Source organism: Streptomyces malachitofuscus, from assembly GCF_055571035.1.
On sequence record NZ_JBVIGA010000004.1, the window covers coordinates 1 to 113,939 of the forward strand.

101 protein-coding genes and 1 riboswitch (1 of these 102 running past the window's edge) are annotated in these 113,939 nt (G+C 71.5%); of the genes, 17 read left to right on the plus strand and 84 right to left on the minus strand.

Features of this window, described 5'->3' with window-relative positions:
- Nucleotides 1-179 precede the first annotated feature (179 nt).
- From fxsA to ACZ44S_RS06690, 4 genes are all read right to left on the minus strand, one after another.
- The gene (gene fxsA, locus ACZ44S_RS06675) at nt 180-761 is read right to left on the minus strand and encodes an FxsA family membrane protein (protein ID WP_466925208.1); all 582 of its coding nucleotides are present in this window, start codon (nt 759-761) and stop codon (nt 180-182) included.
- Between the two features lie 76 nt (nt 762-837).
- A complete protein-coding gene (locus ACZ44S_RS06680) occupies nt 838-1,707 on the minus strand; it encodes a polyprenol monophosphomannose synthase (protein WP_466925210.1) in 870 nt (289 codons plus the stop codon).
- Nucleotides 1,708-2,254: 547 nt separating this feature from the next.
- Nucleotides 2,255-3,859, minus strand: coding sequence for an amidohydrolase (locus ACZ44S_RS06685; protein ID WP_466925211.1), 1,605 nt, complete (start codon nt 3,857-3,859; stop codon nt 2,255-2,257).
- Between the two features lie 392 nt (nt 3,860-4,251).
- Nucleotides 4,252-4,692 (minus strand): Lrp/AsnC family transcriptional regulator, encoded by a 441-nt coding sequence (locus ACZ44S_RS06690; protein ID WP_030867874.1) that lies wholly within the window; start codon nt 4,690-4,692, stop codon nt 4,252-4,254.
- Between the two features lie 216 nt (nt 4,693-4,908).
- Here ACZ44S_RS06690 and ACZ44S_RS06695 point away from each other — a divergent pair, with 216 nt between their 5' ends.
- Nucleotides 4,909-5,343 (plus strand): hypothetical protein, encoded by a 435-nt coding sequence (locus ACZ44S_RS06695; protein WP_466925213.1) that lies wholly within the window; start codon nt 4,909-4,911, stop codon nt 5,341-5,343.
- Nucleotides 5,344-5,677: 334 nt separating this feature from the next.
- Here ACZ44S_RS06695 and ACZ44S_RS06700 read toward each other — a convergent pair whose 3' ends face one another.
- Complete coding sequence (locus ACZ44S_RS06700) at nt 5,678-6,850, minus strand: acyl-CoA dehydrogenase family protein (RefSeq protein WP_466925216.1); 1,173 nt, start codon at nt 6,848-6,850, stop codon at nt 5,678-5,680.
- Nucleotides 6,851-7,159: 309 nt separating this feature from the next.
- Here ACZ44S_RS06700 and ACZ44S_RS06705 point away from each other — a divergent pair, with 309 nt between their 5' ends.
- The gene (locus ACZ44S_RS06705; protein WP_466925219.1) at nt 7,160-8,398 is read left to right on the plus strand and encodes a glycoside hydrolase family 18 protein; all 1,239 of its coding nucleotides are present in this window, start codon (nt 7,160-7,162) and stop codon (nt 8,396-8,398) included.
- Nucleotides 8,399-8,470: 72 nt separating this feature from the next.
- Here the strand turns inward: ACZ44S_RS06705 and ACZ44S_RS06710 are convergent, their stop codons facing one another.
- The 3 genes from ACZ44S_RS06710 to ACZ44S_RS06720 form a co-directional block, all read right to left on the minus strand.
- The gene (locus tag ACZ44S_RS06710) at nt 8,471-9,127 is read right to left on the minus strand and encodes a TetR/AcrR family transcriptional regulator (protein WP_466925222.1); all 657 of its coding nucleotides are present in this window, start codon (nt 9,125-9,127) and stop codon (nt 8,471-8,473) included.
- 97 nt (nt 9,128-9,224) lie between these two features.
- Nucleotides 9,225-9,365, minus strand: a complete 141-nt coding sequence (locus tag ACZ44S_RS06715) for an SCO1431 family membrane protein (protein WP_466925224.1) — start codon at nt 9,363-9,365, stop codon at nt 9,225-9,227.
- Nucleotides 9,366-9,505: 140 nt separating this feature from the next.
- Nucleotides 9,506-10,879 carry a peptidase C39 family protein gene (locus tag ACZ44S_RS06720; RefSeq protein WP_466925226.1) on the minus strand — a complete coding sequence of 458 codons (1,374 nt, stop codon included), beginning with the start codon at nt 10,877-10,879 and terminating at the stop codon, nt 9,506-9,508.
- A gap of 166 nt (nt 10,880-11,045) precedes the next feature.
- Between ACZ44S_RS06720 and ACZ44S_RS06725 the strand changes: the two genes are divergently transcribed.
- Both ACZ44S_RS06725 and ACZ44S_RS06730 read left to right on the plus strand, forming a co-directional pair.
- Nucleotides 11,046-11,744 carry a uridine kinase family protein gene (locus ACZ44S_RS06725; protein ID WP_466925229.1) on the plus strand — a complete coding sequence of 233 codons (699 nt, stop codon included), beginning with the start codon at nt 11,046-11,048 and terminating at the stop codon, nt 11,742-11,744.
- A 430-nt stretch (nt 11,745-12,174) separates the two neighbouring features.
- Nucleotides 12,175-14,037 carry an AAA family ATPase gene (locus tag ACZ44S_RS06730; RefSeq protein ID WP_466925232.1) on the plus strand — a complete coding sequence of 621 codons (1,863 nt, stop codon included), beginning with the start codon at nt 12,175-12,177 and terminating at the stop codon, nt 14,035-14,037.
- 94 nt (nt 14,038-14,131) lie between these two features.
- Here ACZ44S_RS06730 and ACZ44S_RS06735 read toward each other — a convergent pair whose 3' ends face one another.
- From ACZ44S_RS06735 to ACZ44S_RS06775, 9 genes are all read right to left on the minus strand, one after another.
- Nucleotides 14,132-15,208, minus strand: coding sequence for a hemolysin family protein (locus ACZ44S_RS06735; protein WP_466925235.1), 1,077 nt, complete (start codon nt 15,206-15,208; stop codon nt 14,132-14,134).
- On the minus strand, nt 15,205-16,536 hold the full coding sequence (locus ACZ44S_RS06740; RefSeq protein WP_466925237.1) for a hemolysin family protein: 1,332 nt from the start codon (nt 16,534-16,536) through the stop codon (nt 15,205-15,207). Before ACZ44S_RS06740 ends, ACZ44S_RS06735 begins: the two co-directional genes overlap by 4 nt.
- Before the next feature lie 293 nt (nt 16,537-16,829).
- Nucleotides 16,830-17,300, minus strand: a complete 471-nt coding sequence (locus ACZ44S_RS06745; RefSeq protein ID WP_466925240.1) for a PH domain-containing protein — start codon at nt 17,298-17,300, stop codon at nt 16,830-16,832.
- Between the two features lie 19 nt (nt 17,301-17,319).
- Complete coding sequence (gene hisG / locus ACZ44S_RS06750) at nt 17,320-18,183, minus strand: ATP phosphoribosyltransferase (RefSeq protein WP_466925242.1); 864 nt, start codon at nt 18,181-18,183, stop codon at nt 17,320-17,322.
- 49 nt (nt 18,184-18,232) lie between these two features.
- Nucleotides 18,233-18,505 (minus strand): phosphoribosyl-ATP diphosphatase, encoded by a 273-nt coding sequence (locus ACZ44S_RS06755; RefSeq protein WP_004990764.1) that lies wholly within the window; start codon nt 18,503-18,505, stop codon nt 18,233-18,235.
- Nucleotides 18,506-18,539: 34 nt separating this feature from the next.
- The gene (gene ribH / locus ACZ44S_RS06760) at nt 18,540-19,025 is read right to left on the minus strand and encodes a 6,7-dimethyl-8-ribityllumazine synthase (protein WP_125508260.1); all 486 of its coding nucleotides are present in this window, start codon (nt 19,023-19,025) and stop codon (nt 18,540-18,542) included.
- Nucleotides 19,026-19,042: 17 nt separating this feature from the next.
- On the minus strand, nt 19,043-20,329 hold the full coding sequence (locus ACZ44S_RS06765; RefSeq protein ID WP_466925245.1) for a bifunctional 3,4-dihydroxy-2-butanone-4-phosphate synthase/GTP cyclohydrolase II: 1,287 nt from the start codon (nt 20,327-20,329) through the stop codon (nt 19,043-19,045).
- Nucleotides 20,326-20,967 carry a nicotinamide mononucleotide transporter family protein gene (locus ACZ44S_RS06770; RefSeq protein WP_466925247.1) on the minus strand — a complete coding sequence of 214 codons (642 nt, stop codon included), beginning with the start codon at nt 20,965-20,967 and terminating at the stop codon, nt 20,326-20,328. The genes ACZ44S_RS06765 and ACZ44S_RS06770 overlap by 4 nt, the downstream gene beginning before the upstream one ends.
- The gene (locus ACZ44S_RS06775) at nt 20,964-21,578 is read right to left on the minus strand and encodes a riboflavin synthase (protein ID WP_466925250.1); all 615 of its coding nucleotides are present in this window, start codon (nt 21,576-21,578) and stop codon (nt 20,964-20,966) included. Before ACZ44S_RS06775 ends, ACZ44S_RS06770 begins: the two co-directional genes overlap by 4 nt.
- A gap of 146 nt (nt 21,579-21,724) precedes the next feature.
- Nucleotides 21,725-21,855: riboswitch (FMN riboswitch) on the minus strand.
- Nucleotides 21,856-22,090: 235 nt separating this feature from the next.
- On the opposite strand from ACZ44S_RS06775, the gene ACZ44S_RS06780 reads away from it, so the two are divergent.
- Complete coding sequence (locus ACZ44S_RS06780; protein WP_466925252.1) at nt 22,091-24,415, plus strand: chitinase C-terminal domain-containing protein; 2,325 nt, start codon at nt 22,091-22,093, stop codon at nt 24,413-24,415.
- Between the two features lie 143 nt (nt 24,416-24,558).
- Nucleotides 24,559-25,317: an SDR family oxidoreductase gene (locus ACZ44S_RS06785; RefSeq protein WP_466925253.1), complete on the plus strand. Its 759-nt coding sequence runs from the start codon at nt 24,559-24,561 to the stop codon at nt 25,315-25,317.
- Between the two features lie 412 nt (nt 25,318-25,729).
- Here ACZ44S_RS06785 and ACZ44S_RS06790 read toward each other — a convergent pair whose 3' ends face one another.
- Nucleotides 25,730-26,917, minus strand: a complete 1,188-nt coding sequence (locus ACZ44S_RS06790) for an ROK family transcriptional regulator (RefSeq protein ID WP_466925256.1) — start codon at nt 26,915-26,917, stop codon at nt 25,730-25,732.
- Between the two features lie 153 nt (nt 26,918-27,070).
- On the opposite strand from ACZ44S_RS06790, the gene ACZ44S_RS06795 reads away from it, so the two are divergent.
- Nucleotides 27,071-28,276 carry an MFS transporter gene (locus tag ACZ44S_RS06795; protein WP_466925258.1) on the plus strand — a complete coding sequence of 402 codons (1,206 nt, stop codon included), beginning with the start codon at nt 27,071-27,073 and terminating at the stop codon, nt 28,274-28,276.
- On the opposite strand, the gene ACZ44S_RS06800 is transcribed toward ACZ44S_RS06795, so the two are convergent.
- Nucleotides 28,236-28,694, minus strand: a complete 459-nt coding sequence (locus tag ACZ44S_RS06800; RefSeq protein WP_466925260.1) for an acyl-CoA thioesterase — start codon at nt 28,692-28,694, stop codon at nt 28,236-28,238. The genes ACZ44S_RS06795 and ACZ44S_RS06800 overlap by 41 nt on opposite strands.
- Nucleotides 28,695-28,882: 188 nt before the next feature.
- Here ACZ44S_RS06800 and ACZ44S_RS06805 point away from each other — a divergent pair, with 188 nt between their 5' ends.
- Nucleotides 28,883-30,274, plus strand: a complete 1,392-nt coding sequence (locus ACZ44S_RS06805) for a uracil-xanthine permease family protein (RefSeq protein WP_466925263.1) — start codon at nt 28,883-28,885, stop codon at nt 30,272-30,274.
- Here the strand turns inward: ACZ44S_RS06805 and ACZ44S_RS06810 are convergent.
- The gene (locus ACZ44S_RS06810; protein ID WP_466925952.1) at nt 30,256-31,374 is read right to left on the minus strand and encodes a glycoside hydrolase family 6 protein; all 1,119 of its coding nucleotides are present in this window, start codon (nt 31,372-31,374) and stop codon (nt 30,256-30,258) included. The two genes, ACZ44S_RS06805 and ACZ44S_RS06810, sit on opposite strands and share 19 nt — an antisense overlap.
- A 173-nt stretch (nt 31,375-31,547) precedes the next feature.
- Here ACZ44S_RS06810 and ACZ44S_RS06815 point away from each other — a divergent pair, with 173 nt between their 5' ends.
- Nucleotides 31,548-32,234: a DUF5995 family protein gene (locus ACZ44S_RS06815; RefSeq protein ID WP_190166990.1), complete on the plus strand. Its 687-nt coding sequence runs from the start codon at nt 31,548-31,550 to the stop codon at nt 32,232-32,234.
- Nucleotides 32,235-32,323: 89 nt separating this feature from the next.
- Entirely contained in the window at nt 32,324-33,253 is a 930-nt protein-coding gene (locus tag ACZ44S_RS06820) for a TIGR03619 family F420-dependent LLM class oxidoreductase (protein WP_466925266.1), read from the plus strand.
- Nucleotides 33,254-33,259: 6 nt separating this feature from the next.
- Here ACZ44S_RS06820 and ACZ44S_RS06825 read toward each other — a convergent pair whose 3' ends face one another.
- The 12 genes from ACZ44S_RS06825 to fmt form a co-directional block, all read right to left on the minus strand.
- A complete protein-coding gene (locus ACZ44S_RS06825) occupies nt 33,260-34,957 on the minus strand; it encodes a flavin monoamine oxidase family protein (protein ID WP_466925268.1) in 1,698 nt (565 codons plus the stop codon).
- 38 nt (nt 34,958-34,995) lie between these two features.
- The gene (locus tag ACZ44S_RS06830) at nt 34,996-35,784 is read right to left on the minus strand and encodes a carbon-nitrogen hydrolase family protein (protein WP_466925271.1); all 789 of its coding nucleotides are present in this window, start codon (nt 35,782-35,784) and stop codon (nt 34,996-34,998) included.
- A 513-nt stretch (nt 35,785-36,297) separates the two neighbouring features.
- The gene (locus ACZ44S_RS06835) at nt 36,298-37,488 is read right to left on the minus strand and encodes an MFS transporter (protein WP_466925273.1); all 1,191 of its coding nucleotides are present in this window, start codon (nt 37,486-37,488) and stop codon (nt 36,298-36,300) included.
- A gap of 164 nt (nt 37,489-37,652) precedes the next feature.
- Nucleotides 37,653-39,848 (minus strand): bifunctional polysaccharide deacetylase/glycosyltransferase family 2 protein, encoded by a 2,196-nt coding sequence (locus ACZ44S_RS06840; RefSeq protein ID WP_466925275.1) that lies wholly within the window; start codon nt 39,846-39,848, stop codon nt 37,653-37,655.
- Entirely contained in the window at nt 39,848-40,588 is a 741-nt protein-coding gene (locus tag ACZ44S_RS06845; RefSeq protein WP_466925278.1) for a hypothetical protein, read from the minus strand. The genes ACZ44S_RS06840 and ACZ44S_RS06845 overlap by 1 nt, the downstream gene beginning before the upstream one ends.
- 39 nt (nt 40,589-40,627) lie before the next feature.
- Nucleotides 40,628-41,080 (minus strand): Lrp/AsnC family transcriptional regulator, encoded by a 453-nt coding sequence (locus tag ACZ44S_RS06850; RefSeq protein WP_033275118.1) that lies wholly within the window; start codon nt 41,078-41,080, stop codon nt 40,628-40,630.
- Nucleotides 41,081-41,090: 10 nt separating this feature from the next.
- A complete protein-coding gene (locus ACZ44S_RS06855; RefSeq protein ID WP_466925280.1) occupies nt 41,091-42,572 on the minus strand; it encodes an amino acid permease in 1,482 nt (493 codons plus the stop codon).
- Nucleotides 42,573-42,849: 277 nt separating this feature from the next.
- A complete protein-coding gene (locus ACZ44S_RS06860; protein WP_466925955.1) occupies nt 42,850-44,292 on the minus strand; it encodes a GuaB1 family IMP dehydrogenase-related protein in 1,443 nt (480 codons plus the stop codon).
- 233 nt (nt 44,293-44,525) lie between these two features.
- Nucleotides 44,526-45,569 (minus strand): sugar-binding domain-containing protein, encoded by a 1,044-nt coding sequence (locus tag ACZ44S_RS06865; protein ID WP_190166983.1) that lies wholly within the window; start codon nt 45,567-45,569, stop codon nt 44,526-44,528.
- A 78-nt stretch (nt 45,570-45,647) separates the two neighbouring features.
- On the minus strand, nt 45,648-46,334 hold the full coding sequence (gene rpe, locus ACZ44S_RS06870; RefSeq protein ID WP_466925284.1) for a ribulose-phosphate 3-epimerase: 687 nt from the start codon (nt 46,332-46,334) through the stop codon (nt 45,648-45,650).
- A gap of 315 nt (nt 46,335-46,649) precedes the next feature.
- Nucleotides 46,650-48,068 (minus strand): RsmB/NOP family class I SAM-dependent RNA methyltransferase, encoded by a 1,419-nt coding sequence (locus ACZ44S_RS06875; RefSeq protein WP_466925286.1) that lies wholly within the window; start codon nt 48,066-48,068, stop codon nt 46,650-46,652.
- A 67-nt stretch (nt 48,069-48,135) separates the two neighbouring features.
- Complete coding sequence (fmt, locus tag ACZ44S_RS06880; RefSeq protein WP_466925289.1) at nt 48,136-49,068, minus strand: methionyl-tRNA formyltransferase; 933 nt, start codon at nt 49,066-49,068, stop codon at nt 48,136-48,138.
- Nucleotides 49,069-49,334: 266 nt separating this feature from the next.
- Here fmt and ACZ44S_RS06885 point away from each other — a divergent pair, with 266 nt between their 5' ends.
- Nucleotides 49,335-49,895, plus strand: a complete 561-nt coding sequence (locus ACZ44S_RS06885) for a hypothetical protein (RefSeq protein ID WP_466925292.1) — start codon at nt 49,335-49,337, stop codon at nt 49,893-49,895.
- Nucleotides 49,896-49,975: 80 nt separating this feature from the next.
- On the opposite strand, the gene ACZ44S_RS06890 is transcribed toward ACZ44S_RS06885, so the two are convergent.
- From ACZ44S_RS06890 to pyrR, 14 genes are all read right to left on the minus strand, one after another.
- Nucleotides 49,976-52,123: a primosomal protein N' gene (locus ACZ44S_RS06890; RefSeq protein WP_466925293.1), complete on the minus strand. Its 2,148-nt coding sequence runs from the start codon at nt 52,121-52,123 to the stop codon at nt 49,976-49,978.
- A 316-nt stretch (nt 52,124-52,439) separates the two neighbouring features.
- Entirely contained in the window at nt 52,440-53,648 is a 1,209-nt protein-coding gene (gene metK / locus ACZ44S_RS06895; RefSeq protein WP_466925295.1) for a methionine adenosyltransferase, read from the minus strand.
- Between the two features lie 236 nt (nt 53,649-53,884).
- Nucleotides 53,885-55,087, minus strand: coding sequence for a bifunctional phosphopantothenoylcysteine decarboxylase/phosphopantothenate--cysteine ligase CoaBC (gene coaBC / locus ACZ44S_RS06900; RefSeq protein WP_466925297.1), 1,203 nt, complete (start codon nt 55,085-55,087; stop codon nt 53,885-53,887).
- Between the two features lie 122 nt (nt 55,088-55,209).
- Nucleotides 55,210-55,482 carry a DNA-directed RNA polymerase subunit omega gene (gene rpoZ, locus ACZ44S_RS06905; RefSeq protein WP_004933985.1) on the minus strand — a complete coding sequence of 91 codons (273 nt, stop codon included), beginning with the start codon at nt 55,480-55,482 and terminating at the stop codon, nt 55,210-55,212.
- 76 nt (nt 55,483-55,558) lie between these two features.
- Complete coding sequence (gene gmk / locus ACZ44S_RS06910; protein ID WP_466925300.1) at nt 55,559-56,116, minus strand: guanylate kinase; 558 nt, start codon at nt 56,114-56,116, stop codon at nt 55,559-55,561.
- 37 nt (nt 56,117-56,153) lie between these two features.
- Nucleotides 56,154-56,477 (minus strand): integration host factor, encoded by a 324-nt coding sequence (locus tag ACZ44S_RS06915; protein WP_003977346.1) that lies wholly within the window; start codon nt 56,475-56,477, stop codon nt 56,154-56,156.
- A 257-nt stretch (nt 56,478-56,734) separates the two neighbouring features.
- Nucleotides 56,735-57,580: an orotidine-5'-phosphate decarboxylase gene (pyrF, locus tag ACZ44S_RS06920; protein WP_466925303.1), complete on the minus strand. Its 846-nt coding sequence runs from the start codon at nt 57,578-57,580 to the stop codon at nt 56,735-56,737.
- Nucleotides 57,577-58,683 carry a quinone-dependent dihydroorotate dehydrogenase gene (locus tag ACZ44S_RS06925; RefSeq protein ID WP_466925305.1) on the minus strand — a complete coding sequence of 369 codons (1,107 nt, stop codon included), beginning with the start codon at nt 58,681-58,683 and terminating at the stop codon, nt 57,577-57,579. The genes pyrF and ACZ44S_RS06925 overlap by 4 nt, the downstream gene beginning before the upstream one ends.
- A 51-nt stretch (nt 58,684-58,734) precedes the next feature.
- Nucleotides 58,735-62,046, minus strand: a complete 3,312-nt coding sequence (gene carB / locus ACZ44S_RS06930) for a carbamoyl-phosphate synthase large subunit (protein WP_466925308.1) — start codon at nt 62,044-62,046, stop codon at nt 58,735-58,737.
- On the minus strand, nt 62,039-63,196 hold the full coding sequence (carA, locus tag ACZ44S_RS06935; protein WP_466925310.1) for a glutamine-hydrolyzing carbamoyl-phosphate synthase small subunit: 1,158 nt from the start codon (nt 63,194-63,196) through the stop codon (nt 62,039-62,041). Before carA ends, carB begins: the two co-directional genes overlap by 8 nt.
- The gene (locus ACZ44S_RS06940) at nt 63,193-63,753 is read right to left on the minus strand and encodes a PH-like domain-containing protein (protein WP_466925312.1); all 561 of its coding nucleotides are present in this window, start codon (nt 63,751-63,753) and stop codon (nt 63,193-63,195) included. Before ACZ44S_RS06940 ends, carA begins: the two co-directional genes overlap by 4 nt.
- Nucleotides 63,750-65,036, minus strand: a complete 1,287-nt coding sequence (locus tag ACZ44S_RS06945) for a dihydroorotase (RefSeq protein ID WP_466925313.1) — start codon at nt 65,034-65,036, stop codon at nt 63,750-63,752. The genes ACZ44S_RS06940 and ACZ44S_RS06945 overlap by 4 nt, the downstream gene beginning before the upstream one ends.
- 5 nt (nt 65,037-65,041) lie before the next feature.
- Entirely contained in the window at nt 65,042-66,022 is a 981-nt protein-coding gene (locus ACZ44S_RS06950; protein ID WP_466925316.1) for an aspartate carbamoyltransferase catalytic subunit, read from the minus strand.
- 101 nt (nt 66,023-66,123) lie between these two features.
- Nucleotides 66,124-66,717: a bifunctional pyr operon transcriptional regulator/uracil phosphoribosyltransferase PyrR gene (pyrR, locus tag ACZ44S_RS06955; RefSeq protein WP_466925319.1), complete on the minus strand. Its 594-nt coding sequence runs from the start codon at nt 66,715-66,717 to the stop codon at nt 66,124-66,126.
- A 264-nt stretch (nt 66,718-66,981) separates the two neighbouring features.
- Between pyrR and bldD the strand changes: the two genes are divergently transcribed.
- Nucleotides 66,982-67,485 carry a transcriptional regulator BldD gene (gene bldD / locus ACZ44S_RS06960; protein WP_006131213.1) on the plus strand — a complete coding sequence of 168 codons (504 nt, stop codon included), beginning with the start codon at nt 66,982-66,984 and terminating at the stop codon, nt 67,483-67,485.
- A gap of 158 nt (nt 67,486-67,643) precedes the next feature.
- Here the strand turns inward: bldD and nusB are convergent, their stop codons facing one another.
- The 19 genes from nusB to ACZ44S_RS07055 all read right to left on the minus strand — a co-directional run bounded on the left by nusB (nt 67,644) and on the right by ACZ44S_RS07055 (nt 86,573).
- Entirely contained in the window at nt 67,644-68,075 is a 432-nt protein-coding gene (nusB, locus tag ACZ44S_RS06965; RefSeq protein WP_190167143.1) for a transcription antitermination factor NusB, read from the minus strand.
- Nucleotides 68,076-68,077: 2 nt separating this feature from the next.
- Complete coding sequence (gene efp, locus ACZ44S_RS06970) at nt 68,078-68,644, minus strand: elongation factor P (RefSeq protein ID WP_190167144.1); 567 nt, start codon at nt 68,642-68,644, stop codon at nt 68,078-68,080.
- Nucleotides 68,645-68,714: 70 nt separating this feature from the next.
- Nucleotides 68,715-69,821 carry an aminopeptidase P family protein gene (locus ACZ44S_RS06975; RefSeq protein ID WP_466925323.1) on the minus strand — a complete coding sequence of 369 codons (1,107 nt, stop codon included), beginning with the start codon at nt 69,819-69,821 and terminating at the stop codon, nt 68,715-68,717.
- Between the two features lie 458 nt (nt 69,822-70,279).
- Entirely contained in the window at nt 70,280-71,116 is an 837-nt protein-coding gene (locus tag ACZ44S_RS06980; protein ID WP_466925325.1) for a Pro-rich N-terminal domain-containing protein, read from the minus strand.
- 122 nt (nt 71,117-71,238) lie between these two features.
- Nucleotides 71,239-72,333, minus strand: a complete 1,095-nt coding sequence (gene aroB, locus ACZ44S_RS06985) for a 3-dehydroquinate synthase (RefSeq protein ID WP_466925328.1) — start codon at nt 72,331-72,333, stop codon at nt 71,239-71,241.
- Nucleotides 72,330-72,845: a shikimate kinase gene (locus ACZ44S_RS06990; protein ID WP_466925331.1), complete on the minus strand. Its 516-nt coding sequence runs from the start codon at nt 72,843-72,845 to the stop codon at nt 72,330-72,332. The genes aroB and ACZ44S_RS06990 overlap by 4 nt, the downstream gene beginning before the upstream one ends.
- Nucleotides 72,842-74,026 carry a chorismate synthase gene (gene aroC / locus ACZ44S_RS06995; protein WP_466925333.1) on the minus strand — a complete coding sequence of 395 codons (1,185 nt, stop codon included), beginning with the start codon at nt 74,024-74,026 and terminating at the stop codon, nt 72,842-72,844. The genes ACZ44S_RS06990 and aroC overlap by 4 nt, the downstream gene beginning before the upstream one ends.
- A 183-nt stretch (nt 74,027-74,209) precedes the next feature.
- On the minus strand, nt 74,210-74,533 hold the full coding sequence (locus tag ACZ44S_RS07000) for a hypothetical protein (protein WP_466925336.1): 324 nt from the start codon (nt 74,531-74,533) through the stop codon (nt 74,210-74,212).
- Nucleotides 74,534-74,584: 51 nt separating this feature from the next.
- Entirely contained in the window at nt 74,585-75,412 is an 828-nt protein-coding gene (locus ACZ44S_RS07005; RefSeq protein WP_466925337.1) for a shikimate dehydrogenase, read from the minus strand.
- The gene (gene mltG, locus ACZ44S_RS07010; protein ID WP_466925340.1) at nt 75,412-77,082 is read right to left on the minus strand and encodes an endolytic transglycosylase MltG; all 1,671 of its coding nucleotides are present in this window, start codon (nt 77,080-77,082) and stop codon (nt 75,412-75,414) included. The genes ACZ44S_RS07005 and mltG overlap by 1 nt, the downstream gene beginning before the upstream one ends.
- A gap of 128 nt (nt 77,083-77,210) precedes the next feature.
- A complete protein-coding gene (gene ruvX / locus ACZ44S_RS07015) occupies nt 77,211-77,675 on the minus strand; it encodes a Holliday junction resolvase RuvX (protein WP_466925957.1) in 465 nt (154 codons plus the stop codon).
- Between the two features lie 35 nt (nt 77,676-77,710).
- Nucleotides 77,711-80,383 carry an alanine--tRNA ligase gene (gene alaS / locus ACZ44S_RS07020; RefSeq protein WP_466925341.1) on the minus strand — a complete coding sequence of 891 codons (2,673 nt, stop codon included), beginning with the start codon at nt 80,381-80,383 and terminating at the stop codon, nt 77,711-77,713.
- Nucleotides 80,383-80,772 (minus strand): hypothetical protein, encoded by a 390-nt coding sequence (locus ACZ44S_RS07025; protein WP_466925344.1) that lies wholly within the window; start codon nt 80,770-80,772, stop codon nt 80,383-80,385. The genes alaS and ACZ44S_RS07025 overlap by 1 nt, the downstream gene beginning before the upstream one ends.
- A 7-nt stretch (nt 80,773-80,779) precedes the next feature.
- Nucleotides 80,780-81,232 carry a DUF948 domain-containing protein gene (locus ACZ44S_RS07030; protein ID WP_466925346.1) on the minus strand — a complete coding sequence of 151 codons (453 nt, stop codon included), beginning with the start codon at nt 81,230-81,232 and terminating at the stop codon, nt 80,780-80,782.
- Between the two features lie 190 nt (nt 81,233-81,422).
- Nucleotides 81,423-82,037, minus strand: a complete 615-nt coding sequence (gene rpsD, locus ACZ44S_RS07035; protein ID WP_466925348.1) for a 30S ribosomal protein S4 — start codon at nt 82,035-82,037, stop codon at nt 81,423-81,425.
- Between the two features lie 301 nt (nt 82,038-82,338).
- Nucleotides 82,339-83,694, minus strand: coding sequence for a replication-associated recombination protein A (locus tag ACZ44S_RS07040; protein WP_466925351.1), 1,356 nt, complete (start codon nt 83,692-83,694; stop codon nt 82,339-82,341).
- A 43-nt stretch (nt 83,695-83,737) separates the two neighbouring features.
- Entirely contained in the window at nt 83,738-84,403 is a 666-nt protein-coding gene (locus ACZ44S_RS07045) for a vitamin K epoxide reductase family protein (protein WP_466925353.1), read from the minus strand.
- 188 nt (nt 84,404-84,591) lie between these two features.
- Nucleotides 84,592-85,854 (minus strand): histidine--tRNA ligase, encoded by a 1,263-nt coding sequence (gene hisS, locus ACZ44S_RS07050; RefSeq protein WP_466925355.1) that lies wholly within the window; start codon nt 85,852-85,854, stop codon nt 84,592-84,594.
- A gap of 11 nt (nt 85,855-85,865) precedes the next feature.
- Nucleotides 85,866-86,573 carry an MBL fold metallo-hydrolase gene (locus ACZ44S_RS07055; RefSeq protein ID WP_466925358.1) on the minus strand — a complete coding sequence of 236 codons (708 nt, stop codon included), beginning with the start codon at nt 86,571-86,573 and terminating at the stop codon, nt 85,866-85,868.
- A gap of 184 nt (nt 86,574-86,757) precedes the next feature.
- Between ACZ44S_RS07055 and ACZ44S_RS07060 the strand changes: the two genes are divergently transcribed.
- Nucleotides 86,758-87,576 (plus strand): peptidylprolyl isomerase, encoded by an 819-nt coding sequence (locus tag ACZ44S_RS07060; protein WP_466925361.1) that lies wholly within the window; start codon nt 86,758-86,760, stop codon nt 87,574-87,576.
- Between the two features lie 137 nt (nt 87,577-87,713).
- Nucleotides 87,714-88,943: a DUF349 domain-containing protein gene (locus tag ACZ44S_RS07065; protein WP_466925362.1), complete on the plus strand. Its 1,230-nt coding sequence runs from the start codon at nt 87,714-87,716 to the stop codon at nt 88,941-88,943.
- 63 nt (nt 88,944-89,006) lie between these two features.
- Here ACZ44S_RS07065 and relA read toward each other — a convergent pair whose 3' ends face one another.
- The 15 genes from relA to pgsA all read right to left on the minus strand — a co-directional run bounded on the left by relA (nt 89,007) and on the right by pgsA (nt 104,324).
- Complete coding sequence (gene relA, locus ACZ44S_RS07070) at nt 89,007-91,535, minus strand: GTP pyrophosphokinase (RefSeq protein WP_190167162.1); 2,529 nt, start codon at nt 91,533-91,535, stop codon at nt 89,007-89,009.
- A gap of 194 nt (nt 91,536-91,729) precedes the next feature.
- Nucleotides 91,730-92,278, minus strand: coding sequence for an adenine phosphoribosyltransferase (locus ACZ44S_RS07075; RefSeq protein WP_466925366.1), 549 nt, complete (start codon nt 92,276-92,278; stop codon nt 91,730-91,732).
- Complete coding sequence (gene secF / locus ACZ44S_RS07080; protein ID WP_466925368.1) at nt 92,275-93,390, minus strand: protein translocase subunit SecF; 1,116 nt, start codon at nt 93,388-93,390, stop codon at nt 92,275-92,277. The genes ACZ44S_RS07075 and secF overlap by 4 nt, the downstream gene beginning before the upstream one ends.
- A 3-nt stretch (nt 93,391-93,393) precedes the next feature.
- The gene (secD, locus tag ACZ44S_RS07085) at nt 93,394-95,184 is read right to left on the minus strand and encodes a protein translocase subunit SecD (protein WP_466925371.1); all 1,791 of its coding nucleotides are present in this window, start codon (nt 95,182-95,184) and stop codon (nt 93,394-93,396) included.
- A 132-nt stretch (nt 95,185-95,316) separates the two neighbouring features.
- A complete protein-coding gene (yajC, locus tag ACZ44S_RS07090; protein ID WP_466925373.1) occupies nt 95,317-95,817 on the minus strand; it encodes a preprotein translocase subunit YajC in 501 nt (166 codons plus the stop codon).
- A 165-nt stretch (nt 95,818-95,982) separates the two neighbouring features.
- Complete coding sequence (gene ruvB, locus ACZ44S_RS07095) at nt 95,983-97,077, minus strand: Holliday junction branch migration DNA helicase RuvB (RefSeq protein ID WP_466925376.1); 1,095 nt, start codon at nt 97,075-97,077, stop codon at nt 95,983-95,985.
- A 42-nt stretch (nt 97,078-97,119) separates the two neighbouring features.
- Nucleotides 97,120-97,725, minus strand: a complete 606-nt coding sequence (gene ruvA / locus ACZ44S_RS07100) for a Holliday junction branch migration protein RuvA (RefSeq protein ID WP_466925378.1) — start codon at nt 97,723-97,725, stop codon at nt 97,120-97,122.
- The gene (gene ruvC, locus ACZ44S_RS07105) at nt 97,722-98,288 is read right to left on the minus strand and encodes a crossover junction endodeoxyribonuclease RuvC (RefSeq protein WP_466925381.1); all 567 of its coding nucleotides are present in this window, start codon (nt 98,286-98,288) and stop codon (nt 97,722-97,724) included. Before ruvC ends, ruvA begins: the two co-directional genes overlap by 4 nt.
- A 109-nt stretch (nt 98,289-98,397) precedes the next feature.
- Nucleotides 98,398-99,150, minus strand: coding sequence for a YebC/PmpR family DNA-binding transcriptional regulator (locus ACZ44S_RS07110; protein ID WP_371237189.1), 753 nt, complete (start codon nt 99,148-99,150; stop codon nt 98,398-98,400).
- 48 nt (nt 99,151-99,198) lie between these two features.
- Entirely contained in the window at nt 99,199-99,807 is a 609-nt protein-coding gene (gene pdxT / locus ACZ44S_RS07115) for a pyridoxal 5'-phosphate synthase glutaminase subunit PdxT (RefSeq protein WP_466925385.1), read from the minus strand.
- Nucleotides 99,808-99,814: 7 nt separating this feature from the next.
- Nucleotides 99,815-100,726 carry a pyridoxal 5'-phosphate synthase lyase subunit PdxS gene (pdxS, locus tag ACZ44S_RS07120; RefSeq protein WP_466925387.1) on the minus strand — a complete coding sequence of 304 codons (912 nt, stop codon included), beginning with the start codon at nt 100,724-100,726 and terminating at the stop codon, nt 99,815-99,817.
- 137 nt (nt 100,727-100,863) lie between these two features.
- A complete protein-coding gene (locus tag ACZ44S_RS07125; protein ID WP_190167171.1) occupies nt 100,864-101,406 on the minus strand; it encodes a LemA family protein in 543 nt (180 codons plus the stop codon).
- Nucleotides 101,407-101,476: 70 nt separating this feature from the next.
- A complete protein-coding gene (locus ACZ44S_RS07130; RefSeq protein ID WP_466925389.1) occupies nt 101,477-102,643 on the minus strand; it encodes a glycosyltransferase family 4 protein in 1,167 nt (388 codons plus the stop codon).
- Nucleotides 102,640-103,581, minus strand: coding sequence for a phosphatidylinositol mannoside acyltransferase (locus ACZ44S_RS07135; RefSeq protein ID WP_466925392.1), 942 nt, complete (start codon nt 103,579-103,581; stop codon nt 102,640-102,642). Before ACZ44S_RS07135 ends, ACZ44S_RS07130 begins: the two co-directional genes overlap by 4 nt.
- On the minus strand, nt 103,578-104,324 hold the full coding sequence (pgsA, locus tag ACZ44S_RS07140) for a phosphatidylinositol phosphate synthase (protein ID WP_466925394.1): 747 nt from the start codon (nt 104,322-104,324) through the stop codon (nt 103,578-103,580). Before pgsA ends, ACZ44S_RS07135 begins: the two co-directional genes overlap by 4 nt.
- A gap of 241 nt (nt 104,325-104,565) precedes the next feature.
- On the opposite strand from pgsA, the gene ACZ44S_RS07145 reads away from it, so the two are divergent.
- On the plus strand, nt 104,566-106,764 hold the full coding sequence (locus ACZ44S_RS07145) for an elongation factor G-like protein EF-G2 (protein WP_466925396.1): 2,199 nt from the start codon (nt 104,566-104,568) through the stop codon (nt 106,762-106,764).
- Nucleotides 106,765-106,981: 217 nt separating this feature from the next.
- A complete protein-coding gene (locus ACZ44S_RS07150; protein WP_466925399.1) occupies nt 106,982-108,637 on the plus strand; it encodes a hypothetical protein in 1,656 nt (551 codons plus the stop codon).
- A 131-nt stretch (nt 108,638-108,768) separates the two neighbouring features.
- Here the strand turns inward: ACZ44S_RS07150 and ACZ44S_RS07155 are convergent, their stop codons facing one another.
- The 4 genes from ACZ44S_RS07155 to ACZ44S_RS07170 form a co-directional block, all read right to left on the minus strand.
- A complete protein-coding gene (locus ACZ44S_RS07155) occupies nt 108,769-109,317 on the minus strand; it encodes an HIT family protein (RefSeq protein ID WP_466925401.1) in 549 nt (182 codons plus the stop codon).
- Nucleotides 109,318-109,406: 89 nt separating this feature from the next.
- Complete coding sequence (gene thrS, locus ACZ44S_RS07160; protein ID WP_466925402.1) at nt 109,407-111,383, minus strand: threonine--tRNA ligase; 1,977 nt, start codon at nt 111,381-111,383, stop codon at nt 109,407-109,409.
- Nucleotides 111,384-111,476: 93 nt separating this feature from the next.
- Nucleotides 111,477-112,712, minus strand: coding sequence for a hypothetical protein (locus tag ACZ44S_RS07165; RefSeq protein WP_466925404.1), 1,236 nt, complete (start codon nt 112,710-112,712; stop codon nt 111,477-111,479).
- The gene (locus ACZ44S_RS07170) at nt 112,709-113,275 is read right to left on the minus strand and encodes a DUF4365 domain-containing protein (RefSeq protein WP_466925407.1); all 567 of its coding nucleotides are present in this window, start codon (nt 113,273-113,275) and stop codon (nt 112,709-112,711) included. Before ACZ44S_RS07170 ends, ACZ44S_RS07165 begins: the two co-directional genes overlap by 4 nt.
- A gap of 167 nt (nt 113,276-113,442) precedes the next feature.
- Here ACZ44S_RS07170 and ACZ44S_RS07175 point away from each other — a divergent pair, with 167 nt between their 5' ends.
- Nucleotides 113,443-113,939 carry the 5' portion of a 3'-5' exonuclease gene (locus ACZ44S_RS07175; protein ID WP_190167181.1) on the plus strand. The gene runs 229 nt beyond the window's last position, so the window shows 497 of its 726 coding nt (coding positions 1-497); its start codon is at nt 113,443-113,445; the stop codon falls past the right edge of the window.

The window sequence follows — 113,939 nt, forward strand, 5'->3', positions numbered from 1 at the left end:
CACGATGCACGCGTCGGCCACGGCCTCTGCCCGCCCCCCCACCGCCCCCCCCCCCCCCCCCCCCCCCCACCCCACCACCCCCCCCCCCCCCCCCCCCCCCCCCCCCCCCCCCCCCCCACGGTCCTGTTCGCGTGCGTTCGCCGCGGCGGGCGGCTCCGAAGCGTCCCCGCCAACGGGACCTAGCGGGTCAGCGGCGGAGGCGGGCCCTGCGGGGCGTCCCCACCGGTGCTCCCGGGCTCGTCGCGGACGACCTCGCCCTGGACGACCTTGCCGTCGGGCCGGTGGATACGGGCCTGCTGGAAGGCGTCGCCCAGGGATCCGTGCGCGGCCTCACGCAGCTTGCGCTCGAAGGTGCGCTCGGCATAGCGGCTCACGGCCTTCTGGACCGGGGGCACCAGCAGGAGCAGCCCGAGTGCGTCCGAGACCAGGCCGGGGATGATCAGGAGCAGGCCGCCCAGCATCATCAGGCCGTTGCCCTCGCTGTTCGGCCGGGCTTCGGGTGCCACGCCGCTCTGCTGCTGTTGCAGCGTCTCGGTGAGGTTCTTGAAGGCCCGTCGGCCGGCCCGCTTGATGACGACCGAGCCGAGGACCAGACCGGCGAGCAGAACGAGGAGGACCACCAGGCCGTTCGACGCCCCGGCGACCACCGTGAGCAGCCAGATCTCCAGAACGAACCACGCGGCGACGGCGAGCGGCAGGACAGCGCGCAGCCGGGAGCGCCGGGGCCGGACGGGATGCGGGGTCTGAGCGCCAGTCGTCATGGTCCCAGTGTGCCTGGGCCCCGCTCAGAGCGGGATAAGCGGGGGGAGGACGGACAGTCGGCGGCCTGCCGTACGCCTACGCCTCGGTCTGCCCGGCCTTCGGCTCGGACCGCGCGACGTCCGGCTCGGGCTGCTTTCCGTCCGGCCTGGGGTGCTTGTTGTCGCCGCGTCCCAGGACCTTGCCGACGCGCTCCCCCACGCCCCACGCGGTGACCCGCCACAGTGCCTCGACCAGGATGTCGCGGCTCATCTTCGAGTCGCCGAGCTCGCGCTCGACGAAGGTGATCGGCACCTCGACGACGTGGTAGCCCGCCTTGACCGCGCGGCGGGCCAGGTCGACCTGGAAGCAGTACCCCTGGGAGGCCACCTCTTCCAGACCGAGTCCCTCCAAGGTCTCCCGGCGGAACGCGCGGAAGCCGCCGGTGATGTCACGCAGCGGGAGGTCGAGCGCCATCCGGGAGTAGAGGCTGCCCCCGCGCGAGATGAACTCGCGGGACTTCGGCCAGTTCACCACCCGGCCGCCGGGCACCCAGCGCGAACCGAGCACGAGGTCGGCGCCCTTGAGGGCGGTCAGCAGGCGGGGCAGTTCCTCGGGCTGGTGGGAACCGTCGGCGTCCATCTCGATCAGTACGCCGTAGCCGTGCTCGATGCCCCAGCGGAATCCGGCGAGGTAGGCCGCGCCCAGGCCCTCCTTGCCCTTGCGGTGCAGCACCTGGACGTGATCATCCCCGGCGGCCAGCTCGTCGGCGAGCTTGCCGGTGCCGTCGGGGCTGTTGTCGTCGGCCACGAGAACGTGCGCCTCGGGGACGGCCTCGCGCACCCGGCCCACGATCGCCTTGATGTTCTCCGCCTCGTTGTAGGTCGGAATGATCACCAAAGCCGTACCGAGCGGGCCGAAGGTCCGCCCCTGGGATCCCGCCTCGAGGGTCCCGTCGCCGTCGTCCACTGCTGCCCCTTCATGTCCTGTGCGCAGGGTCCCACCATAGTCGTCGGGGTTCGCGTCGACGCGCAGGCCGTTCCTATGGCGGTGTCGTTCACCGGAGATCGGGTAGCAATAGGCTTTTGGGCCGCGCCGCGGACGGGGTGCGGCAGCGGATGGGGGCCCGGCGCCCTTCGGGCCGGCCTGGGATCCGCCGGCTGCGGATCGACCTGAAGCCGTTGTCTACTGAGCGCCCGGGCCCCACCCGGGGTCGCACCTCCCCGGCCGGCTGGAACGTTCCCTCGTTACCGCGCCGACGCTGAGCCTGGCTCCCAGTGGCGGTGCGCCGGTGCGGCACACCGTCCCTGACCCAGCGGCGCTGACCCGAGTGGCCGGAAGTTCCCCGGTCGGGCGTCCGGTGGTGGACCCGGCCGAACCTACCGGCCCCCTGCCGTCGCCTGTCAACAGTCGTTTGACCTGCGTAATGTGGTTCAAATGCCTGGTCAGCGGCGAGGATGCGCAGGTCGCGAACGAGAGGCGCGGTGCATGATCGTCGTCGCGCCGACCTCGTAGATCACTCGCCCGGCCGTACGAAGACCGTGCGCCCGCCGACCACCGTGCGCAGGCAGACGGGCAGGTCATGGCCAGGAGTGAGGTCGGGCAGACCGGGGGTGCCGGAGCGGGGGTCGGTGGACCAGCGGGCCACCCGGTCGTCGGGCGCCTGGACCACGAGTTCACCGGTGTGCCAGACGGCGTAGTCGGCGGGTGCGCCGGGCACCAGGACGCCCGCGTCGTCGCGTCCGACGGCGCGCCAGCCGCCGCGCGTGTGGGCGGTGAAGGCGGCGCGCACGGAGACACGGTGCTCCGGGGTGCGGTGGAAGGCCGCGGCGCGGACCGTGCCCCACGGGTCGAGGGGGGTGACCGGGCTGTCGGACCCGAAGGCCAGCGGGACACCGGCCCGCAGCAGCGCCGCGAACGGGTTGAGGGTGCGGGCCCGCTCCCTGCCGAGGCGCCGGGCGTACATGCCCTCCTCACCGCCCCACAGGGAGTCGAAGGCGGGCTGGACGGAGGCGGTCAGGCCGAGTTCGGCGAAGGCGGCGATGGTCTCGGGGGTGAGCATCTCGGCGTGTTCGACGCGGTGCCGGGCGGCGCGGACGCGGGCGAGGCCGACCTTCTCGGCGGCGGCGCGCAGGCCGTCCACCACGGCGCTCACCGCGGCGTCGCCGATGGCGTGGAAGCCCGCCTGGAGTCCCGCCTCGGTGCACTCGGCGACGTGGGCGGCCACCGCGGCGGCATCCAGGTGGGCGGTACCGGTGTGACCGGCGTCGGCGTAGGGCTCGTGCAGGCAGGCGGTGTGCGAGCCCAGGGCGCCGTCGGCGAACAGGTCACCGGCGGCGCCGATCGCGCCCAGTTCGCGGGCCTTGGCGACGTCCTGTTCGGCCCAGTAGCCGACGACACGCGGGCCGTGCCCGTCGGCGGCGAGCCGCAGCAGGCCGGTGAAGTCGTCCTCGGAGGAGATCTCCGGTCCGCCGCACTCGTGGACCGTGCCGATGCCGAGGGATACGGCGTGGGCGAGGGCGGCCCGCTGGGCCTCGGCACGCTGGGCCGGGGTGACGGCGCCCAGTGCGGCGGCGCGCACCGCGTGGTGGTCGTCCCCGGTGAGCGGGCGGTCCTCGCGGGTGACGGCGCCCGCGACGAGGTCGAGCAGCGCGGTGGTGACGACGGCGGAGTGCACGTCGATCCGGCTGAGGTAGAGGGGACGGCCGCCGGTGGCCTCGTCGAGTTCCGCGCGGGTCGGGGGGCGGCCGCCGGGCCAGCGGGCGGCGTCCCAGCCGTGGCCGAGCAGCACGCGGTCGTCCGGGCGGGCGGCGGCGAACTCCCGTACGCGGGCGAGCGCGGCCTCGAGCGAGGTCGCGGCGGACAGGTCGAGTCCGGTGAGAGCGAGGCCGGTGGCGGTGGTGTGGACGTGCGCGTCCGTGAACGCGGGGGTCACGAGCGCACCGTCGAGGTCGACCACCTCGTCGACGCCGTCCGCGAAGGCGTCGGCGGCACCCTCGGAGCCGACCCAGGCAACCTGGCCGCGCTCGACGACCATCGCGGTCGCGAAGGGGTCGGCGGGGCTGTGGACCTCTCCGCGGCGAAGCAGGACGGTGTGCGGCGGGACGGTGCGTTCACTCATGCCCACAGTCTCCCGCGTCCGGCCGGGCGCGCCGTACGCAGGGCCCGGTCGGGCGGGCGCGGGGCCGCCTGTGGTGGGTGGGTGGCGCGGGGACGGGGCGGGGGTGTCCGTCCTCGGACTGGCGCGATGGAGCTTGTTGGTGGGGGTGTGGGGTGCGGACGCGCCGGCCACTGCGGGCGAACACCCCCGCCCCGTCCCCGCCCCGCCGTGGGCGGGGAGGGGACGGGCAGTGGTGCCGCCGCTCCCGCGTTCCCGCGGGCAGTCGTGCCGCAGGGCGGTGGGGGTACCTCCCGCTCGAGCGCAGCCGAGAGTGGGGGAGGCACCCCGTAAGCGCCGGGCTGCGCAATCAACCCCCGGCCGACACCCACCCCGGCGCGCGAAATCCGCCCCGCTCAGATGCGCGGTGGGCGGGCCTCGTACGGGGTGGAGAGGACCACCGTCGTGCGGGTCGAGACGCCGGCCAGGGAGCGTACCCGGGCGAGGAGTTCCTCCAGTTCGTGCGGTGTGGACACGCGCACCTTGAGGATGTAGTTCTCGTCGCCCGCCACACTGTGGCAAGCCTCGATCTCCGGCACACCGGCGAGGCGGTCCGCGATGTCGTCGGGGGCGCTGGGGTCGAAGGGTTTGACCGAGATGAACGCGGTCATGGGCAGCCCGACGGCCTCCGGGTCGACGACCGCGGCATAGCCGCGGATGACGCCACGCTGCTCCAGCCGGCGCACCCGCTGGTGCACGGCCGACGTGGACAGGCCCGTGGCCTTGCCCAGGTCTGTGTAGCTCATCCGCCCGTCCTTGACGAGCAGCTGCACGATCTGTCGGTCCAGCTCCTCCATGGCGCAAGAACCTACAGTGCACTTGATCGCCTCGGATACCGGAGCGGGGGCTGCGGAGTCACCGCGCGGGGCACCTGCGAGCGGCATGTGACGAACGCCACAGCCTTCGGACGGTCTCCGTGATGTTCTCGTGATTACGCCCCGAGGGCGACGGGAAGTGCTTGCTGTGGTCGAGGCCGCAGCGCCTTCACGGCCCAGCCCGAGGGGGAGAACCCAATGCAGAGTCTTAAGCGCCTTGGTCGTACCACGTCCAAGCGGCAGCAGCCGGTCGTCACGCCCGAGCCGGAGTACGTCGAACCCGACGCCCTGGACGACGAATCCGACGCGTACGACACCTTCGAGATGTACCGGGTGACTTGCCCGGACTGCGCGCAGCCCATCGCCCTGCTGGCGGACGAGGACGTCCTGCCGGAGCACGCGCTGTGCGCCTCGCCGTGGAACCCGTTCGGACTCACCGTCTGTGCCGGTACCGGCCGCCGGGCCTCCGAGGCGCGGCCGGCGGACGAGTCCGTCGAGCCCCAGGAGCAGGACACGGCCCTGCTGTTGACGCTCCCTCAGGGGCTCGACTGGCGCATGCAGCCGTTCTCGCACGTCGGCGGCCCGGGTTCGCGCCCGATCAGGGTCCCGTCTATGCGGCGCCACGCCGCCTGAGCACACGCGGCAGGAGGGTGGCGCCGTGCGTCACCCTCGTCCGCCGTACGGGACGGCCGCGAACGCACGCCCTATTCCGGCGTTCGGTGACCCGTCCGGTCGCTCCCGCGTTGCCCAGGCATGACGACCCCCACGTACTCGACGACCGGGCGTCAACGCCGTGTCTTCGTGCCGCCTCCCTTGGAGGCGGCCGTACCCGCCCCGCCCCAGCTCCCGGATCCGCCGATCTACCGCGAGCTCATGCGGACCTGGGCCGACCGGGGCCGTACGCTGCCCGGGCGGCACGACCCGGAGTGGACCCGGCTCGCCGCGCCCTGGCGGGAGCTCGGTCGGTTCAGCGCGTCTCCGGCCCCGCGAGGTGGCGGGCGATGACCATGCGCTGGATCTGATTGGTGCCCTCGACGATCTGCAGCACCTTGGCCTCGCGCATATAGCGCTCGGCCGGGAAGTCCGCGGTGTAGCCGTAGCCGCCGAGGATCTGCACGGCGTCGGTGGTGACCCGCATGGCCGTGTCGGTGCAGTGGAGCTTGGCCATGGCGGCCTGCTTGGCGAACGGCCGCCCCGCGTCGCGCAGCCGGGCCGCCGCCAGATACAGCGCGCGTCCGGCCTCGATCTGTGTGGCCATGTCGGCGAGCATGAAGCGCAGTCCCTGGAAGTCGGCGATGGGCTTGCCGAACTGCCGACGCTCGGTCGCGTACGCGAGCGCCGCGTCGAGCGCCGCCTGGGCCAGGCCGACGGCGCAGGCGGCGATGCCGAGCCGGCCGCCGTCCAGGGCCGACAGGGCGATCGCGAAGCCCTGCCCCTCCTCGCCGATGCGCCGCGTGTCGGGGATCCGGACTCCGTCGAAGTGGACCTGGGCGGTGGGCGAGCCCTTCATGCCCATTTTCCTCTCCGGTACTGCGGCGCTCAGCCCGTCGGCGTCGCCGGGCACGAGGAACGCGGTGATCCCGCGCGGGCCCTCCTCGCCGGTGCGGGCCATGACCGTGTAGAAGTCGGCGATGCCTCCGTGGGTGATCCAGGCCTTGGTACCGGTGATCACCCAGGTGTCGCCGTCGCGCACAGCCTTGGTGCGCAGCGAGGCCGCGTCCGAGCCGGAGGCGGGCTCCGAGAGGCAGTAGGCGCCGAGCAGGCCGCCGTCGAACATCGCGTTGAGGTGCTCCGCCTGCTGCTCCTTGGCGCCGAAGGCGGCGAGCGCGTAACAGGCCAGGGTGTGCACGCTGACGCCCAGGCCGACGGTGAGTCGGGCCGTGGCGAGTTCTTCGAGGACCTGGAGGTAGACCTCGTAGGGCTGCTCGCCGCCGCCGTACTCGGCGTCGTAGGGCAGGCCCAGCAGGCCCAGCTCGGAGAGCCGGGTGAAGAGCTCGCGGGGGAAGCGTCCCGCGTCCTCCTCCTCGGCCGCCGTGGGGGCGATCTCGTGCTGCGCGATGTCACGGACGAGCGAGATGAGGTCCCGGGCCTCGTCCGTGGGCAGTTGCCGGTCCACCGGCTGCGGGGCGCGGTCGGGCATGGCGACGCTCTCCTCCCTGTTCGGGCACATCGGCGTGCGCCTTGGGTGGGGGCGGCTCCGCCGGGGTCGTATCGGTGCCTGGCCGATGCTCGCACTCCCGGGTCTCGGAAGCTGCTGACCAGCGGCTGTGCGCTGTGAGTATGCCCGATCGGCGGCATCGAGTCACCAGTTAACGAGCGCTCACCGAAGATACCTTCGCCACACCCTCCGCCGGTCCCCATTGGTCCGCACCATTGACCAACTGGTCTAGTCCTCCTAGGGTTTGGCTCCACCGATTCGCGCTCCCCTCCCCCCACGAGGAGTCACCGAATGCAATCCCCCCACCGCCCCCGCAGGCTGCGGGCGCTCCTGTCCGCCGCCTGCGCCGCCGTGCTCGGCGCCGGACTGCTCGCCGGCACAGGCGCCACGACCGCCGCCGCCGCGACCTCGGCTCAGGAGGCCGCCGCCGGGTCCAAGGTCATCGGCTACTTCACCGAATGGGGCACCTACGACCGGAAGTACTACGTCAAGAACATCGAGACGTCCGGCTCCGCGGAGCGGCTCACCCACATCAACTACGCCTTCGGCAACGTCACCGGCGGCAAGTGCGCGATGGGCGACTCGTACGCCGCGACGGAGCGCAGCTACACGGCGGCCGAGTCCGTCGACGGTGTCGCCGACACCTGGGACCAGCCCTTGCGTGGCACCTTCAACCAGTTGCGCGAACTGAAGAAGAAGCACCCCGGCCTGAAGGTCCTGTGGTCCTTCGGCGGCTGGACCTGGTCCGGCGGCTTCGGCGAGGCGTCGAAGAACCCGGCCGCGTTCGCCCGTTCCTGCTACGACCTGGTCGAGAACTCCCGGTGGGCCGACGTCTTCGACGGCATCGACATCGACTGGGAGTATCCCAACGCCTGCGGCGCCACCTGCGACTCCAGCGGCCGGGACGCCTTCCGGAACCTGATGTCGGCGCTGCGCGCCCAGTTCGGCACCGGGAACCTGGTCACCGCGGCGATCACGGCGGACGCCACCCCGGGCGGCAAGATCGACGCGGCGGACTACGCGGGCGCCGCCCAGTACGTCGACTGGTACAACCCGATGACGTACGACTTCTTCGGCGCCTGGGACGCCGCCGGGCCCACCGCCCCGCACTCGGCGCTGACCTCGTACGACGGCATTCCGAAGGCGGACTTCCACAGCTCGGCCACCATCGCGAAGCTCAAGGGTCTCGGCATCCCCGCCGGCAAGCTGCTGCTCGGCATCGGCTTCTACGGCCGGGGCTGGACCGGGGTGACGCAATCGGCGCCGGGCGGCACGGCGACGGGGCCCGCACCCGGTACGTACGAGCCGGGCATCGACGACTACAAGGTGCTCAAGGCCGCGTGCCCGGCGACCGGCACGGTCGGCGGCACCGCCTACGCCAAGTGCGGCAGCGAATGGTGGAGCTACGACACCCCGGCCACCATCGCGACCAAAATGAACTACAAGGACCAGCAGGGTCTGGGCGGCACGTTCTTCTGGGAGCTGAGCGGCGACACCGCGAGCGGGGAGCTGATCAAGGCGATCCGTTAGCCCCTCCGGGGTGCGCGGGGGGCGGGGGTTCCACGGGGGACCTCCGCCCCCTGTCGCTGTGCCCGGTCCGGCTCAGGCGTCGCGGCGCGCGGGTGCCGGTGCCGGGTGGGAGGGATCCAGTTCCTCGATGGCGCGCATGGCCCCGCCGAGCGTCTTCACCAGCAGCTCGCACATGGTCTCGCGCGGCAGATCACCACGGTCGATCCAGGCGAGCGCGGCGCCCTCGACGCTGCACACCCAGGCCAGCAGTCCCATCCGCGCCACCGGGGCGATGTCGGTGCGGCCGTACGCGCCCTCGGCGATGGTCGCGACGATCGCCTCGCGCACCCCGTCCCGGATGGCGTGCACCTCGGTGTCGAAGCCGACGCCGCCGGCGACGATCGCGCGATAGGCGGCCTGGTTGTGCTCGGCGTACCGCAGATAACTGTCGATGGTGCGCTGCACCCGCTCCACGGGCGGCAGTTCGGCCCCGCCGGCCGCGTGGGTGACCAGACCGGCCACCGAGTCCTGGATGATCGCCAGGTAGTAGCCCCGCTTGGAGTGGAAGTAGTAGTAGATCAGCCCTTTGGCGACCTGCGCCTGGCGTGCGATGTCGTCCATCGACAGCGCGTCGTAGGAAGTGTCGGCGAACAACTTCCGCCCGACGGCTATGAGTTCGGCCCGGCGGGCCGACGAGCGCTGGGTACCGCGCGCTCCGGGGCGCACGGCGGGCTGCTTGCTGATGTTCACTTTCGACCCAGGTCTCCTGCGGGCGGCGGGACAATCCCGCCGCAGTATGGCAGGTCGGGCGCCGGACCGGGTCGTGCGGCCCCTGGAGGCCTCCGGGTTACAGCAGTCCCAGCTGGGTCACGAGCATCGCGAGGACCACGACGAGCAGCCATCCCATGACGTGCTCGAGGATCTTCGGTCCGTCCTCCCGGGGGCCGCCGGTGCGGGCGCGGGTGACGGTGGCTGCGTTCGCGGTCATGGCTTCTCGCTGGTCTCGGTGGTACCTGGACTCCCCCATGCGGCTTCGTCCACCTTGCCACCGTGAGCGGCTTTCGCGGTCGAGACGTTGCTCACACGCCGACGGGCCCCGGCTCACCGGGGCCCGTCCGCCGAACGGGCTCAGCGCACTCCCACCGCCGCGAGCGCCGTCCGCTGGCGCGGGGTCGGATGTGCCGGGAAGTACAGGTAGCAGACCCCACCGGTGCCGGAGACGACCTTGCCGGAGGCGTTGTACCGCTTGGTCCGCAGCCAGATGTTCTCCCACTCGCGCCGCCGGTAGACGCGGCGCACGGCTTCGTTGTCGTCCGAGGCGGGGTCGTTGGCGATCACATCACCGTCGGCGGTGAAGCCGATCACGGTCATCAGGTGCCCGGACGTGCCGTACCCGGCCCCGGTCAGCTCCTCCTGAAGGAACGACTGGGACGTTATGGCCGGGATGCCGGCGGCGATCAGCGTCTCCAGGTCGGTGAGGGAGCGGAGGCGGGTGACCACTGACTGCAGGCCCTTGAAGGTGGCCGCGTAGGCGGCGTTGAACGGCCAGTTGCCGCAGCCGGCGTACTGGTAGTCGTACGTGTACCGGGCCGCGTGGCAGATCTGCGGGTCGGCGAAGGAGGGGTCGACCCAGGCCAGCTGCTCCTCGGTGAGCCTGCCGCCCCAGTACTCGATGATCATCTGGGAGGAGGTCGGGCTGCACCAGGCCTCGCCGCCGTTGTCGTACTCCGGGTACTGGCCCTTGTGGATCTCCTGGGAGTAGCGCGGGACGATCAGTTCCCGGGCCAGGCGGGGCGTGGAGGCGGGGACGGTGAACCGGTCGGGGACGTCGGAGCCCATCGCACCGGCCCGCCACACGGTCGGGGTGAGGCGGGTGCCGGGACGGCGGTGGAGGGTGAGACGCAGCCGGTAGGAGACCAGGCGGAGGCCCGAGGCGGCGTCGTCGACGGCGAACGTGTCCGTCCAGACGCTGCTCTTCCCGTCGCCCTGGTCGTCCACCGAGGTACGCCGGATGTCCTGGTCCCCGGCCGCCCAGCGGCCCAGGACGTACCAGGGGGTGTCCGTGCCGTCGGAGTACGTGCCCTTCAGCTCGACCTGGAGCCAGGTGCCCTCGGGGGTGTGCGCGTTCCAGGAGGCGATGGCCTCCGTGGCCGGAACCCGGAGACGGTGCACGGGCGACGTCCAGGTCGCGTACTCCCAGGCGGCCGTGCGGCCGGTGTGCGGGTCGGTGTAGTCGATGGTGCCGGCGGCCCTCGCGATCACCAGACCGGGGCGGGCACCGGCGACCGCGCGGGTCCCGTCGGCGGTGCCGCTGCGCCAGTCGGTGTACGAGGTCCAGGCCCGGTTGTCGACGGTGCGGGCGGGAGCCCGCCCGCCGCCGGTCGTGTCGGGGGCGCCGGCGGTCGTGGTACCGGCGTAGGCCGGGCCCGCGCTCCCGGCGACGGTGGCGACGACCGCCGCGGTCAGGAGGGTTCTGCGGGACGGCAGTTCGGCTCTGCTCATGGGTCGAGGACCCCCAGGTGTCGGAGTCGGGACAGGACCAGTGCACGGCCGGACGGACGGTGTGCGTCCGCCGGATGAAACGGGTGTGCGCCAACTATGGACGCAGCCGGGCGCGTCCTGCCAGCACCCCGGCCGTGCCTCACCCGACCAACATGGGACTCGACCAATGGCGGGACCTGCGGCAGCCACGCCGGACCCGGGGCCTAGAGTGCTCCCGTCAGCCCCTCACCTCCGGGAACCAGCCATTCACGATCTCGCCTCCCGCATCCGCCGGCTCGCCCCCTCCTGCGGCCCGGTCCGGCTCGTCGGTGTCGACGGGCACGCCGGCTCCGGTAAGTCGACCTTCGCCGGCCGGCTGGCCGAGGCGCTGGACGGCGCCCCGGTACTGCGGCTGGACGACGTCGCCGCCCACACGGAACTGTTCGACTGGACCGGACGGCTGCTGAGCGAGGTGATCGAGCCGCTCGGGCGCGGCGAGACCGCGCACTACGCCCCGTACGACTGGCGCACCCGGCGCTTCGGACCGCCCCGCCCGCTCCCTCCGGCGCCGGTGATCGTCGTGGAGGGTGTCGGCGCGGGACGCCGGGCGCTGCGCCCGCATCTGGCGCTGCTGCTGTGGATGGACCTGCCCCGCGAGGAGTCCTGGGCGCGTGGCCGGGCGCGGGACGGCGAGGAGCAGCGGGAGTTCTGGGACGGTTGGGTGCGCGCGGAACGCGAGCACTTCGCCGGCGATCCCTCACGCCCCTTCGCCGACCTTCTGGTGCGGCAGTGCACGGAGGGATATGAGGTGCTCAACGGGCCTGCCGGGACGGACGCGTCCACCACTTCGTTCACGCAGGGTGATGGACCGTCGGCAATGTGGTGAACTCGTGAAGAGTGGTCCCGGACAAGTTGCCGCAGTCCCCCAACTCCGCTTGACCGGGGGCCCGTACAGGTCTTACGTTCTCAATGTGCGGCTCTTCGGAGTCGCCCGCAGACACGAAGCCCCCGGTTGTTCCCCCGTGATCGGGGGCTTCGTTCTGCCCTCTTCACGTTTTTCGACCGCTCAGCGGCATATGACGATCACCCTGGGTCACCGTACGTCGAGGCGCTCCGCCCCTCCCACCTCGCGACTCGACGGGCACGGCACCCTGCGGACGTGACGCCGCCGCAGGTACGATGCCCTCGGTGCGACCTACGGACACTGCTTCGCGCACCTTGCAACTCCGGTCCGCGGTACAGCGGTTCGACCACAGGGAGCCGACGGGCGAGGGCCGGCCGGCACACCGACGGGGGCACGGTTTGTGGGGGACGTGATGGACTTCGGCACGCAGGGCGCGCAGGCCCCGGCCGACCTCGCCTGGCTGCGAGGCGTGGACGCCTACACCATGGGCGCTTACCCGCAGGCCGAGGAGGAGTTCCGGGCCGCGGTGCGGATCGACCCGGGGATGGCCGACGGCTGGCTCGGACTGCACGCGCTGCGCGTCGACACGACGACCGCGCTGCTGCGGATGTTCCGGCACCGGGACCGTTTCGGCGAACAGCGCACCCGGCACCGGCGCACGCTCAACTCCTGGTACTGGCTCGGCTGGTGGGTGCAGCCGGTGCTGGAGAGCCCCCGGGACCTGCTGCTGGCGCACGCCTCCCACTGGCTGGACGGCCGCCATGTCCCCGAGCTGGACCGGGCCCTCGCGGGACTGCCCCCGGTGGACACCGACCCGCAGGTCCGCTTCCTGCACGCCTGCCGCGCCTACCTCGTCAAGGACTGGGAGCAGCTGGTCCGGCACACGGACTCCCTGGTCGAGGACCCGATGCTGGGCATCGAGGCAGGCCTGTTCGGCGGCATGGCGCGGGTGCGGCTCGAGATGTACGGCCAGGCCGAACCGCTGCTGTCGGCGGCGCTGATGCGGTGCCGCAGCGAACAGCCGCAGCGCAAGGAGCTGCGCTACTGGCTGGCGCGCGCCCATGAGGGCACCGGCCGCAGTGCCGCGGCGCTCCCCCTGTACCGGGCCGTGCACCGGGTCGATCCGGCGTTCATGGACACCTCCGCCCGGCTGGCCGCCATCGCCGAGGGCGACGGCTACGACGATGCCGCCGACCTCGCCTCGATCACTTTGACGGGTGCCGGACAGGACATGATGGACGGCCCCGACACCCTCGACCCGCTCTTCGGCACGGAGGGGCGTGACCTGCGGCTGTCCGAGCCCGAGCCGCCGCCGGCTCCGCTGCCGTCGGTCACCGGGCCGGGTGTGCGCGAGCGGGCGGTCAGTTCCGGGGCACCGCTGCCGACGGGACCGACCGACCCCGCGTTACTCGAGGAGGCGCTCGCGGAACTGGAGCGCATGGTCGGCCTGGAGCCGGTGAAACGGCAGGTCAAAGCGTTGTCGGCGCAGCTGAACATGGCGCGGTTGCGAGCCGGCCAGGGGCTGCCGGTACAACCGCCGAAACGGCATTTCGTCTTCTCCGGGCCGTCCGGAACGGGGAAGACCACGGTGGCCCGAATTTTGGGCCGCGTCTTCTACGCCCTCGGGCTGCTCGGCGGTGACCATCTGGTGGAGGCCCAGCGGGCCGATCTGGTGGGCGAGTATCTCGGGCAGACCGCGGTGAAGGCCAATGAGCTGATCGACTCCGCGCTCGGCGGGGTGCTGTTCGTGGACGAGGCCTACTCCCTGTCCAACTCCGGGTACGGCAAGGGGGACGCGTACGGGGACGAGGCACTTCAGGTGCTGCTGAAGCGGGCCGAGGACAATCGGGATCACCTGGTGGTGATCCTCGCCGGGTATCCGGAGGGCATGGACCGGTTGCTGGCCGCGAACCCCGGGCTGTCGTCCCGTTTCACCACACGCGTGGACTTTCCGTCGTACCGGCCGCTGGAGCTCACCGCGATCGGTGAGGTGCTGGCGGCGGAGAACGGAGACGTGTGGGACGAGGAGGCGCTGGACGAACTGCGCTCGATCGCCGGGCATGTGGTGGAGCAGGGGTGGATCGACGAGTTGGGGAACGGGCGGTTCCTGCGGACGCTGTACGAGAAGAGCTGTGCCTATCGGGATCTGCGGTTGTCGGTGTACCCCGGTGAGCTGACGCGCGAGGATCTGGCGACGTTGCGGCTGGCGGATCTCATGCAGGCGTACGGGGAAGTGCTGTCGGGGCGAGGGCCGGCGGACCCACCGGGGTTGTGAGGCCCGGTGGGCCGAGCCGGCGGCGGCTGTGTTCGCTCGCCCCGCCGGAGGGGTGTCTCCCCCGCTCCCGGCTCGAGCGGGGGAACCCCACCAGCTAGGTCGCCAGGGCTTGTTCCGGGGTGTCGGTTGATCTCTGGGGGGTGAGGGTGACCTCTCTGTGGGCGGGGTCGCGTACCTCCCCCACCAGGAGTTCCAGGACGTCCTCCAGCGCGACCAGGCCCAGGACCTTGCCGGAGGCGTCGGAGACCTGGGCCAGGTGGGTCGCCGCGCGGCGCATCACCGTGAGGGCGTCGTCCAGGGGGAGCTCGGGGCGCAGGGTGGTCATGGGGCGCCACAGCTGCTGCGGAACGGCGCGGTCGGAGTCCTCCAGGTCCAGCACGTCCTTGACGTGCAGGTACCCCATGAAGGCCCCACCGTCCGCGGCCACCGGGAAGCGGGAGTAGCCGGTGCGGGCGGTGAGCTCCACGATCTCACCAGGGGTGACCGCGGGCGTGACCGTCACCAGCGACTCGCGGTCCAGCAGGACGTCCGTCACCGGGCGGGAGCCCAGCTCCAGGGCGTCCTCCAGGCGTTCTGCCTCCTCGGGGTCGAGGAGACCCGCCTGGCCGGCGTCCTCCACCAGCCGGTTGAGCTGCTCGCTGGTGAAGACGGCCTCGACCTCGTCCTTCGGCTCGACGCGGAACAGCCGCAGAACGGCCTGGGCACAGGCGCCGAGGGCGACGGTGACCGGCCGGCACAGCCGGGCGAACCAGACCAGTCCGGGGCTCAGCCACAGCGCGGCGGTCTCCGGTGCCGCCATGGCCAGGTTCTTCGGGACCATCTCCCCGATGACGAGGTGGAAGAAGACCACGACGGCGAGCGCGATGACATAGCCGAGCGGGTGGATCATGCCGTGCGGCAAGTGCATCCCGACGAACGCCGGCTCGAGCAGATGGGCGACCGTCGGCTCGGCGACCGCGCCCAGGGTGAGCGAGCAGACGGTGATGCCGAACTGGGCGGCCGCCATCATCTGCGGCAGATGCTCGAGGCCGTACAGCACCTGACGGGCGCGGGCGGTGCCGAGGGGTTCGATCTGACTGCGGCGGACGGAGACCAGGGCGAACTCGGCGCCGACGAAGAAACCGTTGGCGAGTACGAGCAGCGCGGCGAAGAAGAGCTGCAGGACGCTCATCCGGCCACCTCCACGAGAGGCAGCGGGGCCGTTCTGACCAGCCGGACGCGCTCGGCGCGGTAGTGGCCGACCGCACGGACCGACAGGCGCCAGCCGGGCAGTTCCGCGCGGTCGCCGACGGCCGGGATGCGTCCGAGCAGGTCGGCGACCAGGCCGGCCACCGTCTCGTAGGGCCCCTCGGGCACCTCCAGGCCTATGCGCAGCAGTGTGTCGACGCGGACTCCGCCGTCGACGTCCCAGGCCGGGTTGCCGTCCTCCGGCGGCGCGGGGGCGAGTTCGGGAACGTCCTGGCCGTCGTGCTCGTCGCGCACCTCTCCGACGATCTCCTCGACGATGTCCTCCAGCGTGACCACGCCGGCCGTGCCGCCGTACTCGTCGACGACGACGGCGATGGGCTGTTCGCTGCGCAGCCGCGTGAGCAGCGGACGTACGGGCAGGGTCTCGGGGACGAGCAGCGCCGGGCGGGCGATGCGGCCGACGGGAGTGCGCAGCCGGTGGGGCGCGGGTACCGCCAGGGCGTCCTTGAGATGGACCATGCCGACGATCTCGTCGATCCGGTCCCGGTACACGGGGAAGCGGGACAGTCCGGTGGCCCGGGTCAGATTGACCACGTCCTCGGCGGTCGCCGACGACTGCAGGGCGCTGACCTTCACGCGGGGGGTCATGACGTGCTGCGCGGTCAGCTCGCCCAGGGACAGGGTGCGGACGAAGAGGTCGGCCGTGTCCTGTTCGAGGGCGCCGGCCCGGGCGGAGTGGCGGGCCAGGGAGACGAGTTCGCCGGGGGTGCGGGCGGAGGCCAGCTCCTCGGCGGGCTCGAAGCCCAGGGCGCGCACCAGACGGTTGGCCACGGCGTTCAGCCCGGCGATCACCGGGCGGAACAGCCGGGCGAAGGCGTGCTGCGGGCCGGCCACGAAGCGTGCGACCTGCATCGGGCGGGACACCGCCCAGTTCTTGGGCACGAGCTCACCGATCACCATCTGGACCGCCGAGGCCAGCAGCATGCCGACGACGACGGACACCCCGGGTACCGCGCCTTCGGGGATGCCGATGCCGGTGAAGGGGCCGTGCAGCAGTCCGGCGAGGGCCGGCTGGGCCAGCATGCCGACGACGAGGGAGGTGATGGTGATGCCGAGCTGGGTGCCGGAGAGCTGGAAGGACAGCTCCCGGAGGGACGCGACGACGCGGCGGGCGCGCCGGTCGCCGGCCGCGGCGGCCTGTTCGGCGTCCGGTCGTTCGACCGTCACCAGACCGAACTCCGCGGCCACGAAGAACCCGTTGGCCAGAATCAGTACGAACGCGGCTGCGAGCAGCAGCAGGGGGGTGGTCATGATGCCGCCGCCTCCACATGCGCGCGAACCCGGGAACACGGGTCCGCGCTATGTCGGCAGGGGGCGGCGCAGGTACTGCAGGACGATCCGTCCATCGCCGGAGAGGGTCACTCCTCGGGTAGCTGGAGCCCCTGGGCACCGGGCGGGGCGGCAGGGGCGGAGGCGCTGTCGTCGCGCCTCCGCCCACCAGATTAATCAAGACATGGGCGACTGCGGGAGGTGGACGTCCCCGGCGCTCCCCGGACACGGCCCCGTACGGGCCCGCGGAGCCGGTCCGTGCAGGATGCCGGGGTTCAGCCCCGTGGCGTCCCGTGGCCGGGTGTGGAGCGCTCCTCGGCGAGGGCCCGCAGGGCGCGTGCGTCGGCGATGGCACGCTGCTTGGCGATGCCCGGCTGGATGCCGAGGGCGGGCAGGCTGGTGCCGTCGCTGAGGTCGAGGAAGACCCAGGGATCACCCGGGCGGAGGTTCACCTGAAGGATCTCAGCCCACTCCAGGCGGCGCCGGCTCACGATGTTGACGACGGTGACGCCCGACTCGTCGGCGACGACTTTCGGCCGGGCCAGCAGGAACAGCACACCGGCCAGCAGCGCGGCGGTGAACACGAAGCTGATCCGCTCCCCCGGGCTGAGCTGTTCCAGCAGCAGCGCGATGAGGGTGATGACCACAAACATCGCGATACCGGCCGAGTGCAGCACCGCGCGGGTGCGGGACGGACGGAAGGTGACGGGCAGCGCGGGCGGCCCGCCCGGCGTGGATGCGGACATGGGAGTGCTCCGGGCCCGGTCAGAGGCGGCAGGCGTGGATGGCCGTGGTGAGGATGGCGCGGGCGCCGATGTCGTACAGGTCGTCCATGATCCGCTGGGCGTCCTTGGAGGGGACCATCGCGCGGACGGCGACCCAGCCCTCGTTGTGCAGCGGGGAGACGGTCGGGGACTCCAGGCCCGGGGTGAGCGCGACGGCCTTCTCCAGCTGCTCGACCCGGCAGTCGTAGTCCATCATCACGTAGGTGCGGGCGACCAGGACGCCCTGGAGGCGGCGCAGGAACTGCTGCACCTTGGTCTCGACGGTCGGGTCGGCGTCGGCGGAGGCGCCGGTGCGGCGGATGACGACCGCCTCGGACTTCATGATCGGCTCGCCGAAGACCTCCAGGCCCGCGTTGCGCAGGGAGGTGCCGGTCTCGACGACGTCGGCGATGACCTCGGCCACGCCCAGTTCGATGGCGGTCTCGACGGCGCCGTCGAGGTGGACGACCGAGGCGTCGATGCCGTGGTCTGCGAGGTGTGCGGCGACGATCCCCTCGTAGGAGGTGGCGACCGTCCTGCCGGTGAGGTCGGTGAGGCCGTTCGCCGTTCCGGGCCGGGTGGCGAAGCGGAAGGTGGAGCGGGCGAAGCCGAGCGGCAGGATCTCCTCGGCGTCGGCGCCGGAGTCGACGAGCAGGTCGCGGCCGGTGATGCCGATGTCCAGCTTGCCCGAGGACACGTAGATCGCGATGTCGCGGGGGCGGAGGTAGAAGAACTCCACCTCGTTGACCGGGTCGACGATCCGCAGTTCCTTGGACTCGCGGCGCTGCTGGTAGCCGGCCTCATGCAGCATCTCCCCCGCGGGGCCTGACAGGGAACCCTTGTTGGGGACGGCGATGCGCAGCATGAGGTCGGCTTCCTTCGTGTGGGGAGGGGTGTGTCGGGGGGCGTCGGATCTACAGGTGGGCGTAGACGTCGTCGAGGGAGATGCCGCGGGCGACCATCATCACCTGGACGTGGTAGAGCAGCTGGGAGATCTCCTCGGCGGCCGCTTCCTTGCCCTCGTACTCGGCGGCCATCCAGACCTCGGCGGCCTCCTCGACGACCTTCTTGCCGATGGCGTGGACGCCCTTGTCGACGAGCTCGGCGGTGCGGGAGGTGGCGGGGTCGCCGTGGGCGGCCTTGTGCTGGAGCTCGGTGAAGAGCTCCTCGAACGTCTTCTTGGACATGGTGGTCCTTACCCTACGCGGTGGCGGGGACTGCTCACCGCCAGGGTTCGGATACTGAACGCAGTGTGGCCGCGGTCGCCACGGCGGCGGTGACCGCCTCGTGGCCCTTGTCCTCGCTGGAACCGGGCAGTCCGGCCCGGTCCAGGGCCTGCTCCTCGTTGTCACAGGTGAGCAGGCCGAACCCGACGGGCACCCCGGTGTCGACCGACACCTGGGTGAGGCCCTGGGTGACGCCCTGGCACACGTAGTCGAAGTGGGGCGTGCCACCCCGGATGACGACGCCGAGGGCGACGACCGCGTCGTAGCCGCGCCCGGCCAGGACCTTGGCGACGACGGGGAGTTCCCAGCTGCCGGGCACCCGGAGCAGGGTCGGCTCGTCGATGCCGAGGTCGTGCAGGGCGCGCAGGGCGCCGTCCACCAGTCCGTCCATCACCTTCTCGTGCCACTGTGCCGCGACGACGGCGACCCTGAGGTCACCCACGTTGCGTACGGACAGTTCCGGTGCACCCTTGCCGCTCACGTCTCTCCTCGGTTCTCTTACTGGTTGCCGCAGGCGGGCACGGTCGGCGTGTCCAGCCAGGGCAGGTCGTGGCCCATCCGGTCCCGCTTGGTACGCAGGTACCGGAGGTTGTGCTCGCTCGTGGTGACGGGCATCGGCTCGCGCCGGGCGACCTCGATGCCGTGCCGGACGAGCGCGTCGGACTTGTCGGGGTTGTTGGTCATCAGGCGGACGCTGCGGACCCCGAGGTCGGCGAGGATCTGCGCGCCGGCGCCGTAGTCGCGGGCGTCGGCGGGCAGGCCGAGTTCCAGGTTGGCGTCCAGGGTGTCCCGGCCCCGTTCCTGGAGTTCGTAGGCGCGCAGCTTGGACATCAGGCCGATGCCGCGCCCCTCGTGTCCGCGCAGGTAGACGACCACGCCCCGGCCCTCGGCCTGGATGCGGTCCAGGGAGGCGTCCAGCTGGGGTCCGCAGTCGCAGCGCTGGGAGCCGAAGACGTCACCGGTGAGGCATTCGGAGTGGACGCGGACCAGGACGTCGTCGCCCGAGCCGATCTCGCCGTGGACGAGGGCGACGTGCTCGACGCCGTCGACGGTGGAACGGTAGCCGTACGCCGTGAAGGTGCCGTGGGAGGTGGGCAGCCGGACCTCGGCCTCGCGGCGGACGGTGGGCTCGGCGGACCGGCGGTAGGCGATCAGATCCTCGATGGAGATGATCGTCAGGCCGTGCTTGCGGGCGAAGGGCACGAGTTCGGGCAGCCGCAGCATGCGGCCGTCCTCACCGGCGATCTCGACGATGGCACCGGCCGGCCGCAGCCCGGCGAGGCGGGCGAGGTCGACGGCGGCCTCGGTGTGGCCGTTGCGCACGAGCACACCGCCGGGGCGGGCGCGCAGCGGGAAGACGTGGCCGGGGCGGACGAAGTCGGAGGGTCCGGCGGTACCGCCCGCCAGCAGCCGGAGCGTGGTGGCGCGGTCGGCGGCGGAGATGCCGGTGCTCACTCCGTGTGCGGCGGAGGCGTCGACGGAGACGGTGAACGCGGTCTTCATCGACTCGGTGTTGTCGTCGACCATCTGCGGGAGGTGCAGCCGGTCCAGTTCGTCGCCCTCCATGGGGGCGCAGATGAGGCCGCGGCACTCGCTCATCATGAAGGCGACGATCTCCTCGGTCGCCATCTCGGCGGCGATGACGAGATCTCCCTCGTTCTCGCGGTCCTCGTCGTCGACGACCACGACGGGGCGGCCGGCCGCTATGTCGGCGACGGCCTGCTCGACCGGGTCGAGCCGGAGGTCGAAATCCTCGGTGTCGTACAGCATGGGTGCCGCGGTCATGCCGGCGCTCCTTCCAGGGCGGGCCGCGCGTCGCGGGAGCGCAGCCACCAGTCGCGCAGGCCCCAGAGGACCAGTGCGCCGTAGATGATGTAGACGAAGCCGGAGAACGCGAAGCCGTTGGCGAAGTTGAGGGGGACGCCGACGAGGTCGACGAGCAGCCAGGCGAACCAGAACTCGACCATGCCGCGGGCCTGGGCGTACATGGCGACGATCGTGCCGACGAAGATGTAGGCGTCCGGCCAGGGGTCCCAGGACAGGGACGGGTAGAGGGTGAACAGCCCGCCGACGGCGAGGGTGCCGACGGCCGCCGCACCCGCCAGGACGACTCGTTCGAGGTTCGTCGCGAACCGTACGTCGATGGCGCCGTCCTGCGCCTGCTGCCGGCCGCGGTTCCACTGCAGGAAGCCCCAGGTGGCGACCAGCATGACGACGACCTGCTTGCCCGCACTGCCCGAGAGGTGGGCGGTGGCGAAGGCGGCGAAGAGGATGAGCCCGGAGAGGAACTGGGCGGGCCAGGTCCAGATGGAACGGCGCCAGCCGAGGGCGAGGCCGAGCAGACCGATGACGTTGCCGATCATGTCCGACCATTTGATGTGCTGGTCGAGGACGGTGAACGCCTCGGAGTTGAGCCAGTTCACCGGGCCGCCCCCTCGCCGATCGCGCGGTCGCCGAGCATCCGCTCGACGTACTTGGCGATGACGTCCACCTCGAGGTTGACCGGGTCCCCGGGCTGCTTGATGCCGAGCGTGGTCAGGGCGAGGGTGGTGGGGATGAGGCTGACGGTGAAGTGGTCGGGTCCGGCGTCGACGACGGTGAGGCTGATGCCGTCGACGGTGATGGAGCCCTTCTCCACGACGTAGCGGGAGAGGTCCGCGGGGAGCGAGACCTTCACGAGCTCCCAGTTCTCCGACGGCCTGCGCTCGAGGATCTCGCCCGTGCCGTCGACATGGCCCTGCACGATGTGACCGCCCAGACGCCCGCCCACCGCCATGGGGCGTTCGAGGTTGACGCGGGAGCCGACGGTGAGGACGCCGAGGCTGGAGCGGTTCAGGGTCTCCGCCATCACGTCGGCGGTGAACTCGTCGCCCTCGTGCTCGACGACCGTGAGGCAGACGCCGTTGACGGCGATGGAATCTCCGTGCTGGGCGCCCTGGGTGACGACGGGGCCGCGCAGCCGGAAGCGACAGGCGTCGTCGAGGGTCTCGACGGCGGTGATCTCGCCCAGCTCTTCGACGATTCCGGTGAACACTTCCCGGGTCCTCCTGCCTCTTCGGGCACGGACTCCGGGGCCTGTCGATGACGACAGAGACTACGAGCGAGGATCCCGGGAACGACGCCGGACAGGGCTCGCCTCGTCGGCGAACCGGTACGGCGGCGCGCATGGATGCCCGCCCGCCGCGCACTGCCTCCCATCCGGACTTTAACCGTCGGTCCAGGAATTTCACCTGGTCAACCGGTCGCTGGAGGCGACCGGGTCGCGGACTGTAACCGCCGGTTCGGACTTTCACCGACCCCGGAGTGCGCTGCTACTGGTACAGGGCCAGTGTGCCACGGCCCGCCGTCACCCATGCAGGCGAGGGGTGTGGAGTGCCTCACAGCGGGTGACACGTGGGCTGCCGAGCGTTGCCCGCCGAGCAACTGCCCTGCCGTCGCACCCTTTTGAGCAGCCGACCCCGGCAACGCGAGATTGGTCCATACCTATTGACGCTGTGGTCTAGTCCTCTTAGGGTCCGAGCCAACTTCCGTGGAGAGGAACCCACTGTGCCGTCCCCCTCACGCCCCGGGGCGAGACCCGCGCTGCTCGCCTCCGCCGCCGCCGTCGCGGGCCTGCTGCTCACGGCCCTGCCCGCCACCGTTTCGCACGCCGCCGACCAGGAGTCCTGTCGTCCCGACGGCCTCCACAGCACCCCCGGTGTCGACGTCCCGTACTGCTCGGTCTACGACTCGGCCGGACGGGAGAAGATGGGCGCCGACCACCAGCGCCGGGTGATCGGCTACTTCACCGGCTGGCGCACCGGCAAGGACGGAAAGCCCGCCTACCTCGCGTCGGACATCCCGTGGGACAAGATCACCCACATCAACTACGCGTTCGCGCACATCGACAAGAGCAACAAGCTCTCCGTCGGCCCGGACGGCGCGAACAACCCCGCGACGGGCATGACGTGGCCCGGCGTGGACGGCGCGGAGATGGATCCGCAGCTTCCCTACCAGGGCCACTTCAATCTGCTCAACAAGTTCAAGAAGCAGCACCCCGACGTCAAGACGCTGATCTCGGTGGGCGGTTGGGCCGAGACCGGCGGCTACTTCGACGCCGACGGAACCCGCGTGAACTCCGGCGGCTTCTACTCGATGGCCACCAACGCCGACGGCTCGGTCAACCAGGCGGGCATCGACACGTTCGCCGACTCGGCGGTCGACTTCATCCGGACGTACGGCTTCAACGGCGTCGACATCGACTACGAGTACCCGACGACGATGAAGGACGCGGGCAATCCACTCGACTGGTCCCTCGCCAACGCCCGGCGGGCCGGGCTGGTCAAGGGCTACGCGGCGCTGATGAAGACGCTGCGCGAAAAGCTGGACCGCGCGGGCGCGGCGGACGGCAGGCACTACCTGCTCACCGTGGCGGCCCCCTCGTCCGGCTACCTGCTGCGTGGCATGGAGACCTTCCAGGTCCAGAAGTACCTGGACTACGTCAACATCATGTCGTACGACCTGCACGGCGCCTGGAACGAGTACGTCGGCCCGAACGCCTCGCTCTTCGACGACGGCAAGGACGCCGAGCTGGCCGCCGCGAACGTCTACGGCAGCGCCCAGTACGGCGGCATCGGCTATCTCAACACCGACTGGGCCTACCACTACTTCCGCGGCTCGATGCCGGCCGGCCGCATCAACATCGGCCTGCCGTACTACACGCGCGGCCACAAGAACGTCCAGGGCGGCACCGACGGTCTGTGGGGCAAGGCCTCCGCGTCCACCTGCCCGGCGGGCTCCGGCCTGACCAAGTGCGGCGACGGCGCCGTCGGCATCGACAACCTCTGGCACGACCTCGACACCAACGGCAAGGAGTCCCCGGCGGGCTCCAACCCGATGTGGCACGCCAAGAACCTCGAGAAGGGGATCGTCGGCGACTACGTCACCGACTACGGCTTCCCGGCGGACACGAAGCTGACGGGCACCTACGCCCGCAAGTACGACCCGACGCTGGTCGCCCCCTGGCTGTGGAACGCCGAGAAGAAGGTCTTCCTCTCCACCGAGGACGAGCAGTCGGTCGGGGCCAAGGCCGACTACGTCGTGGACCGCGGCATCGGCGGCACGATGATCTGGGAGCTGGCCGGCGACTACGGCTGGAACGACGCCAAGGGCCAGTACGAGCCGGGCGACACGCTCACCTCGCTGATGTACGACACGTTCCGGGCGGCCACGCCGTACGGCGCGAAGAAGTCGAACGCGGACCTGCCGACGGAGGCCGTGAACGTGGACGTGCAGTTCACGGACTTCAAGCTGGGCGACTCCAACTACCCGATCACGCCCAAGCTGCGGATCACGAACAACACGAAGACGGCCCTGCCGGGCGGCACCGAGTTCCGGTTCGACTACGCCACCTCGGCCCCGGGGAACGCCTCCGACCAGTCCGGCTTCGGCACCAAGGTCATCAGCAGCGACCACACGGGCGACAACGTGGGCGGTCTGAAGGGTGACTTCCACCGGGTGTCGCTGAAGCTGCCGGCGTGGCAGTCGCTGGCGCCCGGCGCGAGCGTCGACCTGTCGTTCAACTACTACCTCCCCGTGTCGACCCCGTCGAACTGGACAGTGACGGTCTCCGGCACGACGTACGCCCTCGCCGGGGACCTGGCCCGCGGGACCACCGTGGTCGAGCCGGGCACCGGCACGACGCCGACGGACCCGCCCACGGGTGAGCCCGGTGACTGCGAGGAACCGGCGTGGGACGCCTCGGCCGCCTACGGCGGGGGCAGCGTCGTCTCCCACGAGGGGCACCTCTGGAAGGCGCAGTGGTGGACGCAGGGCGAGGAGCCCGGCACCACCGGCGAATGGGGAGTGTGGCGGGACCAGGGAGCCTGCTGACCTCTGAGGACCGGCCCGGCGGCGGTGACGACGGCCCTTGCCCGCCGCCGGGCCTCACCATGTGCGGATGCGCTCGGTGCCGGACCCGGCGAAGCTGGACTTCGGGCGGGTCCGGCACCGATGTGTGAAAGGGCTGAAACAGCATGACCACGATCCTGGTGACCGGCGGTACCGGAACGCTCGGCAGGCCTGTCACCGAGCGACTGCGGGCGGACGGGCACGAGGTGCGGGTGCTCAGCCGGCACGCGCAGCCGTACGCCGTCGACCTGCGCGAGGGCGGGAGCGGACTGGACGCCGCCGTCACGGGCGTGGACACGGTCGTGCACTGCGCCACCTCGCCGCGTGGCGGCGACGAGAAGCCCACGCGGAACCTGATCGCGGCGGCGCAGCGGGCCGGAGTGGGCCATCTCGTCCACATCTCGATCGTCGGCGTCGACCGGGTGCCGTTCGGCTACTACAAGTCCAAGCTTGCGGTGGAACGGATGATCGAGGACTCCGGGACGGGCTGGACGGTGCTGCGCACGACCCAGTTCCACGACCTGGTGCTCAGGCTGCTGCAGGGCATGGCGAAGCTGCCGGTCATGCTGCTGCCGGCCCGTGTGAAGGACCAGCCGATCGACGTCACCGAGGTCGCCGGCCGCCTGGCCGAGCTGGCCCAGGGGGCGCCTGCGGGCCGCGTCGACGACATGGGCGGGCCCGAGGTGCGCACGCTCGACTCCTTGGCGCGCGCGTATCTGAAGGCCTCGGGGCGTCGGCGGGCGGTGGTGAAGGTGCCGCTGCGGGGCGCTGCGTACGACGCCTTCCGGGCGGGCGGCCATCTGGCGCCGGAGCGGGCGGTGGGGCAGGGCACGTTCGACGAGTTCCTGAGGACTCGGTTGGGATCCGGCTCCGGGGGCCGGTGAGGTCAGGCGGCGGCAGAAGGTGCCCGGGGGTGGGTTGCCCATCCGGCGTTCTGCGGGGTGCCCTGCGTGGGTGCCGGCCGGGGGGTGTGTGCGCAGCCCGGCGCCGGCGGGGTGCCGTCGCGCCCACCCTCCCCCACTCTCGGCTTCGCTCGAGCGGGGGGACCCCCATCGCCCCAGCGGCACGACTGCCCGCGGGAGCGGCGGGGACGGCAGCGCGACTGCACACGGTTGGCCGCGGCGGGTGAGCCGCGGGTGTGTCGCCTACGGCGGGGCGGGGGTGTTCGCCCGCAGTGGCCGGCGCGTCCGCACCGTGCGCCTCCACCGACAAGCACAGCCGCGCCAGTCCGAGGACGGCCGCCCCCGGCCCGGCCCCGCACCGCTCACCCCCCGTGGGCGCCAGGTGTGCGAAGGGCTAGTGGCCGGGAGCGCCGAAGAGGTCGTTCTGGGCCTGGTCGCGGGCTGTCAGGAGGGCTCCGCGCAGGACCGCGCCGCCGCCCAGGGTGCTGGGGTGGACCTCGGCGGGCAGGGGTGAGAGGACGGCCAGCCGGTCCCGCACCCGCGCGGCCAGCGCCTCGCCGCCGGCCTGTCCGACCTCGCCGCCCAGGACCACGTGCCCGGGGTCCAGCAGCGCGACGACGGACGCGACGCCCACCGCGACCCGGTCGGCGAGGGTGTCGAGGAAGCGTGCGGCGGCGGAGGCGTGCCCGGCCGTCGCCACGGCCGCCCGCACCGCGCCCGCCGCCGGTTCGACCCCGGGTTCCGCCTCGATGCCGTACTCCGCCGCCAGTTCCGCGACCGCCGCCGCCCCCGCCAGGGAGTGGAAGCCGCCCGCGCAGTCGGTGGCCGAGGGCAGGCCGCGGGTGCCCGGTACGGGGAGGAAGCCGATCTCGCCCGTGCCGCCGGAGGCACCCCTGCGCAGGGTGCCGTCGAGGACGACGGCCGCACCCGTCCCGTGGCCCAGCCACAGCAGCACGAACGTGTCCCGGTCCCGCGCGGCCCCGTCGCGCTGCTCGGCCAGCGCGGCGAGGTTCGTTTCGTTCTCCACGCTGACACGGGCCTCCGGCAGCCGTTCCTGAAGCGCCGCGACCAGGCGCCGGTGCCACTCGGGCAGCTTGGTGGAGTCGCGCAGTTCGCCGCTCGCGGGGTCGATCAGCCCCGGCGCCCCGATCCCCACGGTGTGCAGCCGGTCGGCGCCCGCCTCCTTCGCCGTCCGCTCGACCAGCGCCACGGCCTGTTCCACCGCGGGCCCCGTCCCCGCGTCCCCGGTGATGGGGAGGGACGCCTCGGCGAGCACCTCGCCGACGAGGTCGGACACGACCACGGCGACGCCCTCGGTGCGGACGTCCAGCGCTGCCAGGTGCGCCCGGTCCGCGACGATGCCGTACAGCTTGGCATTGGGGCCGCGGCGCTGCTCCCCCGTCTCGCCGGCCACCGCGATGAGCCCGGCCGCGGTGAGACGTTCGACGAGGTCGGCGACGGTGGGCCGGGACAGACCGGTCAGCTGCTTCAACTGTCCCGCGGTCAGCGGGCCTTCCTGCTGGAGCAGGCGCAGCGCGAGCCGGTCGTTGATGGCTCTGGCGGTGCTCGGGGATGCGGCCATGCCGGGATCCTTCCAGATCGGCGGGACCGGTCGGCGCGGGGACCGGCAGCACGGACGAGCGAGGACGGCTCGGATAATGTCTTATCTTTCAGGCAGGGTTCCTGATAGTTTACGCGACGCCAACAGGAACGGGCCGACGGGAGGGGCGGGTCGATGGGTGCAGTGGTGTACGGACAGCGCGATGTGAGGCGGGCACGGTACGCCGTGGCCGCGGTGTTCGCCGTGCACGGCGCCGTCACCGGATCGTTCGCCACCCGGGTCCCCTGGATCCAGGACCACGCCGGTGTGAGCGCCGGTCAGCTCGGCCTCGCCCTCGCCTTCCCCGCACTCGGCGCGTCCGTCGCGATGCCGCTGGCGGGGAGCATCAGCCACCGCTTCGGCGCCCGCACCGCGCTGCGCGGGCTGATGGCGCTGTGGACGCTCGCGCTGATCCTGCCGTCGGCCGCCCCCAACATGCTCACCCTCTGTCTGGCCCTGTTCGTCTACGGCGCCACGGCGGGCATGTCGGACGTGGCGATGAACGCGCTGGGCGTGGAGGTGGAGAACCGTCTCAACAAGTCGATCATGTCGGGGCTGCACGGCATGTGGAGCGCCGGCGCCCTGATCGGCTCGGCGGCCGGCACGCTCGCCGCCCACCTGGGCTCGGACGCCCGGCTGCACCACGCGCTCGCCGCCGCCGTGCTGACGGTGGCGGGGGTCACCGCCTGCGCCTGGGTCCTCGATCTGCAGCCGGCGGAGGACGAGGAGCCACCGCCCCGGTTCGCGCTGCCGCCCCGCTCCGCCCTGCTCATCGGTGCGATCGGTTTCTGCGCGGTGTTCGCCGAGGGCGCGAGCCTGGACTGGTCGGCGGTCTATCTGCGCGACCAACTGGAAACCTCGGCCGGTCTCGCGGCGGCCTGCACGACGGGCTTCACGCTCACCATGGCGATCGCCAGGATCGCCGGCGACCACGTGGTCGACCGCTACGGCGCCGTGCGCACGGTCCGTACGAGCGGTGTGGTCGCCGTGCTCGGCGGACTGCTGATCGTGTTCGCCGAGCACCCCGCCATGGCGATGGGCGGATTCGCACTGATGGGGCTGGGCATCGCCGTGGTCGTGCCGCTGTGCTTCGCGGCCGCCGGCCGCAGCGGCGCCAATCCGAGCCTGGCCATCGCGGGCGTCGCGACCATCACCTACACGTCGGGGCTGATCGCCCCGAGCGCGATCGGACTGCTGGCGCAGGCGACCAGCCTGATGGTGTCGTTCGTCCTGGTGACCGTGCTGTCCTGCGGCGTCGCAAGCTTCGCCGGTGTCCTGCGCGCCGGAGACCGCGCGAAGGTCACGCGTCCGGACGCAGCAGTTCCCGAGCCGCGTCTCTGAACGGCTCGCTCCAGGGCGCCGGGCGCAGCGTCCCGGCGTCCAGCCGCACCAACACCCGGCTGCCGCGGGCGTAGGTCACCGCCCCGTCGGCCGAGCAGAAGCGGAAGCCGTAGGTGAGCCCGGTGGTGCCCAGCCGGTCCAGCCACAGATGGACCGCGTAGGTGCCGGGCCGGGTCACCGGGGCCTCGTAAGTGACGCGCAGTTCCTTGACGGCGTTGCAGGCGTCACCGGCCGCGGCCCAGTCGCCCTCGAAGCGGACGCCGTTGTCGTGCCACAGCTCGGTCCAGGCCCGCTCGACCAGCAGGGGGTAGCGCGCGTTGTGCAGCAGCCCCAGCGCGTCGAGGTCGTCGAAGTGGACGGTCACGGGGATCAGCCGGCCGTACTGCAGTGCGGGGGCTGGCGGTGCTTCGGCGGTCACGGGCGGTGCTCCTGGGACGTACGGACTGAGTGCCATCGGACTGAGTGGCCTCTGCAACGAGTGCTGGCGCCCCCATCCTAAGCAAACGCTCAGCCGATCCCCGCCCGCCCGGTCGGCTGTACGAAGCACTCTCGCGCAGCCCGCACAATGGTCCGGACACGCTGGACGAACGACGAAAGCGACAGCCCATGGATCTCGGCGTCCGCTGGACACTGCACGGCGACGGACGCACCCCGGCCCCCGGCGCGGTGGTCCGCCCCGACGAACGGCTCTCCTGGCCCCGCACCGCGGGCCTCGGTGCCCAGCACGTCGTGGCGATGTTCGGGGCGTCGTTCGTCGCCCCGGTGCTCATGGGGCTGGACCCCAACCTCGCGATCATGATGTCGGGTGTCGCGACCGTCGTCTTCCTGCTGGCGACCCGCGGCCGCGTGCCCAGTTACCTCGGCTGCTCACTGTCCTTCGTCGGCGTCGCCGCCGTCATCCGGGCGCAGGGCGGGTCCAGCGCCACCGTCACGGGCGCGGTGTTCGTGGTCGGGGCCGCGCTGTTCCTGGTGGGTCTGGCCGTGCGGCGCTTCGGGGCGCGGATCATCCACGCCACGATGCCTCCCATCGTGACCGGCGCCGTGGTGATGCTGATCGGCTTCAACCTGGCGCCGGTGACCGCCGCCACCTACTGGCCGCAGGACCAGTGGACGGCCCTGTTCGTGATGCTGTTCACCGGTCTGGCCGTGGTCTGTCTGCGCGGCTTCTGGTCCCGCATCGCGATCTTCCTCGGCCTCGTCTTCGGGTACGCCCTGTCCTGGTCGCTGGACCGGATCTTCGGGCGGATCCACTCGGCGGACGCGAGCGGCAAGGTCACCGACCACTGGCGCCTCGATCTGTCCGGGGTGGGCCGGGCCGACTGGATCGGCCTGCCGGACCTGCACGGCCCGTCCTTCGAGTGGTCGGCGATCCTGGTTGCCCTGCCGGTGGTCATCGCGCTGATCGCCGAGAACGCGGGGCACGTCAAGGCGGTCGGCGAGATGACCGGCGACAACCTCGACGACAAGCTCGGCACGGCCATCTCGGCCGACGGTGTCGGCTCCATGCTGTCGACCGCCGTCGGCGGCCCGCCGAACACCACCTACTCGGAGAACATCGGCGTGATGGCCGCGACGCGCGTGTATTCCACGGCCGCCTACTGGGCCGCCGCCGGTTTCGCCCTGCTGTTCGGTCTCTGCCCGAAGTTCGGGGCGGTCGTGGCGGCCATTCCGGGCGGGGTGCTCGGCGGGATCACGGTGATCCTCTACGGCATGATCGGCCTGCTCGGCGCCCAGATCTGGATCAACGCCAAGGTGGACCTGCGCAATCCGCTGAACCTCGTACCGGCCGCGGCGGGCATCATCATCGGCGTCGGCAATGTCTCGATGGAGTTCACCGACACCTTCTCGCTCAGCGGTATCGCGCTGGGCACGCTGGTGGTCATCACCGGCTACCACGCGCTGCGCGCCTTCGCCCCCGCCCACCTCAAGACGCAGGAGCCGCTGCTCGACGAGGGCACGTCCTCCTACGACGCGGAGGGTCAGCGCGCCAAGTCGTAGGCGTACGACGGGGTGAAGGTGCCCGGCGCTCCCTTGCAGCCGTCCGACTCGCCGGGGAGCTTCACCCACAGATAGCCGTGGATCCCGGCCTCGCCGGTGCTCAGCGTCGGAGCCCGGCCGAGCTTGCGGCCCGCCGGGTCGCACCACTCGCCGTCCGCCGGCGCGCCGTTGCCGTTGCGGCTGGTGTCGATCACCGCGCCGAGGCTCGACGGGCCGCCGAGGGCGTCGAGCACGGCACGGTCGTAGGCGATCTCGTCGGCCGTGCCGTGGAAGTTGGAGACGTTGCTGAAGATGCCGTCGGAGGAGGCGGCCGAGGCGGCCCCGGCCTGCCGCAGCCAGCCGGCCTGCTTCGCCGGCGCGTTCCAACCGGAGTGCCCTGCGTCGAAGTAGACCCTGGCCCGGGGGTTGGCCTCCTTCATCACCCGTCCGGCGCGGGCCAGCGAGGCGAAGCGGTCGGCGCGCTGTCCGGCGGAGAGGCATTCGGACTGGGCGATCGAGTCGGGCTCGAGGACCACGATGACCTCGCCGTTGCCGAGGCCGGCGGCGAAGCGGTCGATCCAGGCGTCGTAGGCACCCAGATCGGGCGCCCCGCCCTGGGAGTGCCCGCCGCAGTCGCGGTCGGGTATCGCGTACGGCACGAGGACCGGCGTCCGGCCCTGGGCGGCGCCGCCGGACGCCACGGCACGCACCCGGGACGTGATCGAGTCCGGCGCGTAGTCGGCGAACCAGACGGCCGCCGGCTGATCGGCTATCCGGGACTCTATGACCGCGCGCCGCGGATCGTCGGGGTTGGCCCGGACCCAGTCCAGGACCCGGCTCTCGGGGTGGCGGTACAGACGGGTGGACACGGCCGTGGTCTGCCGTTTCTTCTCGGCCTTGGACGGGGACGGCTTGGGACTCGCCTTCTTCTTCGCACTGGCCTTGGGCGACGGGGACGCGGTCGCCGACGCGGAGGGCGACGGAACGGCGGGCAGCGGTTCCAGGCGTGGCGACGAGGAGACCTCGGGGCGGGCCTCGTCCGAGCCGCGGCCCTCGCCGACCGCCGAGATCATCCCGGTGGCCGTGCCGACGGCGACCACGACGGAGGCCGCCGCGACCATCGTGCCCCGACGGGCGGCACGGCGGCGCTCCGCTCTTCGCGTGGACAGGCGCTGGGCACGCGAGCCTGGCACAGTACTGCTCTCCCTCCCCCACGGCGGGTGCGTTCCCCCGTTCCGGGGAAGCGTCGGGCCCGCCGCCACTGGTACCACCCTAAAGGTGCCACTCTGCGCTCATGGCGCAAGGCGAACAAGTCCTGACTCCCGTGGACGGGGTCGTCTCCCGTCTGCGCGCTCTCGACGCGGCCCTGCCGGCGCGGGACGGGGTGGCGGTCTTCAACCGTGTCTACCTCGCCGTGACGGAGGCCGTGGACCGGCGCATCGACGCCGGACGGTTCCCGGACGCGCGGGCGGCGATCGCGCTGGACGTGCGGTTCGCGGAGCGCTATCTGGCCGCGGTCGACGCGGTGTCCGAGGAACGGCGGCCGCCGGCCTGCTGGCGCCCGCTGTTCGCGTTCCGGCACCATCCGGGCGTACGTCCGTTGCAGTTCGCGCTCGCGGGCATCAACGCGCACATCGGCCACGATCTGGCGCTCGCCGTCGTGGACACCTGTCGTACGCTGGCCTGCGAACCCGTCGATCTCGAAGACGAGTTCGACCGGGTCGGCGATCTCCTCCTCTCGCTGGAGGAACGCATCCGCGAGGAACTGACGCCGGGACCCGATCTGCTGCGGATCGCCGATCCGCTGACCCATCTGCTCGGCGCGTGGAGCCTGGAACGCGCCCGGGACGCCGCCTGGACGGCGGCCCGGGCCCTGTGGGCACTGCGCGGACTGCCGGACGTCGCCGGGGAGTTCACCGAGCGGCTGGACACGGCGGTGGGTTTCGCCGGGCGCATGCTGCTCACCCCACTCCCCGACTGATCCGGCCCCACTTGCGGAGGTTCCCGCCAACTCCCCTTCACCCGCTGTACGTTCGACATGATCCGACCTCTTACGAAGGAGCACGGAACATGGCGACTCGGCTCGGTCTCGGCCTCCCCCAGAACCGGCAGTACGACCTCGGACGGGACGTGCCCGATGTGGCACGCGCCGCCGAGGAGACCGGCTACGACAGTCTGTGGGTCTATGAGCGGGCGCTGTTCCCGGAGCCGGCCACCCAGGGCCTGTACGGCGTCGAAGGGCTCCCCTGGCCCGACTCCTACCGGGGCGTGGCCGATCCGCTGATCACCCTCACCCTGGCGGCGGCCGCCACCCGGCGGGCCGAGCTGGGCACCAGCGTCCTGGTGGGCCCGCTGCACGTGCCGTTCCAGCTCGCCAAGGCGCTGGCCTCGCTGGACGCGGCCGCCGGCGGCCGGGTGGTGGCCGGTTTCGGCACGGGCTGGTCCCTCGACGAGTACGCGGCGTCGGGGGTGCGGCCGTTCGAGGAGCGGGGCAAGGCCCTGGACGAGCTGATCGGTGTGTGCCGCGCGGTCTGGGGCCCGGACCCGGTGTCGTACGAGGGCGACCTGACGAAGATCGCCCCGGCCGTGGTGGGTCCGAAGCCCGCCCGGCCGATCCCGATTTTGCTGGCCGCGGGCAGCGCCCGGGCCCGCCGACGCCTCGTCGACCACGCCGACGGCTGGATGCCCACCGGCATGGGCGTCGAGGCGCTGACCGCGCAGTGGCGACAGCTCCAGGAACTGGCCGCCGAACGCGGGCGGACCGAGCCGCTGCGGACGGTGCTGCGGGTGAACACGGTGTACTCGCCCGGCAGCCGGACGGGGGCGGACCGCCGGCCCTTCCACGGCGGCGTGGACCAGATCGTCGAGGACCTGGTCGCGCACGCCGCGATCGGTCTGGACGAGATGCTGATCGACCTGCAGAGCTCCACGCGTGACGCCGAGGAGCTCAAGGACGTCGCCGCCGCGGTGTACGAGAAGGCACGGGCCGCCGGGGTCTGAGCCGGGTCAGTCCTCCGGGAGTTCGACCGGGGCGATCTCGTCGTAGAGGTCGCCCGGGCCCGGGTTGGTCGGGTCGGTCTCGCCGCCGAGGTGGTGCATCACGCCCCAGACCGCGTTCAGCGCGGTCTGGACGGCGCCCTCGGCCCAGCCCGCCGTCCAGGAGATGTCGTCACCGGCGAGGAAGATGCCCCGCTTGTCCTCCGGCAGCGCCTCCTGCATGAAGTGGGTGAACAGGCGCCGCTGGTAGCGGTAGTGGCCGGGCAGGTTGGCCTTGAACGCGCCCATGAAGTAGGGCTCGTTCTCCCAGGAGACGGTCACCGGGTTGCCGATGATGTGCTTCCTGATGTCGACCTTGGGGTAGATCTCGCCGAGCGACTTCAGCATGACCTCCATCCGCTCGTTCGCGGACAGCGGCAGCCACTTCAGGCTGTCGTCGCACCAGGTGTACGACAGACAGATCACGGCCGGCTTGTCGGGACCGTCGTCCAGCAGGTACGTCCCACGGGTCATCCGGTCGGTGAGCGTCATCGACATGACGTCCCGCCCGGTCTCCACGTCCTTGTCGAGCCAGAACGGCCGGTCGACGGGCACGAAGAGCTTGGAGCTCTCCATGTAGTGGGTCCGCTCGATGGCGGTCCAGTGGTCGATGGGGAAGAGCGAGTCGTCGCAGGCGATCTTGGAGAGCAGCATCCAGGACTGGGCGGTGAAGATCGCCGCCCGATACGTGCGGATGTCGCCGTCGGCGTCCGTCACCGTGATGCGGTTGCCCGCGGTGCGGGTCAGCCGGGTCACGGCCGGGCGAGGCTCGCCGTCCACGTGGAGGGACTTCAGCGAGGTGCCGTACGGCCAGTGGACGATCTTCTCCGGCTCCCGCTCCCACATCCGCAGGGGCAGCTGCTGGGAGCCGCCGACGATGCCGCGGTGGTGGTCGTCGGCCTCGGTGTAGACGACCCGCAGGATCTCCAGGATGGAGTTGGGGAAGTCGGTGTCCCACCCGCCGGTGCCGAAGCCGACCTGCCCGAAGATCTCCCGGTGCCGGAAGGACTTGAAGGCCTCCGACTCACAGAGGAAACCGTAGAAGGTCTGGTTGTCGAGCTTCTCGACCAGCTTCGCCCAGATCTCCCGGATGCGCGGCACGTCCCGCTCGCGCAGGGCCCGGTTCATGTCGGAGAAGTCGGCACCCTCTTCCAGGCACCGCGCCCAGGCGTCGGCGACGTCCCGGTAGACCTGCGGCAGATCGTCGAGCGTCTCGGCGTAGTGCGACTCGCCCTTGAGGTCCACCACGGTGGACGGGGTCGCCTCGGCGAGGGGGTTGGGGAAGGCCCGGGTCTCCAGCCCCACCAGATCGATGTAGTGCTGGAGGGCGGTGGAGGACGGCGGAAAACGCATCGCCCCCATCTCAGCGGTCAGCGAGGGATCACACCCCTCGAACCCCACGGTCCGCAGCCGCCCGCCGATCCGGTCGGCCTCGTAGACCACGGGCTTGAGCCCCATCTTCATCAGCTCGTACGCGGCGACGATGCCGGACAGACCGCCGCCGATGACGGCGACCTCGGTGCCGTGCTCGGTCGCGGGCACCTGCCCGAGACCGGCCGGGTGAGCGAGGAAGTCGTCGTACGCGTACGGGAAGTCCGGGCCGAACATGGTGATCGGCGGCTGCTGCTCGTCGGTGTGCTCGACGGCGTTGGGCACCGTGGACGTCATGGGGTACGGACTCCTTGCGGGGGTGGTACGGGGGAGGTTCAGACGAGGGACCCGTAGAGGCCGGGGCGGCGGTCCCGCAGATACGGGTTGTTCTCGCGGGAGGCGGCGAGGAAAACGGGATCGGCGTCGGCGAGAACGAGTTCCTCGGTGCGCCCGGCCCGGGTGCGGGCGACTCCGTCGGGGGCGGCCAGCGTCGACAGCCCGACGAACTCGAACTCGCCCTCCTGGCCGACCCGGTTGACGTACGCGATGTACATCTGGTTCTCGAACGCCCGCACCGGCACGACGGCTTCGGCGACGAACTGGAACGGGTGGAGCTGCGCCGTGGGCACCAGCAGAAGGTCGGTCCCGGCGAGCGCGTGGGCGCGCACGTTCTCCGGGAACTCGACGTCGTAGCAGATCATGAGGCCGATGGTGAGCCCGTCGAGCTCGGCCTTCACGACGGCCTGCTCGCCCGGGGTGAAGTGGTCCCGCTCGAAGCAGCCGTAGAGGTGGGTCTTGCGGTAGTTGGCGAGGCGGGTGCCGTCCGCGGAGACGAGCTGGACGGAGTTGTACACCGTGTCGCCGTCGCGCTCCGGGTAGCCGTAGGCGACGGCGAGCCCGTGCCGGGCGGCGGTCTCCCCGATCGCGTCGGCGGCGTCGCCGTCGGCGGGCTCGGCGAGCCGGCCGAGATCGTCGCCGATCGCGTACCCGGTCAGGAACAGTTCCGGGGTGACGAGCAGCCCGGCGCCCGCGGCGGCCGCGCGGCCGGCTGCGTCGTCGAGGACCTTGAGGTTCTCGGCGACGGATCCGGGCCGGCCGGAGCTCTGGAGCAGGGCGGTACGCATGCGTGTTCCTCACCGGTACGCGGGGGTTCTGGGGGCCAGATAGACGGTACGGTCGGGCGGCTCGGGGGGACAAGGAGAAGCCGTTGCGTGCTGGTGAGGGGTTTGTTGCGTGGGGGGTGGGGTTGGCGGCGATTCGTTGCACGGGGTGGTGCGGGTCACCGGCGGGTGGCGCGGACCCGGGGTGGATGTGGCACCCGGCGTGGGTGCCGGCCGGGGGTGGGTTGCGCAGCCCGGCGCCCACGGGGTGCCTCCCCCACTCTCGGCTGCGCTCGAGCGGGAGGTACCCCCATCGCCCACCCGTGCCGCCCCAGCGGCACGACTGCCCGCGGGAACGCGGGAGGGGACGGGGTGGGGGTGTTCGCCCGCAGTGGCTGGCGCGTCCGCGCCGCCCACTCCCACCAACATGCTCAGTCGCGCCAGTCCGAGGGCGGACACCCCCGCCCCGGCCCCGCACCCCCACCCACCGTGGGCGCTACGCGCACCCCCACCGGAGGGAAAGCGGGCCCGCAGGCATCACGCCCGCGGCTTGGCGGACCCGGCGAGCAGCAGCGCCGCCGTCACCAGGTACGGCACCGCGAGCACCGCGAAGGCCGTGCTGTGCGCGTGCCCCGAGGCGATCAGCGCGTAGGCACCGAAGGCACCGACCGTCGCCAGCTCCGTGCCCAGCCCCGCGACCGAGGTCAGCGTCGCCCGACCGGAGTCGTCGATGCGCCGCTGCAGCCGGGCGTCGGCCAGCACGGTCGCCGCCTGGAACCCGCCGAAGGCGAGAGCGACGAGGACCAGCCCCCACGGAGTACCGTCGGCCGCACCGAGGACCAGCGCCAGACCCGCACCGGCCAGCAGCGCGGCGAGACCACGCCGGCCGAGCCGCTCGCCCTCACCGGCCAGCAGGCTCCCGGCCGTGGCCCCGGTCCAGATCAGCAACAGCAGGTACGGCACCGACCCGTCGCCGACCCCCGTGTCGCGGACCAGCAGCGGCGTGTACTCGTCGAGTGCGCCCCACACCGCGCTCACGGCCGCGACCAGCAGCAGCGCCCCCCGCACGGACCGGTCGGCGCGCGCCTCCGCGAACCCGGCGCGCAGGGTCCCGGTCCAGGACCCGTGCCCGTCGGCGGGAGTACGGTGCTCCGGGAACCGGAACGCCGTGGCGGCCGTCAGCAGACACACCAGCACGCTCGCGGCGCCGACGGCGGCGTGCCCGCCCCGGGCGAGCACGGGACCGGCGAGTCCCATCGCCGCCATCACGGCGACCAGACCGGCGGCCCGGGCCCGTCCCATGATCCGGGCGTAGCTCCGGGCCGCGTCGAGCCGTTCCAGCTCGTCGTAGACCAGCGCCTCCAGCGCGCCGGAGCCGAGCGCACCGCCGGCGCCCCACAGCACGAAGCCGAGGGCGAAGGCGCCGTACGACGGAACCAGCACCCACAGGGCGAAGCCGGCCGCGGTCAGCAGCGGGCCGAGCCACAGCAGCAGCCGGCGCGAGACCGTGTCGGCCCAGGCCCCGGAGGGGACCTCCAGCAGCACGCCGGTGACCGACCAGAGGGCGAACAGGGAGGAGATCTGCCAGACGGACAGCCCGGTGTCGCTGAACAGCAGCGCGTACACCGGGTACAGCAGAACGAATTCTTCAAGGAACGAGTAGCCGTACAGCGTGGTCGTCAGCCGTCGCACGCGGACGTCGGAGGCACGCGTGGGCGTGAGAGTCATGAGGCCTTCCCGAAAGGGCGGTTCGGACACCGGACGTGGAGGACGTACGGCGTCCGAGGCGGCCCTCGGGCGGCGCGACTGGTGGATCAATGTCGCCAGGTCATGACACCCATGCTAAACCGCCCACCACCCACCCCGCCCAGCATTTCCAGCTGACCCACCGCTCACCGTCCCCGCGCAGAAATCGCGGGCGGCAGCACCACGTCACCGCTGCGCTTCAGACGCTGCCAGGGCAGCCGGTAGCCGTTGACCGCGGTGAGGCAGGCCTGGAGAAGCACGAGGTACATGAGCTGGCGGTAGACGATCTGCTGCAGCGGGAGCGCCCACAGCGGCCGGAGGCTCTCCCCGTCGAGGCGGAAGGCGTAGGCCGCGCAGAGGGTCTGCACGGCCAGCACGCCGGTCCAGGCGAGCATCGTGATGAGCGGGTCGCCGAACAGCAGGCCGTAGACGGTCAGCAGGTCGATGAGCGGGGCGAGGAGCGGGGTGAGGATCTGGAACACGGCCAGCAGCGGCAGGCCGAGGCGCCCGAAGTGCCCCGCGTGGCCGCGCTCGACCAGCGCGTGCCGGTGTTTCCAGGCGGCCTGCATGGTGCCATAGCTCCATCGGTAGCGCTGTCGCCACAGTTGCCGCAGCGAGGCCGGCACCTCGGTCCAGGCGAGGGCGTCCTCGGCATAGCGGACCTGCCACCCGGCCCGGTGCAGGGCCATGGTGATGTCGGTGTCCTCGGCGAGGGTGTCGCCGCTCATCGTCCCGGCGTCCCGCAGGGCCGTGACGCGAAAGGCACCCACGGCGCCGGGGATCGTGGGCATGCAGCGCAGCAGGTCGTACATGCGGCGGTCGAGGTTGAAGCCCATGACGTACTCGATGTGCTGCCAACGCCCGAGCAGCCCGCGGCGGTTGCCGACCTTGGCGTTGCCCGCGGTGGCGCCGACGGCCGGGTCGGTGAAGGGCTGGACGAGGCGTCGCACGGTCGAGGGGGCGAAGACCGTGTCCGCGTCGAGCATGACGACGAGGTCGTGGGAGGCCCACTGGACGCCGGTGTTGAGGGCGGAGGCCTTGCCGCGGTTCGGCTGCCGCACGACGGTGACCGTGTCGAGTCCGAGCGACTCGGCGATGTCGGCGGTGCCGTCGTCCGAGCCGTCGTCCACGACGATGATCTCGACGGGGTGGTCGCCGGCCGCGAGAGAACGGAGGGTCTTGGCGATGCACAGGCTCTCGTTGTGCGCGGGTACGACGACGCTGACCGGGCGTGTCACGGATGCACCCGGGTACGCCGGCGGCCGCCGGCGGGCGTGGTGGCGGGCGAGGACCAGCAGCAGCGCGCACCGTCCGAGGACGAGGATGCCGACGGTCAGCAGCAGCACGCCGAGGACGGCCATCGCCGCCCCGGACACGCTCACGGCGGCCACGAAGACGCGCCCCTTCCACAGGGTGCCGGTGTCGACGCGGCTGGTGAGGCTGTCGGTGCCGAGGACGTCGGCGAGGGTGGTGAAGCGGTAGCCCTCGGCCTGGAGCCTGGGGATCAGGATGTCGAGGGCAGCGACGGTCTGGGACCGGTCCCCTCCCGCGTCGTGCAGGAGGACGATCGTGCCGCGGCCCGGCGCGCTCGGGGTGGCCGCGTCCGCGATCGCGCGGGCCCCCGGGCGCTGCCAGTCCTTGGTGTCCTGGTCGATGAAGGCGAGGATGTAGCCCTTGTCGCCCAGGTGCCGTGCGGCGGACCAGTCCGCCCCGTCCAGGGCGGAGGTGGTGGAGGAGTAGGGCATGCGCAGGAGCGAGCTGTTGACGCCCGCGGCCCCGGCGAGGGCGAGCTGGGTCAGCGCCAGCTCGCGGTCGATGTCGCTCTCGGACCGGGTGGACAGGTCCCGGTGGGAGAAGGTGTGCACGCCGATCTCGTGACCGGAGCGGATGACGTCGCGCAGGATCCCGGGGTGGTGGACCACCTGCTGTCCGGTGACGAAGAAGGTGCCGGGTGTGCCGTGCCGGTCGAGGACGGCCCGGATGCGTGGCGTCCATACGGGGTCGGGGCCGTCGTCGAAGGTGAGGACCACGGTCCGGTCGGGCGCGCGGTAGGTGTTGAGGCGGTCGCGGGTGGTGTCCAGGACCGGGCCGCCGTCGGTGACGGCGCGGGGCACCCCGGCGGTGGGCTGCCCGGCGGTGGGCTGCCCGGTGCGCCCCTCCTGATCGCCGGAGAAGGTGCGGGTCGTGTACCCCTGGGCCAGCAGCACGGAGAGGACGAAGGCCAGGAGGAGGAGCGGAACGACGACGCGGAAGCGGTGGCGGGAGGGCAGGGGCGCCCGGTCCCGTCGTGGTCCGAGGGCCGTCGGTGGGGGGTGGACCGGCGAGTGGGGACGCCTGCCCATCACGTCGCCGGCGGGGCCTCGGGGGCGGGCGGATCATCTGTCCCCGCAGGCGGATCATCCGGGGACGACGGAGGCGCCGGGTCGTCGCCAGTGCCGGGCGGTGGCGCGTCGGGCTCGTCCGGAGACGGTGCGTCGGGCTCATCCGGAGCGGGCGCGTCGGGCTCATCCGGAGCGGGCGCGTCGGGCTCATCCGGAGCGGGCGCGTCGGGCTCATCCGGAGCGGGCGCGTCGGGCTCGTCCGTAGACGGCGCGTCGGGCTCATCCGAAGACGGCGCATCCCCCGCAGGAGGAGATCCCGGTCCCGCCGGATCCGACGGCACCGGATCACCGGGGGCGAGAGGAGCCGCCGGGCCGAGGACCGAGCCCCCGGACGACGTGGACGGCGGAACCAGCAAGGCCCCCGGACCCACGGCCGTCCCGGCGTCTCCGGCAGCGATCCGCCCGGGGTCGAGAACGCCGCTGGGCGGCAGGGTCTCCTCGCCCGGGCCCTCCCGCTCCGGCACCGCAGGGGCCGTGGCCTCTCCGGGCAGGGGCGGCAGCAGGGCGCCCGGCGCGAAGGGCGTCGCCCCCATGAGGCTCAGCGCCAGAACGGCCAGATACGCGGCCGCCGTTCCGGCCACGCCGTACCCGGTGCGCCGGAGGATCCGCGCGCGCCTGCCGGTGGAGTCGACGAACACGGGGAGGTTCGGATCAGCCGACGAACCGACCCCGTTGTGTCCGGAATCATCCTGATTCCGCATGAGGCCAGCGTAACGCCGCGTACGCCGGTACGGCCCTGCCTACGTGGGTGACCCCGAGGAGAACCGCCGCAGCAGCGGGGACAGCACCAGCACCGACTTGGTCCGCTCGACGAACGGCTCGCCCGCGATGCGCTCCAGGACCCGCTCGAAGTGCCGCATGTCGGAGGCGAAGACCTGGGCGACCGCGTCCGCGTCGCCGGTGACGGTGGAGGCGGCGACGACCTCCTGGTAGCGCTCCAGTCCCCGCTGGATGGTCTCCGGTGACGTGTTGCTGCGGCAGTAGATCTCGACGAACCCCTCCGTCTCCCAGCCGAGGGCCGCGGGATCCACCCGTACGGTGAATCCGGTGATGGCCCCGGTGGCGCGCAGCCGGTCCACCCGCCGCTTCACGGCGGGCGCGGACAGGCCGACGAGCTGGCCGATGTCCGCGTAGGAGCGGCGGGCGTCCTCGGCCAGGGCGTGCACGATGCGTTCGTCGAGATCGTTCAGCACTGCGGGTGGTTCACTTCGCTTCTGATGTGGCCGGTGCGGCGGCGAGCCGGGAACGGCGATAGCCGTACAGGAAGTAGAACACGAGCCCGACGGCCATCCAGACACCGAAGACCACCCAGGTGACGGTGGACAGGCTGCCCATCATCCACACGCAGAACGCGAAGCCGACCGCGGGCAGCACCGGCGACAGCGGCACCCGGAAGGTGCGGGGCATGTCCGGACGGGTCCGGCGCAGCACCACGACGGCCACGTTGACCAGCGCGAAGGCGAACAGCGTGCCGATGCTGGTGGCGTCGGCGAGCTGGCCGAGCGGGATGGCCGCGGCGAGCACGCCGCAGAAGACGGAGACGATCAGGGTGTTGGTGCGGGGCGTGCCGGTCTTCGGGCTGACCTTGGCGAACGCCTTGGGCACGAGCCCGTCCCGGGACATGGCGAACAGGATGCGGGTCTGGCCGTAGAGGACGGTCAGGACGACGCTCGCGATGGCGATGACGGCGCAGAACGCCAGCAGGGTGCCCCAGAAGGTCTGGCCGGTGACCTCGCTCATGATCTGCGCGAGCGCGGCCTCCGAGTCGGTGAACTGCTGCCAGGGCTTGGCGCCCACGGCGACGGCGGCGACCAGGACGTACAGCGCGGTGATGATGGCGAGCGACAGCAGGATGGCGCGGGGCAGGTCGCGCTGGGCGTTCTTCGCCTCCTCGCCGGCGGTGGAGGCGGCGTCGAAACCGATGTACGAGAAGAAGAGGGTGGCTCCCGCGGCGCTCACGCCGGCCATGCCGAGCGGCATGAAGTTCTCGTAGTTGCCGGAGCGGAAGCCCTGGACGCCGATGGCGCAGAACAGCACCAGGGCGCCGATCTTCACGACGACCATGATGGTGTTGGCGCGGGCGGACTCGCGGGCGCCGCCCATCAGGAACGCCATGGCGAGCAGGACGACGATCAGCGCGGGCAGGTTGAAGACGCCGCCGTCGCCGGGCGGGGCGGAGAGGGCGGCCGGGATGGTGACGCCGATGGTGCCGTCGAGCAGTTCGTTGAGGTACTCGCCCCAGCCGACGGCGACGGCGGCCACCGACACGCCGTACTCCAGCATCAGGCACCAGCCGCAGACCCAGGCGATCAGCTCGCCCATCGTTGCGTACGCATACGAGTAGGAGGAACCGGAGACCGGGATGGTGCCCGCCAGTTCGGCATAGGAGAGGGCGGAGAAGAGGGCCGTCAGGCCGGCTATGACGAAGGACAGCGTGACGGCCGGCCCGGCCTTGGGGACGGCCTCGCCGAGCACGACGAAGATGCCGGTGCCGAGGGTGGCACCGATGCTGATCATGGTCAGCTGCCACAGCCCCAGGGAGCGGCGCAGCGAGCCGCCCTCGCCCTGGCCACCCTCGGCGACCAGGCGTTCCACGGGCTTGCGGCGCATGAGGCGCGCGCCGACCCCCGGGGACTGCGGGGCGGCGGGACTTCCGTTGTGCGGGGGTGCGCCTTGGTCGAGCACGCGCTGACTCCTTCGTCGCTGCCGGTCTTCCGCGGCAGGGACCGACGGCGTCCCGCGACAGCCGGGACCCGTCGAGCGGGGTCCCCGCCGCACCACGTACAGCGCGTAACCCTACGAGGTTTGCCGTTGCTCCTGAAATGCAGCAACCTTGCGCACCTCCGCAAGATCATTGCGTTACCGGCGGGGACGCGTGTCTTCGTTGCGCGAGGGCTTTCGTCCGTTGCATCCCCCACCGTCCCGGGGCGGGATCGGTGGGGGCGGCGGTGGACGGTGGCCGTCAGCTCCAGCTGGCGTGGAGGGGCTTGCCCTCGGCGTAGCCGGCGGCGCTCTGGATGCCCACGACGGCCTTCTCGGTGAACTCCTCCAGCGAGCCGGCACCGGCGTAGGTGCAGGAGGAGCGGACGCCCGCGATGATCGAGTCGATCAGGTCCTCCACGCCGGGGCGGTCCAGGTCGAGGAACATCCGGGAGGTGGAGATGCCCTCCTCGAACAGCGCCTTGCGGGCGCGGTCGTAGGCGGACTCCTCGGAGGTGCGGTTGCGCACGGCACGTGCGGAGGCCATGCCGAAGGACTCCTTGTAGGGGCGGCCGTCGGCGTCGTGCTGGAGGTCGCCCGGGGACTCGTAGGTCCCGGCGAACCAGGAGCCGATCATCACGTTGGACGCACCGGCCGCGAGCGCCATCGCGACGTCGCGCGGGTGCCGGACACCGCCGTCGGCCCAGACGTGCTTGCCGTACTTCCTCGCCTCGGCGGCGCACTCCAGGACGGCGGAGAACTGCGGCCGGCCGACGCCGGTCATCATGCGGGTGGTGCACATGGCTCCGGGGCCGACACCGACCTTGACGATGTCCGCGCCGGCCTCGATCAGATCGCGGACGCCCTCGGCGGAGACGATGTTGCCGGCGACGACGGGGACCTGCGGGTCGAGTCCGCGCACCAGCTTGACCGCGCTGATCATCGACTCCTGGTGGCCGTGTGCCGTGTCGATGACGAGCGCGTCCACGCCCGCCTCGAGCAGCTGCTTCGCCTTGCCCGCCACGTCGCCGTTGATGCCGACGGCGGCGGCGATGCGGAGCCTGCCCTGCGCGTCGGTGGCCGGGGTGTACAGGGTGGCGCGCAGGGCGCCCTTGCGGGTGAGGATGCCGGCCAGGCGGCCGTCCCGGTCCACGGCGGGCGCGTAGCGCCGGTTGGCGGCGTCGAGGGTGTTGAAGGCCTCCCGCGGGTCCATGTCGGCGTCGATGAGGATGAGGTCCTTGGACATGACCTCCTCGAGCTGGGTGAAGCGGTCCACGCCGGAGAGGTCGGCGTCGGTGACCACGCCGACCGGCCGGTGTCCGTCGTCGACGACGACGCCCGCGTTGTGGGCGCGCTTGGGCAGCAGGGCGAGCGCGTCGGCGACGGTCTGGTGCGGTGCCAGCACGATCGGGGTGTCCAGGACCAGGTGGCGGCCCTTCACCCAGGAGACGACCTCGGTCACGACCTCGATCGGGATGTCCTGCGGTATGACGACGAGCCCGCCGCGGCGCGCCACGGTCTCGGCCATGCGACGGCCTGCGATGGCGGTCATGTTGGCGACGACGAGCGGGATGGTGGTGCCCGTGCCGTCCGGGGAGCTGAGGTCCACGCCCTGCCGCGAGCCGACCGCGGAGCGGCTCGGCACCATGAAGACGTCGTCGTACGTCAGGTCGTACGCGGGCTGGATGTCGTTGAGGAAACGCACGTGCTGCACATCCCAGTCGATCAGAGGTGGCCCCCGGACAGGTCAGCCAGGGGGAAGAGCACGTACTTCATTGTCCCATGTCGACCGGAACGCCATCCCCGGGAGCATCGTCCAAGCCGGTCGGAGCCCTGCTCGGAGAATCCTCCTAGAGCCGCCGCGCGGAAGGGGACAGGGCCCGTCCCGGCACCGTCACCGGTGCCGGGACGGGCCCTGTCCGCACGCGTCGGCCGCCGTCAGGCGCCGTCGGGGTCCGCGCGGTTGAGGGCGGAGCGCGGGGTCGGCCCCGCCGTCATCAGGTAGTCCGCGGCCGACGTGTCCGTCACCAGACTGGTGACGAGACCGGAGCGCAGTACGGCGTCGATCGCGGGCCCCTTGCGCTGTCCGCCGGCGATCGCGACGACCTCGGGGACCCGGCGGAGCTGGTCCGTCTTCACGGTGATGCACCGCTCTCCGAGGTCCCGGCCGACCCGGCGTCCCTCGGCGTCGAAGAGGTGCGCGGACATCTCCGCGGCGACGCCGAGGGAGGCGTAGTGCGCCCGCTCCTCGTCGCTGAGCATGTCGTGCACGGTCGAGATGCCCGGCTCCCAGGAGCCGATGGAGACACAGGCGACCGTGACCTTGTCGAAGTACTCGAAGGCCCGCGCGATCCCGGTCTGGTGGCGCAGCGCCTCCGCGGTGGCCGCGTCGGGCAGCAGCATCGGCGCGTAGATGGGGTGGGCGTCGCCGCCCGACACCTGCGCGGCGCGCCGCACCGCCTCCACCGAGCCGCGCTCGGCGGTCCCGGCGTCGTACACACCCGTCAGCTGCACGACGGTGCAGGGCGGCAGCCGGTCCAGGGCCGCCGCCATGTGGATGGTGGACCGGCCCCAGGCCAGACCCAGCACATCTCCTTCGTTGACCAGCTCGCCGAGCAGGTCGGCGGCCACCTCTCCCAGGTTCTCGGGGTCGGGCGTCTCCTCGGCCTCGGCCGGGGACTCGACCACGACGGCGTGCCTGAGCCCGTAGCGGGCGCGGAGCGCGTCGGAGCGCTCGGCGTCCAGCTCGGCCGGCACACGGATCTCGATCCGTACGAGATCCCGCTCGAGGGCGGTCTCCAGGACCCGGGCCACCTTGAAGCGGCTGACGCCGAACTCCTCGGCGATCTGGATCTTGGACTTGCCCTCGAGGTAGAAGCGGCGGGCCATGGCCGCCGCCTGCACCAGCTCAGCGGGTCCCATCCGCATGGCTGACCGGCCCGCCGACATACCCGACACGGCGATCTCCTCACTGCTGTTCACACTCTGGATTCGCCGTTCATCCTTGCAGATCCGGCGCGGTCGATCAGCCCTGCCGGGCGCCGTTCATGTTCCTGACGCTCAGTGGTCGCATGCCCACGATGCCTTGGCCGTCGCGGCCTCCGCCTGGTTGCGCAATGCACGTACCGCCTCTGCCGGGTCCGATGCCCCGTACACGGCGGAACCCGCGACGAAGACATCGGCGCCGGCGTCCGCGCACCGCTCGATGGTGGAGGCCGAGACACCGCCGTCGACCTGGAGCCAGAGCTCCAGCCCGTGCTTGCGGATCAGCTCACGGGTGCGGCGGATCTTCGGCAGCATGATGTCGAGGAACGCCTGCCCGCCGAAGCCGGGTTCAACCGTCATGATCAGCAGCATGTCCAGCTCGGGCAGCAGATCCTCGTACGGCTCGATGGGGGTGGCCGGCCGCAGCGCCATGGAGGCGCGGGCGCCCTTGGCCCGGATCTCCCGGGCGAGCCGCACGGGCGCGGTGGCCGCCTCGACGTGGAAGGTGACGGAGCCGGCCCCGGCCTCCACGTACTGGGGCGCCCACCGGTCGGGGGCCTCGATCATCAGATGGCAGTCCAGCGGGGTGTCGGTCGCACGGGCCAGCGACTCCACGACCGGCACGCCGAGCGTGAGGTTCGGGACGAAGTGGTTGTCCATGACGTCGACGTGGAGCCAGTCGGCTCCCTCGACCGCCTTCGCCTCGTCCGCGAGGCGGGCGAAGTCGGCGGACAGGATGCTGGGGCTGATCTGCGGGGCCATGTACCAAGACTGTCATGTCCCGCGGGGGTTGCCCGCACCGGTCCACGTGCCGGACCCCACCGCGGACGGCCACGTCCACACGACGGACCCGCACCCCGGCCGGTTCCCACCCCGGAACGCCCCTCCTGTCCCCGGCCTCGCCGGGCAGGTACCGGCCGATCCACCCAGCCCGTCACGCCGAACAGCCGTCGCCCGGCAGGAGACACCTGCCCCGGGCACACGGCAGACGCCGCCCCGTGCGGCCGCCCGATCCCGCCCTGCCCGGGGCAGGCCGATCATGCCCGGCGCGTCGGGCCGGTCGCGCCGGGCGGGTCGTCAGCCGGTGCGGCGGATGAGGGCCAGGTACATCGCGTCGGTTCCGTGCAGGTGGGGCCAGAGCTGGACGTCGGGGCCCTCGCCCAGGTCCGGCACGCCGGGCAGCAGCGGCCGGGCGTCGATCAGGTCGGCGGCCGGGAACTGCTTGAGGAGGTCGGCGACCACGGCCCGGGTCTCCGCGAGGTGCGGCGAACAGGTGGCGTAGCCGACGACACCGCCGACCCGCACGGACTCCAGGGCGGTGCGCAGCAGTCCTCGCTGGAGGGGTGCGAAGCCGTCCAGGTCCTCCGGGCGGCGCCGCCAGCGGGCCTCGGGCCGTCGCCGCAGGGCGCCAAGACCGGTGCACGGCACGTCGACCAGCACGCGGTCGAAGCTTCCGGGGCGCCACGCGGGGCGTGTCCCGTCGGCGGCGACGACCTGGTACGGCCCGGGGTTCCGGGCGAGTGCCTTCGCCACCAGCCCGGCCCGGTGCGGCTGCTTCTCGGAGGCCAGCAGCACGGCGCCCCGCTCGGCGGCGAGCGCCCCGAGCAGTGCGGCCTTGCCGCCGGGCCCGGCACACCCGTCGAGCCACAGCCGGTCACGGCCCTCGACGGGGGCGTCGGCGAGCGCGAGGGCGACCAGCTGACTGCCCTCGTCCTGGACACCGGCCCGGCCCTCGGCCACGGCCGGGACGGCGCCCGGCTCCCCGCCCTCGGTCAGCCGCACCGCGTGGGGCGACCAGCGGCCGGGAACGGCGGCCTCCTCGTCGAGCAGTTCGGTCGTCGTCGCCAGGCCGGGGCGGGCGACGAGCGTCACCTCGGGCCGTTCGTTGTCCGCCCGCAGCAGCTCCTCGATGCCGGCACGGTCACCGCCCAGGGAGTCCCACAGCGCGGAGACGACCCACCGGGGGTGCGAGTGCACGACCGCGAGGTGGTCCTCGGGATCCTCGTCGTAGGGCGGCGCGACCCGCTCCAGCCAGCCGTCGAGATCGTCCTGCGCGATCCTGCGCAGCACCGCGTTGACGAACTTGGCCCGTCCGTCGCCGAGCACCACCCGGGCCAGTTCCACGGTGGCGGACACCGCGGCGTGCGTCGGGATCCGCGTGCCGAGCAGCTGGTGCGCGCCGAGGCCGAGCACGTCCAGCACCGGCGGGTCCACGTCGCGCAGCGGCCGGTCGACACAGACCGCGATGACCGCGTCGTACGTCCCCTGGCGGCGCAGGGTGCCGTACACCAGCTCGGTGGCGAGGGCGGCGTCCCTGGCGTCGAAGTCGCCGCCCTCACGCGCCTTGCGCAGCAGCGGGGGCAGGACGAGGTTGGCGTACGCGTCCCTCTCGTCCACGGCCCGCAGGGCCTCGAAGGCGAGGATGCGGACGGGGTCCTTCTTGGGCCGGCGGTAGGGCTTGGCGGGCTTGCGGGGCCGACGGGGCTGGTCGCTCACGAAAAAGGTGCTCCGGAGGTGAGGTGAAGTGCGCGGTCCAGCCTACGTCGTGGCGATCGCCGCGGCGTCAGGCGCCGACGGTCTCCCCGGCGGTGATCCGCGCCCCGCGCGCCCAGTCCGCCGCCCGCATCGGCTTCTTGCCCTGCGCCTGAACCCACAGCAGTTCGACGGCGTACGAGGCGGTGCCCACGTACACGTTGTTCTTGCCGACGGACAGCTGCCCCGGCGCGAGCTCGGTCATGTCCGGTACGGGCGCGGCCTGGACGATCTTCAGCCGCTCGCCCCGGAAGGTGGTCCACGCACCGGGCGCGGGCGTGCAGCCGCGCACCACCCGGTCCACGCGCAGCGCCGGGGTGTCCCAGTCGACGCGGGCGTCCTCGACGGTGACCTTGGGGGCCAGGCTGACGCCCTCGGCGGGCTGCGGTACGGCCTTCAGGGTGCCGTCCTCGAGGCCGTCCATGGTCGCGGCGAGCAGGCCGGCGCCGGCGAAGGCGAGCCGGGTGAGCAGGTCGCCGCTGGTGTCGGTGGGGCGGATCTCCTCGGTGACGGTGCCGTAGACGGGTCCGGAGTCGAGGCCCTCCTCGATGAGGAAGGTGGCGGCGCCGGTGATCTCGTCGCCGGCCATGATGGCGTGCTGCACGGGCGCGGCGCCGCGCCAGGCGGGCAGCAGCGAGAAGTGCAGGTTGACCCAGCCCCGGGCCGGGATGTCGAGGGCGGCCCGGGGCAGCAGGGCGCCATAGGCCACGACGGGGCAGCAGTCCGGCGCGATCTCCTTGAGCCGCTCGAGGAAGGCGGGGTCCTTGGGCCTGACCGGCTTCAGCACCTCGATCCCGGCCTCCTCCGCCCGCTCGGCGACGGGAGAGGCGACCATCCTGCGCCCGCGTCCGGCGGGCGCGTCGGGCCGTGTGACGACGGCCGCCACCTCGTGCCGCCCGGAGGCGAGAAGAGCGTCCAGGGAGGGAACGGCGACCTCGGGGGTACCGGCGAAGACGAGCTTCATGGGGTGCGTAGGGCCTCTCGGGCGGGGGCGTCCAGGGACAGCGCACCAGTCTATGGGCCGGGGCCGCACCCCCACACGGGGACGGCCGCCGACGGCGAGGAACCCGAACGGCGAACGCCGGGGCACATCTGCGCGGGGGCGTACGCATATGCCGCCACGCCCCCACCCCGTGACCCGTGGCGCGCCCACGCGTTGGTCAAGAAAGAGTTGACCACGGGCCCCGAAACGGGCTCATTCCTTTCAACGCCGGTTCGAGAGGCTTGTTCATGGCCGACCACGCAACCCACGACGCCCAGGCTCGGGCCAGCCTGCACTTGCTGGTGCGGGACATCGAGCGGGTCCGCCGGCAGGTGGACGCACTGCGCACCCTCACCGCCCAGCTGGGCAACGTCTACCGCCCGCGGCGCTCCGGCCCCTCCACGGGCTTCGTCGTCTACGGACGCGCCCCCGCCCCGACGGTCCGTCTCGCCCAGGAGCTGCGGGACAGTGTCGAGACCCTGGTCACCGCCGCCGTGGACTTCGACCGCTCGCTGGGCTTCTCGTGGGACGCGGTGGGCTCCGCGCTCGGAGTCACCAAGCAGGCGGTGCACCGCCGTTACGGCGCCCGTCGTGCGGCCGCCGCCCAGACGTCGGCCGCCACCGCAACCGCCGAAGCCGAGTGCACGCCGGAGTCGTCGGGCACCCGCACGGTCAATGTGGGTGCCGGTGTCACCACGGTGCCGACGGTCCCCGCCGCCCGCTCCATGCCGACCCAGCCCACGGCCGGCAGCCCGTCCCTGCGCGACGAGTCCCGCCCCGCGGTCTTCCCCGCTCCCCGCAACGGCTGAACCGCCGCCCCTTTCCCGCCCTCCCGGACGCACCGCCCGGGAGGGCGGGGCGCGTCCGCCCCCGGGACGGTGAGCGCGGTTCAGCCGATGTCGAGCGGGTCGATCCGGACCCATACGGGGGTGCCGCCGCCCCGGGCCATGCGGGCCGCCTGCGCCGCCTTGAGCGCTGCGGCCAGCGCGGCGCCGTGGCCGGGGGGCACCCGGATCAGTGCCCGGTCCCAGTGCTCCCCGGGCGGGGGTGCGCCCGGGCGTCGCGGGCGGCCCGCCGCGGTGACCGGCAGGGGTACCGGGCCGAGGATCTCCGCCCGCGCCGGCAATTCGACCGTTTGAAGGAACTCCGTCACCGCCTCGCCCGGCCCCGACACCGCTGCCATCCGCGACACCGGTGGGAAGCCCAATTCCCCCCGCTCGGCCAGTTCCCGCACCGCGTGCCCGACCGGGTCCCACCGCACCAGCGCCTGCACCGGCCGCAGCGTCGGCTCCGCGACCACCACGACCGTGCCCCCCGCCGACTGGGGACGGACCAGCGCCGCGGCGCCGATCCAGCGGCGCAGCGCGTCCTCCCCGGACCGCAGATCGGGCCGGCCCAGCATCGCCCACCCGTCCAGCAACAGCGCCGCGGCGTACCCGTCCTCGGCCACCGGCTCCGCCCCGGGTGTGCTGACCACCAGCGCGGGCGCCCCCGGCACCGTGTCCAGCACGTGCTCGCGGCCCGAGGTCCGCACCGGAACGGCCGGGAAGGCCCGGCCCAGCTCCTCGGCGGTGCGGCGCGCCCCCACGACCTGGGCCCGCAGCCGGAAACCGCCGCACTCGGGACAGTGCCAGCCGTTCTCCTCGCGGCCGCACCATCCGCACAGCAGATCGTCGGATCCCCGCGCCTCCAGCGGCCCGGAGCAGTGCCGGCAGCGCGCCGGGGCGCGGCAGTGGGCACACGCCATCCGCGGCACGTATCCCCGCCGGGGAACCTGGACGAGGACCGGTCCGTTCCGCAGTCCCTCCCGGACGGCCTGCCAGGCGAGCGTCGGCAGCCGGGCCGCGCGGGCCGCCTCGTCGCGCGCGAGGTCCTGGTCGCCCACGGTGCGCACCAGCGGCGCGGCCGCCCGTACCCGCTCCCGCCCCGCGACCAGCGGTCGTGCCCATCCGGTGTCCACCAGCTGGGCGGCCTCCACGGTGCAGCTCCAGCTGCCGAGCAGGAAGCCGCACTTGTCCTGCGCCGCCCTCAGCAGCAGCACCTCGCGGGCATGCGGTTGCGGGGCGTGCTGCTCGCTGTGGCTGTCGTCGCCGTCGTCCCAGACGGCGACCAGGCCGAGGTCGCGCACCGGCGCGAACATCGCCGCCCGCGTCCCGATGACGGCCCGCACGGATCCCCGCCGTACGGCGAGCCACTGCGCGTACCGCTTCTCGGGGCCGGCGTCGGCGGTGAGGACCGCGTGCCGCCCCTCCCCCAGCAATGCGGTGAGGGCGGCGTCCACGCGGGCGACGGTCCGTCCGTCGGGCAGGACGACCAGCGCGCCGCGTCCGGAGGCCAGGGTCGCCGCGACGGCCCGGGCGAGTTCCTCGCTCCACTGCGGGCCGGGCAGCGCGTTCCACACGGCCCTGGGGGCGCCGCCGGCGGCCAGTGACTCCAGGAAGGCGGGGCCCTGCTCGTACCGCTCCCAGGAGCCCGGTGCGGGCGCCGGGGGCGGGGGCTGAGGGGCGGGTGAGGACCGCTTCTCGGCGCGGGCGCTGCGCGGCGGCACGGCGAGTTGGAGCACGTCGGCGAGGCTGCCCGCGTACCGGTCGGCGACGGCGCGGGCGAGGGCCAGCAGTTCCTCGTCGAGCACCCGCTCGGGGGAGACGACCTGGGCCAGTGCCGCCAGGGGCCCGGCGTAGTCGGACTCGGCGAGCCGTTCGACGAGGAATCCGTCGATCAGCCCGCCGCCCTCGCGCCGGCCCTCGCGCACCCGGTGCCGGCCGGCGCCGAACCGCACCCGGACCCGGACGCCCGGCTGGGCGTCGGCGTCGAGCTCCTCGGGCACGGCGTAGTCGAAGTAGCGGTCGAGGTGGAGCACTCCCTTGTCGACCAGGACCCGGGCGACGGGCAGGTCCTTGGCGAGCGCGGCACCCCGCCAGGTGCGCGGCTTGGCCCGGGGCGCGGCGGCCTTGCGCACGCTCTCCCGGATGAGCGCGAGCTGCTCGGGCGGGGCGCTCTCCGCGCCGCCCTCCGCGGGTCCGTTGTCGCTGCTCACGCTTGCATTCTTACCAAACGCCACCGACAGCGGCGCCGGGCCCGAGATCGGTCTCGGGTACGGAGATACGCCCGAAGGCGCTTCTGCCTTGGGCCGCTCGGCCATACCGGTCCGGGACCGGCAGCAGGATTCGAACCTGCGAGGGTCGTCACCCGGAAGGATCCGTGCCCTTCGCACCGGGCCGCGGCGCCGCCGCACTGCGAGGGTAGGGCGCGGCCGTGCGGCGCCGCACCGGAATATGCGGCGTGCCCGGTACGCGCCGATGCCCGGCGCCCCCTGGGGAGGGGGTGCCGGGCATCGGGAGGGGCGGCGTGGGTTACAGCCCCGCGGCCTTGCGCAGGGCGTCGACGCGGTCGGTGCGCTCCCAGGTGAAGTCGGGCAGCTCACGGCCGAAGTGGCCGTAGGCGGCGGTCTGGGCGTAGATCGGGCGCAGCAGGTCCAGGTCGCGGATGATGGCGGCCGGACGCAGGTCGAAGACCTCGTCGATGGCCCGCTCGATCCTCTCCACGTCGACCTTGGCGGTGCCGAAGGTCTCCACGAACAGGCCGACCGGCTCGGCCTTGCCGATCGCGTAGGCCACCTGCACCTCGCAGCGGGCGGCGAGACCCGCGGCGACGACGTTCTTGGCGACCCAGCGCATCGCGTACGCCGCCGAGCGGTCCACCTTGGAGGGGTCCTTGCCGGAGAACGCGCCGCCGCCGTGGCGGGCCATACCGCCGTAGGTGTCGATGATGATCTTCCGGCCGGTCAGGCCCGCGTCACCCATCGGGCCGCCGATCTCGAACCGGCCGGTGGGGTTCACCAGCAGCCGGTACTTCTCGGTGTCCAGCTTGATGCCCTCGTCCAGGAGCGCCTTCAGCTCCGGCTCCACGACGAACTCTCGGATGTCGGGCGCGAGCAGCGACTCCAGGTCGATGTCGCTCGCGTGCTGCGAGGAGACGACCACGGTGTCCAGGCGGACGGCCTTGTCGCCGTCGTACTCGATGGTGACCTGGGTCTTGCCGTCGGGGCGCAGGTAGGGGATGGTCCCGTTCTTGCGCACGTCGGACAGGCGCTTCGACAGCCGGTGCGCGAGGAAGACCGGGAGCGGCATCAACGTCGGCGTCTCGTCCGTCGCGTAGCCGAACATCAGGCCCTGGTCACCGGCGCCCTGCCGGTCCAGTTCGTCGTCGTCACCCTCGACGCGGGCCTCGTAGGCGGCGTCGACGCCCTGCGCGATGTCCGGGGACTGCGCGCCGATCGACACCGACACGCCGCAGGAGGCGCCGTCGAAGCCCTTCTTCGAGGAGTCGTAGCCGATCTCAAGGATCTTGTTGCGCACCAGCGTCGCGATGTCCGCGTACGTCTTGGTGGTGACCTCGCCGGCCACGTGCACCAGGCCGGTGGTGATCAGGGTCTCGACGGCGACCCGGGAGGCCGGGTCCTCGCGGAGCAGCGCGTCGAGGATGGTGTCGCTGATCTGGTCAGCGATCTTGTCGGGGTGACCCTCGGTCACGGACTCCGAGGTGAACAGACGACGGGACACAACGCTCCCTGGGGTTGCAGCGGCTGCTGGCTGATCATTGGCGGACGGCGGGGGCTGCACCCGACGCCGTCCGTGGAACAGTTTATCGGTCGCGCTTCGCCACGGGTCCCCCTGTCTCGTCTCGCGAGAGCGCTGTGACCTGCGGCACGGGCATTCTCTCCGGGCCGGGCCAGGTTCGCCAGAGGCGCCACACCCTCGCGGGCGAAGGTTTGCGGAGCCGCAGGCGACTGAATCACTCATCCAAGCCGGTCGGCCACCAGGTCCCAGACGGTTTCGGCCAGGGTCTCCTTCGGGCCGTGCGCGACGGGGGTCTCGCTGCCGTCCGCGCCCAGTACCACTGCCTCGCTCTCGTCCGCGCCGAAGGTCTTGCTCTCCCCCACCTCGTTCACCACGAGCAGATCGCAGCCCTTGCGCTTCAGCTTGGCGCGACCGTTGGCGAGCACGTCGTCGGTCTCCGCGGCGAAGCCCACGATCACCTGTCCGGGCCGCGCCCGGTCGCCGGAGATCTCGGCGAGGATGTCCGGATTCCGCACCAGGGTGATGGGCTCCGGTTCCCGGTCGTCCTTCTTCTTGATCTTCCCCGTCGCGTAGGCCGCCGGGCGGAAGTCGGCGACGGCCGCGGCCATGACCACCACGTCCGCGTCGACGGCGGTGGTGAGGACGGCCTCGCGCAGCTCGACTGCCGTGCCGACGGCGACGACGTCCACCCCGGCGGGGTCGGGCAGTGCGGTGTTGGCCGCGATCAGCGTCACACGGGCGCCCCGGGCGGCGGCGGTGCGGGCGAGGGCGTATCCCTGCTTGCCGGAGGAGCGGTTGCCGAGGAAGCGGACCGGGTCGAGGGGCTCGCGGGTGCCTCCGGCGCTGACGACGACGTGCCGGCCCTTGAGGTCGGGTTCGGTGACCCCGCGGGCCAGCACCCGACGGCAGACCTCGAAGATCTCCCCCGGGTCGGGCAGCCGGCCCTTGCCCGTGTCGACGCCGGTGAGACGTCCGACGGCCGGTTCGACGACGACGGCGCCCCGGGCGCGCAGCGTCGCCACGTTGTCCTGGGTGGCCGGGTGCTCCCACATCTCCGTGTGCATGGCGGGGGCGAAGACCACCGGGCAGCGGGCGGTGAGCAGGGTGTTGGTGAGGAGGTCGTCGGCCAGCCCGTGGGCGGCCTTGGCCAGCATGTCGGCCGTGGCCGGGGCGACGACCACCAGGTCGGCGTGCTGCCCGATGCGGACGTGCGGCACCTCGTGGACGTCGTCCCAGACCTCGGTGGAGACCGGGTTGCCGGAGAGGGCGGACCAGGTGGCGGCGCCGACGAAGTGCAGGGCCGAGGCGGTGGGGACGACCCGCACGTCGTGCCCCGACTCGGTCAGCCGCCTGAGCAGCTCACAGGCCTTGTACGCGGCGATACCGCCACTGACCCCCAGAACGACCTTGGGCTTGTCCACCGTCTCTCCCCGGACCTCGGAAACGTGCAACCAACCCCCATGAGACACCACAGGCCCGGCAGGTGTACTGCCGGGCCTGTGGAAAAGTCAGCTGCAAGCTGTTGGTACGACGAACTGACCGATTACTGGCCGGGGCCTTCGACGGCCTCGGAGGTCAGCAGTCCCGCGTTGATCTCGCGCAGGGCGATCGAGAGCGGCTTCTCGTGGACGTGGGTGTCGACGAGGGGACCGACGTACTCGAGCAGACCCTCGCCGAGCTGCGAGTAGTACGCGTTGATCTGGCGGGCCCGCTTGGCCGCGTAGATCACGAGGCTGTACTTCGAGTCCGTGGCCTCGAGGAGCTCGTCGATCGGCGGGTTGATGATGCCCTCGGGCGCGGAGATGGAAGAGGACACGCTCTACCTTCCGATGGATGGGAAAGATTCAGTCGCGAGACGACCGGTGAGTGGACCGCTTGACGGTCGCTCACGATCACACGACGTTCATCAAGGCTAGCAGCTCGCGGGCCACGTCCTCGACGGAGGTGTTGACCAGGGTGGTGTCGAACTCCGGCTCGGCCGCCAGTTCGATCTTCGCGGCACCGAGCCGGCGTTCGATGACGTCGGCCGACTCGGTCCCCCGGCCCGTGAGCCTGCGCACGAGCTCCTCCCAGGAGGGAGGAGCCAGGAACACCAGCTGGGCCTCGGCCATGGACTCGCGGACCTGCCGCGCGCCCTGGAGGTCGATCTCCAGCAGCACGGGCACACCCGCCTCCAGGTGCTCCAGCACCGCCGCGCGGGGCGTGCCGTAGCGGTTCCCGGCGAACTCGGCCCACTCCAGCAGCTCGCCGTTGGCGATCAGCTTGTCCATCTCCTCGTCGGTGACGAAGAAGTAGTGGACTCCGTGCTGCTCCCCGGGGCGGGGCCCCCGGGTCGTCGCCGACACCGAGAGCCAGACCTCGGGGTGTTCCTTGCGCATATGGGCGACGACCGTGCTCTTGCCGACCCCGGAGGGGCCGGAGAGCACGGTCAGCCGCGGACGTTCAGTCATGCAGCGATTATTCCAGCAATCCCGTAGTGCCCGGGACTCAGGAGCCGGTGCTGCCGAACTCGCGCTCCAGGGAGGCGATCTGGTTGGAACCGAGACCCCGCACGCGGCGGCTCTCGGAGATGCCCAGTCGCTCCATGATCTGCTTGGCGCGGACCTTGCCCACGCCCGGCAGGGACTCCAGCAGGGCGGAGACCTTCATCTTGCCGATGACGTCGTTCTCCTGGCCCTGCTTGATGACCTCGTGAAGGGAGGCGCCGGAGTGCTTGAGTCGATTCTTGACCTCGGCCCGCTCCCGGCGAGCCGCGGCGGCCTTTTCGAGCGCGGCTGCGCGCTGTTCAGGGGTAAGGGGCGGAAGAGCCACGCCTACGTCACCTCGGATGTCGAACTGTCGGATACGGACCGGTGAGGAACCTAGTCGCCCCACACCTGAGGAGCCACGAGCGACACCGTCGCCCGTTCACTCTCCGTCGGAGACTAGCGGCCAACTCCGTCAGAGTCAGCGAGAACTGCGGAAAAGTCCTGGTCAGCCTCCGCCAGGCCGGACATTTAAGACATACTGCCCCGGATTTGAGGGTGTATCCAGAGTGCGACGACCACGGATTCCCTCGTCGACCGGTTTCAGGCGGCCGTGACGGCGGTCCGGATCTCCTCCGCGAACCGCTCCGCGGCGTCACGCAGAGCGACCGCGTCGGGACCGTGGCGCAACACTCCCCTGCTGACGTTCGGCACGACGTTGCGCACCGCGCTCCCGAACACCGCCGGAAGGTCGGCCGCCGTGGCCCCCTGCGCCCCGATACCGGGCGCCAGGATCGGTCCGCCCATGTCCAGCTCGTACGAGGACAGGTCGCCCAGCGTGGCGCCGACCACCGCGCCGAAGGACCCGAGCGGCTCCTCGCCGGCGTTCTCCAGGGTCAGGTGCCCGAGCATGGTCGCCCCGATGGTGCGCCCGTCGGCGCGGACCGCGTGCTGCACCTCCCCGCCCTCCGGGTTGGACGTCAGCGCCAGCACGAACAGTCCGGTGCCGGTTTCCCGGGCCAGGGCGACGGCCGGGCTGAGCGAGCCGTAGCCGAGGTACGGGGAGACGGTGAGCGCGTCCGAGAACAGCGGCGCGTCCTTGTGGAGGAAGGACTCCGCGTAGGCGGCCATCGTGGAGCCGATGTCACCGCGCTTGGCGTCCATGACGACCAGCGCGCCGGCCGCCCGTGCCTCCTCGACCGTCCTCTCCAGGACCGCGATCCCGCGTGAGCCGAAGCGCTCGAAGAAGGCGCTCTGCGGCTTGAGCACGGCGATCCGGTCCGCGAGCGCCTCGACGACCGTGCGGCTGAACCGCTCCAGACCGCTCACGGTGTCGCTCAGGCCCCACTCGGCGAGCAGGGAGGCGTGCGGGTCGATGCCCACGCACAGCGGGCCCCGCTCGTCCATCGCGCGGCGCAGACGCGCGCCGAAGGGTTCCAGACCGGTCATGCCGTTGTCCTCACGTCGGCGCCCACCGCGTCGGCGAGCGTGGCGTAGGGGCTGGTGCGCAGCCGCGCGGTGAGCCCCTTGTGGATGGAGCGGGCCCAGAAGGGGCCCTGGTAGACGAACGCGCTGTACCCCTGGACCAGCGTGGCACCGGCGAGGATGCGCTGCCAGGCGTCCTCGGCGTTCTCGATGCCTCCGACGCCGATCAGGGTGATCCGGTCTCCCACACGCGCGTAGAGGCGGCGCAGCACCTCGAGGGAGCGTGCCTTCAGCGGGGCGCCGGACAGGCCGCCGGTCTCCTTGACCAGGTCGGGGCCGGACGTCAGGCCGAGTCCCTCGCGGGCGATGGTGGTGTTGGTGGCGATGACGCCGTCCAGGCCGAGCTCCACCGCGAGGTCGGCGACCGCGTCGATGTCGTCGTCGGCGAGGTCGGGGGCGATCTTCACCAGCAGCGGCACGCGGCGGGCCGGGGACGTGCGGTCGGCGGCCTCCCGGACCGCGGCGAGCAGCGGACGCAGGTGGTCCACGGCCTGGAGGTTGCGCAGTCCCGGTGTGTTCGGGGAGGAGACGTTGACGACGAGGTAGTCGGCGTACGGTGCGAGCCGCTCGGCGGACTTCACGTAGTCGGCGACGGCCTCGTCCTCCGGTACGGCCTTGGTCTTGCCGATGTTGACCCCGACCACGGCCCTGAAGACGGGCGTGCGGGAGGCCAGACGTGCCGCGACGGCGAGCGAACCCTCGTTGTTGAAGCCCATGCGGTTGATCAGGGCCCGGTCGGCGACCAGGCGGAACAGCCGCTTCCTGGGGTTGCCGGGCTGCGGCTCCCCGGTCACCGTGCCGACCTCGACGTGGTCGAAGCCCAGCATGGCCAGGCCGTCGATGCCGACGGCGTTCTTGTCGAAGCCGGCGGCAAGACCGAAGGGGCTGTGCAGGCGCAGCCCGAGCGCCTCGGTGCGCAGCTCCTCGTGGCGGGGGGCGAGCACCGCGGCGACGAAGGTCCGCAGCACGGGGACGCGCGCGACGCGGCGGATCCAGCGGAAGGCGAGGTGGTGGGCCTGCTCCGGGTCCATCCGCCGGAAGAGCAGGGTGAAGAGAATCTTGTACATGGTGTCCTCATGAAGAGGGGGACACCGTTTCCGGTGTCCCCCTGGGGGCTGCTAGTCGTCGCGGGCCGCGATCAGATGTTCCGCGTGTTCCTGGAGTGAGCGGACTCCCACGTCCCCGCGGTTGAGCGCGTCGATCCCCTGGACGGCGGCGGCGAGCGCCTGGACCGTCGTCAGGCACGGCACGGACCGGGCCACGGCGGCCGTACGGATGTCGTAGCCGTCGAGGCGGCCGCCGGTGCCGTACGGGGTGTTGACGATGAGGTCGACCTCGCCGTCGTGGATGAGCTGGACGATGGTCTTCTCGCCGTTGGGGCCGGTGCCCTCGGACTGCTTGCGCACCACGGTGGCGTTGATGCCGTTGCGCTTGAGGACCTCGGCGGTGCCGGAGGTGGCCATCAGCTCGAAGCCGTGGGCGACCAGCTCCCGCGCGGGGAAGATCATCGAGCGCTTGTCGCGGTTGGCGACCGAGATGAAGGCGCGTCCCTTGGTGGGCAGCGGGCCGTAGGCGCCGGACTGCGACTTGGCGTACGCCGTGCCGAAGACGGAGTCGATGCCCATGACCTCGCCGGTGGAGCGCATCTCCGGGCCGAGCACGGTGTCGACGCCGCGGCCGTGGATGTCCCGGAAGCGGGACCACGGCATCACGGCCTCCTTGACGGAGATCGGCGCGTCCAGCGGCAGCTCGCCGCCGTCGCCCCGCGCCGGGAGCAGGCCCTCGGCGCGCAGCTCGGCGATGGTGGCGCCCAGCGAGATCCGCGCGGCGGCCTTCGCCAGCGGCACCGCGGTCGCCTTCGAGGTGAAGGGGACGGTGCGCGACGCGCGCGGGTTGGCCTCCAGGACGTAGAGGATGTCCCCGGCCAGCGCGAACTGGATGTTGATCAGACCGCGCACCCCGACGCCGCGCGCGATGCCCTCGGTGGAGGCGCGCAGCCGCTTGATGTCGAAGCCGCCCAGCGTGATCGGGGGCAGGGCGCACGCGGAGTCGCCGGAGTGGATGCCGGCCTCCTCGATGTGCTCCATGACGCCGCCGAGGTAGAGCTCCTCGCCGTCGTAGAGGGCGTCGACGTCGATCTCTATGGCGTCGTCGAGGAAGCGGTCGACGAGCACCGGCCGCGAGGGGCTGATCTCGGTCGACTCGGTGATGTACGCCTCCAGCCGGGCCTCGTCGTAGACGATCTCCATGCCGCGGCCGCCGAGCACGTAGGACGGCCGGACGAGGACCGGGTAGCCGATCTCGTCGGCGATGGCCTTGGCCTCGGCGAAGGTGGTGGCGGTGCCGTGCTTGGGGGCGGGCAGGCCGGCTTCCTTGAGGACCTGTCCGAAGGCGCCGCGGTCCTCGGCGGCGTGGATGGCCTCCGGGGAGGTGCCGACGATCGGCACGCCGTTGTCCTTCAGCGCCTGGGACAGGCCGAGCGGGGTCTGGCCGCCGAGCTGGACGACGACGCCCGCGACCGGACCGGCCTGCCGCTCGGCGTGGACGATCTCCAGGACGTCCTCCAGGGTGAGCGGCTCGAAGTAGAGCCGGTCGGAGGTGTCGTAGTCGGTGGAGACGGTCTCCGGGTTGCAGTTGACCATCACGGTCTCGTAGCCGGCGTCGCTCAGGGCGAAGGAGGCGTGGACGCAGGAGTAGTCGAACTCGATGCCCTGGCCGATGCGGTTCGGGCCGGAGCCCAGGATGATCACCGCGGGCTTCTCGCGGGCCGCGACCTCGGTCTCCTCGTCGTAGGAGGAGTAGAAGTACGGCGTCCGCGCGGCGAACTCGGCGGCGCAGGTGTCGACGGTCTTGTAGACCGGGCGGATGCCCAGCGCGTGCCTGACCTCGCGGACGACGCCCTCGCGCAGGCCGCGGATCTCGCCGATCTGCTGGTCGGAGAAGCCGTGCCGCTTGGCCTCGGCGAGCAGCTCGCGGGTCAGCTCGGGGGCGCCGGCCAGCTCGTCCGCGGTCTCCTTGATGAGGAACAGCTGGTCGACGAACCAGGGGTCGATCTTGGTGGCCTCGAAGACCTCCTCGGGCGTGGCGCCCGCGCGGATGGCACCCATGACCGCGTTGATCCGGCCGTCGGTGGGCCGGATCGCCTCGCGCAGCAGCTCTGCCTTGTCACCGGGCTCGCCGACGAAGGTGAACTGGCTGCCCTTCTTCTCCAGGGAGCGCAGCGCCTTCTGGAACGCCTCGGTGAAGTTGCGGCCGATGGCCATGGCCTCGCCGACCGACTTCATGGTCGTGGTGAGGGTGGAGTCGGCGCTCGGGAACTTCTCGAAGGCGAACCGCGGGGCCTTCACGACCACGTAGTCGAGCGTCGGCTCGAAGGAGGCCGGGGTCTCCTGGGTGATGTCGTTGGGGATCTCGTCGAGGGTGTAGCCGACGGCGAGCTTGGCGGCGATCTTGGCGATCGGGAAGCCGGTCGCCTTGGAGGCGAGCGCCGAGGAGCGCGAGACACGCGGGTTCATCTCGATGACGATGACGCGGCCGTCCTCGGGGTTCACCGCGAACTGGATGTTGCAGCCGCCGGTGTCGACGCCGACCTCGCGGATGATCGCGATGCCGACGTCGCGGAGCACCTGGTACTCGCGGTCGGTCAGCGTCATGGCGGGCGCGACGGTGATCGAGTCGCCGGTGTGCACGCCCATGGGGTCGAAGTTCTCGATGGAGCAGACGACCACGACGTTGTCGTTCTTGTCGCGCATCAGCTCCAGCTCGTACTCCTTCCAGCCGAGGATGGACTCCTCGAGGAGCACCTCGGTGGTCGGCGAGAGGGTGAGCCCCTGGCCGGCGATGCGGCGCAGCTCGTCCTCGTCGTGGGCGAAGCCGGAGCCGGCGCCGCCCATGGTGAAGGACGGGCGGACCACGACGGGGTAGCCGCCGAGTTCCTCGACGCCCTTGAGGACGTCGTCCATGGAGTGGCAGATGTAGGAGCGCGCGGACTCGCCGTGTCCGATCTTGCGGCGGACGGCCTCCACGACCTCCTTGAACAGGTCGCGGTCCTCGCCCTTGTGGATCGCCTCCACGTTGGCGCCGATCAGCTCGACGCCGTACTTGTCCAGGACGCCGTTCTCGTGCAGGGAGATCGCCGTGTTGAGGGCCGTCTGGCCGCCCAGGGTGGGCAGCAGCGCGTCGGGCCGCTCCTTGGCGATGATCTTCTCGACGAACTCGGGGGTGATCGGCTCGACGTAGGTGGCGTCGGCGATCTCCGGGTCGGTCATGATCGTCGCCGGGTTGGAGTTGACCAGGACGACCCGCAGGCCCTCGGCCTTGAGGACACGGCACGCCTGGGTACCGGAGTAGTCGAACTCGGCGGCCTGGCCGATGACGATCGGGCCGGAGCCGATGACCAGGACGGACTGGATATCGGTGCGCTTAGGCACGCTGGCCCTCCATCAAAACGGTGCTCATCAAAGAGGTGAAGCGGTCGAACAGGTAGGCGGCGTCGTGCGGGCCCGCTGCCGCTTCCGGGTGGTACTGGACGCTGAAGGCCGGCTTGTCGAGGAGCCGGAGGCCCTCCACCACGTTGTCGTTGAGGCACACGTGGGTGACCTCGGCGCGGCCGTAGGGGGTGTCGGAGACCTTGTCCAGCGGGGCGTCGACGGCGAAGCCGTGGTTGTGCGCGGTGACCTCGACCTTGCCGGTCGTACGGTCCTGCACCGGCTGGTTGATGCCGCGGTGGCCGTACTTCAGCTTGTAGGTGCCGAAGCCGAGGGCGCGGCCGAGGATCTGGTTGCCGAAGCAGATGCCGAAGAGCGGGGTGCCGCGTTCCAGGACCGCCCGCATGACGGAGACCGCGTGGTCGGCGGTGGCGGGGTCACCGGGGCCGTTGGAGAAGAACACGCCGTCCGGGTTCACGGCGTAGACGTCGTCCACGGTCGCGGTGGCGGGCAGGACGTGCACCTCGATGCCTCGCTCGGCCATGCGCTGCGGGGTCATGCCCTTGATGCCGAGGTCGACGGCGGCGACGGTGTACTTCTTCTCGCCGATCGCGGGGACGACGTACGGCTCGGTGGTGGCGACCTCGGCGGAGAGGTCGGCGCCCTTCATCTCGGGCGCTTCCTTGACGCGGGCGAGCAGTGCCGCGTCGTCGTGGACGGCGTCGCCGCTGAAGATGCCGACGCGCATGGCGCCGCGCTCGCGCAGGTGGCGGGTGAGGGCGCGGGTGTCGATGCCGCAGATGCCGACGACGCCCTGGGCGGCCAGCTCCTCGTCCAGCGAGCGCCTCGAGCGCCAGTTGGAGGGCACACGCGCGGGGTCGCGCACGACGTAGCCGGAGACCCAGATCCTGCGGGACTCCATGTCCTCGTCGTTGACGCCGGTGTTGCCCACGTGCGGGGCGGTCATCACGACGACCTGGCGGTGGTACGACGGGTCGGTGAGAGTCTCCTGGTAGCCGGTCATGCCGGTGGAGAACACCGCTTCGCCGAAGGTCTCCCCCACAGCCCCGTAGGCACGGCCGCGGAAGATCCGGCCGTCCTCCAGGACGAGTACGGCGGGAACCTTGGCGGCTCCCCTGGTGGAGGTTGTCATCGTGCGCCTTCCGTCTTGTTGATCATGTGGTTGAGGGCTTCCACCCACGCGTTGTGCTCGGCCGCGTGGTCGGAGCGGAATCCGGAGTCGATCAGCCGGTCGCCGTGCGCCCAGGTGACGATCAGCAGCCCGCCCTCGGTGAGGACCTTGCCGGCGATGCCCTTGTCGAGCCGGGCCTCGCGCAGCGCGTCCGCCGGGACGAAGAAGTCGTCCGCGCCGGGGCGCACCACGTCCAGTCCCGCGTCGGTGAGCGTCAGCTCGGCCCGGCTGCGGGTGCCCAGGCCGTGCGCCACGATGCGGTCGAGCCACTGACCGGCGGTGGTCGAGCCGTGGTAGCGGCCGCTCATGCTCAGTCTGGCCGGGCCGGGGTCGTCCGGCGCGCTGGGCAGCTCGGGCAGGTCGCTCTGGAGGGTGCCGCGCCACTTCCAGCCCTCGCGCATCAGCCAGTAGACGAGCGCGACGAAGAGGGCGAGGCCGACGACCCAGCCGATCCGGGCGGCCCAGTCGGTCACTTCCGCCGATTCCTTCTCGGCGGCCAGCAGGATTACAGGTGTCACGTGAGCTTCCCGTCGACGAGCGTGGCCTTGCCCCGGAGCCAGGTGTGCGTGACACGGCCCGGCAGCTCACGGCCCTCGTACGGGGTGTTGCGGCTGCGCGAGGCGAAGCCCGCGGGGTCCACGGCTCCACGGTATGCCGTGTCGACGAGGGTGAGGTTGGCGGGCTCACCTGCCGAGACGGGACGGCCGTGGCCCTCGGCCCGTCCGATGCGCGCGGGCTTGACGGACATGCGGTCGGCGACGCCGGCCCAGTCCAGCAGGCCGGTGTCGACCATCGTCTCCTGGACCACCGACAGCGCGGTCTCCAGGCCGACCATGCCCATGGCGGCGGCGGCCCACTCGCAGTCCTTGTCCTCGTGCGGGTGCGGGGCGTGGTCGGTGGCGACGATGTCGATGGTGCCGTCGGCGAGCGCCTCGCGCAGGGCCATGACGTCGCGCTCGGTGCGCAGCGGCGGGTTCACCTTGTAGACCGGGTTGTACGACCGGACCAGCTCGTCGGTGAGGAGGAGGTGGTGCGGGGTGACCTCCGCGGTGACGTCGATGCCGCGGGACTTGGCCCAGCGCACGATCTCGACGCTGCCCGCCGTGGACAGGTGGCAGATGTGGACGCGGGAGCCGACGTGCTCGGCGAGCAGCACGTCCCGGGCGATGATCGACTCCTCGGCGACGGCCGGCCAGCCGCCGAGGCCCAGCTCGGCGGAGACGACGCCCTCGTTCATCTGGGCGCCCTCGGTGAGGCGCGGCTCCTGCGCGTGCTGGGCGACGACGCCGCCGAAGGCCTTCACGTACTCCAGGGCGCGGCGCATGATCACGGCGTCGTGGACGCACTTGCCGTCGTCGGAGAAGACGGTGACGCCGGCGGCGGACTCGTGCATGGCGCCCAGTTCGGCGAGCTTCTGCCCCTCCAGGCCGACGGTGACGGCGCCGACGGGCCGCACGTCGCAGTAGCCGTGCTCCTTGCCGAGCCGCCAGACCTGCTCGACCACGCCGGCGGTGTCGGCGACCGGGAAGGTGTTGGCCATGGCGAACACGGCGGTGTAGCCGCCGCTCGCCGCCGCGCGGGTGCCGGTCAGTACGGTCTCGGAGTCCTCGCGGCCGGGCTCGCGCAGGTGCGTGTGCAGGTCGACCAGGCCCGGCAGCAGCACCTTGCCGGCCGCCTCGACGACCTCGGCGCCCTCGGCGGTCAGGTCCTTGCCGACCGCCTCGATGACGGCGCCGTCGATCAGCACGTCCTGCGGCTCGCCGCCGAGCACCTTCGCACCACGGATCAGGATCTTGCTCATGGTTCTTACTTCTCCTCGGTGGTACGGGCGTGGGTGACGGCGGGTTCGTTGCCGCCCAGGAGCAGGTACAGGACGGCCATCCGGATGGAGACACCGTTGGCGACCTGCTCGATCACGGTGCAGCGGTCGGAGTCCGCGACCTCGGCGGTGATCTCCATGCCGCGGACCATCGGGCCGGGGTGCATCACGATGGCGTGCTCGGGCATCCTCGCCATGCGCTCGCCGTCGAGGCCGTAGCGGCGCGAGTACTCCCGCTCGGTGGGGAAGAACGCGGCGTTCATCCGCTCGCGCTGGACGCGCAGCATCATCACGGCGTCGGACTTGGTGAGCGTGGAGTCCAGGTCGTAGGAGACCTCGCAGGGCCAGGTGTCGATGCCGACCGGCAGCAGCGTCGGCGGGGCGACGAGGGTGACCTCGGCGCCGAGGGTGTGCAGCAGGTCGACGTTGGAGCGGGCGACCCGGCTGTGCAGGACGTCGCCGACGATGGTGATGCGGCGGCCGTTCAGGTCCTGGCCGAGTCCGGCGTCCCGGCCGACGAGCCGGCGGCGCATGGTGAAGGCGTCGAGCAGCGCCTGGGTGGGGTGCTGGTGGGTGCCGTCGCCCGCGTTGATGACGGCGGCGTCGATCCAGCCGGAGGTGGCGAGGCGGTACGGGGCTCCGGAGGCGCCGTGCCGGATGACCACCGCGTCGACGCCCATGGCTTCCAGGGTCTGGGCGGTGTCCTTGAGGGACTCGCCCTTGGAGACGCTGGAGCCCTTGGCGGTGAAGTTGATGACGTCCGCGGACAGCCGCTTCTCCGCGGCCTCGAAGGAGATCCGCGTGCGCGTGGAGTCCTCGAAGAAGAGGTTCACGACGGTGCGGCCGCGCAGGGTCGGCAGTTTCTTGATCGGCCGGTCGGCGACCCGGGCCATCTCCTCGGCGGTGTCGAGGATGAGGACGGCGTCGTCGCGGGTGAGGTCGGCGGCCGAGATGAGATGACGCTGCATCTGTCAGGCTCCGTAAGGCGGTTCAATGAGGCGAAATCGGGCAGACGGGGACGCGCGAGGGCGTGCCGAGCCGGCGCACGCCTCGGCGTGCGCGCGCTGTGCTACTGGGAGGTCCGCTTGGCGCCGAGCAGCACGGTGTCGCGACCGTCCTCCTCGGCGAGCAGGACCTTGACCGTCTCCCGCAGCGACGTGGGGAGGTTCTTGCCGACGTAGTCGGCGCGGATGGGCAGTTCGCGGTGGCCGCGGTCGACGAGGACGGCGAGCTGCACCGCGCGGGGGCGCCCGATGTCGTTCAGCGCGTCGAGGGCGGCGCGGATGGTGCGGCCGGAGAAGAGCACGTCGTCGACGAGGACGACCAGCCGCCCGTCGATGCCGTCACCGGGGATCTCGGTGCGGGCCAGCGCACGCGGCGGGTGCATGCGCAGGTCGTCGCGGTACATCGTGATGTCGAGCGATCCGACCGGGACCTTGCGCTCGGTGATCTGCTCGAGTTTGGCGGCGAGCCGCTGGGCGAGGAAGACGCCTCTGGTGGGGATGCCGAGGAGCACCACGTCGTCGGCGCCCTTGGCGCGTTCGACGATCTCGTGGGCGATGCGGGTCAGCACCCGGGCGATGTCGGGGCCCTCGAGGACGGGGCGGGCATCGGAGTGCGGGTGCGGGTTCTGCGAGAGGGTGTGCGGGTCCTGCTTGTCCATACGAAACGGACCTCCTTCTCCGCCTCACGGGACGGACCTTAAAGGACGTCGGATTGCGTCACTCAGGCTATCAGGCCGGGATCCCCGCGCAGCGACACCCCCGGTCACTCCAATGGCGTAGCCGATCTTCGCTACCACGGAAGAGTCGGTGTGGACCATTCGGCTTGACGCACCAGAGTAACGCTGCGTAACCTCACAGTGAGTTACCAGCCGCGCGGCATGGAAACCAGCCAGAGCCGCGTCGACACAGTGCCGGGGAGCTATATGTCCAGCGAATACGCCAAACAGCTCGGGGCCAAGCTCCGGGCGATCCGCACCCAGCAGGGCCTTTCCCTCCACGGTGTCGAGGAGAAGTCCCAGGGCCGCTGGAAGGCGGTCGTGGTCGGTTCGTACGAGCGCGGCGACCGCGCCGTGACCGTGCAGCGCCTCGCGGAGCTGGCGGACTTCTACGGCGTTCCGGTGCAGGAGCTGCTGCCGGGCACCACCCCGGGCGGCGCCGCCGAGCCGCCGCCGAAGCTGGTCCTGGACCTGGAGCGGCTGGCCACGGTGCCGGCCGAGAAGGCGGGCCCGCTGCAGCGCTACGCGGCGACGATCCAGTCCCAGCGCGGTGACTACAACGGCAAGGTGCTCTCCATCCGCCAGGACGACCTGCGCACCCTCGCCGTCATCTACGACCAGTCGCCCTCGGTCCTCACCGAGCAGCTGATCAGCTGGGGCGTCCTGGACGCCGACGCACGCCGCGCGGTGGCCTCGCACGAGGACGCGTAACCGCGTCGCGGGGTGCGTGAGGGGCTGCTCGCAGGCGGAGAAGCCCGCAGAAACGTGCCGCCGGGGTGGTCGGAACCTTCGTGGGTTCCGACCACCCCGGCGGTTTTTCGTGCACCGTGCGGGCAGCGCCGCCGGGGGCGGGCGCGGGTGAGCGCGGGCTACGCCTCGCGGCGGAGCGACGGCTTGAGCTCCTTGAGCCGGCCGAGCAGGCCGTTCACGAAGGACGGCGATTCGTCCGTCGAGAACTCCTTCGCCAGCTGCACCATCTCGTCGAGGACCACCGCGTCCGGCGTCTCGTCGACCCAGATCAGCTCATAGGCGCCGAGGCGCAGGATGCTGCGGTCGACGACCGGCATCCGGTCCAGGGTCCAGCCGACCGAGTACTGGGCGATCAGTTCGTCGATGCGCTTCGCGTGCTCCGCGTAGCCCTCCACGAGTTGCATCGTGTACTCGCTCACCGGCGGCTGCCGGGTGTCGGTCCGGGAGTGCCGGATCCAGTCGGCGAGGACCGTCAGGACCTCGGTGCCGCGCTGGTCGCCCTCGAAGAGGATCTGGAAGGCGCGCTTGCGGGCCGTGTTGCGGGCAGCCACGGTTAGCTGTTCACCCGGCCGAGGTAGTCGCTGGTGCGGGTGTCGACCTTGATCTTCTCACCGGTGGTGATGAAGAGGGGGACCTGGATCTGGTGACCGGTCTCCAGGGTGGCGGGCTTGGTGCCGCCGGTGGAGCGGTCGCCCTGCACGCCCGGCTCGGTCTCCTGGATCGTCAGCTCGACGGCGGCGGGCAGCTCGACGAAGAGCACCTCGCCCTCGTGCTGCGCCACGGTGGCCTCGAAGCCCTCGACGAGGAAGTTGGCGGCGTCGCCGACCGTCTTGCGGTCGATGTGCAGCTGGTCGTAGGTCTGCATGTCCATGAAGACGAAGTACTCGCCGTCCATGTACGAGAACTGCATGTCGCGCTTGTCGACGGTGGCCGTTTCGACCTTGACGCCGGCGTTGAAGGTCTTGTCGACGGTCTTGCCGGACAGCACGTTCTTCAGCTTGGTGCGCACGAAGGCCGGGCCCTTGCCGGGCTTGACGTGCTGGAACTCGACGACGGACCAGAGCTGGCCGCCTTCGAGCTTGAGCACCATGCCGTTCTTGAGGTCGTTCGTGGAAGCCACGGTTGCGGAATCTCCTGGACTGGACTGACGTGGACGACGGCCGGGGCGGGGGCAGGCGCACAGCGCGGGGCTAGAGCGCGAGCAGCTCCTTGGTCGTGATGGTGAGTAGCTCGGGTCCGCCGTCCGCCTCGGGGCGCACGACGAGCGTGTCATCGATCCGGACTCCGCCCCGGCCGGGGAGGTGGACCCCCGGTTCGACGGTGACCGGCACGCAAGCGTCCAGTTTACCCATGGCCGCAGGGGTCAATTGAGGGTCCTCGTCGATTTCGAGTCCTACGCCGTGCCCGGTGACCGCGGGGAGGGCCTCGGCGTAGCCGGCGGAGTCCAGGACCTGGCGTGCCGCGCGGTCCACGTCGCGGCAGGCCGCGCCGGGGACGAGGGACTCCCGGCCGGCGCGCTGGGCCGAGAAGACGAGGTCGTACAGCTCGATCTGCCAGTCCGCGGGGGCCGTGCCGATGACGAAGGTGCGGCCGATCTCGCAGCGGTAGCCGCGGTAGGTGGCGCCGAGGCAGACGGAGAGGAAGTCGCCCTCCTCGACGCGGCGGTCGGTGGGGCGGTGACCGGGGCGGCCGGCGTTCGGGCCGGTGGCGACGGAGGTGGGGAAGGCGGGGCCGTCGGCGCCGTGGTCGACGAGGCGGCGTTCCAGTTCCAGGGCGAGGTGGCGTTCGGTGCGGCCGACGAGGATGGATTCCAGGAGTTCGCCGAGGGCCTGGTCGGTGATCTCCGCGCCGATGCGGAGGCAGGAGATCTCTTCCTCGTCCTTGACGACTCTGAGCTGTTCGACCGCGCCGGCGATGGCGGCCAGGCGCAGGCTGGGGGTGACGGAGTGGATTTCGCGGTGGCGGGTGACGGTGAGGTGGTGCTCCTCGACGGCGAGGGAGTCGGCGCCCTGCGTGACGGCGAGTCCGGCGGCCGCGACGGCGGGGTCGCCCGCGAGGCCCGGCATCACGTGCACGCGCAGCGACTCGTCGGGGCGGGCGTGCGGGGTCCGGTCGTCCGGGGGGCTCGCGCACACCAGGACGTCCTCGGTCCTGCCCAGCAGGAGGACGGCGCCCTCGGGGGCGGCGCCGGCGAGGTAGCGCACGTTGGCGGGGCGGGAGACCAGTGCCGCCGCGCTGCCACCCGCGGTGCAGCAGTCCCGTAGCCGCGCCCGGCGGATCGCGTAGACCTCTGACATTCTTCGAGCGTAGGAGTGGTGGCTGGATGTCGCCGGTCGAGCGGGGCCGAGTGGGGGTGCGGCGGCCGGGGGCGGGAGCGGGGGGCGGGGCAGGGGGGCGCGTGCGGTGGGTGGTGGGGGCGGGGGTGTGGGGGTGCGGCTCGCCCGCCGCAGTCGCGCCCCTCCGGTGCTGCCGCAGTGGGCCGGGCGGGGACCAGGTATGCGGCGGGCTCCGCCGCACCCCCACACCCCCTCCGGTCCGTCGGCGTCCGCGCGTCCGCCCTTCGGAACTGCGGTCCGTCAACCGACTGCGGTCCGTCCCCCGCAGCTGCGCAGCTCCGGGGCCTCCGCCCCAGCTGCGGGCAGTCGTGCCGCTGGGGCGGCACGGGTGGGCGCAGCGGTGCCCCGCTGGCGCGGGTGAGTGGAACACCGGCCCGGCACCAACGGCTCCGGGAGCTGGTGCGAAACCGGCTGCACCGTCACCACTGTGGGGGGCTGGCTATCGAGCGGGCCAGGACGTCGTCCAGGATGCGGGCCGTTTCGGGTATGTCCAGCTGGGAGTTGTCGATGATGGGCAGGCCCGACCCGTACCAGCCGGCCATACGGCCGTGGATGCGGGCCACTTCCTCGTCGCTGAGGCGGCGATTGCCCGTGCGTTCCGCATTGCGCTCGAGGACGATGTCCAGGCCCGGCAGGAGGACCACCGGGAGCAGGCCCGGGCCCACGTGCCGCTTCCAGCCGCCGAGGCCCACGACCGGCCGGTCGGGGAAGACCGCGTCGTCGAGGATGCACGAGATGCCGTTGGCGAGGAAGTTGCGCGCGGCGAAGCCGCAGGTGCGGCGGGCCAGGCGGTACTGCGCCTCGGAGTTGTCGTTCCACCCGGACTGCGGGTCGGCGAAGCCGGAGCGGACCCATTCGCGTACGTCGTCGAGGCTGATGTGCGCGGTGGGGACCCGGCGGTGGTCCGCCCAGTACTTGGCCACACTCGTCTTGCCCGCGCCCGCGGGGCCGATGAGCAGTACGGCCATGATCGTCCCGGCCGGGTCGGGTGCGGCAGGCGCCTGTGGTGGGCTGGGCATCGCGACCGGGCCGCCGGGCGGCAGCGGCACATGGCCGGTGGTGTCCGGGGGCGGGGGCATGGAGGCGTGCTGTGGACCCGCGGGGGGCGGCGGTGCGGGGTAGCCCGGTGCCTGGGGAGGCGCGGGCGCGGGTCCCGGGTGCTGGCCCGGGTGGTGTGCGGCCGGTGACCAGCCGACGGCCGGTCCCTGCCCCGGCTGATGGGGCGGCGGCAGCGGAGAACCCACTGCGTGCTGCATCCGGTGCCACTCCGTCTCGTACAGGCGATGGGCGCTGACAGCGGGGGTTCCCGCGTGCTACCGAACGGTACCGCCCCCTGCCGTCGTTGTGTGAACGGCCGGGGGCGGTGCTGAGTGCCCTGTTACTCCCCCACCTCGCCGTACGCGGCGAACAGGACGGCGGGGTCGGGTCCTTCGAACACCGTGGGCTTGGCGAGACCGTCGAGGACGATGAAGCGCAGCAGGTCGCCGCGGGACTTCTTGTCCACCTTCATGGTCTCCAGCAGCTTGGGCCACTGGTCGTAGCGGTAGTGCAGGGGCAGGCCGACCGCTTCGAGGATCGTGCGATGGCGGTCCGCGGTGGCGTCGTCCAGGCGGCCCGCGAGACGGCCCAGTTCGGCGGCGAAGTGCATGCCCACCGACACGGCGGCGCCGTGGCGCCACTTGTAGCGCTCGTTCTTCTCGATGGCGTGGCCGAGGGTGTGACCGTAGTTCAGGATCTCGCGGAGGCCCGATTCCTTGAGGTCCGAGGAGACCACATCGGCCTTGACCCGGATCGAGCGTTCGATCAGTTCCGCGGTGTGCGGGCCCGCGGGGGTGCGGGCGGCCTCGGGGTCGGACTCGATGAGGTCCAGGATCACCGGGTCGGCGATGAAGCCGGCCTTGATGACTTCGGCCAGTCCGGAGACGTAGTCGTTGACCGGGAGCGAGTCCAGTGCGGCGAGGTCGCAGAGGACGCCGGCGGGCGGGTGGAAGGCGCCCACCAGGTTCTTGCCCTCGGCCGTGTTGATGCCGGTCTTGCCGCCGACGGCGGCGTCCACCATGGCAAGGACCGTGGTGGGGATGGCGATCCAGCGGACGCCGCGCAGCCAGGTCGCCGCGACGAAGCCGGCGAGGTCCGTGGTGGCTCCGCCGCCCACGCCGACGATGACGTCGGTGCGGGTGAAGCCGGACTGGCCGAGTGCCTTCCAGCAGTAGGCGGCGACCTCGGCGGTCTTGGCCTCCTCCGCGTTGGGCACCTGGATGGCGATCGCCTCGTAGCCCTGGGTCGTGAGGTCCTCGCGGAGCGCGTCGCCGGTCTCGGCGAGTGCTTCGGGGTGCACGATCGCGACGCGCTTGGCCTTCTCGCCGATCAACCCGCCGAGCTCGCCCAGGAGCTGACGGCCCACCAGGACGTCGTAGGGCTCGGTGCCCGCCGTCGCGCCGATGTGGATGCGCGTCACTGCCTCGTTGCTCATGCTTCCTTCAGCTCCAGTGCGTTCAGGACGGCTTCGGTGACCTCTTCGGGCGTACGGCCGTCCGTGGCGACGACGGCCGTGGCGACCTCCTCGTACAGGTGCCGCCTGGCCTCCATCAGCTCCCGCCACTGCTTGCGCGGGTTGACCGCGAGGAGCGGACGGGCGACGCCCAGGCCGGTGCGCCTGACCGCCTCCTCGACGTCCATCGACAGGTAGACGACCGGCTGCCCGATGAGCAGGGCGCGGGTGTCCTCGTCGAGGATCGCACCGCCGCCCAGGGACAGGACGCCGTCGTGCCCGGTGAGTGCCGTGCGCACCGCCTGCTTCTCGAGCGCGCGGAAGGCGGGTTCGCCCTCGTCGACGAAGATGTCGGCGATGGTCCTGCCCTCGGCGGTGACGATGTCGTCGTCGGTGTCGCGGTAGCCGACGCCGAGACGCTCGGCCAGCAGCCGGCCGACGGTGGACTTGCCCACGCCCATCGGGCCGACCAGCACGATGACCGGTGGGCTCATCGGATGGCCAGGTTCTCGAGGTACGACGTCACGTTGCGGCGGGTCTCGGTGACGCTGTCGCCACCGAACTTCTCCGCGACCGCGTCCGCGAGGACCAGAGCCACCATCGCCTCGGCGACGATGCCGGCGGCCGGCACGGCGGAGACATCGGACCGCTGGTGGTGGGCCTGGGCGGCTTCCCCGGTGGTGACGTCCACGGTCTGCAGGGCGCGCGGCACGGTCGCGATCGGCTTCATCGCCGCCCGCACCCGAAGCAGCTCGCCCGTGGTGAGGCCGCCCTCGGTGCCGCCGGAGCGGCCGGAGACGCGCCGGATGCCGTCGGGGGTGTTCACGATCTCGTCGTGCGCCTTCGAACCCGGCACCCGGGCGAGCTCGAAGCCGTCACCGATCTCGACGCCCTTGATCGCCTGGATGCCCATGAGGGCGCCGGCGAGGCGGGCGTCCAGCTTGCGGTCCCAGTGCACGTGCGAGCCCAGGCCCACGGGGACGCCGTAGGCGAGAATCTCCACCACGCCGCCGAGGGTGTCGCCGTCCTTGTGGGCCTGGTCGATCTCCGCGACCATCGCCTTCGAGGCGTCCGCGTCCAGGCAGCGCACCGGGTCGGCGTCCAGCCTCTCGACGTCCGCGGGGGTGGGGTACACGCCGTGCGGGGCCTTGGCGGAGGCCAGTTCCACGACATGGCTGACGATCTCGACGCCGGCCGTCTCCTTGAGGTACGACCGGGCCACCGCACCCAGTGCCACGCGGGCGGCCGTCTCACGGGCGGAGGCGCGCTCCAGGATCGGCCGGGCCTCGTCGAAGCCGTACTTCTGCATGCCCGCCAGGTCGGCGTGGCCGGGGCGGGGGCGGGTCAGCGGGGCGTTGCGCGCCAGGCCGGCGAGCACCTCGGGGTCGACCGGGTCGGCCGCCATGACCTGCTCCCACTTCGGCCATTCGGTGTTGCCCACCATGACCGCGACCGGGGAGCCGAGGGTCAGTCCGTGCCGGACGCCGCCGAGGAAGGTGACCTCGTCGCGCTCGAACTTCATCCGGGCGCCGCGACCGTAGCCGAGCCGCCGCCTCGCGAGGTGGTCCGCCACCATGTCCGTGGTGATCGGCACGCCGGCGGGAAGGCCCTCCAGCGTCGCGACGAGTGCGGGACCGTGGGACTCCCCCGCGGTCAGCCAGCGCAACCTGCTCAACGGTGCTCCTCCGTGCTTCGCGCCCCGGTATGCCCTGCGTACGCGTCCCTTCGCGTACCGCTGTGGCGTGACGGGGTGCGCGGCCCCGGTCCGCCACCCCCGATCCTCCCACGTCCGGCCGGGGTGTCCGGCCGCCGGTCCATCAGGCGGACGGGCGGGATCGCCGTCCGGGCGGCGCAGACATCACGCCGTGCCGTCGCCCTGCCGCTGAGCGGGTGCGTAGGCGCCGAGGAAATCGGCACCGCTCGGCTGCTGCGGCCGCGGCGCGTACGGGCCCAGGTGGTCGGCTCCGCTTCCCTGGCCGTGCCGGGCCGCGGCCTGGACCGGCGGGCCCGAGCGGACGGCGCGGCGGCGTGCGATCCTGCGCCTGATCCTGACGGCCCAGGAGGCCACGACGGCGAGCACGACCAGGGCCAGCACCGTGATCTGCACCCAGTCGGGCAGGAAGCCCAGCACGGACTCGAACATCTGTGTCTTCCACGATGCCAGCGGCATGCCTGCGGACATGGAACGCGATCCCCTCCCGTGTTCCGCCCCCTGCGGAACCGACAGTGGATCTTAGCGGGCGGCGAGGGCCCGTTCTCCCGCTTTTCGCATGGCGTCCAGCGGGGCCGGTGAGCGCCCCGTCATCTGCTCCACCTGGAGGACCGCCTGGTGCACCAGCAGGTCGAGTCCGCTGATCACGGCTCCCCCGTAGGTGGACCAGCGGGCGGCGAGAACGGTCGGCCACGGGTCGTAGAGCACGTCGAAGAGGGCCGTCGGGCGTTCCGGGACCGCCCGGGCGAACACGTCGGTGACTCCGGCCGGTGTGGTGGTGACGACCAGCGGGGCGTGCAGTGCCCGTTCGGCGTCGTCCCAGCCGGCGATGCGTACCGCGACGTCGAGCCGTTCGGCCCACTGGCGCATCTCGGCGGCGCGGGCCTCGCTGCGGACGTAGACGGTGACCTCGCCCGAGCAGATCCGGGCCAGGGCGGCCAGCGCGGAGGAGGCGGTGGCTCCGGCGCCGAGGATCGCGGCGGTCTCCACCCTGTCGATTCCGTGCTCGCGCAGGGCGGCGACCATGCCCGGGACATCGGTGTTGTCACCGGTCCTGCCGCCGTCCGGCGTGAGGACGACCGTGTTGACCGCCTCGACCGAGGCCGCGGTGTCGCTGACCGAGTCGAGCAGGGGGATCACGGCTCGCTTCAGCGGCATGGTGAGCGACAGTCCCGCCCACTCGGGGCCGAGCGTGTCGAAGAACCCGGGCAGCGCCTGCTCGTCGATCTCGAAGCGGTCGTAGGTCCACCCTTCGAGCCCCATCTCCGTGTACGCGGCGCGGTGCAGCACCGGAGACAGGGAGTGGGCGATCGGGGAGCCGAGTACGGCGGCCCTGCGGGCTGCCGTCATCAGTTGCCCCTCGACGCGTTGAACTTGTCGACGAGCTTCTGGTGCTCGTCGATGGTCTTGGCGAACTCGGTCTTGTTCATACCGTCCGTGGCGACGAAGTACATCCAGCCGTCGTCGGTCGGGTTCAGCGCGGCCTGCAGTGCCTCCTCGCCCGGGTTGCCGATCGGGCCGGGCGGCAGGCCCTTGTTGGTGTACGTGTTGTACGGGTCGGGGTTGCTGTTGATCTCCGACTCGGAGATGTCGATCTTGCTCTGACCCAGGAGGTAGTTGAACGTCGAGTCGAACTGAAGTTCCTGGTTCGTCTCGGTGTTGCTGGTCTTGAGGCGGTTGTAGATCACCTCGGACATCTTGCGGAAGTCGTCGTGGGTCTTGCCCTCGGCCTGCACCAGGCTCGCCACCGTGACCAGTTCCCACGGTCCCTCGAGGCCGAGGCTCTCGGCCTTCGTCTCGAAGCCCAGCTCCTCGTACTTCTCGGTGGCACGAGCCACCATCTGCTGCAGGACGGCCTCGGGTTTCTGTCCCTTGGCGACGGCGTAACTGGACGGGTAGAGGAAGCCTTCCAGCGGATCCTTGACGTTCTTGTGGTTCACGGCCCAGTCGGGCAGTCCGAGGGTCTTCCACTTGGTCTCGGCGACCTTGGCCGTGGTGCCCTTCTTGAGCTCGAGTCGCTTGTCGATGAGCTGGTAGACGTCGGCGTTGCGCTTGCCCTCGGCGATGATCAGGTTGTTGCGGCTCTTCGGGCTGAGCATGAGCTCGACGGCGCTCGCCGCCGACATCTCCTTCTGCAGCGTGTAGACGCCGTCCTGGATGGTCTTGCCCCGTGGGTGGGAGGCCTGGGCCGCGACGAAGGCGTCCACGCTCTTGACCACGCCCTCCTTCTTGAGCGCCTGGCCGATGGCGTACCCGCCGGAGCCCTTGGGGATCGTGACGGTCACCTGCTCACCGTTGCCGGCTCCCGCGAAGTCGGCGGGGCTGCCGAAACGATCCTGGTAGAACTGGTAGCCGAAGTAGCCGACACCCGCCAGGCCGCCGCCGAAGACCACGACCACCACGAGACAGGCCAGGCCGCTGCGTCGCTTCTTCTCCTTGCCGCCCCGGCGCTCGCCGCGTCCGCGCCGGTCGTCCGGCTCGTCGTCGCGGCCGTCGTCGTCGCCCGCGAAGAAGGCGTGCTCGCCCTGGTCGGGGCCGGGGTCCCAGTCGGTCTCCGGTTCCGGTTCGGCGCGCCGGCGGCTGGGCGGTTCGGGCGGCGGGTAGGCGTCGGGCGTGCCGTAGTGGTCGGTCCGCTCGCCGCCGTACTGCCCGGTCTGCTGCGCGTACGGGTCCGTGGGGCCGACGGCGTACGGATCCTGCGGCCCCGCCGCGTACGGGTCCTGCGGATAGGAGCCGGTGGGCCAGCCGTTCTCGTCGTACTGCGGCTGTTGCTGCTGGTGCGGCGCGTACTGCTGGTCGTACTGCGGGTACTGCTGCTGCCCGTACCCGTGCTGCTCGCCGGTGCCCCAGTCGCCGTACTGCTGCTGCGTCTGCGGCTGCTGCGGATAGTGCTGCGGCTGGCCGCCGTAGGGAGACTGCTGACCCTGCTGGGCCTGCTGTCCTTCCCATCCGCCGTCCCCGTACAACGGGTCGTCCGGATGCCACGGTTCGGAGCCTGGGCCCCGGCCATACTCAGTCATCGATCCCCTAGAGCCGCGAGGCGGCGGCAGCCCCGGCCACCTGAAGACCACGGCTCCCGTTCCGCCTCTCTCTGTGCGGCGGCTGTTCGAACACCGGCCGCATCGCGCGGAACGTTACCGTATCGCGATCAGATGACCACTTCGACGCCCTCGCCGGGTGGCTTGCCTGACACCCGTTCGGATTCCAGTGCCTGCTGGAGGATGATCACAGCGGCCGCCTGGTCGATGACGGAGCGTCCCTTCCTGGACTTCACTCCCGAGGCCCGCAGCCCCTGACTGGCCGTCACGGTCGTCATGCGCTCGTCGACGAGGCGCACCGGAACGGGCCTGATCAGGCGGGCGAGTTCCTGTGCGAAGCCGCGGACCTTGGCCGCGGCCGGGCCCTCACCGCCTTTGAGGGAGCGAGGGAGGCCGACGACGACCTCGATCGGCTCGTACTCCTCGACGAGCTGCCTCAGCCGCCGGTGTGCGGCGGGGACGTCCCGGCCGGGGACGGTCTCGACCGGTGTGGCGAGGATCCCGTCGGGGTCGCAGGAGGCGACCCCGATCCGGGCGTCCCCGACATCGATCGCGAGACGGCGGCCGCGGCGCATCGCCGGGCCGTCCGTCCGCTCGTGCTCGGGACCGTTCACTTGGCGGTGTCCGCCACAAGGCGCTCGACGGCGTCGACGGCCTCGCCGACGGCGGCCGGGTTCTGGCCGCCGCCCTGGGCGACGTCCGGCTTGCCGCCACCGCCGCCGCCGAGGGTCTTGGCGGCGGCGCGCACCAGGTCACCGGCCTTGAGACCGCGCTCACGGGCCGCCTCGTTGGTGGCGATCACCGTCAGCGGCCTGCCGTTGTTCACGGCGAAGAGGGCGACGACGGCGGCCCGGCCGCCCTGGATGCGGCCGCGCACGTCCAGGACCAGCTTGCGCAGGTCGTCGGCGCCGGTGCCGTCCGGGACCTGGCCGGTGACGACGGCGACACCGTGGATGTCCTTGGCGGACTCGGCGAGACCGGCGGCGGCCTGGAGCACCTTCTCGGCGCGGAACTTCTCGATCTCCTTCTCGGCGTCCTTCAGCCTGCCGAGCATGGCGGAGACCTTCTCCGGCAGTTCCTCCGAGCGGCCCTTGAGCAGTTCGGTCAGCTGGTTGACGACCGTGTGCTCACGGGCGAGGAAGGTGTAGGCGTCCACGCCGACGAGGGCCTCGATACGGCGCACACCGGAGCCGATGGACGACTCCCCGAGCAGCTTCACCAGACCCAGCTGGGCGGTGTTGTGCACGTGGGTGCCACCGCACAGCTCCTTGGAGAAGTCTCCGATGGTGACCACGCGGACGCGCTCGCCGTACTTCTCGCCGAACTCGGCGATGGCGCCCTGCCTCTTGGCCTCGTCGATGCCCATGACGTCGGCGCGCACGTCGAGGTCGCGGGCGAGCACCTCGTTGATCTTCTGCTCGACGTCGAGCATGACCGTCTGCGGCACGGCGGACGGGGAGCCGAAGTCGAAGCGGAACCGGCCGGGCTGGTTCTCGGAACCGGCCTGGGCGGCGGTCGGACCCAGGGCGTCGCGCAGCGCCTGGTGGGTGAGGTGGGTGGCCGAGTGGGCGCGGGCAATGGCCTTGCGGCGGCGGTCGTCGATGGAGGCGTGGGCCTTGGCGCCGACGGTGACCTCGCCGACCTGGACGACGCCCCTGTGGACGTAGACGCCCGGCACCGGCTTCTGGCAGTCGCGGACCTCGATGACGGCACCGGAGTCGGCCCTGATCCGGCCGGTGTCGCCGATCTGGCCGCCGCCCTCGGCGTAGAACGGCGTGCGGTCGAGGACGATCTCCACCTCGTCGCCCTCGGTGGCGGCCGGGGAGGAGACGCCGTCGACGAGGATGCCGACGACCGTCGACTCACCCTCGGTGTCGGTGTAGCCGATGAAGTCGGTGGCACCGGCGCTGTCGGCGATCTCTCGGTAGGCGCCGAGGTCGGCGTGGCCGGTCTTCTTGGCCTGGGCGTCCGCCTTGGCCCGCTCCCGCTGCTCCTTCATCAGGCGCCGGAAGCCGTCCTCGTCCACGGTCAGGCCCTGCTCGGCGGCCATCTCCAGGGTGAGGTCGATCGGGAAGCCCCAGGTGTCGTGGAGCAGGAACGCCTTGTCACCGGGCAGGACGGTGGAGCCGGCGGCCTTGGTGTCGGACACGGCGGTGTCGAGGATGTTGGTGCCGGCCTTCAGCGTCTTGAGGAAGGCGTTCTCCTCGGCGAGGGCGACCTTCTCGATCCGCTCGCGGTCGGTGACCAGCTCGGGGTACTGCTGCCCCATCATGCCGATCACGACGTCGACGAGGTCCTTGACGACCGGACCGGTGGCGCCGAGCAGGCGCATGTTGCGGATGGCACGGCGCATGATGCGGCGCAGCACGTAGCCGCGGCCCTCGTTTCCGGGGGTGACGCCGTCGCCGATGAGCATGACGGACGTACGCATGTGGTCGGTGACCACACGCAGGGAGACGTCGGAGGCCTGGGCGTCGCCGTAAGCCACGCCGGTGAGCTCGGTGGCCTTGTTGATGACGGCCATGGAAGTGTCGATCTCGTACATGTTCTGCACGCCCTGCAGAATCATGGCGAGCCGCTCGAGGCCGAGGCCGGTGTCGATGTTCTTGCTGGGCAGGTCGCCGAGGATCTCGAAGTCGTCCTTGCCGGTGCCCTCGCCCCGCTCGTACTGCATGAAGACGAGGTTCCAGATCTCCACGTACCGCTCGTCGTTGACGGCGGGGCCGCCCTCGGCGCCGAACTCGGGGCCGCGGTCGTAGTTGATCTCGGAGCAGGGGCCGCACGGGCCGGGGACGCCCATGGACCAGAAGTTGTCCTTCTTGCCCAGGCGCTGGATGCGCTCCTTGGGCACGCCCACGACCTCGTGCCAGATCTGCTCGGCCTCGTCGTCGTCCTGGTAGACGGTGATCCAGAGCTTCTCCGGCTCCAGGCCGTAACCGCCCTTGTCCTGGGGGCTGGTGAGCAGCTCCCAGGCGAGCTTGATGGCGCCTTCCTTGAAGTAGTCGCCGAAGGAGAAGTTGCCGCACATCTGGAAGAACGTGCCGTGGCGGGTGGTCTTGCCGACCTCTTCGATGTCGGGGGTGCGCACGCACTTCTGCACGCTGGTGGCGCGGTCGAAGGGCGGCTTGACCTCGCCCAGGAAGTAGGGCTTGAAGGGCACCATGCCGGCCGGGACGAGGAGCAGAGTCGGGTCGTCCGCGATGAGCGACGCCGAAGGGACGACGGTGTGCCCGCGCTCCTCGAAGAAGCTCAGCCAGCGGCGGCGGATCTCGGCCGACTCCATCAGTGGTCCTCATTCCGGTTGTACGGGTACGTCGGGTACGTCTGGTGTGTCCGGTGCGTCGACTTCCGCGCCGGACCCTCGACGTACTTGGGGGTGTTGCGGTTCTCGATGACGGCGTAGCTGCGGGGCGCGGGGAGTTCACGGTCGACGGGGGCGCCCAGCCCGAGCGCGTCGCCCAGTTCGGCCTCCCGCCGATCCATGTGGTCGCGGACCTCGAGCGCGAAGTCCACCGCGCGGTCCTTGAGCCGGCCGCCGGCCTCGATCGCCTTGTTCGCCGCGGTGACGGCGAGGTGCTCGGGCGTCAGCTGCTTGATCTTGCGGTTGACCTTGGTGGTGGCCCACACGCCGGCGGCGACGCCGGTGGTGAACCAGAACGTTCGGCGGAACATCGTCGGGTCAGTCCCTCTTTCCCCGGGTCCGCTTGTCACGCCGCGCGCCCGGGACGGTGCGGCCCACGATCACGTTGCGCCTCGGCTCCTTGGCCGGGGCGTCGTCCTTGCGGCCGCTGACGGCCCGGCGTACGCCGTAGCCGAAGGCGGCGACCTTGACCAGGGGGCCGCCGAAGGTGGAGGCCACGGTGGTCGACAGCGCGGACGCGTTGGAGGTGACCTCCTGGACGTCGGAGGCGATCGCGTCGACCCGTTCGATCTGGGTCTGCGCGGACCGCACCGCCGTGGAGGCGTCGGCCAGCAGCGGGACCGCCTGGTCGGTCACCTCCGCCACGAGCTTGGTGGTCGCCCGGAGCGTCTGGGCCAGCCTCGCCAGCGCGACGGCGAGGAAGGAGACCAGGATCGCCCAGAAGACGGCCACCAGGATTCCGGCCACCTCGCCACCGGACACTGTGTGCACCCGCTCCCTTTGAAACGCGCCTGAACATCGAGAAAGTCGTGTGCCCGAGCCTATCGCGCCGGTGACGTCACTCCGTACCGGATTACCTGCTGCCACCGGCGGAGTCGCGGGACGAAAGACGAGCCCGCCGCCTCGTCCGCCCGGAAGGGCGGGGAGACGGCGGGCTCGGGATACCGCGTGCCTGCTGGGATCAGCGGGCGTAGTACTCGACGACGAGCTGCTCGTCGCAGATCACCGGGATCTCCTTGCGGTTCGGGTCACGGTCCAGGCGGAACGCCAGGGCCTTGAGGTTCACCTGCAGGTAGCGCGGGATCTCACCGTCGGGGGCGAAGCCACCCTCACGCGCGATCGTGAAGAGGGTCTTCTCCTTGCTGCGCTCGCGCACCTCCACGACGTCGTCCGGGCGGACACGGAAGGAGGGCTTGTCGACCTTCTTGCCGTTGACCTGGATGTGGCCGTGGGTGACCATCTGGCGGGCCTGGTAGATGGTGCGGGCGATGCCCGAACGCAGGACCAGGGCGTCGAGACGGCGCTCGAGCTCGATGACGAGGGCCTCGCCCGTCTTCATCGACGTCTTGGAGGCACGCTCGTAGGCACGGACGAGCTGGCGCTCGGAGAGGTCGTACTGCGCGCGCAGACGCTGCTTCTCCAGCAGACGGACCTTGTAGTCCGAGTTCTGCTTGCGGCCACGGCCGTGCTCACCCGGCGGGTAGGGGCGGGCCTCGAAGTACTTGACGGCCTTCGGGGTCAGCGCGATGCCGAGGGCACGCGACTTCTTGACCTTGGGGCGGGACTGGTTCGCCACTTCTTTTCCTTTTCCTTTTCGGCTGCCTCAGGGTTACGGGAGGTCGCATCCGCAGCCGGGGAATTCCCGGCAGGTCCGCGGGGGACTTGCCAGGCAGCCGCTCCCCTGGTCTGGGCACATACGTGCAGCACACGAACGGCCCACCGACCGGTCCCGGGACTTAAGGGTGGTGGTGGGCTGCCCGCGACACCTACGACGGTGCGCGACGCTCCTGGATCGAAGGATCCGGCTGGATGTCCCGCCTGAGGCGCCGACAGGAGCCGGACACGGGACGCAGCACTGCTGAGAGTCTACAGGGTGGTCAGGACCGCTTCCGACCGAGGTGTTTCCTGGTCCATTCCACCGCGTCCGCGTAGCGCGCCTCCGCGCCGTGCCGGGTGGGCTCGTAGTACTCGCGGTCCTTCAGGGCGTCCGGCGCGTACTGCTGCTCGGCGATGCCCTCCGGCAGGTCGTGCGGGTAGGTGTAGCCCTTCCCGTGCCCGAGCTTCGTCGCGCCCTTGTAGTGACTGTCCCGCAGATGGGACGGCACGGGCCCGGCCAGTCCCTTGCGTACGTCGTCCAGTGCCGCGCCGATGGCGGTGGTCGCCGCGTTGGACTTGGGGGCGAGGGCGAGCGCGATGGTGGCGTGACTGAGGGTGAGGGCGGCCTCGGGGAAGCCGATCATGGCGACGGCCTGGGCGGCGGCGACGGCGACGGGTAGCGCGTTCGGGTCGGCGAGGCCGATGTCCTCGCTGGCGGAGATCATCAGCCGGCGGGCGATGAAACGGGGGTCCTCGCCGGCCTCGATCATGCGGGCCAGGTAGTGCAGGGCGGCGTCCACGTCGGAGCCGCGGATGGACTTGATCAGGGCGCTGGCCACGTCGTAGTGCTGGTCGCCGTCGCGGTCGTACTTCACCGCGGCCCGGTCGACCGTCTCCTCCAGCGTGGCCAGCGCTATCTCCGCCTCGCCCTTGTCGAGTGCGGCCCCGGCGGCTGCCTCCAGTGCGGTCAGGGCGCGGCGGGCGTCGCCGCCGGCGATGCGCAGGAGGTGGTTCTCGGTGTCCTCGGGCAGGGTGAGGGCGCTCTTCAGGCCCCGCTCGTCGGTGAGGGCGCGCCTCAGCAGGTCCCGGATGTCGTGGTCGGTGAGCGGTTCGAGGGTGAGCAGCAGGGACCGGGAGAGCAGCGGGGAGATGACCGAGAAGTAGGGGTTCTCGGTGGTCGCGGCGATCAGCGTGACCCAGCGGTTCTCCACGGCCGGGAGCAGGGAGTCCTGCTGGGCCTTGCTGAAGCGGTGGATCTCGTCCAGGAAGAGGACGGTCTCCTGGCCGTACCCGCCGGAGGCGCGGCGGGCGCCGTCGATGACCGCGCGGACCTCCTTGACGCCCGCGGTGATCGCCGACAGTTCGACGAAGCGCTTGTTGGTGGCCTTGGAGACGACGTAGGCGAGGGTGGTCTTACCGGTGCCGGGCGGCCCCCACAGGATCACCGAGGAGGGGCCCGCGGGGCCCGACGCTCCTTCGCCGACCAGTCTGCGCAGGGGGGAGCCCGGCTTCAGCAGATGCTGCTGGCCCACGACCTCGTCGAGGGTGCGCGGGCGCATCCGGACCGCCAGGGGGCTGCCGGTCGGGTCCTTCTCCTGGCGTTCTTCTGCTGCGGCGGTGAACAGGTCGGGCTCCACGCTGTAACCCTAAAGCACCGCACCGACAGCCCGGGGCGGGCGGTCAGCTGGTCCAGAAGTCCCACCAGCGGGTCAGGATCAGCATGCCGATGATGCCGATGTGCAGGACCGGCAGGACCCAGGTGAACTCGCCGAAGAAGCTCTTGAGCCAGCCCGGGGCGGGCAGGAAGCCCTGGCGGATGTTGAACGACGTCACGTACCAGAACATGATGATCGTGGCGACCCAGGCCAGGCAGCACCACAGGCACAGCGCGTTGATCCGGTAGAGCGACTGGAACATCAGCCAGGCGCAGAAGACCACGCCGAAGAGCGTGCCCGCGTTGAAGGTGAGCCAGTACCAGCGCGGGAAGCGTGCCCGGGCCAGCAGGCTCATGCCGACGCAGACGACGATGCCGTATGTGACGAGACCGAGCATCGGGTTGGGGAAACCGAACACGGAGGCCTGGTCGCTCTCCATGACGCTGCCGCACGAGACGACCGGGTTGAGGCTGCAGCCGGGGACGAACGTCTCGCCCTTGACCTTGGCCTCGAGCAGCTTGAACTTGTCGAGCGTGATCACCCAGGCGGCGAGCACACCGGCCGCTCCGGTGATCACCAGCAGAAGGGCGAGCGCCCGGCTCGCACCTTCCGTGCGCGGTGCGGAGGTGCGCTCCGGCGGGGTCGCGGGTTCGGGCTGCATGTCGACGTCCCTGACTGTCGTCTTGCTCATCACGCCGATTCCGTCACTGGGGAGTGGGGACTGCTTCGGGCAGGGGCCATTGTGCCGTACGAGGCTGTGGGTCCGCCGTTGAGCGGGCATAAGGACATACCGCCCGTCAGGGTGGTCCGGCACTCCGCGCACTTGACGACCCGGGCGCCGGGCACCCCTGGGAGTACCCGGCGCCGGGACGAACCGGGTCAGCCGAGGCGTGACTCCAGCTCCGCCACGATCTCGTTGACGCCGACGGCCGTCTGCTCGCCGGACTCCATGTCCTTGAGCTGGACGACGCCCTCGGCGAGGTCGCGTTCGCCGGCCACGATGGTGTAGCGGGCGCCGCTGCGGTTGGCGTCCCTCATGGCGCCCTTGAGGCCCTTGCCGCCGTAGCTGAAGTCGGCGGCCACGCCGTTCTTGCGCAGCTCGGTGACCTTCGCGAACAGCACGCGGCGGGCCTCGTCGCCGAGCGGTACGGCGAACACGCTGGTGGTGGCCGGGAGTTCGAGCTCGACTCCCTCCGCCTCCAGGGCGAGCACGGTGCGGTCGACACCGAGGGCCCAGCCGACGGACGGCAACGCGGGACCGCCGATCATCTCGGACAGGCCGTCGTAGCGGCCGCCGCCGCCCACCGCGGACTGCGAGCCGAGGCCGTCGTGGACGAACTCGAAGGTGGTGCGCGTGTAGTAGTCCAGGCCGCGCACCAGCTTGGGGTCGTCCTCGAAGGCCACGCCCGCCGCCGTGATCAGCTCGCGGACCTCCTCGTGGTAGGCCTTGCAGGCGTCGCAGAGGTAGTCGCGCAGCAGGGGGGCGCCGGTCAGCTGCTTCTGCACCGACTCGCGCTTGTCGTCCAGCACGCGCAGCGGGTTGATCTCCGCGCGGCGCAGGGTGTCCTCGTCGAGGTCCAGGCCGCGCAGGAAGTCCTGCAGCGCGGCCCGGTAGACCGGGCGGCACTCCTTGTCGCCCAGGCTGTTGAGCAGGACGCGGAAGTTCTGCAGGCCCAGCGAGCGGTACGCCTGGTCCGCGAGGATGATCAGCTCGGCGTCGAGCGCCGGGTCCTCGGCGCCGATCGCCTCGGCGCCGACCTGGGAGAAGTGGCGGTAACGGCCCTTCTGGGGGCGCTCGTAGCGGTAGTACGAGCCGGAGTACCAGAGCTTGACCGGGAGGTTGCCCGCCTTGTGCAGGTTGGCCTCCAGGGCGGCGCGCAGCACGGAGGCGGTGCCCTCGGGGCGCAGGGCGAGCCGGTCGCCGCCCTTGGTCTCGAAGGCGTACATCTCCTTGGTGACGATGTCGGTGGACTCGCCGACACCGCGGGCGAACAGTTCGACGTTCTCGAAGCCGGGCGTCTCGATGTAGCCGTAGCCGGAGCCGCGCAGGGGGGCGGCGATGGCCTCGCGGACGGCGAGGTACTTGGCGCTGTCCGGCGGGATGAGGTCGTACGTGCCCCTGGGGGCCTTGAAAGTGCTCACGGAAGGTCTCGTCACATTCCTCGTCGGGGAGCCTCGGATGCTCCCTGGCCGGCGGCCACCTGCCGCAGATACGGGTTGGTGGCGCGCTCCTGGCCGATGGTCGTCTGGGGGCCGTGGCCGGACAGCACCACGGTCGAGTCGTCGAGCGGCAGGCACACGCGGGCCAGCGAGTCGAGCATCTCGGCCATGTCACCGCCGGGCAGGTCGGTGCGTCCGATGGAGCCGGCGAACAGCAGGTCGCCCGAGAACATGATCGGCGGGATGTCCGCCGCCTCGGGCAGGCCGAAGGTCACCGACCCCTTGGTATGGCCCGGTGCGTGCGCGACGGAGAACTCCAGGCCGGCCAGGTTCAGCCGCGTGCCGTCGGTGAGCTGCCTGACGTCGTCCGGTTCCCCCACGGTCAGTTCGCCCATGAGCGGCATGCCGATGGCGCGGCCGATGCCCTTCTCGGGGTCGCTCATCATGTACCGGTCCTCGGGGTGGATCCAGGCCGGTACGTCGTGCGCTCCGCACACCGGGACGACCGACGCGACGTGGTCGATGTGGCCGTGGGTGAGGACGACGGCGACGGGCTTGAGGCGGTGCTTGCGGACCGCCTCCGCGACGCCGTCGGCGGCCTGGTGGCCGGGGTCGATGATCACGCACTCCTCACCGGCGGCGGGGGCGACGAGATAACAGTTCGTCCCCCAGGCCCCGGCGGGGAACCCGGCAATGAGCACGATCGTCCTTCGTTTGTGTCGGTACGGGAGGCTTGCGACGGGGCTGCGCCCGTGGTCAGAGCCTACCGGCGCTGCCGATTCCTCAGCGAACCCATATACGGTACGGGGCACACGCAGGCGGTCGGCTCACCGCACGCACGCACGCGTACCGGCCGGCACACGAGACGCATGAGGAGAGAACCCGGTGGTCAGCCAGGAACAGCGGCGGCGTCAGCTCGCCCGGGAGAAGTTCTTGCGGCAGCAGCAGCGGCGCACCGAAGCGCGTCGCAAGTCGCGGATCCGCAACGCGGTGATCGCGTCGGTGCTCGGCGTGGTCCTCGTGGGCAGCGGCGCCCTGTACGCGACCGGGGCGCTGGAGCAGGACGACGACAAGGCCAACGCGAACGCCGAGGTCTCGCCGAGCGCCGCGCCGAGCAAGGCGCCGGACCCCTGCGACAAGCCCGCGGAGGGCAAGGTCGAGTCGCAGACGTGGAAGAAGGAGCCAGCGATGTCCATCGACAAGTCGGCGAAGTACACGATGAAGCTCGACACGACCTGTGGCGAGATAGACGTGGCGCTGAACGCGTCGGGGGCGCCGCACACCGTCAACTCCTTCGAGTTCCTCGCGAAGAAGGGCTACTTCGACCACAGCAAGTGCCACCGGCTCACCACGAACGGCATCTACGTGCTGCAGTGCGGTGACCCGACGGGCACCGGCACCGGTGGTCCCGGGTACACGATCCCGGACGAGAACCTGAAGGACAAAAGCCTCAAGGACAACATCTACCCGGCGGGCACGGTCGCGATGGCCAACACCGGGCAGAAGGACAGTGGCGGCAGCCAGTTCTTCCTGGTCTACCAGGACAGTCAGCTTCCGCCCAACTACACACCGTTCGGCACCGTGTCGGACGCCGGCATGAAGGTGCTGAAGAAGATCGCCGGCGCCGGGGAGAGCACCGGAGCCGGTGACGGGGCGCCCAACGCGACGGTCGTGATCGACAAGGCGACCGTCACCACATCCTGACCCCCAACTGCGAAATTTCGGTCGCGCGGGATGCGGACAGGCATCCCGTCGGTCGCCTATGTTGGCCGTGACGAAACTGTGGACGATGCCCGGGGGAGCTCGCAGGCCCCTCGACGGCATCATGTGGAGGAGGCGCTGTGAGCAGCGACCCGTGGGGCCGCGTCGACGAGACGGGGACCGTGTACGTGCGTACGGCCGACGGCGAGAAGGTCGTCGGTTCCTGGCAGGCAGGCTCCCCCGAGGAGGCGCTGGCCTACTTCGAGCGCAAGTACGAGGGCCTGGTTGTCGAGATCGGCCTCCTCGAGAAGCGAGTGAAGACCACCGACCTGTCGTCCAAGGACGCCCAGACCGCGATCGGTCATCTGCGCGAGCAGGTGGACGCCCATCACGCGGTCGGTGATCTGGATGCCCTCAGGGCTCGGCTGGACAAGCTCGTGGAACTGGTGGAGGCGCGGCGCGAGGAGCGCAAGGCGCAGCGGGCCCGCCAGTCCGACGAGGCGCGCCAGGCCAAGGAGGCGCTGGTCGCCGAGGCCGAGGAGCTGGCGCAGTCCGATCAGTGGCGTGCGGCCGGTGAGCGGCTGCGGTCCCTGGTGGACACCTGGAAGGGGCTGCCTCGGCTGGACCGGAAGTCCGACGACGAGCTGTGGCACCGGTTCTCGCATGCGCGGTCGGCGTTCTCCAAGCGGCGCAAGCAGCACTTCGCGCAGCTGGACGCACAGCGCGAGGAGGCCCGCAGGACCAAGGAACGGCTGGTCGCCGAGGCCGAGTCGCTGTCCGACTCGACGGACTGGGGCCCGACGGCCGCCCGGTACCGCGAGCTGATGACGGAGTGGAAGGCCGCGGGCCGCGCCCAGCGCGAGCACGAGGAGGACCTGTGGAACCGCTTCCGCGGCGCCCAGGACATCTTCTTCGCCGCCCGCAGCTCGGTCTTCGCCGAGCGTGACGCGGAACAGGCGGAGAACCTGAAGCTGAAGGAGGAGCTGGCCGGGGAGGCCGAGAAGCTTCTGCCGATCACGGATCTGAAGGCCTCTCGGGCCGCCTTCCGCGCGATCAACGAGCGCTGGGAGGCCATCGGCCATGTGCCGAGGGACGCCCGCCCGAAGGTCGAGGGCCGGATGCACGCCGTGGAGCGGGCCCTGCAGGAGGCCGAGGAGGCCGAGTGGCGCCGGACGAACCCGGAGGCGCGCGCGCGTGCCGAGGGTCTCACCGGCCAGCTCCAGGCCGCCGTGGACAAGCTGAAGGGCCAGATCGAGCAGGCGCGGGCGCAGGGCAACACCGCCAAGGCGGACAAGCTCGAGCGTGAGCTGGAGGGCCGCCAGGCGCTGCTGGACCAGGCTCTGAAGGGTCTGCAGGAGTTCGGCGGCTGAGACCGCCCGCACGGCCCGGGAGGGGGCCGGCGCACTGCGGGTGCGCCGGCCCTCTCCGTGTGTCTACGTGCGGTTGCGCGCCGAGGTCACCCGGTAGACGTCGTAGACGCCCTCCACGCCGCGTACGGCCTTCAGGACGTGGCCGAGGTGCTTCGGGTCGCCCATCTCGAAGGTGAAGCGGGAGGTGGCCACGCGGTCGCGTGAGGTCTGGACGGCCGCGGAGAGGATGTTGACGTGCTGGTCGGACAGCACACGCGTGACGTCCGAGAGCAGCCGGGAGCGGTCGAGGGCCTCGACCTGGATGGCGACCAGGAAGACCGACGACTGGGTGGGCGCCCACTCGACCTCGAGGATGCGCTCGGGCTCACGGGAGAGCGAGTCGACGTTGACGCAGTCGCTGCGGTGCACCGAGACGCCGCTGCCGCGGGTCACGAAGCCGATGATCGGGTCGCCGGGGACCGGGGTGCAGCATCGGGCCAGTTTGACCCACACGTCCTCGACGCCCTTGACGATGACGCCGGGGTCGGCGCTGGATCGGCGCTTGCGGCGGCGGGCCGGCGGGACGCTCTCGTCGATCTCCTCGGTGGCCGCCTCCTCGCCGCCGAGGGCCTGGACGAGCTTCTGCACGATGTTCTGCGCCGAGACGTGGCCCTCGCCGATCGCGGCGTACAGCGCGGAGATGTCCGAGTAGCGCATCTCGTGCGCCAGCGTGACGAGGGAGTCGCCGGTGAGGATGCGCTGGATCGGCAGGTTCTGTTTGCGCATCGCGCGGACGATGGAGTCCTTGCCCTGCTCGATGGCCTCGTCGCGGCGCTCCTTGGAGAACCAGGCGCGGATCTTGTTGCGGGCGCGCGGCGACTTCACGAAGCCGAGCCAGTCGCGGGAGGGGCCCGCGCCGGCCGCCTTGGAGGTGAAGACCTCCACCAGGTCGCCGTTGTCGAGGGTGGATTCGAGCGGTACGAGGCGGCCGTTGACCCGCGCGCCTATCGTGCGGTGGCCGACCTCGGTGTGCACCGCGTACGCGAAGTCCACAGGGGTGGCGCCGGCGGGCAGCGCTATGACGTCGCCCTTGGGGGTGAAGACGAAGACCTCGTTGCGGGACAGGTCGAAGCGCAGGGACTCCAGGAACTCGCCCGGGTCCTCGGTCTCCTTCTGCCAGTCCAGGAGCTGCCGCAGCCACGCCATGTCGTTGATGGCGTCCTTGTCCTTGCCGGAGCCCTTGGGCACGTCGGTGCGGACCTTGGAGGCGCCGGCGACGGCCTCCTGCTTGTACTTCCAGTGCGCGGCGATGCCGTACTCGGCGCGGCGGTGCATGTCGAAGGTGCGGATCTGCAGCTCGACGGGCTTGCCGCCGGGGCCGATGACCGTCGTGTGCAGCGACTGGTACATGTTGAACTTGGGCATCGCGATGTAGTCCTTGAACCGGCCGGGGACCGGGTTCCATCGCGCGTGCACCGTGCCGAGGGCCGCGTAGCAGTCGCGGACGGTGTCCACGAGGACGCGGATGCCCACCAGGTCGTAGATCTCCGCGAAGTCACGGCCGCGGACGATCATCTTCTGGTAGACGCTGTAGTAGTGCTTGGGGCGGCCGGTGACGGTGGCCTTGATCCGGGCGGCGCGCAGGTCCTGCTGCACCTCGTCGGTGACGATGGCCAGGTACTCGTCGCGCTTGGGGGCGCGCTCGGCGACCAGGCGGACGATCTCGTCGTACATCTTGGGGTAGAGGATCGCGAAGGCGAGGTCCTCCAGCTCCCACTTGATGGTGTTCATGCCCAGGCGGTGGGCGAGCGGCGCGTAGATCTCCAGGGTCTCGCGCGCCTTCTTCTCCTGCTTCTCGCGCTTGAGGTAGCGCATGGTGCGCATGTTGTGCAGGCGGTCGGCGAGCTTGATGACCAGAACGCGGGGGTCCTTCGCCATGGCGACGACCATCTTGCGCACGGTCTCGGCCTGCGCGGCCTCGCCGAACTTGACCTTGTCCAGCTTGGTCACGCCGTCGACGAGCAGGGTGACCACGTCGCCGAAGTCGCGGCGCAGGTCCTCCAGGCCGTACTCGGTGTCCTCGACGGTGTCGTGCAGCAGGCCCGCCATCAGCGTGGCCGGGTCCATGCCCAGCTCGGCGAGGATCGTGGTGACGGCGAGCGGATGCGTGATGTAGGGGTCGCCGCTCTTGCGCTTCTGGCCGCGGTGCCAGCGTTCGGCGACCTGATAGGCGCGCTCGATCTGGCGCAGCGTGGCGTTCTCGATCTTGGGGTCGTTGCTGCGGACGATCCGCAGCAGCGGCTCCAGCACGGGGTTGTACGGGTTGGCGCGCTGCACGCCGAGCCGGGCGAGCCGGGCGCGGACGCGGTTGGAGGAGCCGGAGCGGGCCGGCTGGCCGGTGTTGGGCCGGGTCGTCAGGGGGGCGGAGCGCTCGGGCGGGGCCGGCTTGGGGCGGGGCTGCTCGGGCTTGTCCACGGGAGCGGACTGGGCGTGCTGGACCGGCCCTCGCGTGTCGTTCTTCGTCGCGTGGGGCGCGCTGGGCGCGGGCTTCGCCGCGGCCGCCGAGGCGGACTCGGGCTTGGCGGCGGTCAGGTGCTGGGCCTCGTCTGGCAAGAGGACTCCTCGTGCGCGATCCGGGTCCCCCGGTCAGGCTCCGGAGACCCCATGGTAGCGATCCCCTGTCCGCGGATCGCCTTCGGAGCAGTGTGAGGACCGTCTACCCCGGAAACGCACGAGGCGGACGCCGGATTCCTCCGGGTCCGCCTGTGCGGTGCGGTAAGGGACGATTCGCCTGTTCCGGGGCCGGGTCAGACGGTGAGCAGCGCCTCCAGCGGGGCACCCGCCAGGGCCGGCTCCACCCGGGTGCGGCCGCCGAGGAAGCCGAGCTCCATCAGCACGGCGAGGCCCGCGACGTCGGCACCCGCCCTGCGGATGAGCTGGATGGACGCCTCGGCGGTGCCGCCGGTGGCGAGGACGTCGTCGACCACCAGGATCCGGTCGCCGGCGCTCAGGTCCTCGGCGTGCACCTCGATCTCGGCGGAGCCGTACTCCAGGTCGTACGCCTGGCTGAGGGTCGCTCCGGGGAGCTTGCCCGCCTTGCGTACGGGGATGAAGCCGAGGCCGGCCCGGACCGCGACCGGGGCGCCGAGGATGAAGCCCCGGGCCTCCAGACCGACGACCTTGGTGGCGCCGGTGCTCCGGGCGATGTCGACGAGGGCGTCACTGAGCGCGGAGAACGCCGCGGGGTCGGCCAGGAGCGGGGTGATGTCCTTGAACATCACCCCCGGCTCCGGGTAGTCCGCCACGTCGCGGATCCGGCTGAGCAGCAGGGCGGAGACGTCGGTGATACCGGTCATCGGCGCTTCCCCGAGGGACGGCCCCGGCCGCGGGCGCGGGAGGCGGGCTGGCTGCGCGGACCGACGACCGCGGGCGCGGTGTCCTCCGGCTCGTCCTGGTCCCCGCCGACGGTGACCGGGGCCGGCTGGGCCTCGCCCGCGTCACCCTGGGCGCGCTTGGCCATGACGCGCTTGCGCAGGCTCTTCATCCCCGGCTCGAGCTCCTTGAGGTCGGCGACGAGCGGGGTGGCGATGAAGATCGAGGAGTACGCGCCGGCCGCGAGGCCGACGAACAGCGACAGCGAGATGTCGTTCAGCATGCCGGCGCCGAGGACACCGCCGCCGATGAACAGCAGGCCCGCGACCGGCAGCAGCGCGACCACCGTGGTGTTGATGGAGCGGACCAGGGTGCTGTTGATGGAGCGGTTGGCGATCTCGCTGTAGGTCCAGCGGGTCTGTTTGGTGATGTCCTTGGTCTGTTCCTTGAGGCTGTCGAAGACGACGACCGTGTCGTACAGCGAGTAGCCGAGAATGGTGAGCAGACCGATCACCGTGCCCGGCGTGACCTCGAAGCCGACGAGGGCGTAGATGCCGACGGTGATGGTGATGTCGTGGATCAGGGCGACGAACGCGGCGAGCGCCATGCGCCACTCGAACGCGATCGCCAGGTAGATCACGACCAGGAACATGAAGATGCCGAGGCCCTGCCAGGCCTTGTTGGCGATCTGCTCGCCCCAGCTGGGGCCGACCAGCTCGGCGTTGATCCGCTCGCCGTCGACCTTGAGGTCCTGCGCGAGCTGGTCCTTGATGCCGTCCGAGGTCTTGGTGTCGATGCCGGCGACCTGGATGCGCAGGCTGCCGTCACCGAGCTTCTGGACGATGGCGTCGTGACCGGAGGCGTCCTCCGCGTACTCCTCGGCCGTCGCGACCGAGACGCTCATGTTCTTCGGGGTGGTGAAGACCGCTCCGCCCTGGAACTCGATGCCCATGTGCAGGCCGCGCACCGCCAGGCCGAGGATGGCCGTGATGGTGATCAGGATGGAGATGCCGTACCAGATCTTGCGGTTCTTGACGAAGTCGTAGCCGATTTCACCGTGGTGCAACCGGGCGCCGAGGGTGCCGAGTTTCGACATCTCTCACGCCTCCTTCGTCTGGACGGGGGCGGAGGGACGGCGGGTGCGGCGCAGCGGTGGTTTCGCGCCCAGTGCCTTCGGGTCGAGACCGGACCACTTGTGGCCGGAGGAGAAGAACGTGCGGCGGGCCATCAGGGTGAGCAGCGGCTTGGTGAAGAGGAACACCACCACGACGTCGAGCACGGTGGTCAGACCCAGCGTGAACGCGAAGCCCTGGACCTTGCCGACGGTGACCACGAAGAGCACGGCCGCGGCGAGGAACGACACGAAGTCGGAGACCAGGATGGTGCGCCGGGCGCGCGGCCAGGCACGCTCCACGGCGGGACGCAGCGTGCGGCCCTCGCGGATCTCGTCCCGGACCCGTTCGAAGAACACGATGAACGAGTCCGCCGTGATGCCGATCGCGACGATGGCACCGCACACGGCAGGCAGGTTCAGCGCGAATCCGATGGTCGGGCCGAGCAGCGACATGATCACGTAGGTGAGGGCCGCGGAGACCAGCAGGGAGGCGATGGCGATGAAGGACAGGCCGCGGTAGTACACCAGCAGGTAGAGGACGACCAGGGCGAGGCCGATGGCACCGGCGATCAGACCGGCCTTGAGCTGCTCGCCGCCGAGTGCGGCGGTCACGGTGGTGACGCTGTCCTCGCGGAAGGTCAGCGGCAGGGCGCCGTAGGACAGCATGTTGGCCAGTTCCTGCGCCGACTGCTGGTTGAAGTTGCCGGAGATCTCGGCGTTGCCGCCGGTCAGGGCCTGGCTGACGTAGGGGTCGGAGACGACCTCGTTGTCCAGCACGATGGCGAACTGGTTCTGCGGGGACTGCTTCGTGGCGAGTTCGCCGGTGATGTCGGCGAACTTCTTCGCGCCCCCGTCGGTGAACTTCATCGTGACGACCCAGCCGGCACCGGTCTGGGTGTTGAGGACGGCGTCGGCCTCGTCGACGTCCGTGCCGTCGACCGCGGCGGGACCGAGGACGTACTTCTGCCACTGGCCCTGGGAGTTCTGGCCGCACGCGACGGTCGACTCGTCGGCCTTGGCACCGTCACCGGCCTTGGCGCGGACGCTCTCCTTCGTGCAGTCGAGCGCGGCGTACTGGGCCTGGAGCTTGCTGTCGGCGTCGCCGGAGGCACCGCCGGTGGCGGACGGGGAGGGGGCGGCCTTCTCGTCGGCCTTGCCGCTCGGGGAGGCGGCCGGGGTCTCGTCGGCCTTGAGGGCGTCGCTGACCGCGCGGCCCTGGGTGGTGGCGCTCGCCGACGGGCTGCCGGTGGCGGACGGGGAGGAACCGTCGGTCGCCTTGTCCGTCGCCTTGTCGGTCGCCTTGTCCTTGCCGGAGTCCTTCTCGGAGCCGTCGCCGGTCGCGCTGGGCGTCGGAGCGGCTCCGCCGCCGGCCAGCTCGGTGGCGACGACGGGGCGGAAGTAGAGCTTGGCGGTGGTGCCGACCTGTTCCCGGGCCTGCTTGGAGTTCGTGCCCTTGGGAATGTTGACGATGATGTTGCGGGTGCCCTGCGTCTGGACCTCCGCCTCGGAGACGCCGAGACCGTTGACACGCCGCTCCATGATGGAGACCGCGGTCTTCATGTTGGTCTCGTTGATCGCGGACTCCTGGCCGGCCTCCGGCACCGCTGCCAGCGTGATGCTCGTGCCGCCGGCCAGGTCGATGCCGAGACGCGGGGTGGTGTGCCCCGAGGCGAACATGCCTCCGGTGAGCGCCACGATGGCGATCAGGATCAGAGCGAGCGAGCGCCACGGCTTACTTGTGGCGCTCGCGTTCCGTCCCTTTTTGAGTGCTGCCACCTTCTCGTACTCCCTCTCGGGCCGCCTCGCGCCGGATCGGGGCGCGGGCGGCCATGACATGGTGTCGGGATTCCGTGCGAGCTGGGCATGTCCCGGGGCGCGCGGGACCTGCCCGCGCGCCCCGGGAGATGACTACTTCGCTTCGGAGTCGCCTTCGGACTTCTTCGGCTGTGCGTCCGCCGTGGCCTGGTCGGCGGTGTCGGCGTCGGCCGGCTCGTCGGCCGCGTCCTTCTTGCCGAGGTCGACAGGCGTGTCGTCGGATGCGGCGGCAGCGTCGGAGGAGTCGTCGGTCTCGGTGAGGGAGGAGGCGTCGTCGGGGACGACGTCGGCGTCGGACTTCAGGTCGTGCTCGATGCCGTGGACGATGCGGTTGTACTCGTCGTCCGTGAGGACGGCACCGATCGAGTTCTTGGCGAACAGCAGTTCCACACCCGGGCCGGCGTCGAGGAGGACGGTGTCCTCGTTGACCTCCTTGACCGTGGCGTACATGCCCCCGATGGTGCGGACGCCGGAACCGGGCTGCATCTGGTTCCGCATCTCGATGGCCTGCTGCTGCTTCTTCTTGGCCGACCGGGTCATCAGGAACATGGCCCCGATGAGCACAATGAACGGGAGGAGGGTCAGGAGACTCACGGGTCGGAACTTCCTTCACACGACCGCGATGGTGAACGGCCTGATGGTTGGGGGTATGTGGTGCCGCCGACAAGGGCGGCATCGGCGGAGTCTAAGCGAGTCCGCACCAAGGGAACAACGCTCAGCATGGCACCCGGGTTCCTGCCTGGGCCAGCGTGCTCGCCGTCACGCCCCGAACAGGTCCCCTTGTCCGTTTCCGGCAGCCCCTGAGCGGGGCGGTACGAGGCCGAGGTGGGCCCACGCCGCCGGGGTGGCGACCCGTCCGCGGGGGGTGCGGGCGAGCAGTCCCTCCCGTACGAGGAAGGGCTCCGCCACCTCCTCCACGGTCTCACGCTCCTCCCCCACCGCGACAGCGAGCGTGGACAGGCCGACCGGTCCGCCGCCGAACAGCTTGAGCAGGGCCTCCAGCACGGCCCGGTCCAGCCGGTCCAGGCCCCGGGCGTCGACCTCGTAGACCGCGAGGGCCGCCGCGGCGATGTCCTTGGTGATCAGACCGTCGGCCTTGACCTGCGCATAGTCCCGGACGCGGCGCAGGAGGCGGTTGGCGATGCGGGGCGTGCCGCGGGAGCGGCCGGCGATCTCCGCGGCGCCGTCCGGATCGATCTCCACGTCGAGCAGGCTCGCCGAGCGGTGGACGACCCGCTCCAGTTCGGCCGGCTCGTAGAACTCCATGTGCGCGGTGAAGCCGAAGCGGTCGCGCAGCGGGGGCGGCAGCAGGCCGGCCCGCGTGGTGGCGCCGACGAGGGTGAAGGGAGGCAGTTCCAACGGGATGGCGGTGGCGCCGGGGCCTTTGCCGACGATGACGTCGACGCGGAAGTCCTCCATCGCCATGTAGAGCATCTCCTCGGCGGGCCGGGACATGCGGTGGATCTCGTCGAGGAAGAGGACCTCGCCCTCCTGGAGGGAGGAGAGGATGGCCGCGAGATCGCCGGCGTGCTGGATGGCGGGGCCCGAGGTGATGCGGATGGGGGCTTCCATCTCGGCCGCGATGATCATCGAGAGGGTGGTCTTGCCGAGGCCGGGTGCGCCGGAGAGCAGCACGTGGTCGGCGGTGGCGCCGCGTGCGCGTGCGGCGCGCAGCACCAGGTCGAGCTGTTCGCGGACCTTCTCCTGGCCGATGAACTCACCGAGGTCCTTGGGACGCAGGGCGGCCTCGACGGCCTGGTCCTCACGGTCGGCGACAGATCCCACCAGCCGCTCCCCTTCGGGACCGGCGAGCGGCTCGCCGGCGGCGGTGTCGGTCGTGTCGTCCCAGTTCATGTGCGTGTGCCTCAGCTCTCCGTACGGGTGATCGGGCGCGGGCTATCGGGCGCGGTTCAGCGTCTGGAGGGCGGCCTTGAGCAGGTGGCCCACCTGCGGGGTGCCCCCGGCGGCCTCGGCCTGGGGAGCCACGGCGGAGACGGCCTCGTCGGCCTCGCGGGTGGCGTATCCGAGGCCGATGAGGGCCGCGTGCAGCTGGTCGCGCCAGCCGGCGGTGACCGGTGCGCCGACGGCGGGGGCGCCGACCGGCTCGCCGAGCCGGTCCTTCAGCTCCAGCAGCAGCTTCTGGGCGCCCTTCTTGCCGATGCCGGGGACGGCGGTCAGCGCCTTCTCGTCGCCCGTGGCAACGGCTCTGCGCAGCGCGTCGGGGGTGTGCACGGCGAGCATCGCCTGGGCCAGCCGGGGGCCGACGCCGCTGGCGGTCTGGAGCAGTTCGAAGACCTGGCGCTCGTCGTCGTCGGCGAAGCCGTACAGCGTCAGGGAGTCCTCGCGGACGACGAGGGAGGTGGCGAGTTTCGCGGGCTTGCCCACGCGGAGCGCGGACAGCGTGTTCGGCGTGCACTGGACGGCCATGCCGACACCGCCGACCTCGACCACCGCGGCGTCGGGAGCGAGGGCGGCGACGGTGCCGCTGACGAAGGCGATCATGCCGTACGGCCTTTCGATGCGTGCGGGGAGTGGGATGCCCGGGGGGCTTGGGAGGCGTGCCGGGCGACGGCCTGCTGGAGCCGGTTCTGCGCGGGGGCGCGCCAGATGTGGCAGATGGCGAGGGCGAGGGCGTCGGCGGCGTCGGCGGGCTTCGGCGGCGCGTCGAGCCGCAGCAGCCGGGTGACCATGGCGCCGACCTGCGCCTTGTCCGCGCGGCCCGAGCCGGTGACGGCGGCCTTGACCTCGCTGGGCGTGTGCAGGGCGACGGGGATGCCCCGGCGGGTGGCGCACAGGATCGCCACCGCGCTGGCCTGGGCGGTGCCCATCACCGTGCGCACGTTGTGCTGGCTGAAGACGCGCTCCACGGCGACGCACTCGGGCCGGTGCTCGTCCAGCCACTGCTCGAGGCCCTGCTCGACGGCGACGAGGCGGTGGCCGAGGTCGGCGTCCGCCGGTGTGCGGACGACTCCCACGCCGAGCATGGTCAGCGGCCGCCCGGCCACGCCCTCCACGACGCCGACGCCGCAGCGGGTCAGCCCCGGGTCCACCCCCAGCACGCGCACGCGCCCGCCCCTTCCCTCGATCACCTGTTTGTGCAGGCTATCGGGTGCCGCTGACAAAGCGACGGGCCGACGGAGTGTGTCCCGCCGGCCCGTTCGAGCAGTGGACGCGTTACGCGTCGACCTTCTCCATGATCTCGTCGCTCACGTCGAAGTTGGCGAAGACGTTCTGCACGTCGTCGCTGTCCTCCAGGGCGTCGATGAGCTTGAAGATCTTCTTGGCGCCCTCCTCGTCCAGCTCGACCTGCATGGTCGGGACGAAGTTGGCCTCCGCGGAGTCGTAGTCGATGCCGGCGTCCTGCAGGGCGGTGCGGACGGCGACCAGGTCGGTGGCCTCGCTGAGCACCTCGAAGTTCTCGCCGAGGTCGTTGACCTCCTCGGCGCCCGCGTCCAGGACGGCAGCGAGGACGTCGTCCTCGGTCAGCTCGCCCTTGGGGACGATGACCACGCCCTTGCGGTTGAACAGGTACGACACCGAGCCCGGGTCGGCCATGGAGCCGCCGTTGCGGGTCATCGCGACGCGCACGTCCGAGGCGGCACGGTTGCGGTTGTCGGTGAGGCACTCGATGAGCACCGCGACACCGTTGGGACCGTAGCCCTCGTACATGATCGTCTCGTAGTCGGCGCCGCCGGCCTCGAGACCGCCGCCGCGCTTGATGGCGGAGTCGATGTTCTTGTTCGGCACCGACTGCTTCTTGGCCTTCTGGACGGCGTCGTAGAGCGTGGGGTTGCCGTCCAGGTCGACGCCGCCCATCCGCGCGGCGACCTCGATGTTCTTGATCAGCTTCGCGAAGAGCTTGCCGCGCTTGGCATCGATCACGGCCTTCTTGTGCTTCGTCGTGGCCCATTTAGAGTGGCCGGACATCTGCCTGTCTCCTTCGCGTAACCCATCTCTGCAACGAACGCAGGAATCCTACAAGGACTCGGCCGTCCGCTTCGCCCGCGTCATCCCGACGAACAGGGCGTGCACGCGGTGGTCGCCGGTGAGTTCCGGGTGGAACGACGTGGCCAGGGCGTTGCCCTGGCGCACCGCGACGATGTGTCCGCCGTGTTCGGCGAGGACCTCGGCGCCGGCACCGACGGACTCCACCCAGGGGGCGCGGATGAAGACGCCCTCCACCGGCTCGCCCGTGATGCCCTTGACGTCGACCGCCGCCTCGAAGGACTCGTTCTGCCGTCCGAAGGCGTTGCGGCGCACGATCATGTCGATGCCACCGACGGTCTCCTGCCCCGAGCGGGGATCGAGGATCTTGTCGGCCAGCATGATCATGCCGGCGCAGGTGCCGTAGACGGGCATGCCGTCCCGCACGCGCGCGCGGAGGGGTTCCATCACTCCGAAGAGGACGGCCAGCTTGGAGATCGTGGTGGACTCGCCGCCCGGGATGACGAGGCCGTCGATCTCGGCGAGTTCCTCGGGACGCCTCACCGGCCTGGCCACGGCGTCGGCCGCGGCCAGGGCGACGAGGTGCTCCCGTACGTCGCCCTGGAGGGCCAGGACGCCTATGACAGGTGCGTCGCTCATCGACGGACTACCAGCCGCGGTTGGCGTAGCGCTCGGCCTCGGGGAGGGTGTCGCAGTTGATGCCGACCATGGCCTCGCCGAGGTTGCGGGACGCGTCCGCGATGATCTTCGGGTCGTCGTAGAAGGTGGTGGCCTTGACGATGGCGGCGGCACGCTTGGCCGGGTCGCCGGACTTGAAGATGCCGGAGCCGACGAAGACGCCCTCGGCGCCGAGCTGGCGCATCAGCGCGGCGTCGGCGGGAGTGGCCACGCCACCGGCGGAGAACAGCACGACGGGGAGCTTGCCCAGCTCGGAGACCTCCTTGACCAGCTCGTACGGGGCACGCAGCTCCTTGGCGGCGGCGTACAGCTCGTTGTTGTCGAAGCCGCGCAGCTTGGCGATCTCGTTCTTGATCTGGCGCAGGTGGCGTACGGCCTCGACGACGTTGCCGGTGCCGGCCTCGCCCTTGGAGCGGATCATGGCGGCGCCCTCGGCGATGCGGCGCAGGGCCTCGCCCAGGTTGGTGGCACCGCAGACGAAGGGGGTGGTGAACGCCCACTTGTCGGAGTGGTTGACCTCGTCGGCCGGGGTGAGGACCTCGGACTCGTCGATGTAGTCGACGCCGAGCGACTGCAGCACCTGGGCCTCGACGAAGTGGCCGATGCGGGACTTGGCCATCACGGGGATGGAGACCGCGTCGATGATGCCCTCGATCATGTCCGGGTCGGACATGCGGGCCACACCGCCGTCCTTGCGGATGTCGGCCGGGACCCGCTCGAGGGCCATGACGGCGACGGCACCGGCGTCCTCGGCGATCTTGGCCTGCTCCGGCGTGACGACGTCCATGATCACGCCGCCCTTGAGCTGCTCGGCCATGCCGCGCTTGACGCGGGCGGTGCCGGTCTCGGGACCCTGGTTTTCGGAGAGCGTGCTGGACACGAATGACCTCGCTGAGGGGGAAGGGGATTCTGCAGCACTGAGGAAACGTGAACGGACCAGGCCACAGCAAGGGCCAATGGGAAGCCGGTGGATCCTTTTCCGTCGGCGGCGCTCTGCCGTGCGGCCGGATCCGGACGTTACGCGGCCCGCTCGATCAGGGCGGCCGGCGGCTCGTCGTCCATCTCGAAGGCCATCGGGAAGGGCGCGTGTCCGGCCAGCCGGAACCAGCGCACCTTGCGGTGCCGCCGCAGGGCGCGTGCGGCCCGTACGGCGTCGTTGTGGAAACGGCGGGCCATCGGCACCCTGCGGACCGCCTCGGCGAGTTCCAGGGCCGCGTCCTCGCCCCCGGGCGCGTCCTTGACCGCGTCCACCTGCTGTGCGTCGGCGAAGACCGCGCGCAGCGCCTGGGTCAGCTCGCTCTCGGCGACTTCGCGCTGTTCCTCCACCGCCTGCCGCGCCGCGTGCGCGGCCTCGTAGAGCACGATCGAGGCGGCGGGGTCGAGCACGCCCGAGGTGGCCAGTTCCTGCGCCACGGAGGCGCGGCGCAGCAGTTGCGCGTCGAGCGCCGCGCGGGCGGCGTCGATCCGGGCGTGCAGCCGGTCCAGCCGTCCCGCCGTCCAGCTCAGGTAGAGGCCGATGGCGACGAGGGCGACGAGGATCCAGATGAGGGTTGGGGTCACGGGCGGAAAGGCTAGTACTGCCGGGTCTCGCCGGGGGCCGCGCCCCCGGCCCCCGTCTCCGCACCCCTCGTCACTGGTCCCGCGCCAGCCCCAGCCGTGCCCGCAGCCCCGTCGCCCGGTCGTCCGCCGCCACCGCCGCGGCGCCCGCCGTGACCGTCTCGTAGACGGACAGGATGTCCGCGCCGACGGTCGACCAGTCGAAGCGGCGGACGTGGGCGCTGCCGCGCTCACGCAGCTCCGCGCGGCGTCCGGGGTCGTCCAGGAGCCGTACGGCGGCGTCGGCGAGGGCGTCCGCGTCCTCGTTGGCGAACAGTTCGCCGGCCGCGCCCCGGTCGAGGACCTGGGCGAACGCGTCCAGGTCGGAGGCGAGCACCGGCGCGCCCGCGGACATCGCCTCGACCAGGATGATGCCGAAGCTCTCGCCTCCGGTGTTCGGTGCCACGTACAGGTCGATGCTGCGCAGGAAGCGGGCCTTGTCCTCGTCGCTGACCATGCCGAGGAACTCCACGCGCGGGCGCAGCTCGCGCGGCAGCGACTCGACGGCCTCCTTCTCGTCGCCGCGGCCGGCGACCAGTAGCCGCGCCCCCGGACGGGCGGCGAGGATCTTCGGCAGGGCCTTCATCAGCACCGGCAGGCCCTTGCGGGGCTCGTCGATGCGGCCGATGAAGCCGATGGTGTCCCCCTGCCACTCGGGACGGGGCTCGGCCTTGGCGAAGAAGTCGACGTCGACACCGTTGGGGATGACCACCGCGTCGCCGCCCAGGTGCTCGACGAGGGTGCGGCGGGCGTACTCGCTCACCGCGATCCGCGCGCTGATCTTCTCCAGGGCGGCCTGGAGGATGGCGTACGCGGCGATCATCGCGCGGGAGCGCGGATTGGACGTGTGGAAGGTGGCGACGATCGGCCCCTCGGCCGCCCAGCAGGTCAGCAGGCCGAGCGAGGGTGACGTCGGCTCGTGGATGTGGACGACGTCGAAGGCGCCCTCGTGCAGCCAGCGCCGCACCCGCGCGGCGGACAGGAAGCCGAAGTTGAGCCGGGCCACCGAGCCGTTGTACGGCACCGGCACCGCGCGGCCGGCCGAGACGACGTACGGCGGCAGCGGGGTGTCGTCGTCGGCCGGGGCGAGGACGGACACGTCGTGACCGAGGCGGATGAAGTACTCGGCCAGGTCGCGGATGTGGAACTGGACGCCACCCGGTACGTCCCAGGAGTACGGGCAGACGATGCCGATCCTCACGAGGTCCCCTCCCGGTCCTTCTCCAGGGCCGTCGCGGGGTCCCGCGCGGGGTCGAGGTCCTTCAGCCACAAGCGCTGCAGCATGTGCCAGTCCTCCGGGTGGTCGGCGATCCCCATGGCGAAGGCGTCGGCCAGCGCCTGTGTCATCACCGACGTCTTCTCGGGCCGCGTACCTGACACGGGGACCTCGACCGGCGGGTGGACGCGGCCCCGCATCACCGGCGAGTCGCCGTACCAGAGGGTCACCGGCAGCAGCCGGGCGCCGGTCTGCTGGGCCAGCAGGGCGGGTCCGGCCGGCATCCGGGCGGTCTCGCCGAAGAAGTCGACCTCGACCCCGGAGGAGGACAGGTCGCGGTCGGCGACCAGGCAGACCAGTCCGCCGTCGCGCAGCCGCCGGGCCAGGGTGCCGAAGGCGGAGCCGCCGCTGTGCGGGAGCACCTCCATGCCGAGGCTCTCGCGGTAGGCGACGAACCGGTCGTAGAGCGTCTCCGGCTTCAGGCGCTCGGCGACGGTGGTGAAGGGTATGCCCAGCTTGGTGGTGACCCAGGCGCCGGCGAGGTCCCAGTTGGCGAGGTGCGGCAGCGCCAGGACGACGCCCTTGCCGGCCGCCATGCCGTCGGTCAGGTGGTGGAGGTCCTTGACGTCGAAGGCGTCCGCGATGCGCTCACGGCTCCAGGAAGGCAGCCGGAAGGACTCCATCCAGTAGCGCAGATACGACCGCATGCCCGCGCGGGAGAGCTCGGCCAGCCGCTCCGGCCCCGCGTCCGGCACGACGCGCGCGTAGTTGCTCTCCAGCCGGAGCACACCCTTGCCGCGCTGTTTCCACGCGACGTCGGCGATGGTCCTGCCGAGGCGGACGGCGACCGGCTCGGGGAGTTTCCTGACGGTGCCCCATCCGGCGCCGTACAGGGCGTCGGTGAGCCGTTCCTGGGCACTCACTTCGCGGCCTCGCTCCCCCGCGTCTCCTGCGCCTCGGCGGACTCGGCCGCCTCGGCCGCCTCCGCCTCCGCGGACTCGCGGCGCACCGTGACGACCCGCTGGATCAGCGTGACCAGACTGCCCACGGCGACGACCCACAGGGCGACGGGCAGCAAGTACTGGATGCCGGGCACACCGAAGGCGTGCAGGCCCGCGAGGCCGGCCGCGACCAGCGAGATCACCAGCCGCTCGGCACGCTCGACCAGACCGTTGACCGCGACCGGCAGGCCGATCGACTCGCCGCGCGCCTTGGTGTACGACACCACCTGGCCGCTGGCCAGACAGAAGATCGACACCGCGCAGAGCGCGTTGTTGTCGCCGCCGCCCGCGTACCAGAGGGCGAAGCCGCCGAAGACGGCACCGTCCGCCACCCGGTCCAGGGTGGAGTCCAGGAAGGCCCCCCAGCGGCTGGACCGGCCCAGCTGGCGGGCCATGTTGCCGTCGACCAGGTCGGAGAAGACGAACAGCGTGATCACGACCGTGCCCCAGAAGAACTCGCCCATGGGGTAGAAGACCAGCGCGCCGGCGACCACACCCGCGGTGCCGATGAGCGTGACCGTGTCCGGGCTGACCCCCCGCCGGATGAGAAACGCGGCGAACGGTGTGAGGACACGCGTGAAGAATGCACGCGCGTACTTGTTCAGCATGGCCTTCCCGACGGTCGGTGTGGCCGCATGGCCCCTGCTGGCCACCGGCGGGCCCAATCGTAGCCACGCGGGCGCGCGGGCGAGGGCCGGGCACCCGAGCACACCCCGGGGACCGGGCGGGGGGCACGCTTCGGTACCGCCGTGAACAGGGCGGACGCCGGGATCGCGTCCTTCGTATGGACGCACCGTGACGGGAGTGGAAAGCTCGAATGACCGCGGGCGCCGCCGGAGCCGCACCGCACGCGGGTTCCTCGGGTCCGCGCCCACAGTGACCTCACCGTGCACGGGAGGCAGGATCATGGGCGACAAGGCGCACACACACCCCGGAGCCGCCGGCAGGGCACAGGCGGCCGACCACCCCGCGTCCGTACGGAATGTGGTGCTGGTCGGCCACTCCGGATCGGGCAAGACGACCTTGGTGGAGGCTCTCGCGCTGACCGCGGGGGCCGTGAACCGGGCGGGCCGCGTGGAGGACGGCGGCACCGTCTCCGACTACGACGACATCGAGCACCGGCAGCAGCGTTCGGTGCAGCTCTCCCTGGTGCCCCTCGCATGGGACGGCATCAAGATCAACGTACTGGACACCCCCGGATACGCCGACTTCGTCGGGGAACTCAGGGCCGGTCTGCGAGCGGCGGACGCGGCCCTCTTCGTCGTCTCGGCCTCGGACGGCGTGGACGGGTCGACCCGCATGGTGTGGGACGAGTGCGCGGCGGTCGGCATGCCGCGTGCCATCGTCGTCACGCACCTGGAGGCGGCCCGCGCGGACTTCGAGGAGATGACGCGGGTCTGCGCGGAGGCCTTCGGTGGGGACGACCCCGACGCCGTGCTGCCGTTGTACCTGCCGCTGCGCGGCCCCGAGGGGCCCGACGGGCACGCGCCCGTGCACGGTCTGATCGGGCTGCTGTCCCAGAAGCTGTTCGACTACTCCGGCGGCGAGCGCAAGGAGTCCGAGCCCGGCGAGGAACAGCTGCCCCTCATCGAGGAGGCCCGCGGCCGGCTGATCGAGGGGATCATCGCCGAGAGCGAGGACGAGACCCTCATGGACCGCTATCTCGGCGGTGAGCAGGTCGACGTCGGAACGCTGATCGAGGACCTGGAGCGGGCGGTCGCGCGCGGGGTGTTCTTCCCCGTCCTGGCCGCCGCCCCCGCCGCCGAGGGCGCCCGCCAGGGCCTCGGCACGGTGGAGCTCCTGGAACTCGTCACGCGCGGCTTCCCCACCCCGCTCGAGCACACCACCGTGCGGGTGACCACGGTGGACGGCAAGCCGCGCGAACTGAAGCCGTGCGATCCGGACGCGCCACTGGTCGCCGAGGTCGTGAAGACCTCCTCCGACCCCTACGTCGGCCGCATCTCCCTGGTCCGGGTCTTCTCCGGCACCCTGCGCGCCGACCAGACCGTGCACGTCTCCGGGCACGGGCTCGCCGACCGGGGCCACGAGGACCACGACGTCGACGAGCGGATCGGCGCCCTGTCGACCCCGTTCGGCAAACAGCAGCGGCCGGTGTCGCACGTCATCGCGGGCGACCTCGCGTGTGTGGCGAAACTGAGCCGCGCGGAGACCGGGGACACCCTGTCCGCCAAGGACGACCCGCTGCTCATGGAGCCCTGGGAGATGCCCGATCCGCTGCTGCCGCTCGCCATCCAGGCGCACAGCAAACCGGACGAGGACAAGCTCTCGCAGGGACTGGCCCGGCTGGTGGCCGAGGACCCCACGATGCGGCTGGAACAGAACCAGGACACCCACCAGGTGGTGCTGTGGTGCCTGGGCGAGGCGCACGCGGACGTGGCCCTGGAACGGCTGCGCAGCCGCTACGGCGTCCAGGTGGACGTCGTACCGCACCGGGTGTCGCTCAGGGAGACGTTCGGCGGCAAGGCGGCCGGGCGCGGCCGGCACGTCAAACAGTCCGGCGGGCACGGGCAGTTCGCCATCTGCGAGATCGAGGTGGAGCCGCTGCCGAACGGCTCGGGCATCGAGTTCGTGGACAAGGTGGTGGGTGGCGCGGTGCCGCGGCAGTTCATCCCCTCCGTCGAGAAGGGCGTACGGGCCCAGGCCGTCAAGGGCGTCGCGGCGGGTCACCCGCTCATCGACGTGCGGGTGACCCTGCTGGACGGCAAGGCGCACTCGGTGGACTCCTCCGACGCCGCCTTCCAGACGGCGGGCGCGCTGGCCCTGCGGGAGGCCGCCGCGGACGCGAAGATCCATCTGCTGGAGCCGGTGGCCGAGGTGAGCGTCCTGGTCGGCGACGACTACGTCGGCCCCGTGATGAGCGACCTGTCCGGCCGGCGCGGCCGGGTGCTCGGTACCGAGCAGGCGCCCGGCGGACGCACCGTCATCAGGGCCGAGGTCCCGGAGATCGAGATCGGCCGGTACGCCGTCGACCTGCGCTCCCTGTCGCACGGCACCGCCCGCTTCAGCCGCCGCTACGCGCGGCACGAACCCATGCCGCCGCAGGTTGCGGAACGGGTCAAGGAGGAGGCGCGCAAGGCCTCCTGACGCGCCGGGCGCGCGCCGGGGTCTCCCGGCGGGCGCCCGCGTACGCGCCCTGCCCTGGGGTGACTTCGGAACGCTTCACTCGTACCGGTGGGCCGCTCGGGCGGTCCGACGACGGACGACGCCCGCTGCGGATACGCTGAAGACCTGATCAACAGGTGTGCGCAGCAGGGAAGTCGGGAAGGCCGCAAGACGACAGTCGCGGCGATCGGGGGCGGGAATGACCGTTGAGAGCGGTTACGCGGAGTTCTTCGGTCCGCAGGTGCCGCGCACGGGCGACGAGGGGCAGACGCCGACCTTCGCCCTGGCCTCGGCGGCGTACCGGGACAACGAGGCCGAGGAGATACTCAAGGCCAACAACGAGTGGCACAAGTCGGAGGTCGGCAAGCCGCGGATCAAGCTGTTCCGGCCCAACCTGGGCGAGGCGTTCTCCAGGGCGATCATCGACCGGATGCTGGGAGCGGGACGCGCACCGCTCATCCAGTCGTTCGGCACCCAGCCGCAGGTGGTGGTGGAGCACTCGCTGGCGGCGCACCGCATCCGCCGCGAGCGGGACAACTGGCTGAGCGCCGTCATGGTCCTGTGCGGACTGCTGTTCCTGCCCGGTCTGCTGGTGTGGCTACTGGTCTTCCAGATCCGTACGACGATGGCCAGGCGCGAGGACAAACGGGCCGGCGCGCTGGCCACCACGCTGCTGGTCGCCGTGGGCGCCCTCGCCGTGCTGTTCCTGCTGCGCGTGCCGTTCGACGGGTTCTGGGGCTGGTACGCGCGTGCGTCGGTCGTCGCACCGGTGCTGGGCTGGTTCTGGGCCAAGCGGATCTGCGAGCGCACGGCCAAGGACCTGCGCGACCGCTGGGACAGCCTGCTCTCCGGCAGCAGCGTCGGGGCCAAGGTGCCCGAGGCGGTGCCGAGCAGCCCCGGCGAGACGGCGGCCGAGCAGCTGCGCCAGTCACTGGCCCGGCTCAGCGCCGAGCAGCAGTCCAACTCCGTCTTCTACGCCGGGCCCAAGGGCATACTCGGCATGGGCACCCGCTGGGGCAGCTGGCAGCTCGCCGAGGACCTGGTGCAGGCCGACCCGGAGCGGGAGATCCACCCGTTCCGCAGCTGGGACGTCATCAAGTCGATCCACGACCGGCTGCGAATGCTGGAGCGCGGACCGCTGAACACCGGCGGCTTCACCAAACCGTCGATACGGCACTGGATCGTCACGCCGATCGGGGAGAACGCCACGGCGGTGTCCCGGCCGGAGGGCACGGACGTCGAGGCGTACCAGATCAAGTCCCACGCCATACAGGACATCTGCAACAAGCAGCAGTTCGGGGCGGGCGACCGGCACTACCTGGGCGTGCAGTGGACGCTGTGGGACGGCCAGTTGGTGATCACCATGCTGATCACGGTGACCGTGCTGCACGAGACGCTGCGCATCGAGGTCACGGGGCACGCCCTGGGGCCGGTGCACTCGCTGTTCACGACGAAGCCGGCGGCCAAGGAGAAGGAGGTCCAGAAGTCGATCAAGTTCTGGGAGACCCGGAAGGTGAAGCTCCCGCTGGTCGACTCGGACGAGGTGGTGCGCCTGGCCGCCCGGGCGCCGCTGACCTGGTATCCGCCGCTGCTGTACTGGCTGGGCGGCAAGCTGAGCCTGCCCGAGCCGTTCGGTCTGCGTCACGCGTGGGCGGACAAGCCGTGGCGGCACCGGTTCATGGCGGACGACGCGTTGCGGGCGGCGGCGCCGGTGCTGCGGGTGGTGCACTCGGCGGCGATCAAGGTGCTGGAGGAGAACGGGGTGGACACGGAGAAGTTCGGGTCGCGGTCGTCGTTCCTCAGCACGGCGGTGCAGGACGCGTCGCCGCGGAAGGCCGACGTGTACGACGCGTAGGCCTCCGGCGGTGGGGCGGTGGGGTCGGGTACGTCACGGTTCCTGGGGGCTGCGCCCCCAGACCCCCGTCGGCCCTGAACGGGTTTCGTCTCAGACGCCGGACGGGCTGGTTGGTGCCGGACGGGCCGGCATCAACCGGCCGGCCAGGCGTCCGCGAGCATCTTTCGCGTGTCCGCGAGCAGCTGCGGCAGGACCTTCGTGTGGCCGACGACCGGCATGAAGTTGGTGTCGCCGCCCCAGCGCGGGACGATGTGCTGGTGCAGGTGGGCGGCGATGCCCGCGCCCGCGACCGTGCCCTGGTTCATGCCGATGTTGAAGCCGTGGGCGCCCGACGCCGCGCGCAGGGCCGTCATCGCCTGCTGGGTGAGCAGGGCGAGCTCCGCCGTCTCCGCCGTGGTGAGGTCCGTGTAGTCGGCGACGTGCCGGTAGGGCACCGTCATCAGATGGCCGCCCGTGTACGGGTACAGATTGAGCACCGCGTACACCAGCTCGCCGCGCCGGAGGATCAGCCCGTCCTCGTCGGACTTGGCCGGCAGCGAGCAGAAGGGGCAGCCGTCGTCGGCACCCGGGCCGCTGGGCTTGTTCTCGCCCTGGATGTAGGCCATCCGGTGGGGCGTCCACAGACGCTGGAACGCGTCCTGCGTGCCCACTCCCAACTGCTGCTCCGGCTCACTCGTCATGCGTGCAGCATATGGCGTTGTGAGGGGGCCGCGGAAAAGGCCCCCGGGATCGCTCCCGGGGGCCGAGCCCCGCGCGTGCGGGGACCCGCTCAAACCTGAATACGACGCTCGACCACATCAACGAGCTTCGCCAACGCCTGGTCACGCGGGATGCCGTTCTCCTGCGAACCGTCGCGGTAGCGGAACGACACCGTGCCCGCGTGCATGTCCTCGTCACCGACGATGATCATGAACGGGACCTTCTGCTTCTGCTGCGTGCGGATCTTCTTCTGCATCCGGTCCGAGGAGGAATCCACCTCGACGCGCAGCCCCTTGCGCCGTGCCTCGCCCGCGAACTCCTCCAGGTACCGCACATGAGCGTCACCGACCGGGATGCCCACCGCCTGGACCGGGGCGAGCCACGCCGGGAACGCGCCCGCGTAGTGCTCGAGGAGCACCGCGAAGAACCGCTCGATGGAGCCGAAGAGCGCGCGGTGGATCATGACCGGGCGGGTCTTGGAGCCGTCCGCGGCCGTGTACTCGAGGTCGAAGCGCTCCGGCAGGTTGAAGTCGAGCTGGATGGTCGACATCTGCCAGGTGCGGCCGATGGCGTCCTTGGCCTGGACCGAGATCTTCGGGCCGTAGAAGGCGGCGCCGCCCGGGTCGGCCACGAGCTCCAGGTTCTGCTTCTCGGCGACCTGGCGCAGCGTCTCGGTGGCCTCCTCCCATGCTTCGTCGGTGCCGACAAACTTCGTCTCGTCCTTGGTGGACAGCTCCAGGTAGAAGTCGGTCAGGCCGTAGTCGCGCAGCAGCTCCAGCACGAAGGTGAGCAGCTTGTCGAGCTCCTCGGACATCTGCTCGCGCGTGCAGTAGATGTGCGCGTCGTCCTGGGTGAAGCCGCGGGCGCGGGTCAGACCGTGCACGACGCCGGACTTCTCGTACCGGTACACGGTCCCGAACTCGAACAGGCGCAGCGGCAGTTCACGGTAGGAGCGGCCGCGCGCGTCGAAGATCAGGTTGTGCATCGGGCAGTTCATGGGCTTGAGGTAGTAGTCCACGCCCTCGTCGAGCTGCATGGGCGGGTACATGCCGTCGGCGTACCAGTCCAGGTGGCCCGAGGTCTCGAAGAGCTTCCCCTTCGTCGCGTGCGGGGTGTAGACGAACTCGTAGCCCGCCTCCTCGTGCCGCTTGCGCGAGTAGTCCTCCATGACCCGGCGGACGATGCCGCCCTTGGGGTGGAAGACGGCGAGGCCGGAGCCGATCTGCTCCGGGATGGAGAACAGGTCGAGCTCGCTGCCCAGCTTGCGGTGGTCGCGCTTCTCGGCCTCGGCGAGGAACTCCAGGTGCGCCTTCAGCTCCTCCTTGGAGGGCCAGGCGGTGCCGTAGATGCGCTGGAGCATGGGGTTCTTCTCGCTGCCGCGCCAGTAGGCGGCCGCGTTGCGCATCAGCTTGAACGCCGGGATGGTGCGGGTGGTGGGCAGGTGGGGACCGCGGCAGAGGTCCTTCCAGCACAGCTCGCCCGTCTTGGCGTCCAGGTTGTCGTAGATCGTCAGCTCGCCGGCGCCGACCTCGACGTCCGCGCCGTCGTCGTGCGAGGCAGAGCCTTTGAGACCGATCAGCTCCAGCTTGTACGGCTCGTCGGCGAGTTCCTCGCGGGCCTCGTCGTCGGTGACGACGCGGCGGGAGAAGCGCTGGCCGCGCTTCTGGATCTCCTGCATCTTCTTCTCGATGGCCTTGAGGTCATCGGGGTGGAAGGGCTTGTCCACGTCGAAGTCGTAGTAGAAGCCGTCCTTGACCGGCGGGCCGATGCCCAGCTTGGCCTCGGGGAACAGCTCCTGCACGGCCTGGGCCATGACGTGGGCGGTGGAGTGACGCAGGATGTTCAGACCGTCCTCGGAGGAGATCTCCACCCCTTCGACGGTCTCGCCGTCCCGGACCTCGTAGGAGAGGTCCTTGAGCTCGCCGGCCACGCGCGCGGCGATGACCGAGCGCTCGCCGGCGAAGAGCTCGGCGGCCGTAGTGCCCGTCGTCACCACGCGTTCTTCCCGCTCGGAATCGCGTTGGATGATCACACGGACGTCTGACACCGGTCTCTCCTGACTGAAGGCTGAGGGTGCGGCGCCATACCGGAGCGCACGCATGGGTGCGATCGTACCGACCCGGGGCCGCCCTCCGCGAAATCAGTCTCCGTCGTCGGGGCCGCAGGCCTCTCCGAAGAAGGCCGCGGTCTCGGCGTTCGCCTGGAGCGCCTTGAGCAGCCGGTCCCGCTCGGCCTCGTCGACCGGCACGGGCACCAGCTCCCCCGCGCCGGTGAGCCGGCGGAACCCTCCGCGGCTCTCCAGGCGCCCCCGCACGCGCACCGGCAGTCCGACGAGGTGCGCGTGTCCGGCGATGCGGTAGTCCTCCTCGCCGAGGGTGATCCGGACGTGGCCGACCTCGGCGCCGGCCAGCACCCGCAGCCGGATCATGCCCTCGCCGCGTGGTCCGGAGCGGTGCATCCGTACGACGGTGCCCGTGATCCGTACGGTGACGGACGGTTCCGCGCGCCGGTAGCGCAGGCCGGCCTCGCGCAGGGCGGGCAGGTCGCCGGGGGAGAACTCGACGGGCTCCGCGGCGACCGCGCAGCCCTCGGGCACACCGGCGGCGGGGGCCCAGGAGACGCCGACCCGGGCGCCCTCAGCGCCCCGGACCAGGGCGACGAGGGCCTCGGTGAGCTCATGGCTGACGCCTGCGGCGACGGCCGTGTCGAAGGCGTCCATGCCGCCGGTCGCGCGGCGGTAGTCGACGGCCTCGCGGGCGGCGTGAAGGGCGTGGTGGAGGCAGACGGCGAGGGACCGACCGGTGGTGACGGGGGCGAACGCGGTCAGTCGGCGGCCGCCCGGCGCGGGTCCGACGAGGACGGAGTCCAGCGCGGCGGCGGCCGGGCGGCGGTGCCGGGCGCCGTGGAATCCGGCCCGGGCGCGGGTGGCGAGGGCGGCGGCGAGCAGGGTGCGGCGGGCGGCGGAGCGCAGCTGTTCCTCGGCGGTCCAGGCGGTGGCGCCGCCGGGACCGGCCGGTATGTCACGCCACCAGTGGATCTCGTCGCTGGGCACGGCGAGGGAGAGCAGGATCTCGCGGGCGGAGGGGGTGCCGCTGCGGGACAGCGCGAGCAGGGCCTCGGTGAGCAGGTCCTCACTGTCGGGGAAGGCGCGGCTCACGGGTACCAGCAGGCTGGTGCCGGTGCCCGGTCCGGGCGGGGTCCAGCGGCCGTAGCGTCCGGTTGCGCCGCCGCGCCGCTGCCAGCCGTGGCGGTGCAGGAGGGCGGTGAGCACGGCGGGGTCGATGTCGGCCGGCTCGGGCGCGGTGCCGTCGAAGGGGGTGTCGGCCGGGTGCGGACGTACGGGCCGCAAAGGCTCTCCGGTCGGGCGGTGTGTCACGGTTTTCCTCCCGTCCCGACCCGCGTCATGATCTCGCACAGCGCCCGGTCGTCGAAGATGCGTGAGGTGGGGATCCGTACGGTGGTGCGGTGCCGGCCGGTGACCGGGTGTCCGGCGAGGTTGGTCCAGTAGCAGCAGTGCCGCAGATCGAGCCGGTCCTGGCCGGCGCGGAGCCAGTCGTCCTGCGAGCGCGGCACGATCATCACGACGAGGATCTTGTGCACCGTCACCGGTGTGCGGGCGAGCTTGGCCAGGTGGGCGTTGTCGAGCGTGAAGGAGAAGTAGCGGCCCGGCGGGTCGGGGGCGATCTGGTAGGTCGCCTTCAACTGCACCTTGATGGTGACCTCGTCGTCGACGGTGTGCCCGGCGGCGCTGTGGCTGACATGCCAGTCGATGCCGTTGTCGGGGAAGGGCTGCGAGAGTGAACAGCCCGCGGCCGCGGCGACGGCGTGCAGATAGCCGACCTGCAGCGTCTCCATGCAGGCGGTGGTGGCGAGGGTGCCGCGAGCGGCCGGCGTGCGCTCGGGCAGCAGCCCGCCCCGTTCGGGCTGCGCGATGGCCATGACCAACAGCCTTCCAGAACAGTGGTGTCCCCGTACGGGTCCCTGAACTGCGGCGACCCGTACTCCTGTTGTCTCCTTCCGGCGTACGGTGCAAACAGCCCGGGTATCACCGGATCGGGCAGTGGACGGTGCGTCAACTGCTGATGGTGAACGAGGGGTTGTTGGGTATGGCGTGCTGGTATGAGGGGCCGTTGGCCGCTTTCGACACGGAGACGACGGGTGTGGACGTCGAGACCGACCGGATCGTGTCGGCCGCTCTCGTCGTCCAGGACGCTCCGGGCACCCGGCCGCGGGTGACCCGTTGGCTGGTGAATCCGGGGGTGCCGGTGCCGGCCGGGGCGACGGAGGTGCACGGGCTGACGGACGAGCATCTGCAGCGCAACGGCCGCTGGCCGGCACCGGTGATGTACGAGGTGGCGGAGGCGCTGGCCGAGCAGGCCCGGGTGGGCCGGCCGCTGGTGGTGATGAACGCGCCGTTCGATCTCACCCTGCTGGACCGGGAGTTGCGGAGGCACCGGGCGTCGTCTCTGGGCCGCTGGTTCGAGCGGACGCCGCTGCTGGTGCTGGACCCGTGGGTGCTCGACAAGCACCTGGACCGCTATCGCAAGGGCCGTCGCACGCTGACCGACCTGTGCGCGCAGTACGGCGTCGAGCTGGAGGCGGC

What these genes read in the sequence shown, in the direction of transcription:
- fxsA (WP_466925208.1), bottom strand. Translation starts at nt 761, where the DNA reads ATGACGACTGGCGCTCAGACCCCGCATCCCGTCCGGCCCCGGCGCTCC.
- ACZ44S_RS06685 (WP_466925211.1), bottom strand. Translation starts at nt 3,859, where the DNA reads ATGAGTGAACGCACCGTCCCGCCGCACACCGTCCTGCTTCGCCGCGGA.
- ACZ44S_RS06690 (WP_030867874.1), bottom strand. Translation starts at nt 4,692, where the DNA reads ATGGAGGAGCTGGACCGACAGATCGTGCAGCTGCTCGTCAAGGACGGG.
- ACZ44S_RS06695 (WP_466925213.1), top strand. Translation starts at nt 4,909, where the DNA reads ATGCAGAGTCTTAAGCGCCTTGGTCGTACCACGTCCAAGCGGCAGCAG.
- ACZ44S_RS06700 (WP_466925216.1), bottom strand. Translation starts at nt 6,850, where the DNA reads ATGCCCGACCGCGCCCCGCAGCCGGTGGACCGGCAACTGCCCACGGAC.
- ACZ44S_RS06705 (WP_466925219.1), top strand. Translation starts at nt 7,160, where the DNA reads ATGCAATCCCCCCACCGCCCCCGCAGGCTGCGGGCGCTCCTGTCCGCC.
- ACZ44S_RS06715 (WP_466925224.1), bottom strand. Translation starts at nt 9,365, where the DNA reads ATGACCGCGAACGCAGCCACCGTCACCCGCGCCCGCACCGGCGGCCCC.
- ACZ44S_RS06720 (WP_466925226.1), bottom strand. Translation starts at nt 10,879, where the DNA reads ATGAGCAGAGCCGAACTGCCGTCCCGCAGAACCCTCCTGACCGCGGCG.
- ACZ44S_RS06725 (WP_466925229.1), top strand. Translation starts at nt 11,046, where the DNA reads ATGGCGGGACCTGCGGCAGCCACGCCGGACCCGGGGCCTAGAGTGCTC.
- ACZ44S_RS06730 (WP_466925232.1), top strand. Translation starts at nt 12,175, where the DNA reads ATGGACTTCGGCACGCAGGGCGCGCAGGCCCCGGCCGACCTCGCCTGG.
- ACZ44S_RS06735 (WP_466925235.1), bottom strand. Translation starts at nt 15,208, where the DNA reads ATGAGCGTCCTGCAGCTCTTCTTCGCCGCGCTGCTCGTACTCGCCAAC.
- ACZ44S_RS06740 (WP_466925237.1), bottom strand. Translation starts at nt 16,536, where the DNA reads ATGACCACCCCCCTGCTGCTGCTCGCAGCCGCGTTCGTACTGATTCTG.
- ACZ44S_RS06745 (WP_466925240.1), bottom strand. Translation starts at nt 17,300, where the DNA reads ATGTCCGCATCCACGCCGGGCGGGCCGCCCGCGCTGCCCGTCACCTTC.
- hisG (WP_466925242.1), bottom strand. Translation starts at nt 18,183, where the DNA reads ATGCTGCGCATCGCCGTCCCCAACAAGGGTTCCCTGTCAGGCCCCGCG.
- ACZ44S_RS06755 (WP_004990764.1), bottom strand. Translation starts at nt 18,505, where the DNA reads ATGTCCAAGAAGACGTTCGAGGAGCTCTTCACCGAGCTCCAGCACAAG.
- ACZ44S_RS06765 (WP_466925245.1), bottom strand. Translation starts at nt 20,329, where the DNA reads ATGACCGCGGCACCCATGCTGTACGACACCGAGGATTTCGACCTCCGG.
- ACZ44S_RS06785 (WP_466925253.1), top strand. Translation starts at nt 24,559, where the DNA reads ATGACCACGATCCTGGTGACCGGCGGTACCGGAACGCTCGGCAGGCCT.
- ACZ44S_RS06790 (WP_466925256.1), bottom strand. Translation starts at nt 26,917, where the DNA reads ATGGCCGCATCCCCGAGCACCGCCAGAGCCATCAACGACCGGCTCGCG.
- ACZ44S_RS06795 (WP_466925258.1), top strand. Translation starts at nt 27,071, where the DNA reads ATGGGTGCAGTGGTGTACGGACAGCGCGATGTGAGGCGGGCACGGTAC.
- ACZ44S_RS06805 (WP_466925263.1), top strand. Translation starts at nt 28,883, where the DNA reads ATGGATCTCGGCGTCCGCTGGACACTGCACGGCGACGGACGCACCCCG.
- ACZ44S_RS06810 (WP_466925952.1), bottom strand. Translation starts at nt 31,374, where the DNA reads ATGGTCGCGGCGGCCTCCGTCGTGGTCGCCGTCGGCACGGCCACCGGG.
- ACZ44S_RS06815 (WP_190166990.1), top strand. Translation starts at nt 31,548, where the DNA reads ATGGCGCAAGGCGAACAAGTCCTGACTCCCGTGGACGGGGTCGTCTCC.
- ACZ44S_RS06820 (WP_466925266.1), top strand. Translation starts at nt 32,324, where the DNA reads ATGGCGACTCGGCTCGGTCTCGGCCTCCCCCAGAACCGGCAGTACGAC.
- ACZ44S_RS06825 (WP_466925268.1), bottom strand. Translation starts at nt 34,957, where the DNA reads ATGACGTCCACGGTGCCCAACGCCGTCGAGCACACCGACGAGCAGCAG.
- ACZ44S_RS06830 (WP_466925271.1), bottom strand. Translation starts at nt 35,784, where the DNA reads ATGCGTACCGCCCTGCTCCAGAGCTCCGGCCGGCCCGGATCCGTCGCC.
- ACZ44S_RS06835 (WP_466925273.1), bottom strand. Translation starts at nt 37,488, where the DNA reads ATGACTCTCACGCCCACGCGTGCCTCCGACGTCCGCGTGCGACGGCTG.
- ACZ44S_RS06840 (WP_466925275.1), bottom strand. Translation starts at nt 39,848, where the DNA reads ATGGGCAGGCGTCCCCACTCGCCGGTCCACCCCCCACCGACGGCCCTC.
- ACZ44S_RS06845 (WP_466925278.1), bottom strand. Translation starts at nt 40,588, where the DNA reads ATGCGGAATCAGGATGATTCCGGACACAACGGGGTCGGTTCGTCGGCT.
- rpe (WP_466925284.1), bottom strand. Translation starts at nt 46,334, where the DNA reads ATGGCCCCGCAGATCAGCCCCAGCATCCTGTCCGCCGACTTCGCCCGC.
- fmt (WP_466925289.1), bottom strand. Translation starts at nt 49,068, where the DNA reads ATGAAGCTCGTCTTCGCCGGTACCCCCGAGGTCGCCGTTCCCTCCCTG.
- ACZ44S_RS06885 (WP_466925292.1), top strand. Translation starts at nt 49,335, where the DNA reads ATGGCCGACCACGCAACCCACGACGCCCAGGCTCGGGCCAGCCTGCAC.
- gmk (WP_466925300.1), bottom strand. Translation starts at nt 56,116, where the DNA reads ATGACTGAACGTCCGCGGCTGACCGTGCTCTCCGGCCCCTCCGGGGTC.
- pyrF (WP_466925303.1), bottom strand. Translation starts at nt 57,580, where the DNA reads ATGACCGGTCTGGAACCCTTCGGCGCGCGTCTGCGCCGCGCGATGGAC.
- ACZ44S_RS06925 (WP_466925305.1), bottom strand. Translation starts at nt 58,683, where the DNA reads ATGTACAAGATTCTCTTCACCCTGCTCTTCCGGCGGATGGACCCGGAG.
- carA (WP_466925310.1), bottom strand. Translation starts at nt 63,196, where the DNA reads ATGACAACCTCCACCAGGGGAGCCGCCAAGGTTCCCGCCGTACTCGTC.
- ACZ44S_RS06945 (WP_466925313.1), bottom strand. Translation starts at nt 65,036, where the DNA reads ATGAGCAAGATCCTGATCCGTGGTGCGAAGGTGCTCGGCGGCGAGCCG.
- ACZ44S_RS06950 (WP_466925316.1), bottom strand. Translation starts at nt 66,022, where the DNA reads ATGCAGCGTCATCTCATCTCGGCCGCCGACCTCACCCGCGACGACGCC.
- pyrR (WP_466925319.1), bottom strand. Translation starts at nt 66,717, where the DNA reads ATGGACAAGCAGGACCCGCACACCCTCTCGCAGAACCCGCACCCGCAC.
- bldD (WP_006131213.1), top strand. Translation starts at nt 66,982, where the DNA reads ATGTCCAGCGAATACGCCAAACAGCTCGGGGCCAAGCTCCGGGCGATC.
- ACZ44S_RS06975 (WP_466925323.1), bottom strand. Translation starts at nt 69,821, where the DNA reads ATGTCAGAGGTCTACGCGATCCGCCGGGCGCGGCTACGGGACTGCTGC.
- ACZ44S_RS06980 (WP_466925325.1), bottom strand. Translation starts at nt 71,116, where the DNA reads ATGCAGCACGCAGTGGGTTCTCCGCTGCCGCCGCCCCATCAGCCGGGG.
- aroB (WP_466925328.1), bottom strand. Translation starts at nt 72,333, where the DNA reads ATGAGCAACGAGGCAGTGACGCGCATCCACATCGGCGCGACGGCGGGC.
- ACZ44S_RS06990 (WP_466925331.1), bottom strand. Translation starts at nt 72,845, where the DNA reads ATGAGCCCACCGGTCATCGTGCTGGTCGGCCCGATGGGCGTGGGCAAG.
- ACZ44S_RS07000 (WP_466925336.1), bottom strand. Translation starts at nt 74,533, where the DNA reads ATGTCCGCAGGCATGCCGCTGGCATCGTGGAAGACACAGATGTTCGAG.
- ACZ44S_RS07005 (WP_466925337.1), bottom strand. Translation starts at nt 75,412, where the DNA reads ATGACGGCAGCCCGCAGGGCCGCCGTACTCGGCTCCCCGATCGCCCAC.
- mltG (WP_466925340.1), bottom strand. Translation starts at nt 77,082, where the DNA reads ATGACTGAGTATGGCCGGGGCCCAGGCTCCGAACCGTGGCATCCGGAC.
- ruvX (WP_466925957.1), bottom strand. Translation starts at nt 77,675, where the DNA reads ATGCGCCGCGGCCGCCGTCTCGCGATCGATGTCGGGGACGCCCGGATC.
- alaS (WP_466925341.1), bottom strand. Translation starts at nt 80,383, where the DNA reads ATGGAGTCGGCCGAGATCCGCCGCCGCTGGCTGAGCTTCTTCGAGGAG.
- ACZ44S_RS07025 (WP_466925344.1), bottom strand. Translation starts at nt 80,772, where the DNA reads ATGTTCCGCCGAACGTTCTGGTTCACCACCGGCGTCGCCGCCGGCGTG.
- ACZ44S_RS07045 (WP_466925353.1), bottom strand. Translation starts at nt 84,403, where the DNA reads ATGAGCAAGACGACAGTCAGGGACGTCGACATGCAGCCCGAACCCGCG.
- ACZ44S_RS07075 (WP_466925366.1), bottom strand. Translation starts at nt 92,278, where the DNA reads ATGACCGGTATCACCGACGTCTCCGCCCTGCTGCTCAGCCGGATCCGC.
- secF (WP_466925368.1), bottom strand. Translation starts at nt 93,390, where the DNA reads ATGTCGAAACTCGGCACCCTCGGCGCCCGGTTGCACCACGGTGAAATC.
- ruvB (WP_466925376.1), bottom strand. Translation starts at nt 97,077, where the DNA reads ATGAACTGGGACGACACGACCGACACCGCCGCCGGCGAGCCGCTCGCC.
- ruvA (WP_466925378.1), bottom strand. Translation starts at nt 97,725, where the DNA reads ATGATCGCCTTCGTCAGCGGCACCGTCGCCGCCCTCGCTCCCGACGCC.
- ACZ44S_RS07110 (WP_371237189.1), bottom strand. Translation starts at nt 99,150, where the DNA reads ATGTCCGGCCACTCTAAATGGGCCACGACGAAGCACAAGAAGGCCGTG.
- pdxT (WP_466925385.1), bottom strand. Translation starts at nt 99,807, where the DNA reads ATGAGCGACGCACCTGTCATAGGCGTCCTGGCCCTCCAGGGCGACGTA.
- ACZ44S_RS07145 (WP_466925396.1), top strand. Translation starts at nt 104,566, where the DNA reads ATGGGCGACAAGGCGCACACACACCCCGGAGCCGCCGGCAGGGCACAG.
- ACZ44S_RS07150 (WP_466925399.1), top strand. Translation starts at nt 106,982, where the DNA reads ATGACCGTTGAGAGCGGTTACGCGGAGTTCTTCGGTCCGCAGGTGCCG.
- ACZ44S_RS07155 (WP_466925401.1), bottom strand. Translation starts at nt 109,317, where the DNA reads ATGACGAGTGAGCCGGAGCAGCAGTTGGGAGTGGGCACGCAGGACGCG.
- ACZ44S_RS07170 (WP_466925407.1), bottom strand. Translation starts at nt 113,275, where the DNA reads ATGGCCATCGCGCAGCCCGAACGGGGCGGGCTGCTGCCCGAGCGCACG.